This window comes from Streptomyces sp. NPDC002888, assembly GCF_042888465.1.
Classification (GTDB): Bacteria; Actinomycetota; Actinomycetes; order Streptomycetales; family Streptomycetaceae; genus Streptomyces.
This window is the reverse complement of record NZ_JBIAPU010000033.1, coordinates 1-112842: the sequence shown is the minus strand read 5'-3', so window position 1 is coordinate 112842 and position 112842 is coordinate 1. Positions and strand designations below refer to the sequence as shown.

General features: G+C 70.8%; 104 protein-coding genes, 1 tRNA gene and 2 pseudogenes (1 of these 107 only partly in view). 50 read left to right on the top strand and 57 right to left on the bottom strand.

The window, feature by feature from the left end; genetic code table 11:
* The 6 genes from ACFYWX_RS39290 to ACFYWX_RS39265 form a co-directional block, all read right to left on the bottom strand.
* Positions 1-689, bottom strand: partial view of an AAA family ATPase gene (locus ACFYWX_RS39290; RefSeq protein ID WP_389429828.1) — the 5' portion only. 376 nt of this gene lie to the left of the window's left edge; the window shows 689 of its 1065 coding nt (coding positions 1-689); it begins with the start codon at positions 687-689; its stop codon lies beyond the left edge, outside the window.
* A 68-nt stretch (positions 690-757) separates the two neighbouring features.
* Positions 758-2452 carry a trypsin-like peptidase domain-containing protein gene (locus ACFYWX_RS39285; protein ID WP_389429827.1) on the bottom strand — a complete coding sequence of 565 codons (1695 nt, stop codon included), beginning with the start codon at positions 2450-2452 and terminating at the stop codon, positions 758-760.
* Entirely contained in the window at positions 2449-2829 is a 381-nt protein-coding gene (locus tag ACFYWX_RS39280; RefSeq protein WP_389429826.1) for a CU044_2847 family protein, read from the bottom strand. The genes ACFYWX_RS39285 and ACFYWX_RS39280 overlap by 4 nt, the downstream gene beginning before the upstream one ends.
* A 120-nt stretch (positions 2830-2949) precedes the next feature.
* A complete protein-coding gene (locus ACFYWX_RS39275) occupies positions 2950-4716 on the bottom strand; it encodes a carboxyl transferase domain-containing protein (protein WP_389429824.1) in 1767 nt (588 codons plus the stop codon).
* Positions 4713-6158, bottom strand: coding sequence for an acyl-CoA synthetase (locus tag ACFYWX_RS39270; protein WP_389429823.1), 1446 nt, complete (start codon positions 6156-6158; stop codon positions 4713-4715). Before ACFYWX_RS39270 ends, ACFYWX_RS39275 begins: the two co-directional genes overlap by 4 nt.
* A 45-nt stretch (positions 6159-6203) precedes the next feature.
* A complete protein-coding gene (locus tag ACFYWX_RS39265; protein ID WP_389429821.1) occupies positions 6204-7607 on the bottom strand; it encodes an SLC13 family permease in 1404 nt (467 codons plus the stop codon).
* A 203-nt stretch (positions 7608-7810) separates the two neighbouring features.
* On the opposite strand from ACFYWX_RS39265, the gene ACFYWX_RS39260 reads away from it, so the two are divergent.
* Positions 7811-8518, top strand: a complete 708-nt coding sequence (locus ACFYWX_RS39260) for a FadR/GntR family transcriptional regulator (protein ID WP_389429819.1) — start codon at positions 7811-7813, stop codon at positions 8516-8518.
* Between the two features lie 35 nt (positions 8519-8553).
* On the opposite strand, the gene ACFYWX_RS39255 is transcribed toward ACFYWX_RS39260, so the two are convergent.
* Positions 8554-9615 (bottom strand): MerR family transcriptional regulator, encoded by a 1062-nt coding sequence (locus ACFYWX_RS39255; RefSeq protein WP_389429818.1) that lies wholly within the window; start codon positions 9613-9615, stop codon positions 8554-8556.
* Positions 9616-9799: 184 nt separating this feature from the next.
* On the opposite strand from ACFYWX_RS39255, the gene ACFYWX_RS39250 reads away from it, so the two are divergent.
* Complete coding sequence (locus tag ACFYWX_RS39250; protein ID WP_389429816.1) at positions 9800-10669, top strand: RimK family alpha-L-glutamate ligase; 870 nt, start codon at positions 9800-9802, stop codon at positions 10667-10669.
* Here the strand turns inward: ACFYWX_RS39250 and ACFYWX_RS39245 are convergent.
* A complete protein-coding gene (locus ACFYWX_RS39245) occupies positions 10666-11241 on the bottom strand; it encodes a hypothetical protein (RefSeq protein ID WP_389429853.1) in 576 nt (191 codons plus the stop codon). The genes ACFYWX_RS39250 and ACFYWX_RS39245 overlap by 4 nt on opposite strands.
* Before the next feature lie 149 nt (positions 11242-11390).
* Between ACFYWX_RS39245 and ACFYWX_RS39240 the strand changes: the two genes are divergently transcribed.
* Complete coding sequence (locus ACFYWX_RS39240; RefSeq protein WP_389429815.1) at positions 11391-12164, top strand: IclR family transcriptional regulator; 774 nt, start codon at positions 11391-11393, stop codon at positions 12162-12164.
* Positions 12161-13009, top strand: a complete 849-nt coding sequence (locus tag ACFYWX_RS39235; protein WP_389429814.1) for an SMP-30/gluconolactonase/LRE family protein — start codon at positions 12161-12163, stop codon at positions 13007-13009. The genes ACFYWX_RS39240 and ACFYWX_RS39235 overlap by 4 nt, the downstream gene beginning before the upstream one ends.
* 126 nt (positions 13010-13135) lie before the next feature.
* Here ACFYWX_RS39235 and ACFYWX_RS39230 read toward each other — a convergent pair whose 3' ends face one another.
* The 5 genes from ACFYWX_RS39230 to ACFYWX_RS39210 form a co-directional block, all read right to left on the bottom strand.
* A complete protein-coding gene (locus ACFYWX_RS39230; RefSeq protein ID WP_389429813.1) occupies positions 13136-14533 on the bottom strand; it encodes an NAD(P)/FAD-dependent oxidoreductase in 1398 nt (465 codons plus the stop codon).
* A 14-nt stretch (positions 14534-14547) separates the two neighbouring features.
* Positions 14548-15726: an MAB_1171c family putative transporter gene (locus ACFYWX_RS39225; protein ID WP_389429812.1), complete on the bottom strand. Its 1179-nt coding sequence runs from the start codon at positions 15724-15726 to the stop codon at positions 14548-14550.
* Between the two features lie 113 nt (positions 15727-15839).
* Positions 15840-17021: an MAB_1171c family putative transporter gene (locus tag ACFYWX_RS39220; protein WP_389429811.1), complete on the bottom strand. Its 1182-nt coding sequence runs from the start codon at positions 17019-17021 to the stop codon at positions 15840-15842.
* Complete coding sequence (locus ACFYWX_RS39215; RefSeq protein ID WP_389429810.1) at positions 17018-17548, bottom strand: toxin; 531 nt, start codon at positions 17546-17548, stop codon at positions 17018-17020. Before ACFYWX_RS39215 ends, ACFYWX_RS39220 begins: the two co-directional genes overlap by 4 nt.
* Positions 17549-17565: 17 nt before the next feature.
* The gene (locus ACFYWX_RS39210; protein WP_389429809.1) at positions 17566-18789 is read right to left on the bottom strand and encodes an MAB_1171c family putative transporter; all 1224 of its coding nucleotides are present in this window, start codon (positions 18787-18789) and stop codon (positions 17566-17568) included.
* A gap of 273 nt (positions 18790-19062) precedes the next feature.
* Between ACFYWX_RS39210 and ACFYWX_RS39205 the strand changes: the two genes are divergently transcribed.
* The 6 genes from ACFYWX_RS39205 (at position 19063) to ACFYWX_RS39180 (ending at position 25174) form a co-directional block, all read left to right on the top strand.
* The gene (locus ACFYWX_RS39205; protein WP_389429808.1) at positions 19063-20418 is read left to right on the top strand and encodes an extracellular solute-binding protein; all 1356 of its coding nucleotides are present in this window, start codon (positions 19063-19065) and stop codon (positions 20416-20418) included.
* Entirely contained in the window at positions 20415-21353 is a 939-nt protein-coding gene (locus tag ACFYWX_RS39200; protein ID WP_389429807.1) for a carbohydrate ABC transporter permease, read from the top strand. Before ACFYWX_RS39205 ends, ACFYWX_RS39200 begins: the two co-directional genes overlap by 4 nt.
* On the top strand, positions 21350-22210 hold the full coding sequence (locus ACFYWX_RS39195) for a carbohydrate ABC transporter permease (protein WP_389429806.1): 861 nt from the start codon (positions 21350-21352) through the stop codon (positions 22208-22210). Before ACFYWX_RS39200 ends, ACFYWX_RS39195 begins: the two co-directional genes overlap by 4 nt.
* A 22-nt stretch (positions 22211-22232) precedes the next feature.
* Positions 22233-23201, top strand: coding sequence for an arabinan endo-1,5-alpha-L-arabinosidase (locus ACFYWX_RS39190; protein WP_389429805.1), 969 nt, complete (start codon positions 22233-22235; stop codon positions 23199-23201).
* A gap of 91 nt (positions 23202-23292) precedes the next feature.
* Entirely contained in the window at positions 23293-24807 is a 1515-nt protein-coding gene (locus tag ACFYWX_RS39185; RefSeq protein WP_389429804.1) for an alpha-N-arabinofuranosidase, read from the top strand.
* A 106-nt stretch (positions 24808-24913) separates the two neighbouring features.
* Positions 24914-25174 carry a hypothetical protein gene (locus tag ACFYWX_RS39180; protein ID WP_389429803.1) on the top strand — a complete coding sequence of 87 codons (261 nt, stop codon included), beginning with the start codon at positions 24914-24916 and terminating at the stop codon, positions 25172-25174.
* 16 nt (positions 25175-25190) lie between these two features.
* Here ACFYWX_RS39180 and ACFYWX_RS39175 read toward each other — a convergent pair whose 3' ends face one another.
* A complete protein-coding gene (locus ACFYWX_RS39175) occupies positions 25191-28151 on the bottom strand; it encodes a beta-galactosidase (protein ID WP_389429802.1) in 2961 nt (986 codons plus the stop codon).
* 96 nt (positions 28152-28247) lie between these two features.
* Between ACFYWX_RS39175 and ACFYWX_RS39170 the strand changes: the two genes are divergently transcribed.
* Positions 28248-28706: an RrF2 family transcriptional regulator gene (locus tag ACFYWX_RS39170; RefSeq protein WP_389429801.1), complete on the top strand. Its 459-nt coding sequence runs from the start codon at positions 28248-28250 to the stop codon at positions 28704-28706.
* A 133-nt stretch (positions 28707-28839) separates the two neighbouring features.
* Here the strand turns inward: ACFYWX_RS39170 and ACFYWX_RS39165 are convergent, their stop codons facing one another.
* Complete coding sequence (locus tag ACFYWX_RS39165) at positions 28840-28971, bottom strand: hypothetical protein (protein ID WP_389429799.1); 132 nt, start codon at positions 28969-28971, stop codon at positions 28840-28842.
* 125 nt (positions 28972-29096) lie between these two features.
* On the opposite strand from ACFYWX_RS39165, the pseudogene ACFYWX_RS39160 reads away from it, so the two are divergent.
* Positions 29097-29435 (top strand): annotated as a pseudogene (locus tag ACFYWX_RS39160) (Tn3 family transposase); the annotation flags it as partial.
* Between the two features lie 101 nt (positions 29436-29536).
* Here ACFYWX_RS39160 and ACFYWX_RS39155 read toward each other — a convergent pair.
* Positions 29537-30424 carry an NmrA/HSCARG family protein gene (locus ACFYWX_RS39155; RefSeq protein WP_389429798.1) on the bottom strand — a complete coding sequence of 296 codons (888 nt, stop codon included), beginning with the start codon at positions 30422-30424 and terminating at the stop codon, positions 29537-29539.
* Between the two features lie 92 nt (positions 30425-30516).
* Here ACFYWX_RS39155 and ACFYWX_RS39150 point away from each other — a divergent pair, with 92 nt between their 5' ends.
* A complete protein-coding gene (locus tag ACFYWX_RS39150; RefSeq protein ID WP_389429797.1) occupies positions 30517-31158 on the top strand; it encodes a helix-turn-helix domain-containing protein in 642 nt (213 codons plus the stop codon).
* On the opposite strand, the gene ACFYWX_RS39145 is transcribed toward ACFYWX_RS39150, so the two are convergent.
* Positions 31140-32309 carry an FAD-dependent monooxygenase gene (locus ACFYWX_RS39145; protein ID WP_389429796.1) on the bottom strand — a complete coding sequence of 390 codons (1170 nt, stop codon included), beginning with the start codon at positions 32307-32309 and terminating at the stop codon, positions 31140-31142. The genes ACFYWX_RS39150 and ACFYWX_RS39145 overlap by 19 nt on opposite strands.
* 75 nt (positions 32310-32384) lie before the next feature.
* On the opposite strand from ACFYWX_RS39145, the gene ACFYWX_RS39140 reads away from it, so the two are divergent.
* A complete protein-coding gene (locus ACFYWX_RS39140; RefSeq protein WP_389429794.1) occupies positions 32385-32999 on the top strand; it encodes a TetR/AcrR family transcriptional regulator in 615 nt (204 codons plus the stop codon).
* Positions 33000-33177: 178 nt separating this feature from the next.
* Here ACFYWX_RS39140 and ACFYWX_RS39135 read toward each other — a convergent pair whose 3' ends face one another.
* Positions 33178-34056, bottom strand: a complete 879-nt coding sequence (locus tag ACFYWX_RS39135) for an MFS transporter (RefSeq protein ID WP_389429793.1) — start codon at positions 34054-34056, stop codon at positions 33178-33180.
* Positions 34057-34180: 124 nt separating this feature from the next.
* Between ACFYWX_RS39135 and ACFYWX_RS39130 the strand changes: the two genes are divergently transcribed.
* Complete coding sequence (locus ACFYWX_RS39130; protein WP_389429792.1) at positions 34181-34831, top strand: DUF4360 domain-containing protein; 651 nt, start codon at positions 34181-34183, stop codon at positions 34829-34831.
* A 439-nt stretch (positions 34832-35270) separates the two neighbouring features.
* On the opposite strand, the gene ACFYWX_RS39125 is transcribed toward ACFYWX_RS39130, so the two are convergent.
* Positions 35271-36041, bottom strand: coding sequence for an intradiol ring-cleavage dioxygenase (locus tag ACFYWX_RS39125; RefSeq protein ID WP_389429791.1), 771 nt, complete (start codon positions 36039-36041; stop codon positions 35271-35273).
* Between the two features lie 259 nt (positions 36042-36300).
* Here ACFYWX_RS39125 and ACFYWX_RS39120 point away from each other — a divergent pair, with 259 nt between their 5' ends.
* Together ACFYWX_RS39120 and ACFYWX_RS39115 are read left to right on the top strand one after the other, a co-directional pair.
* On the top strand, positions 36301-37278 hold the full coding sequence (locus ACFYWX_RS39120; protein ID WP_389429790.1) for an arabinan endo-1,5-alpha-L-arabinosidase: 978 nt from the start codon (positions 36301-36303) through the stop codon (positions 37276-37278).
* Entirely contained in the window at positions 37260-38693 is a 1434-nt protein-coding gene (locus ACFYWX_RS39115) for a family 43 glycosylhydrolase (protein ID WP_389429788.1), read from the top strand. Before ACFYWX_RS39120 ends, ACFYWX_RS39115 begins: the two co-directional genes overlap by 19 nt.
* A 73-nt stretch (positions 38694-38766) precedes the next feature.
* Here ACFYWX_RS39115 and ACFYWX_RS39110 read toward each other — a convergent pair whose 3' ends face one another.
* The 8 genes from ACFYWX_RS39110 to ACFYWX_RS39075 all read right to left on the bottom strand — a co-directional run bounded on the left by ACFYWX_RS39110 (position 38767) and on the right by ACFYWX_RS39075 (position 49098).
* On the bottom strand, positions 38767-40482 hold the full coding sequence (locus ACFYWX_RS39110) for a pyridoxal phosphate-dependent aminotransferase (protein WP_389429786.1): 1716 nt from the start codon (positions 40480-40482) through the stop codon (positions 38767-38769).
* A 165-nt stretch (positions 40483-40647) separates the two neighbouring features.
* A complete protein-coding gene (locus ACFYWX_RS39105) occupies positions 40648-41694 on the bottom strand; it encodes an aldose epimerase family protein (protein ID WP_389429784.1) in 1047 nt (348 codons plus the stop codon).
* An 86-nt stretch (positions 41695-41780) separates the two neighbouring features.
* On the bottom strand, positions 41781-43028 hold the full coding sequence (gene mmsB, locus ACFYWX_RS39100) for a multiple monosaccharide ABC transporter permease (RefSeq protein ID WP_389429783.1): 1248 nt from the start codon (positions 43026-43028) through the stop codon (positions 41781-41783).
* Positions 43025-44575, bottom strand: coding sequence for a multiple monosaccharide ABC transporter ATP-binding protein (gene mmsA / locus ACFYWX_RS39095; protein WP_389429782.1), 1551 nt, complete (start codon positions 44573-44575; stop codon positions 43025-43027). Before mmsA ends, mmsB begins: the two co-directional genes overlap by 4 nt.
* Positions 44576-44607: 32 nt before the next feature.
* Complete coding sequence (gene chvE, locus ACFYWX_RS39090; RefSeq protein WP_389429780.1) at positions 44608-45714, bottom strand: multiple monosaccharide ABC transporter substrate-binding protein; 1107 nt, start codon at positions 45712-45714, stop codon at positions 44608-44610.
* Positions 45715-45860: 146 nt separating this feature from the next.
* Complete coding sequence (locus ACFYWX_RS39085; protein WP_389429779.1) at positions 45861-46829, bottom strand: hypothetical protein; 969 nt, start codon at positions 46827-46829, stop codon at positions 45861-45863.
* Positions 46830-46939: 110 nt separating this feature from the next.
* Positions 46940-47944: a zinc-binding dehydrogenase gene (locus tag ACFYWX_RS39080; protein ID WP_389429778.1), complete on the bottom strand. Its 1005-nt coding sequence runs from the start codon at positions 47942-47944 to the stop codon at positions 46940-46942.
* Positions 47941-49098 carry a mandelate racemase/muconate lactonizing enzyme family protein gene (locus ACFYWX_RS39075; protein WP_389429777.1) on the bottom strand — a complete coding sequence of 386 codons (1158 nt, stop codon included), beginning with the start codon at positions 49096-49098 and terminating at the stop codon, positions 47941-47943. The genes ACFYWX_RS39080 and ACFYWX_RS39075 overlap by 4 nt, the downstream gene beginning before the upstream one ends.
* Positions 49099-49451: 353 nt before the next feature.
* Between ACFYWX_RS39075 and ACFYWX_RS39070 the strand changes: the two genes are divergently transcribed.
* On the top strand, positions 49452-50396 hold the full coding sequence (locus ACFYWX_RS39070; RefSeq protein WP_389429776.1) for a hypothetical protein: 945 nt from the start codon (positions 49452-49454) through the stop codon (positions 50394-50396).
* Here the strand turns inward: ACFYWX_RS39070 and ACFYWX_RS39065 are convergent.
* The gene (locus ACFYWX_RS39065; protein WP_389429774.1) at positions 50393-50854 is read right to left on the bottom strand and encodes an ATP-binding protein; all 462 of its coding nucleotides are present in this window, start codon (positions 50852-50854) and stop codon (positions 50393-50395) included. The genes ACFYWX_RS39070 and ACFYWX_RS39065 overlap by 4 nt on opposite strands.
* A 166-nt stretch (positions 50855-51020) precedes the next feature.
* On the opposite strand from ACFYWX_RS39065, the gene ACFYWX_RS39060 reads away from it, so the two are divergent.
* Complete coding sequence (locus ACFYWX_RS39060; RefSeq protein ID WP_389429773.1) at positions 51021-51563, top strand: GntR family transcriptional regulator; 543 nt, start codon at positions 51021-51023, stop codon at positions 51561-51563.
* A gap of 4 nt (positions 51564-51567) precedes the next feature.
* Complete coding sequence (locus ACFYWX_RS39055; protein ID WP_389429771.1) at positions 51568-52341, top strand: GntR family transcriptional regulator; 774 nt, start codon at positions 51568-51570, stop codon at positions 52339-52341.
* A 33-nt stretch (positions 52342-52374) separates the two neighbouring features.
* Here the strand turns inward: ACFYWX_RS39055 and ACFYWX_RS39050 are convergent, their stop codons facing one another.
* A complete protein-coding gene (locus ACFYWX_RS39050; RefSeq protein WP_389429770.1) occupies positions 52375-52821 on the bottom strand; it encodes a MarR family winged helix-turn-helix transcriptional regulator in 447 nt (148 codons plus the stop codon).
* Between the two features lie 101 nt (positions 52822-52922).
* Here ACFYWX_RS39050 and ACFYWX_RS39045 point away from each other — a divergent pair, with 101 nt between their 5' ends.
* Positions 52923-53921 carry an NADP-dependent oxidoreductase gene (locus ACFYWX_RS39045; RefSeq protein ID WP_389429769.1) on the top strand — a complete coding sequence of 333 codons (999 nt, stop codon included), beginning with the start codon at positions 52923-52925 and terminating at the stop codon, positions 53919-53921.
* Positions 53922-54158: 237 nt separating this feature from the next.
* On the opposite strand, the gene ACFYWX_RS39040 is transcribed toward ACFYWX_RS39045, so the two are convergent.
* Positions 54159-55313, bottom strand: coding sequence for a serine hydrolase domain-containing protein (locus ACFYWX_RS39040; protein ID WP_389429768.1), 1155 nt, complete (start codon positions 55311-55313; stop codon positions 54159-54161).
* Between the two features lie 161 nt (positions 55314-55474).
* Between ACFYWX_RS39040 and ACFYWX_RS39035 the strand changes: the two genes are divergently transcribed.
* The 4 genes from ACFYWX_RS39035 to ACFYWX_RS39020 all read left to right on the top strand — a co-directional run bounded on the left by ACFYWX_RS39035 (position 55475) and on the right by ACFYWX_RS39020 (position 57973).
* Positions 55475-56290: an EI24 domain-containing protein gene (locus ACFYWX_RS39035; protein WP_389429767.1), complete on the top strand. Its 816-nt coding sequence runs from the start codon at positions 55475-55477 to the stop codon at positions 56288-56290.
* 89 nt (positions 56291-56379) lie between these two features.
* Entirely contained in the window at positions 56380-56538 is a 159-nt protein-coding gene (locus ACFYWX_RS39030) for a hypothetical protein (protein ID WP_389429766.1), read from the top strand.
* A gap of 1 nt (position 56539) precedes the next feature.
* The gene (locus tag ACFYWX_RS39025) at positions 56540-57445 is read left to right on the top strand and encodes a hypothetical protein (RefSeq protein ID WP_389429765.1); all 906 of its coding nucleotides are present in this window, start codon (positions 56540-56542) and stop codon (positions 57443-57445) included.
* 51 nt (positions 57446-57496) lie between these two features.
* Positions 57497-57973, top strand: a complete 477-nt coding sequence (locus ACFYWX_RS39020; protein WP_389429764.1) for a hypothetical protein — start codon at positions 57497-57499, stop codon at positions 57971-57973.
* A 15-nt stretch (positions 57974-57988) separates the two neighbouring features.
* Here the strand turns inward: ACFYWX_RS39020 and ACFYWX_RS39015 are convergent, their stop codons facing one another.
* Both ACFYWX_RS39015 and ACFYWX_RS39010 read right to left on the bottom strand, forming a co-directional pair.
* Complete coding sequence (locus tag ACFYWX_RS39015) at positions 57989-59212, bottom strand: pyroglutamyl peptidase (protein WP_389429763.1); 1224 nt, start codon at positions 59210-59212, stop codon at positions 57989-57991.
* An 80-nt stretch (positions 59213-59292) separates the two neighbouring features.
* Positions 59293-60240 carry a LysR family transcriptional regulator gene (locus ACFYWX_RS39010; RefSeq protein WP_389429762.1) on the bottom strand — a complete coding sequence of 316 codons (948 nt, stop codon included), beginning with the start codon at positions 60238-60240 and terminating at the stop codon, positions 59293-59295.
* A 48-nt stretch (positions 60241-60288) separates the two neighbouring features.
* Here ACFYWX_RS39010 and ACFYWX_RS39005 point away from each other — a divergent pair, with 48 nt between their 5' ends.
* The 3 genes from ACFYWX_RS39005 to ACFYWX_RS38995 all read left to right on the top strand — a co-directional run bounded on the left by ACFYWX_RS39005 (position 60289) and on the right by ACFYWX_RS38995 (position 63555).
* Positions 60289-60678, top strand: a complete 390-nt coding sequence (locus ACFYWX_RS39005) for a RidA family protein (RefSeq protein WP_389429761.1) — start codon at positions 60289-60291, stop codon at positions 60676-60678.
* An 11-nt stretch (positions 60679-60689) separates the two neighbouring features.
* Positions 60690-61019 carry a YrdB family protein gene (locus tag ACFYWX_RS39000; protein WP_389429760.1) on the top strand — a complete coding sequence of 110 codons (330 nt, stop codon included), beginning with the start codon at positions 60690-60692 and terminating at the stop codon, positions 61017-61019.
* Between the two features lie 91 nt (positions 61020-61110).
* A complete protein-coding gene (locus ACFYWX_RS38995; protein WP_389429759.1) occupies positions 61111-63555 on the top strand; it encodes a glycoside hydrolase family 3 C-terminal domain-containing protein in 2445 nt (814 codons plus the stop codon).
* 76 nt (positions 63556-63631) lie between these two features.
* Here ACFYWX_RS38995 and ACFYWX_RS38990 read toward each other — a convergent pair whose 3' ends face one another.
* Both ACFYWX_RS38990 and ACFYWX_RS38985 read right to left on the bottom strand, forming a co-directional pair.
* Positions 63632-64603 carry an aldose epimerase family protein gene (locus ACFYWX_RS38990; RefSeq protein ID WP_389429757.1) on the bottom strand — a complete coding sequence of 324 codons (972 nt, stop codon included), beginning with the start codon at positions 64601-64603 and terminating at the stop codon, positions 63632-63634.
* Positions 64604-64618: 15 nt separating this feature from the next.
* Positions 64619-65509 (bottom strand): SGNH/GDSL hydrolase family protein, encoded by an 891-nt coding sequence (locus ACFYWX_RS38985; RefSeq protein WP_389429756.1) that lies wholly within the window; start codon positions 65507-65509, stop codon positions 64619-64621.
* A gap of 281 nt (positions 65510-65790) precedes the next feature.
* Between ACFYWX_RS38985 and ACFYWX_RS38980 the strand changes: the two genes are divergently transcribed.
* Positions 65791-66285 carry a DUF3145 domain-containing protein gene (locus ACFYWX_RS38980; protein WP_389429754.1) on the top strand — a complete coding sequence of 165 codons (495 nt, stop codon included), beginning with the start codon at positions 65791-65793 and terminating at the stop codon, positions 66283-66285.
* Between the two features lie 71 nt (positions 66286-66356).
* Here the strand turns inward: ACFYWX_RS38980 and fabF are convergent, their stop codons facing one another.
* From fabF to ACFYWX_RS38955, 5 genes are all read right to left on the bottom strand, one after another.
* Positions 66357-67625, bottom strand: coding sequence for a beta-ketoacyl-ACP synthase II (fabF, locus tag ACFYWX_RS38975; protein ID WP_389429753.1), 1269 nt, complete (start codon positions 67623-67625; stop codon positions 66357-66359).
* A gap of 104 nt (positions 67626-67729) precedes the next feature.
* Positions 67730-67978 (bottom strand): acyl carrier protein, encoded by a 249-nt coding sequence (locus ACFYWX_RS38970; RefSeq protein ID WP_015660680.1) that lies wholly within the window; start codon positions 67976-67978, stop codon positions 67730-67732.
* 102 nt (positions 67979-68080) lie between these two features.
* Complete coding sequence (locus ACFYWX_RS38965; RefSeq protein ID WP_389429750.1) at positions 68081-69082, bottom strand: ketoacyl-ACP synthase III; 1002 nt, start codon at positions 69080-69082, stop codon at positions 68081-68083.
* Between the two features lie 17 nt (positions 69083-69099).
* Positions 69100-70011: an ACP S-malonyltransferase gene (locus ACFYWX_RS38960; protein WP_389429748.1), complete on the bottom strand. Its 912-nt coding sequence runs from the start codon at positions 70009-70011 to the stop codon at positions 69100-69102.
* A gap of 89 nt (positions 70012-70100) precedes the next feature.
* Positions 70101-71306, bottom strand: a complete 1206-nt coding sequence (locus ACFYWX_RS38955) for a PucR family transcriptional regulator (RefSeq protein ID WP_389429746.1) — start codon at positions 71304-71306, stop codon at positions 70101-70103.
* Positions 71307-71554: 248 nt separating this feature from the next.
* On the opposite strand from ACFYWX_RS38955, the gene ACFYWX_RS38950 reads away from it, so the two are divergent.
* Complete coding sequence (locus tag ACFYWX_RS38950; protein WP_389429851.1) at positions 71555-72205, top strand: pirin family protein; 651 nt, start codon at positions 71555-71557, stop codon at positions 72203-72205.
* Position 72206: 1 nt separating this feature from the next.
* Here the strand turns inward: ACFYWX_RS38950 and ACFYWX_RS38945 are convergent, their stop codons facing one another.
* Positions 72207-73028: a serine hydrolase domain-containing protein gene (locus ACFYWX_RS38945; protein WP_389429744.1), complete on the bottom strand. Its 822-nt coding sequence runs from the start codon at positions 73026-73028 to the stop codon at positions 72207-72209.
* A 155-nt stretch (positions 73029-73183) separates the two neighbouring features.
* Here ACFYWX_RS38945 and ACFYWX_RS38940 point away from each other — a divergent pair, with 155 nt between their 5' ends.
* Complete coding sequence (locus ACFYWX_RS38940) at positions 73184-73648, top strand: MerR family transcriptional regulator (protein ID WP_389429742.1); 465 nt, start codon at positions 73184-73186, stop codon at positions 73646-73648.
* Between the two features lie 16 nt (positions 73649-73664).
* On the top strand, positions 73665-74681 hold the full coding sequence (locus tag ACFYWX_RS38935) for an aldo/keto reductase (RefSeq protein WP_389429740.1): 1017 nt from the start codon (positions 73665-73667) through the stop codon (positions 74679-74681).
* Between the two features lie 115 nt (positions 74682-74796).
* Here the strand turns inward: ACFYWX_RS38935 and ACFYWX_RS38930 are convergent, their stop codons facing one another.
* From ACFYWX_RS38930 to ACFYWX_RS38920, 3 genes are all read right to left on the bottom strand, one after another.
* Positions 74797-75651 (bottom strand): DUF4429 domain-containing protein, encoded by an 855-nt coding sequence (locus tag ACFYWX_RS38930; RefSeq protein ID WP_389429850.1) that lies wholly within the window; start codon positions 75649-75651, stop codon positions 74797-74799.
* Between the two features lie 57 nt (positions 75652-75708).
* Entirely contained in the window at positions 75709-76926 is a 1218-nt protein-coding gene (locus tag ACFYWX_RS38925; protein WP_389429738.1) for an alpha/beta hydrolase, read from the bottom strand.
* An 82-nt stretch (positions 76927-77008) separates the two neighbouring features.
* A complete protein-coding gene (locus ACFYWX_RS38920; RefSeq protein WP_389429736.1) occupies positions 77009-77668 on the bottom strand; it encodes a TetR/AcrR family transcriptional regulator in 660 nt (219 codons plus the stop codon).
* A gap of 113 nt (positions 77669-77781) precedes the next feature.
* Between ACFYWX_RS38920 and ACFYWX_RS38915 the strand changes: the two genes are divergently transcribed.
* Both ACFYWX_RS38915 and ACFYWX_RS38910 read left to right on the top strand, forming a co-directional pair.
* Positions 77782-79401 (top strand): MFS transporter, encoded by a 1620-nt coding sequence (locus tag ACFYWX_RS38915; RefSeq protein ID WP_389429734.1) that lies wholly within the window; start codon positions 77782-77784, stop codon positions 79399-79401.
* Positions 79402-79693: 292 nt separating this feature from the next.
* Positions 79694-80024, top strand: a pseudogene (locus tag ACFYWX_RS38910) (hypothetical protein); the annotation flags it as partial.
* 73 nt (positions 80025-80097) lie between these two features.
* On the opposite strand, the gene ACFYWX_RS38905 reads toward ACFYWX_RS38910, so the two are convergent.
* Positions 80098-80838, bottom strand: coding sequence for a potassium channel family protein (locus ACFYWX_RS38905; protein WP_389429732.1), 741 nt, complete (start codon positions 80836-80838; stop codon positions 80098-80100).
* Between the two features lie 101 nt (positions 80839-80939).
* Positions 80940-83672: a pyruvate dehydrogenase (acetyl-transferring), homodimeric type gene (gene aceE / locus ACFYWX_RS38900; RefSeq protein WP_389429730.1), complete on the bottom strand. Its 2733-nt coding sequence runs from the start codon at positions 83670-83672 to the stop codon at positions 80940-80942.
* Between the two features lie 356 nt (positions 83673-84028).
* On the opposite strand from aceE, the gene ACFYWX_RS38895 reads away from it, so the two are divergent.
* From ACFYWX_RS38895 to ACFYWX_RS38870, 6 genes are all read left to right on the top strand, one after another.
* A complete protein-coding gene (locus ACFYWX_RS38895) occupies positions 84029-84466 on the top strand; it encodes a DUF3052 domain-containing protein (protein ID WP_389429729.1) in 438 nt (145 codons plus the stop codon).
* A gap of 130 nt (positions 84467-84596) precedes the next feature.
* Positions 84597-85055 carry a peroxiredoxin gene (locus ACFYWX_RS38890; RefSeq protein WP_389429727.1) on the top strand — a complete coding sequence of 153 codons (459 nt, stop codon included), beginning with the start codon at positions 84597-84599 and terminating at the stop codon, positions 85053-85055.
* A gap of 158 nt (positions 85056-85213) precedes the next feature.
* Positions 85214-85789, top strand: a complete 576-nt coding sequence (locus ACFYWX_RS38885) for a calcium homeostasis/redox stress adaptation protein (protein WP_389429725.1) — start codon at positions 85214-85216, stop codon at positions 85787-85789.
* 103 nt (positions 85790-85892) lie between these two features.
* The gene (locus ACFYWX_RS38880) at positions 85893-86468 is read left to right on the top strand and encodes a TerD family protein (RefSeq protein WP_389429724.1); all 576 of its coding nucleotides are present in this window, start codon (positions 85893-85895) and stop codon (positions 86466-86468) included.
* A gap of 163 nt (positions 86469-86631) precedes the next feature.
* Positions 86632-87777, top strand: coding sequence for a DUF475 domain-containing protein (locus tag ACFYWX_RS38875; RefSeq protein WP_389429722.1), 1146 nt, complete (start codon positions 86632-86634; stop codon positions 87775-87777).
* Positions 87778-87874: 97 nt separating this feature from the next.
* Positions 87875-88612: a Tellurium resistance gene (locus ACFYWX_RS38870; RefSeq protein ID WP_389429848.1), complete on the top strand. Its 738-nt coding sequence runs from the start codon at positions 87875-87877 to the stop codon at positions 88610-88612.
* A gap of 13 nt (positions 88613-88625) precedes the next feature.
* Here ACFYWX_RS38870 and ACFYWX_RS38865 read toward each other — a convergent pair whose 3' ends face one another.
* Positions 88626-89411: a TerD family protein gene (locus ACFYWX_RS38865; RefSeq protein WP_389429721.1), complete on the bottom strand. Its 786-nt coding sequence runs from the start codon at positions 89409-89411 to the stop codon at positions 88626-88628.
* 188 nt (positions 89412-89599) lie between these two features.
* Between ACFYWX_RS38865 and ACFYWX_RS38860 the strand changes: the two genes are divergently transcribed.
* Genes ACFYWX_RS38860 through ACFYWX_RS38850 form a run of 3 tightly spaced genes read left to right on the top strand, consistent with a single transcriptional unit; the run spans position 89600 to position 94087 of the window.
* Positions 89600-90766 carry an HpcH/HpaI aldolase/citrate lyase family protein gene (locus ACFYWX_RS38860; RefSeq protein WP_389429720.1) on the top strand — a complete coding sequence of 389 codons (1167 nt, stop codon included), beginning with the start codon at positions 89600-89602 and terminating at the stop codon, positions 90764-90766.
* Positions 90767-90818: 52 nt separating this feature from the next.
* Positions 90819-93275 carry a phosphoribosyltransferase gene (locus ACFYWX_RS38855; RefSeq protein ID WP_389429719.1) on the top strand — a complete coding sequence of 819 codons (2457 nt, stop codon included), beginning with the start codon at positions 90819-90821 and terminating at the stop codon, positions 93273-93275.
* Complete coding sequence (locus ACFYWX_RS38850; protein ID WP_389429718.1) at positions 93275-94087, top strand: HAD family hydrolase; 813 nt, start codon at positions 93275-93277, stop codon at positions 94085-94087. The genes ACFYWX_RS38855 and ACFYWX_RS38850 overlap by 1 nt, the downstream gene beginning before the upstream one ends.
* Before the next feature lie 42 nt (positions 94088-94129).
* Here the strand turns inward: ACFYWX_RS38850 and ACFYWX_RS38845 are convergent, their stop codons facing one another.
* A complete protein-coding gene (locus ACFYWX_RS38845; protein WP_389429717.1) occupies positions 94130-94363 on the bottom strand; it encodes a zinc ribbon domain-containing protein in 234 nt (77 codons plus the stop codon).
* A gap of 327 nt (positions 94364-94690) precedes the next feature.
* Between ACFYWX_RS38845 and ACFYWX_RS38840 the strand changes: the two genes are divergently transcribed.
* The 3 genes from ACFYWX_RS38840 to ACFYWX_RS38830 all read left to right on the top strand — a co-directional run bounded on the left by ACFYWX_RS38840 (position 94691) and on the right by ACFYWX_RS38830 (position 99515).
* Positions 94691-96877, top strand: a complete 2187-nt coding sequence (locus ACFYWX_RS38840; protein ID WP_389429716.1) for a transglycosylase domain-containing protein — start codon at positions 94691-94693, stop codon at positions 96875-96877.
* Positions 96878-96928: 51 nt separating this feature from the next.
* Positions 96929-98218 carry a hypothetical protein gene (locus ACFYWX_RS38835; RefSeq protein ID WP_389429715.1) on the top strand — a complete coding sequence of 430 codons (1290 nt, stop codon included), beginning with the start codon at positions 96929-96931 and terminating at the stop codon, positions 98216-98218.
* A gap of 136 nt (positions 98219-98354) precedes the next feature.
* Entirely contained in the window at positions 98355-99515 is a 1161-nt protein-coding gene (locus ACFYWX_RS38830) for an amidase domain-containing protein (RefSeq protein ID WP_389429714.1), read from the top strand.
* Here the strand turns inward: ACFYWX_RS38830 and ACFYWX_RS38825 are convergent.
* The 3 genes from ACFYWX_RS38825 to ACFYWX_RS38815 all read right to left on the bottom strand — a co-directional run bounded on the left by ACFYWX_RS38825 (position 99503) and on the right by ACFYWX_RS38815 (position 102525).
* Positions 99503-100087: a DUF4383 domain-containing protein gene (locus tag ACFYWX_RS38825; protein WP_389429712.1), complete on the bottom strand. Its 585-nt coding sequence runs from the start codon at positions 100085-100087 to the stop codon at positions 99503-99505. The genes ACFYWX_RS38830 and ACFYWX_RS38825 overlap by 13 nt on opposite strands.
* A gap of 165 nt (positions 100088-100252) precedes the next feature.
* A complete protein-coding gene (locus tag ACFYWX_RS38820; protein ID WP_389429710.1) occupies positions 100253-101626 on the bottom strand; it encodes a hypothetical protein in 1374 nt (457 codons plus the stop codon).
* A 74-nt stretch (positions 101627-101700) separates the two neighbouring features.
* On the bottom strand, positions 101701-102525 hold the full coding sequence (locus ACFYWX_RS38815) for a DUF4097 family beta strand repeat-containing protein (protein WP_389429709.1): 825 nt from the start codon (positions 102523-102525) through the stop codon (positions 101701-101703).
* Between the two features lie 192 nt (positions 102526-102717).
* Here ACFYWX_RS38815 and ACFYWX_RS38810 point away from each other — a divergent pair.
* A tRNA-Val gene (locus ACFYWX_RS38810) sits at positions 102718-102792 on the top strand.
* 62 nt (positions 102793-102854) lie between these two features.
* On the opposite strand, the gene ACFYWX_RS38805 is transcribed toward ACFYWX_RS38810, so the two are convergent.
* Together ACFYWX_RS38805 and ACFYWX_RS38800 are read right to left on the bottom strand one after the other, a co-directional pair.
* Positions 102855-103205, bottom strand: a complete 351-nt coding sequence (locus ACFYWX_RS38805) for a hypothetical protein (RefSeq protein ID WP_389429708.1) — start codon at positions 103203-103205, stop codon at positions 102855-102857.
* Positions 103206-103357: 152 nt separating this feature from the next.
* Entirely contained in the window at positions 103358-104260 is a 903-nt protein-coding gene (locus ACFYWX_RS38800; protein ID WP_389429707.1) for a ketopantoate reductase family protein, read from the bottom strand.
* 104 nt (positions 104261-104364) lie between these two features.
* Here ACFYWX_RS38800 and ACFYWX_RS38795 point away from each other — a divergent pair, with 104 nt between their 5' ends.
* Complete coding sequence (locus ACFYWX_RS38795) at positions 104365-104595, top strand: DUF2277 domain-containing protein (protein WP_389429706.1); 231 nt, start codon at positions 104365-104367, stop codon at positions 104593-104595.
* Positions 104596-104812: 217 nt separating this feature from the next.
* Here the strand turns inward: ACFYWX_RS38795 and ACFYWX_RS38790 are convergent, their stop codons facing one another.
* The 5 genes from ACFYWX_RS38790 to ACFYWX_RS38770 form a co-directional block, all read right to left on the bottom strand.
* Complete coding sequence (locus tag ACFYWX_RS38790) at positions 104813-105421, bottom strand: DedA family protein (protein WP_389429705.1); 609 nt, start codon at positions 105419-105421, stop codon at positions 104813-104815.
* A gap of 219 nt (positions 105422-105640) precedes the next feature.
* Positions 105641-106096 (bottom strand): DoxX family protein, encoded by a 456-nt coding sequence (locus tag ACFYWX_RS38785; protein WP_389429704.1) that lies wholly within the window; start codon positions 106094-106096, stop codon positions 105641-105643.
* A 95-nt stretch (positions 106097-106191) separates the two neighbouring features.
* Positions 106192-108102: an FAD/NAD(P)-binding protein gene (locus tag ACFYWX_RS38780; protein WP_389429703.1), complete on the bottom strand. Its 1911-nt coding sequence runs from the start codon at positions 108100-108102 to the stop codon at positions 106192-106194.
* Between the two features lie 278 nt (positions 108103-108380).
* On the bottom strand, positions 108381-110015 hold the full coding sequence (locus tag ACFYWX_RS38775) for an alkaline phosphatase D family protein (RefSeq protein ID WP_389429701.1): 1635 nt from the start codon (positions 110013-110015) through the stop codon (positions 108381-108383).
* Positions 110016-110151: 136 nt separating this feature from the next.
* Positions 110152-110796 (bottom strand): HNH endonuclease family protein, encoded by a 645-nt coding sequence (locus ACFYWX_RS38770; protein ID WP_389429698.1) that lies wholly within the window; start codon positions 110794-110796, stop codon positions 110152-110154.
* A 390-nt stretch (positions 110797-111186) separates the two neighbouring features.
* On the opposite strand from ACFYWX_RS38770, the gene ACFYWX_RS38765 reads away from it, so the two are divergent.
* Complete coding sequence (locus ACFYWX_RS38765; protein WP_389429697.1) at positions 111187-111768, top strand: TMEM165/GDT1 family protein; 582 nt, start codon at positions 111187-111189, stop codon at positions 111766-111768.
* Positions 111769-111988: 220 nt separating this feature from the next.
* Complete coding sequence (locus tag ACFYWX_RS38760) at positions 111989-112666, top strand: HAD-IA family hydrolase (RefSeq protein ID WP_389429695.1); 678 nt, start codon at positions 111989-111991, stop codon at positions 112664-112666.
* Positions 112667-112842 lie beyond the last annotated feature (176 nt).

Below are 112842 nucleotides of genomic sequence, written 5' to 3'. Positions count from 1 at the left end.
CCGTCGGCCAAAACCTTTGCCGTGCCACCGCCACCGCCACCGCCATCACCATCGTCACCGCCGCCGGTGGTGTGGCGGGCGGCGCGGACCAGCTCCGGGATCTCGTACTGGCCCTCCTCCAGCACGTTCAGCAGGTCGTTGGGCAGGTCGAGGTCGCTCTTGTCGATCTCGTCGACGAGGAGGGCGCGGGGCCGCTCGTAGGGGAGCAGGGCCGTGCCCAACGGGCCCAGGCGCAGGTGGTCCTCGACGCCCTCCGTACTCGCGCGCGGTCCGTCGTACCCGGCCGCCGCCTGGCGCGCCGCGTACAACCGGGACAGCGGGTCGTACTGGTAGAGGCCGTCGGCGAGGGCGCTGCGGCTGGTGATGTTCCAGCGCAGGACCGGGCCGAGCCGCAGCTCGCGCGCCACCGCGTACGCCAGCGACGACTTGCCGGTGCCGGGCGGGCCGGTGACGAGGAGCGGGCGGCGCAGGGTGAGCGCGGCGTTGACGAGTTGGACGCTCTCCGGGGTGGCGACGTACGTCCTGGCGCGGTGCACGCGGTCGGGGGAGATCGCCGTCTCGTCGTCGGTGTCGCGGGGCGGGGGCAGGACGGGCTCGCCGTCGAAGGCGCGCCACGGGGGCGGTGCGGGCAGCCGTTCGATGCCGTCGTGCGGCTCGCTCTTCCCGGTGTAGACGGACCAGTGGGGCATGGGGTGGTCTCCGGTCTCCGTTCTGCGGCGTGTCGGCGGCGTCGTCGTGGCGTTCGTGCGGTGCGTGGTCAGGCCACGGGTGACTGGACGTGGGCGGCCGCGGTGGCGTGCGGGTCGGTGAAGACGCGCGGGTCGTCCCACAGCAGCTGGATGTCCCGGGCCCAGTGGCCGTCCTCCGCGTCGGCCTCCTCACGCAACGCGAGGATGTGCCGGGGGAGTTCGGCGGGCGGCACCTGGGAGACGCAGGCGTCCAGCTCGTCCAGGAAGGCCTTGCCGGTGCAGCCGTCGGTGCCCCCGCAGTCGTCCTCGCCGGCGACGCAGCCGCTGCGCGACCACACGATCACCGGCGCCGGCGCGCTGAGCGAGGTGTCGAAGTGGGGGCGGGTGCGGGTCGCCGCCGGGGCGGTGGCGAAGCCCGCGAGACAGGCGTCGGGCTTGCGCAGCCGCACCCGCAGCCTGCCGGGCTCCTCGGGGCTGCCGCAGTCGACGCGCTGCAGCCGGGCGCCGGGGAAGGAGTCGAGCCGGTTCCAGGCACGGGTCAGGACGTGCCGTGTGCTGGCCTTGCGGCGGGCGTGGTCGGTGACGACGAGCGGATAGACGCAGCCGAGCGGGGTGTCGTCGTCGGGGGCGCTCTCCCAGCGGTCGACCGGCCAGTCCAGCCAGTCGCGGGGCAGCGCGAACGCGATCAACTCGTCCGCGCCGGGCGTCAGATACCGGAACGCGGCCTCGATGCTGTCCTGGACGTACGCGCGCAGCCGCCCCTGCGGGACGGTGTCCGAGTCGACCGGATGTCTGCGCCCCTGGCTGTACGCCGACACCTCGACGCGGACCAGGCCGTCGCCGGCGCCGCTGTGCTTGAGCTCGACGAGGATGGGCGCCCACTCGGGTGCGGGCGTCTCCGGCTCGCGGGTCCGGAGTAACGCCTCCAGCCGGTCGGTGAGCCGGGCCAGCGTCTCCACGGCGCCCGGGCCGTCGAGTTCGCACAGCACGAACAGCGCCGCCGACCACAGCGAGTCGAACCCCTCCTCAGGGGGATCGGGATCGAACGGGCCGGCCGCGGCCGTGTAGAGCCGCACCGGATCGCAGTCCACGCCCGCGCGGACCGCCCGCTCGACCAGCGCGCGCAGGCGGGTGCGGTCGGCGGTGCGGTGGTCGGAGGTCGGGACCAGGCTCTCGAGGTCGGGCCAGTACTGGGCCATGACCTGCGTGGGCATCATCCGTCCGTTGCGCACACCCCGGGCGCCGGCCGCCGCCGTGACCATGCCGACGACCTCGCCGGTGTCGACCAGGGTGACCGCGGCGCCGCTGAACCCGGGGGCCAGCGGCTGCCCGTCCGGCTGCCACGCCTCCAGCTGGAGCCACTCCCGGCTGATCAACTGCGGTGCGGTGATGCGGTACTCGGCGAGCGTGCCCTCGTCGAAGCCGGCCGGGAACCCGTACACGACCAGCTTGCGGGGTGCCGTGCCGTGCGCTCCGTCCACGGGGGCCAGCGCGGCCGGGGCGATCGCGACCTCCCGCTCCAACTCCAGCACGGCCACGTCACCGAGGTCGGTGGCGCCGCCGCCCCAGCCCCCGTCGGCCACCACCCGTGCCCGTACGGCGGGCAGGCCCGGGCGCTCCGTGAAGGTCACCGTCAGCCCGTCCCTCGCGCCGTCCCGCACCACATGGGCGCAGGTCAGCACCTTGCTCGGGGTCACCAGGAAGCCCGCCCCGGCCACCTTGCCCCCGCACTCGATCCGGGCGTGCCACTCGGCGCTGTTCATGTGGACGGGCCGGCCTCCGGGGTGGACGGGGACTGCGGGGTGGACGGGGACTGTGGGCCGGACGAGGACTGCGGGCCGGACGGCGACCAGGTCAGCCGGACCACGAGATGGCCCTCCGCGGTCCCCTTGGCGATGATCGCGCCCGTCTCGGCGGCCAGCTTCACCCCGAACTCGATCTCGACGCCGTCCGGCCGTAGCGAGCCGTCCCGGAAGACCCGCAGCGCCGACTCGGCCGCGGCACGCACCCCGTCCAGTGCGCCTTCGAAGGTGCGGGCCGCCTGGACCGTACCGTCACCGCGGGCCACCAGACGGGAGCCGTACTGCTCCTCGACGGCCTCGACGGCGACCACGGCACCGTCGCCCGTCCTGAACTCCACCACGCCTTCCATGAGTCCCCCGTCGTGCGGCTGCGTTGTGCACCTTCATTGTTACGGAAGGTACTTGAGGTTGTCCCCGTTTACCCAGTCCATAACCGCTCCCGTCGGCGGGACACGCCCCTACGCGGGCGGTGGGAGGGGAGCGCCGCCGGCTATGGGCGCGATACCGCGGACGACGCCCAGTTCCACCAAGTCCTGTGGCCGCACCCGGAGTTGATCGGCCGTCTGCTCGACCTCCTCCGGGGTGCGCTTCAGGATCGCGGCCGCGAGCTCCGGTGCGATGACCGAGAAGTAACTGTCCGGCGTGGCCCAGGTGTTGCCGGGCGCGGCCAGCGCCAGCGCGCCGCCGGAGCCGCCCTCGCCGATCACCAGCGTGGTGACCGGCGTGCGCGCGGCGGCCACCGCGCCGAACAGGTCCGCGATCGCCGCGCCCGCCCCCTGCCGTTCCGCCTCCGCGTCGTTGGCCGCGCCGGGCGTGTCCACCAACGTCAGCACGGGAATCCCGAGCCGGTCCGCGAGCCGGATCAGCCGGGCCGCCGTGCGGTAGCCCGCCGGGCGGGTCGCCGCCCCCGTCTGCGCGGCATACGCGACCGTACGCCCCGCGTGCTCACCGAAACCGCACAGCATGCCCTCGGGGTCGGCGCCGCCGCAGCGGTCGCCGGAGAGGGGGACACGGTGCGTGAAGTAGGCGTCCAAGTAACTCTCGGCGCGGGGGCGCTGCGGGGAACGGGCGCGCTGGACTGCGTCCCACCCGGAGAGGGGGAGGTCGGCTACGCCGAGGGCAGGGGGGAGGGGGGCGGGCTCGGGCATGGGCGGCGTGGTGGTCGCGTCCTGGACGCTGGGAGGCGGGGCGGCGGCGACCGCGTCCTCGCCGGTGGCGTCCTGGTCGGCGGTGGTGGGCCGACCGGTGGTGGCGGGCCGATCGGTGGTGTCGGGCCGACCGGATGCCGCGGTGGGCGAGCTGGATGCCGCCGGGGTGCCAGGGCGTGGGGTGCCCGGCGTCGAGGCGTCCGGCAGTGGAGTGTCGGGCGTCGAGGTGTCCGTCAGCGGGGTGTCCGTCAGCGGGGTGCCAGGCGTCGGGGTGCCAGGCGTCGGGGTGCCAGCGCGTGGCGTGCCCGGCGTAGGCGCGCCCGGCAATGGGGTGCCCGGCCCAGACGCGCCCGCCAGTCGCGTGCCCGGCGTTGAGGTGCCCGTCGGTGGAGTCCGCCCCGTCACCCCGCCCGTCAGGAGCCGAAGCCACCGCCCCAGTAGCTCCCGCAGCTCCTCCGGGCGGACCACCGCGTCCGCCGACCCCGCCGCGACCTGGGACTCCGCCGTGTAGGCGGTGGGGTCGGCGCCCGGTGGGCGTACGCGGGAGCCGGCGAAGCCCACCTGGGCGGTGGGGAGGGCGAGGATCACGTCGGCGCCCGCGCCCAGGGTGGCCCAGCCGCCGCCCGTCGTGGGGTCGCGCAGGACGGCGATCTGGGGCAGCCCGGCCTCCCGGGTGAGCGCGGACTGCCGGGCCACGCGCTGGAGTTGGGTGAGGGCGAGCATGCCCTCCTGCATCCGGCTGCCGCCCGTGGCCACCAGCGGGACGACCGGGAGACGGTGAGCGCGGGCGTGCGTGTACGCCGACTCCAGCCGGTCGCCGGTACGTTCGCCCAGCGAGCCGCCCAGGAAGCCGAACTCGAACGCGATCAGCACGGCCCGCGTGCCCTCGACGCTCGCGGTGCCGCAGACGATGGACTCCTTTTCACCGGTGCGCTCGGCCGCGCGGGCGCGCGAGGCGTCGTAGCCCTGCCAGCCGAGCGGACCGTCGGGCCCGGACTGCCGCTCGGGGTGAGGGAGTTCCTCGAAGTGGTCGCTGACGAGGGCGATGGCTTCGCGTGCGGTGAGGCGGACGCTCATGACGGCAGCGCCCGCTTCATGATCTTCCCCATGTCGTTGCGCGGCAGCGCGTCGAGGTACCGGACCACTCGCGGCCGCTTGTGCGGCGCGAGCCGGCTCGCCACATGGTCGGCCAACTCCTCGGCATCGGGCGGGGACTGAGGATCCGTCGGGACGATCCAGGCGACGATCCGCTCGCCCAGGTCGGCGTCCGGCTCCCCGGTGACGGCGGCCTCGCGCACCCCCGGGTGTTCGAGGAGCGCGTTCTCGATCTCCCCGGCCCCGATCTTGTAACCGCCGCTCTTGATCAGGTCGGTGGCCTTCCGGCCGACGATCCGGACGTAGCCGTCGGGGTCACGCACCGCCATGTCGCCGGTGCGGAACCAGCCGTCCGCGGTGAAGGCCTCGGCCGTGGCGTCGGGCCGGTTGAGGTACTCGGTGAACAGGTTGGGCCCTCGCACCTGGATCTCGCCCACCGTCTCACCGTCGTACGACGCCACCGCCGAGCCGTCCTCCTCCACCAGCCGCACCTCCACGCCCGGCAACGGCACGCCGACCGTGCCCGCACGGGCCTCCCCGTCGGCCCGCACGCTGGTGTTCATCAGCGTCTCCGTCATGCCGTACCGCTCGATCACGCGGCGCCCGGTCGCGGCCGCGATGCGTTCGTGGTCGTGCACGGGCAGCGCGGCCGAGCCGGAGACCAGCAGCCGGGCCCCGGCGAGCGCCTTGACCAGCTCGGGTTCGGCGGACAGGGACTCGGCGATGCGGTGGTACATCGTCGGCACGCCGAACAGCATGGTCGCGCCGTCGTTCAGCTCACGGGCCACGCCCTCGGTCGTGAACCGGCCCAGGTGCCGCACAGCTCCGCCGCGCCGCAGCGGGCCCAGGATGCCCAGGACCAGCCCGTGCACATGGAACAGCGGCAGCCCGTGCACCAGCACGTCGTCGCCGGTCCACCGCCAGGCGTCGGCGAGCGCGTCGAGGGTCGTGGCGATGGCACGACGGGGGATGACGGCACCCTTGGGCGGGCCGGTCGTACCGGAGGTGTAGACGACGAGGGCGGGGTCCTCGTCACCGGCCGACGGCTCGGGGGCCGGGCTCCCGGTGCCGTGCACGTCGACGTCGACGCGCACCAAGTCCCGGAGTGGCGCCGGGAGTTCCACGCCGGCCTCGGCCAGCACCGCCGTCGGGGCGCTGTCGGACAGGATGTGCCCGAGCTCCTTCTCCCCGGACTTCGGGTTGAGCGGTACGGCGGCCACACCGGCCTCGAGCGCCGCCACCACCGCGACGGCGGTCTCCAGGGTCGGCGTCGCCCAGACGGCGACCCGCCCGCCGCCCGCGATCCGGTCCGCCAGCGCGCCGGCCGCGGCGGCCAGCTCCGCGTACGTCAGGGACCGGGCGCCGAACCGCAGGGCGACCCGCCCCGCCGGACCGCCCGTGAGGGCCGGGAAAAGTGAGGACACGCGTCATGCTCCTTAACTGTCGCTTCCTGTTGCCGCCCGCCGGTCCTACCCGAATCCGGGTACCACCATCACCAGCCACGCCACCGCGGGCACCACCGCCACCACGATCCCTCCGTAGACCATCAGCTGCCTGAAGAATCGCTCGCGGTCCACGTCGGGCGCCGCGGCCAGCACCAGGGCGCCGTTCGTCGAGAACGGGCTGACGTCCACGACCGTCGCCGACACCGCCAGCGCCGCCACCATGCCGACCGCCCCGATCTCGCCCTGCGCGAGGAACGGCACCGCCAGCGGGATCAACGCGCCCATGATCCCCACGGAGGAGGCGAACGCCGACACGAGGGCGCCGATGTAGCACAGCAGGACCGCGGCCAGCAGCGGTACACCGATGTCGCCGACGCCCTCGCCGGCCCACTTGATCGTGCCCATCTGGTCCAGCACGCCGACGTAGGTGAGGACACCGCAGATCAGCAGGACCGTCGACCAGGCGATCTGGCCGACCGCCGTACGGCTGTCCTGTGGCCAGGCGGTGCTCAGCACGACGGCCAGAGTGATCGCCGTGAGACCCGCGTCGAGATCGAAGACGAGCACGGCGACGACGAGGGCGACCAGCGCGAGGAGGGTGGCGATCCGGGCGGGGGTGAGGCGGGTGGTGGTGCCGGGGGCGTCGGAACGGGCGGCCACGGCGGTGCCGGAGGCCGTGCCGACGGGAGCGGTCCGGGCGCCGCCGTCCGAGCCGGCGCCACCGCCCACCGGGCTGCCGTCGTCCGTGCCTCCTGTGCCCTTTGTGCCCGTTGCGCCCTCAGCGCTCTGGTCCGTCGCCTCCGTCGCCGACACCGCCCCCTGCGCCCACAGCTTCACTCCGCCGAAGACGACGAACACGATGCCCGCGATGACGAGGTTGGCGAACAGGGAGGCGAGGAAGAGGGTGATCTCGCTGCCGGGGAGCTTCTCGCGCTCGACGATGCCGTTGACGATCGTGCCGTAGATGCTGATCGGCGAGAAGCCGCCCGCCTGGGCGCCGTGCACCACCATCGCGCCCATCAGCAGCGGACTGATGCCGTAGCGGGTGGCGAAGCTCAGGGCGATCGGCGCGACGATCGCGACCGCGGCCGGACTGACCGCGCCGATCGCCGTGAGCACACCGGTGAGGGCGAACATCACCCAGGGGATCAGCGCCACGCGCCCCCGTACGAGCCGGATGGAGGCCTCCACCAGCCAGTCGGTGGTGCCGTTGGCCCGTGCGATCGCGAAGAGGTACGTGACGCCGACCAGGACGACGAACAGGTCGCCGGGGAATCCGGCGAAGATGCCGTCCGCGTCGAGGTCGGCGACGAGTTCGCCGACCCCGAACGCGGCGGCGAAGGCGAGCGCGCCCATGTTGACGGAACGGGTGGTGGCGACGACGAACACCACGACGAGGACGAGGATCGAGATGAGTTCAGGGGACATACGGGCTCCCGTCTTTGGGCCCCGGAGCGGCTGGGTGCGGGTGGTGCGGACGCCTGAGTGGCCGAGTGGCTGAGCCACTTGCAGGCGATGGCTCGTTAGCGTGGGCGCGCTGCGGAGCCACGTCAAGGGGTCCCGCACAAATTGGCTCAGCCACTCGGCCACCTGTCGGCCCCGGTGCTACGCTCCCGACGAGAGGGGGACCCGTGACCGACGCCCTGCGCCCCATGACGAAACAGCGCCTCTACGAGCAGGTGCTCGACCGCCTGCGTCAGTACGTCACGGACGGCGGCCTCCGCGCCGGCGACCGCCTCCCACCGGAACGCGACCTGGCCCAGCGCCTCGGCGTCAGCCGGGCCTCGGTGAAGCAGGCGATCGTGGTCCTGGAGGTCCAGGGCCTGGTGGAGGCGCGGCACGGCGGCGGCACGTACCTGGTCCGCGACAGCCTGGACGTCGAGCCCGTCGAGCGGATGGTCGAGCGCCGCCGACGCCTTCCCGACGTCCTGGACGCCCGCGAGGCCCTGGAGACGAAACTCGCGGAACTGGCCGCGGAGCGCCGTACGGAGGACGACCTGACGGCGATGAGGTCGGCGCTCGCCCACATGGCGGCGGAGATCGAGGAGGGCGGGCCCGGCGTCGAGGGCGACCGCCTGTTCCACGCGGCGGTGACGGCGGCCGCCCACAGCGCTCTCCTCGCGGAGTTCATGCGCTCCATCGCCGACCAGATCGCCGAGAGCCGCACGGAGTCCCTCCGCCAGCCCCACCGCCCCGCCCGCTCCCTGGCCCAGCACCAGGCCATCCTCGACGCCATCGCCGCAGGCCATCCAGCGCAGGCGGCCACCGCGATGCGCCGTCACGTGCGCACGGTCGCCAAGGTACGGCTACTGGACTGGGAGCCGGAGGAGGAGCGCTAGGACCTGCCCGGCCGGCTTCAGGATTCAGATGCCCCTCAGGTCGCGGCCTGCACCACCTCCGCCACCACACAGCTGACGTTGTCCGGGCCGCCGGCGTCGTTCGCGGCACCGATCAGGGACCGTACGGCGCGGTCCGGGGCCGGGGCCGCGGTGAGGAGGTCGCGGATGCGGTCGTCGGGGACGACGGTGGACAGGCCGTCGGAGCACAGGAGGTAGCGGTCACCGGGGCGGGCGTCGTGCAGGTGCAGGTCGGGGCCGGCGGTGGCGCCGCCCGTCAGCGCCTTCAGGAGCAGGGCGGGCTGGGGGTGGCTCGTGGCCTCCTCCGGGGTCAGCCGGCCCTCGTCGAGCAGCGACTGGACCACCGTGTGGTCGTGGGTGATGCGGAACAGCTCGCCGTCGCGCAGCACATACGCCCGCGAGTCGCCGATGTGCACCAGGGCGAGCTGGGAGCCCGTCCACAGCAGCGCGGTGAGCGTGGTGCCGTACTCGGTGCCGTCCGCGACGTCGTGGACCGCCTCGGTGGCGCCCCGCACGGCGTCCTCCAGCAGGTTGAGCACGCTGCCCGCCGGGAGTTCCTCGGTGTCCAGGAACTTCAGTGCCTCCACTGCGGCGCTGCTCGCGGGCCCGCCCGCCGCGCCGAACCCGTCCGCGACGGCGAGCAGCCGGGCGCCCGCGTATGCCGTGTCCTGGTTGGCTGGGCGCACCCGGCCCTGGTCGGAGTGGGCGGAGTAACGGAGTTCCAGCATGGTGGTGTCCTTCCTCGATGTGGCCGTCAGATGGTCGACGAGGAACGCGGCGAGGTCCCGCCGTACGGCCGTCTCCGCCTCGACCCGCGCCCAGTACGCGCGGATCTCACGGGCGGCGGCCCCCGGTTCGCGGGCGTGCAGCTCGCACACCTCGCGGATCCGGGCCAGCGGCATGCCGAGCCGTCGCAGCCAGGCCACCAGCCGGGCCCGCTCAAGCTGCTCGGGCGCGTAGTAGCGGTATCCGGTGTCCGGATCGACCCGCGCGGGCGGCAGCAGCCCCAGCTCGTCGTAGAGCCGCAGTGCCTTGGGCGACAGCCGGCACGCCTTCGCGAAGGCCCCGATGGTCAGCATGTCCCCGCCCCTTTCCGGAGCGCGTCCCCGCCCCCTTCCGGTTCCGCCACCGATGCTGTGGCTTCACCAAAGGGGAAGGTCAAGCGGGCTGTTTCGGTTGCGAGGGCGGTTGTTAGCCTGCGAGCCGGTCGTTCGGACCCCCGTTCGCACCTCCGACCGCCGTTCGCACCTCGAGGAGCCCGCCGTGCCCCGTATCGCACTCGTCACCTGCCGCCCCGGACCCGAGATCAGCGTCGACCGGGACCTTCCGGTGCTGGTGCGGGCGCTGGAGGAGGCCGGAGCCGAGGCGGCCGCCGTGTTCTGGGACGACCCGGCCGTCGACTGGGCCTCCTTCGACCTCGCCGTGATCCGCTCGACCTGGGACTACAGCTGGCGGGCCGACGAGTTCACGGCCTGGGCCGCCAAGGCCGGTGAGGCGACCCGCCTCGCGAACCCGGCCGGCGTGATCCGCTGGAACACCGACAAGCGCTACCTCGGCCACCTCGCGGCGGCCGGCGTGCCCACCGTCCCCACCCGCTACATCGCCCCCGGCGAGGCGGCCGACCTCCCCGACGACCACGAGTACGTGATCAAGCCGACCTCGGGCGCGGGCGCCCGCTTCGCCGCCCGCTACACCCCCGACGAGCACGCCACGGCCGTACGACAGCTCGCGCGCATGCACGCGGAGGGCTTCACCGCGATGATCCAGCCGTACGTGCGGAACATCGACGTCAGCGGCGAACGCGCCCTCCAGTTCTTCGGCGGCCGCCTCCTGCACGCCAGCCGCAAGGGCGCCGTCCTGTCCCCCGGCACCCCCTACGACGAGCGCAAGGTCGCCCACCCCGGCCTCGAACCCTGGCAGCCCACCTCCGCCGAACTCTCCGTCGCCGAACGCGCCCTGTCCGCCATACCCGACGCCCCCCACCTCCTGTACGCCCGCGTCGACCTCGTGGACGGCGAGAACGGCGAGCCCCACGTCATGGAACTGGAACTGGTCGAGCCGAACCTGTTCCTGTCCCTGCACACCGGGTCGGTACCGGGCGTGGTCGAGGCGATTCTGGCCGCGGCCGGCTAGCCGCTGACCGCCGTCCGCTGGAGCAGCCCGTACGTGAACTCCGCGGCCACCTCATGGCGTACGCCCTCCGCGTCCGGGGCGGTGAAGGCGAGGCCCCAGCGGGTGGGGGCGGTGCCCTGGAGGGGGCGGGCGGGGGCGAAGGCGCGGGCCGCCTCGTCGACCGTGCAGGACCAGGGGGTGAGGTCGTCGACGGTCTTCAGGACCGGCGGTTCGGCGCCGGGGGCGCGGACCAGCCACTCGTTCCAGACCGCGCCGTTCGGGGCGAGGAGGACCTCGAAGCGGAGATCGGGCCAGAGCGGGAGCGGCCAGAGCCAGGCCTCGCAGTCCAGATCACCGATACGGCGGGACGTCGTGGACTCGGGGGTGCCGAGGACCGAGCGGTAGCGCGAGGCGGAGGACCGGGACCGCGGGGAGCGGACCATCGCCTGCCAGCGCTTGTTCGCCTCGCGCATCTCGGCGATCGAGACGCCCAGCTCATGGCGGGCGTCCTCCACCAGGCCGGGGTTGTGGTCGGCCATGCGGCGCAGCAGGACCAGCTGGAAGTCGAGGGGGGTGAACGGCATGGCACCCATCGTCGCCCAACACTCCACGACCATTGCCCGTTCCACCCTCTATGACTAGCCTGTGTTCGTCATGCCGATCGTCAGTTGAAATCTCGAACGCATTCACCGGCGCAGTCACCGACGAAGTCAGTCGCAACCAACAAGGGAGGGGGCCAGTCGTGGGACGCCTCGTACCTGCCGTGACCCGGGCTCTCGACATTCTCGAGCTCTTCCTCGACGGGGACGGGACGCTCTCCGCCCCCGACATCGTGCGCAAGCTCCAGCTGCCGCGCACCACCGTGCACGAGCTGGTCACCACGCTCGCCGCCCGGTCCTACATCGTCCCCGTGCAGGGCCAGCCCGGACGCTACCGGCTCGGCGTACGCCCGTACCAGCTCGGCAGCCGTTACGCCGAGCAGCTCGACCTCGCGGCCGAGGGTCTGCAGGTCGCCCGTTCCGTCGCCGAGACCTGCGACGAGACGGTGCACGTGGCGATCCTGGAGGGCACGGACGTCATCTACATCGCCAAGGTCGACTCCACGCACGCGGTCCGCATGGTGTCGGCCGCGGGCCGGCGCCTTCCCGCCCACTGCACCTCCGTCGGCAAGATGCTGCTGGCCTCTCTTCCCGAGCCGGAGCTCGCCTCACGCGTCCCGGACGACGCCGATCTGGTCGCGATGACCCCGAACAGCATCACCGACCCGGGCGCCCTGCGCGAGGCCCTGACCGAGATCCGGCAGCGGGGCATCGCCGTGGAGCGCCGCGAGTCCAACCCGGACGTGTCCTGCGTGGCCGCGCCGGTCCGTGACCGCACCGGGCAGGTCGTCGCCGCCCTCTCCATCTCCATCCCCATGATCCGCTGGAGCGACGACCGCCGCGGTGAGCTGGAACAGCTCGCCGCCAAGGGCGCCGCCGAGCTGTCCGAGCACCTCGGCTACCGGAGCGTGGCATGACGTACGCGTACGAGGTGGCGGTCCGGTCGGAGGCGACGCTCGGCGAGGGCCCGACGTGGGACGCGGCGTCCGGCCGCCTGATATGGATCGACATCCTCGGCTCCCGCATCCACACCTACGACCCCGCCACCGGACAGCGCACGGTCCGTACGACCGAGCAGCACGTCGGTGCCGTCAAGCCCCGCACGGGCGGCGGGCTCGTCCTCAACCTGCGTGACGGCGTCGGCCTGCTCGACCCCGACGACACCTTCCGCTGGCTCCACCACGAGCCGGTCCCCGGCCGCCGCGCCAACGACGCCGCCGTCGCCCCCGACGGCTCCCTGTGGGCCGGCACCATGCGCTACGACGAGGCCCCGGGCGGCGGCACGCTCTCCCGCGTCACCGGCGACGGCTCGGTCGAGGTCGTCCTCGACGACGTGGCGGTCAGCAACGGCACCGGCTGGAGTCCGGACGGCCGCCTCATGTACTACATCGACTCCCCGACCCGCCGCGTCGACGTCTTCGACTTCACCGACGGCCGCCCCGCGAACCGCCGCCCCCTCGTGGAGATCGAGGAGGGCGCGGGCTTCCCCGACGGCCTCACCGTCGACGCCGACGGCTGCGTGTGGGTGGCCCTGTGGGAGGGCGGCGCGGTCCGCCGCTACACCCCGGCGGGGGTGCTGGACCGGGTGATCGGCCTTCCGGCTCCTCGGGTGACGGCCTGCGCGTTCGGTGGGGCCGACCTGAGTGACCTGTACATCACGACGGCTCGGGTGGGGCTGGACACGCCTCCGCCGCTGTCGGGGTCGCTGTTGGTGGTACCGGGGGTGGGCAAGGGGCTGGTCCAGCCCACATTCACCGGCTGACGCCTTCGCTCGCCCAGCCTGCGGGCATGCGTGCCGCCTGGGGCGGCTCCCGACCCACAGAAAGGCGGCACCCCGCAAGCGCGGGCGAGTAGACCAACCCGCCCGCGCCCCAGCACCGGACCAGGCTCACACCGACGTACGGTCTAACGCCCGCAGAACCCCCCGTTCCTCCTCGGTCAACGGCGGCCCCGCCAACGCCGGCAGCAGCGGCCCGTTCAGCACGGCCAACAACGTCCCGGGGCGGAACAACCGCCCCGCCCCCGCATTCAGACTGGTCACGTCCCACAACGCGGCGGCCGCCTCATAGGACCCGGTCGCCGCCTTCGTCAGCCGCCGCGAATACCGCGTCACCAGCCGGTCGGCGGCACTCGGCCGCCCACCCCGCGTCCGCGGATACCAGACGTCCTGCCCCACAGCCATCGCCCAGGCCGCCTCGACGGACCGCGCCACCCCCCGCTGCACCCGCCGCGCCAGCCCGGCGGACCCCAGCCCATGCCGCCGTACCTCGTCACCCAGCACCCGCGCCCCCAGCGCGGCCACCGCCATCCCCTGCCCGTACGCCGGATTGAACGCGGCCACGGCGTCCCCGAGCACCACCAACCCCTCGGGCCACTCCCGCACCTTCTCCAGATAGCGCCGGGTGTTGCTCGTACTGCGGCTGATGTGCACGTCGGTCAAGGGCTCCGCACCGGAGATGAGCCGCCCCACGATGGGGTCCGGCAGGTCGAGGGTGTAGCGGAGGAACCCGTCCGGGTCGGTGGGCGGCTCCCCACCGCGCGTGCCGGCGAGACTCACCATCCACCGCCCGCCCTCGATCGGCAGGACCATGGCACTGCGCCCGGGCCGCCCCGCGTACGGATCGGCCATGACCACCGTCAGGGGAAACCGCTCGGCCCCGTCGGGCACCCGGTACACGCGGGTGGCGTTGACGAGCCCGGAGTCCACGGTCCGTTCCCGGATGCCGGTCACCCCGAGGCTCCCCAGCCAGTGCGTCACACGAGAGCCGCGCCCACTGGCGTCGACGACGAAGTCGGCCTCAAGTTCCGTGTCACCCTCGGCAGACGACACCCGGACCCCGTCAACGCGCCCGGCGCCACTCGTGAGTTCGAGGACCCGCCCCGTGCGGACCTCGACCTTCGTGTTCGCCAGCACCGCGCCCCGCACCGCCCAGTCCAGCAACGCCCGGCTGCACGCGAGCATGTGGGGACCGTCGTGCCGCCACCGCCGGTACCACCCCTCGGGCGTCAGGCCCACCATGCCCGACCCGAGCGCTATCTCGTGCGCGCCCGCGGCGAGCAGATGCCGGCGCATGCTCACGCCGGGTACCAGGTCCTCCATGGCGGCCAGGCCCCCGGCCATCAACAGGTGGGCGTGGCGCCCCTGCGGTAGCCCCTTGCGGTGGTCGGGTCCGTCGGGCAGGTCGTCGCGGTCCAGGACGATCACTTCGTCCGCGGCGCCGGACAGCGCGGCCGCGGCCAGCATGCCGGCCAGGCCGGCACCGATGACGACAGCTCTCCGCGTCATGGGGCTCCTCGTGTTCAGCCAGGGGTGGCCCTCACCGTACCTTCACAAACGGTGCCGGCGCTGGCCGAACGCGTGAGCGCCTGCGCCAACTCCACCAGGCCGCCGGTGCCGGAGACTTCGGTGGCGTAGAGGCGGTACGTGCTGGGCGTGGCCTGCGGTTCCTCCCGGTCGGCGGCGCGCCGTGCGGCGTCGGCCACCATGGCCGCCTCGGCGGCGACCCGGGCCTCGTGCGCGGGGTGTCCCTCGCGCAGACCGGCGTCCAGGGCCTGTTCGCGGACTCGGTCGTCGAAGTAGGGGGCGAGCGCCAACAAGGCGTCGTGGATGGACACCTCACGCCAGCGCAGGCGCGCCTGCGGAAGCTGCCACCAGGCGCTCGGCGGCTTCGGCGCGGTGGAGGCGAACCGCAGCCGCGACCACAGCGGGCCCAGCCTGCGGTGGTCGTCGAGGCTGTGCCACTGGGCCTGCGCGGCGGGCAGCAGCCGTGGCAGGACGAACCCGGCGGAGAAGACCAGCGCGCCGAGCGAGGCCATGGGCGGGGCGACGGCCGTGGACAGGACGTCGAGGTCGTGGCCGGACCAACGGGCCACGACGGCCGTGTACTTGGTGAGCTGGAAGCCCACCACGTCCAGCAGCGCCCCGGCCAGGATCAGCCACAACCCGGTCCGCAGCAGACCGGTGACCTCGCGGGCCCACTTCACGCACACCGCGCACATCACCAGCATGGCCGCGCTGTGTCCGAGCAGGTAGAGCACGATCATCTCGCGCATGTACGGCGTGTTCGCGTAGTACGTGTCCAGGTCGGAGAGCCGCTCCACGTCCGCGTCCGCCAAGGTGAACAACACGACGACGGCGACGATCAGCGCACCGTAAGCGGCGACGGTCCGCAGCACCAGGCACCGGATCCGCTCGGGGGAGCCGCCCCGCCAGTGGATCAGCAGGATGAGCAGGGAGCAGCTGTACGCGGAGAGCATCCCGTAGGTCAGCGGCGCGCCGAAGTTGGGGATGCCGGTGAGCTCGTTGACGGCGGACAGGGTCAGCGGGGCCGAGCAGACGAAGACGACGGCTCCGAGGGTGATCGCCACGCAGGTGGACACGGTCAGCGGGCTCGGGGCGGCGGTGCGCGGTCTGTACCGGAACAGCACGGCACAGGCCAGCGCGGAGGCGCAGGCCGCCAGATACACGACGAGGCTCATGCCCGGGAACTCCGTTCAGACGATCGTGCGGCTGTGGGGGGAGGGGTGCCGCGGACGGGCTGACACCGTGCCCGTCGTGGTCGTACCGGTGTGGGGGGAATGCGGGGCCGGGCTCACGCGGTGCCCGTCGTGGTGGTCCCGGTGTGGGTGCGGGCGGCCGTGACGAGGGGGGATGTGGTCAGCGCGTCGGCGATGCGCACGAGGGTGGCCGGGCAGGGGGCCCCGTCCTGGAAGCGGTCGGCTTCCCCGGGCGGGGCCACGGGTCTCTCCCGGTCGCGTTCCTCCACGACGGCCGCGGCGATGACCGCGGCCCACGCGGTGGCCTCGGCCCGCTCCGGGTCACCGGTCGCCTGCGCCTCGGCCTCCAGCGTCCGTTCGTAGAGCGCCCGGTCGAGGAGCGCGTCAAGGCTGCTCAGCGCGTTGTGGATGCTGGTCTGCCGCCACACGAGGCGCGTGGTGGGGGAGGCCAGGCGTGGCCGGGGCAGCCGCAGCGCACGGCGGGTGAGGAGCTCGTCCAGTTCCCGCTCCAGCGGTTCGAGGCGTACGTAGTCCCGCCGCGCCCGCTGCCGTTCCGTCAGCAGGGGGCCGGCCAGCGGGATGAGGATGCCCGCGACCGTCATGAGGGCGCCGAGACCGGCGGCGGCCGGTGAGACGGTCGTACCGAGCCCCGACCAGTCCCGCCCGCACCAGCGGGCGGCCACGGCGGCCAGCTTGGTCACGCTGTACCCGGCGTTGCACAGCGTCCCGATGCCCAGGGTGACCAGGCCCGTGCGCAGCCAGCCGTCCACCTCGCGGGCCCAGCGCAGCGACGACACGGTGGTGACGCTGACGGCGGCGAGATGGCCGACCAGGTACAGCACGATCATCTCGGCGATGTACGGCGTCGTCGCGTAGTAGGTGTCGAGGTCCGTGCGGCGCTCCACGGGCGCGTCGCCCAGCGCGAACGTCGTCGCGATGCCGAGCAGCACGAACGCGTACGCCACGATCCAGCGCCGGGTGGTGCGGTGCACGTGCGGCCCGCCGCGCCAGTAGACGATGAGGATCTGCGAGGCGGCGCTGTACGCGGTGATCGACGCGTACGTCAGCGGCGCGGCCAGGTTGGGGATGCCGCTGAGGTGGTTGACGGCGGCGACCGTCGGCTCGGCGCCGAGGAAGAAGCAGACGCCGGCCAGGCCCAGCACGGCGCAGATCGCCCGCAGGTAGGGGTCGCGCCGGTGCCGTACGAGGTCGGGGGCCTTGACCACCAGGCCGAGCCACAGCACACCGCAGCTGATGTAGTTGATCAGGCCGTTCATCTTCGTGTCCCGCGGTAGTTGAGTGCGGCTCCGATGCGCCCGGCGACGTCCTGGCCGCCGGCGCCCGGCGTGGCGTCCGCCTCCAGCCAGGGGCGCAGCCGGCCGCTCATGAGCATGCCGAACCGGTCGGCCTCCTGCTCGTCGGCGAGGCTGAAGTCGGTGCGCGCGGCGACGGGTACGGGGCGGCCGTCGGCGGCCGCCACGGTGGGGGTGTCCGCATCCTGTTGGTGCATGTGCCACACCTCGTGGCAGAAGATCACGATCTGGTGCCACGCGGCGGCCCGCTTGTCGACGACGACGATGTCCTGTGTGTCGCCCTCCAGCCAGAGCCCGCTCGCGGTGTGCGGCGGGAAGACCTCCCGGCGGACGACGACCTCGCGGCCCCGCCACCGGCTGACGGAGTCGACGAGGGCGTCGAACAGGGCCTCGGGATCCGCGGGCACCGACACCCTCATGGGTCCGATGAGCACGCCGGCGAGCCGGCGCATCTCCTTCTTCCTGCGTACCGTTGCAATGTTCCAGGCCATGCCGTGCCTCAGTTACCTCACCTCCGGTGCGGCAGGGGCGGACCGGCCGCCTCCGCCGCGGCGGCCGCCCGGGCGCGCACCGCGTTGATGACCTCGGGCCGCCGCAGGGCCCGGGAGACCGCCCCGATCTCCCGCAGCAGCTCCGTGGGGTCGGGGTGGCCGCTCTCGTCGCCGTCCGCCGTGCGGCCCCCGGCGTCGACGGCGTCCAGGATCGCCACCGCCGCCGCGAGCGCCTTCGCCCGCTTCGGGCCGTGCCCGAGGCCGAGCGCGGCGTCGTACGACCGTGCGCGCAGGTCCTCGTCGATGTGCCGGGCGAGCGGCAGCAGCGTGTCGCGGATGAACGTCTCCCGGCGGATCAGGCGCAGTTCGGGCGCTCCGCGCAGCGGCAGGGGCGCGCTGTGGCCGTCGACGGTCCGCATCAGCTGGTACAGCGGCCGCAGTTCGCGGTGGGCGAGCCGCACCCGCCGGCGGTCGTTCAGGTACTGGCCGGCGTGCGGCAGGATGAAGCCGACCGCGATCAGGACGGCCGACAGACAGGCCACGGGCGGGGCGACGTCGGTGCTCAGCCAGTCCAGGTCGTGACCGGTCCAACGGGCCGCGACGGCCGTGAGTTTGGCGGCGTCGAAGACCAGCTGGGTCGCGTAGCCCATGCCCAGGAACTTCAGTCCCCAGCGCAGCCAGGCGTCGAGGCCGTCGGTGCGCACCCAGTTCCAGATCAGCCGCGAGGTGATGACGGTGGCCAGGGTGTGCGCGAGGAGGTAGAGCAGGATCTCCTCGCGCATGAACGGCGTGTTGGCGTAGTAGGTGTCCAGGTCCCGCAGCCGCTCCACGGGCGTGTCGGCGAGCGCGAACAGCACCCACAGGGCCACGATCACGCCCGAGTAGACGGAGACCACCCACCGCATGGCGCGGCAGGTCGCGGCCGAGCGGTCGGACAGGCCGCTGCGCCAGGCGATGATCAGCAGCAGACAGGACCCGGAGAACGCGGTGAGCAGCGAGTAGACCCAGGGCGCCGAGATGTTGGGCACGCCGGTGACCCGGTTGGTCCAGGCGATCGTCGACGGTGTGACGAAGACGAACACGCAGCAGGCGAGGAGCAGCAGCCCGCCGACGGCGCGCAGCAGCGGTTCCTTCCACAGCCGGATGATCGTGGGCAGTTTGATCGCCAGCGCGACGGCCAGGACCCCGGTCGGGATCCAGAAGGAGATGGAGTACTCGCTGAGCTCCAGCGCCAGGGACACGGGCGTCGCTCCCCCCTCCTCGCCGTCCGTCGGCCGCTCGGCAGCCGGTCCGAGGTTACGCGTCCTGAACTGTCCGCGTCATGCGATCCGATGGCCATAGTTCAGCCAGAAACAATCGCTCGGTGACCGAACTTCACGAGGACCGCACGAGAACTGTCATAGAAAGCGCTGTCATAAGTCCTGTCAAAACCATTGACGCGAACGCTCTTCGAATTTACGGTCCCGTTCGAAGTTACGAGCACGCTCCGAAATGTCGAACAGTAAGGGCAGGGAATGGGACGACCCGGCCTCACTCGCAGGCACCTTCTGGCCTCCGCGGGCGGCTTGGCGGTCGCGGGCAGCTTCGGTTTCGCCGCTCTAGGCACCGGCGCCGACGCACTCGCCTCCAGCGCACACACCCGGGTCCGCTACTGGAACCTCTTCAGCGGCGGCGACGGCTACAACATGATCGCGATGCTGGACGCCTTCCGTAAGGCGAACCCCGGCATCGACGTGAAGGACTCCACCCTCCAGTGGGGCAACCCCTTCTACACCAAACTAGCCATGGCGGCCGCGGGCAACCGCGCACCCGACCTCGGCGTCATGCACCTCGGCCGGGTCACCGGCTTCTCGCCCGGCCGCCTCCTGGACCCCTGGGACGTCGACCTGCTCGCCAAGTACGGCGTACGGGAGGCCGACTTCAACCCCGCACTGTGGAAGCGCGCCGTCATCGACGGCAAGCTCTACGCCCTCCCGCTCGACATCCACGTCCAGCTCTGCTTCTACCGCAAGGACGTGCTGAAGAAGGCCGGCCTGCTCGGCGACGACGGCAGGCTCGTGCCCGTGACGTCGACCGACGAGTGGTTCGACGTGCTGAAGGAGGCCAAGAAAGCCACCAAGAAGGGGCTGCAGACCCTCGGCCTGTGGGTCAACGACCAGAACTTCCAGTGGTGGTTCTTCGTCGCCTTCTACACCCAGCTCGGCGGCACCTGGTTCAACCCCGCCAACACCGAGGTCACCTTCGACACCGACAAGGCCGTCCAGGTCCTGGAGTTCCTGCGCCGGCACATCACCGACGGGTACACCGACCCGGGCATGGGCTCGGTCGGCGCCGAACAGTTCATCAACGGCGCGCCCTTCACCTGGGAGGGCAACTGGTCCGTGCCGGTCTTCTCCGGAGCCAAGCTCGACTACGGCGCCACCCCGCTGCCGCCCGTCTTCGGCAAGCAGGCCACCCACGCCGAGTCGCACGCCTTCGTCCTGCCGCACCAGTCCGACCGCGGCGGCGCCACGAACGAGGGAGCCCACCAGCTCGCCGCCTACGTCGTCCAGCACGCCCAGCAGTGGGCGGCCGGCGGCCACATCCCCGCGTACTCGCCCACCCTGTCCACGGCCGCGTACAAGAAGCTGGAGCCGCAGAACGAGTACGTGTCGGCCATGGACCACCAGGCCAACGAGCCCAAGGTGTGGTTCGCGGGCTCCACCGGCATCCTCGCCCAGCGCGTCGGCCCCATCGTCGTCTCCTCGACGATGGGCTCCGCGGGGCCCGACGCCGCCGCCCGCCGGATGAAGGGCGCGCTCACCCAACTGCTCGCCATGAAGAACCCCATGGACGGCAGAACCGCCGCGCAGGGAGGTGCGGTCGCATGACGACCAGTACAGGGACCCTCTTCGCACCCGCGCGCACGAAGAGCGCCGCGCGAAGTGCCACCGCCCACCGCAAGCAGGGCTTCCAGCACGGCGGCTGGTTCGTCGCCCCGTTCCTCGCCCTGTTCGCGCTCTTCGTGATCTGGCCGCTGCTGCGCGGCGTCTACCTCAGCTTCACGGACGCCAACATCTCGGGCGACAGCGCCAACTTCGTCGGCCTCGACAACTACCGTGAGGCCCTGAAGGACCCCCTGATGTGGGACGCCCTCGGCCACAGCGCGTACTTCACGCTCCTGGTCGTCCCCTGCATCACGGTCCTCGCCTTCCTCCTCGCGATGCTCGCCCACCACATCGAGCGCGCCAAGTGGCTGTGGCGCCTGTGCTTCTTCGCCCCGTTCCTGCTGCCCTCCACCGTCGCGGGCAACCTGTGGCAGTGGCTCTTCAACCCCGGCACGGGCATGATCAACCACGTCTTCGGCATCGAGACGCCCTGGCTGACCGACAAGTCGTACGCGATGCTCGCCATCGTCATCACGACCCTGTGGTGGACGGTCGGCTTCAGCTTCCTGCTCTACCTCGCCGCACTCCAGGGCATCCCCGGCCACCTCTACGAGGCCGCCAAGCTGGACGGCGCGAACGCCTGGCACCGCATGGTCCACATCACCCTGCCGATGCTGCGCAACATCACCGGGCTCGTCATCGCCCTGCAGATCCTCGCCTCGCTCCAGATCTTCGACCAGGCCGTCGTGATGATGGACTTCAGCCCCGGACCCGAGGAATCGACCCGCACCTTCGTGCAGTACACCCTCGAAGAGGGCTTCACCAGCTACCGCGTGGGCTACGCCTCCGCGATCTCCATCATCTTCTTCGTGATCATCGCGGCCGTCGCCCTCGCCCGGATGTGGCTGCTGCGCAACCGTGAGGAGGGCGTCCGATGACCACCGCCACACCAGTGCGCGTCAAGCCCCGTCGGCCCTGGACACCCAGCCAGATCGTCCTCACCCTCCTCGGCGCGGCCGTCTCCGTGGTCTTCCTCGCCCCCTTCGCCTGGGGCCTGTTCACCTCGCTCAAGTCGGAGACCGAGGCCGTCGAGGTGCCCCCGCACTGGCTGCCGAAGGACTGGACGGGCCAGGCATGGAAGGCCCTCTTCGAGACCGGCAACATCACCAACTGGTTCGTCAACTCCCTGGTCGTCTCCGTCTGCGTGACGTCCGTGGTGCTGCTCGTCAGCGCGCTCGCCGGATACGGCTTCGCCCGCACCGAGTTCCGCGGCAAGAGCGTCCTGATGGGCGTGGTCATGGCGGGCCTGATGGTCTCCCCGGCGGTCCTCGGCGTCCCCCTGTTCACCACCGTCCAGCAGATGGGGATGGTCGACACCTACTGGGGCATGATCCTGCCGCAGTGCGCGCCCGCCGCGATGGTCTACATCCTCTACAAGTTCTTCCAGGGCATCCCGCGCGAACTGGAGGAGGCCGCGTTCATCGACGGCGCGGGCCGCTGGCGGGTCTTCTTCACCATCGTCGTCCCGCTCGCCCGCCCCTCCCTCGCCGCGGTCGGCATCTTCACCTTCATCGCCTCCTGGAACAACTTCCTGTGGCCGTACATGGTGACCAACAACCCCGACCTGATGACCATGCCGAACGGCATCGCGACCGTCATGAACTCCTACGGCATCCAGTGGGCCCAGCTCATGGCCGGCGGTCTCATGGCCGGCCTGCCGCTGATCATCGTCTTCGTCTTCTTCCAGCGCCAGATCGTGGCGGGTGTCGCGCACACCGGCCTCGCAGGCCAGTAACTCCCGTGAAGGAGCTACACAGTTGAAGCGCCTCAGACTTGCCGCGGTCGTCGCCGCGGCCCTCCTCGCCCTGTTGCCGACCACGGCCTCGGCGGACGTGGCCTACCCCGACCCCCAGCCCGTCACCGGACAGCAGATCATCCACGACCCGACGGTCATCCGCCTCAAGTCCGGTGGATACGTGGCCTATTCGACGGGCGGCATCATCGGCGCCCGTCTGTCCAAGGACCGTAAGCACTGGGACGACGCGGGCAACGCCTTCGCCGCCCCGCCGAGTTGGTGGTACGAGTACAACGACACCGGCGACCCCTGGGCCCCCGACATCTCCTACCGCGACGGCCGCTACTGGCTCTACTACGCCGTCTCCTCCTGGGGCACCAACCACTCCGCCATCGGCGTCGCCACCTCCCGCACCGGCCTCCCCGGCACCTGGACCGACCACGGCAAGGCCTTCACCTCCGAGACGACCGACTCCTGGAACGCCATCGACCCCGCCCTCATCCGGGCCGACGGCAAGCTCTGGATGTCCTTCGGCTCGTACTGGACGGGCATCCGCATGATCGAGCTGGACCGGAGGACGGGCAAGGCGCTCCCGGCCTCCACCGTCCACCACCTGGCCACCCGCCCCGACGCCCCCTACGCGGTCGAGGGCCCGTACATCGTGAAGCACCGCCGCCACTACTACCTCTTCGCGAGCTACGACGCGTGTTGCGCCGGCGTGAACTCGACATACAAGATCCGAGTGGGCAGGTCCACGCAGGTGACCGGCCCGTACGTCGACAGCACGGGCAAGCCACTGCTGGAAGGAGGGGGAGACTTGTTGCTGGAGGGGCATGGCCGGTACGTGGGGACGGGCGGCGAGTCGGTCTTCAGGGACAGGGGACGAGACGTCCTGGCGTACCACTACTACGACGCAGAGGACAACGGCACGCCAAAGCTGGGGCTGAACACCCTGAGCTGGGCAAAGAACGGCTGGCCAAAGGTCTTTTAGGGGCCCGGGGCTGTGTCCATATGCGGCTCCGCCGCGTGGGCGCGACCAGCCACGAATCACCCGCAGACAAAACTGAACCCGAAAGGTCAAGATGAGCACCGCCCGCTTCACCCTCGACCCCGCCTTCACCGTAGGCAAGGTCGACCCCCGCCTTTTCGGCTCCTTCGTAGAACACCTCGGCCGCTGCGTCTACACGGGCATCTTCGAACCGGGCCACCCCTCCGCCGACGAGGCCGGAATCCGGACCGACGTCCTGGACCTGGTCCGCGAACTCGGCGTCACCGCCATCCGCTACCCCGGCGGCAACTTCGTCTCGGGCTACAAGTGGGAGGACTCGGTCGGCCCCGCCGAATCACGCCCCCGCCGGCTGGATCTCGCCTGGCACTCGACGGAGTCGAACCGCTTCGGCCTCTCCGAGTACATCGACTTCCTCCGCAAGGTCGGCCCCCAGGCCGAGCCCATGATGGCCGTCAACCTCGGCACCCGCGGCGTCGCCGAAGCCCTCGAACTCCAGGAGTACGCCAACCACACCGAGGGCACCGCCCTCTCCGACCTCCGCGCGTCCCACGGCGACAAGGACCCCTTCGGCATCAGACTCTGGTGCCTCGGCAACGAGATGGACGGCCCCTGGCAGACCGGCCACAAGACGGCGGAGGAGTACGGCCGGGTCGCCGCCGAGACGGCCCGCGCCATGCGCCAGATCGATCCGAAGGTCGAACTCGTCGCCTGCGGTTCCTCCAGTCAGTCCATGCCGACCTTCGCCGAGTGGGAGGCGACGGTCCTCAAGGAGACGTACGACCTCGTCGACTACATCTCCCTGCATGCCTACTACTGGCCCGAGAACGGCGACATCGACTCCTTCCTCGCCTCCGCCGTCGACATGGAGTCGTTCATCGAGAACGTCGTCGCGACCGCCGACCACGTGGGCGCGCGGCTGAAGTCGAAGAAGCGGATCAACCTCTCCTTCGACGAGTGGAACGTCTGGTACCTGCCCGAGTGGGAGGCGCACGCGAAGACGTTCGAGCAGGACGACTGGCCGGAGGCCCCCCGCCTCCTGGAGGACAACTACAGCGTCACGGACGCGGTCGTCTTCGGCTCGCTCCTCATCGCTCTGCTCCGGCACGCCGACCGCGTCACCGTCGCCTGCCTCGCCCAGCTCGTCAACGTCATCGCGCCGATCATGACCGAGCCGGGCGGCCCGGCGTGGCGGCAGACCACGTTCTTCCCGTTCGCCCAGGCGGCGAAGTACGGCCGCGGCGAGGTCCTGGACGTCCGCGCGGACTCACCGACGTACGAGACGAAGAAGTACGGCGAGGCGGACCTCCTGCACGCCACGGCGGTCCGCGCCGAGGACGGCTCGGTCACCGTCTTCGCCGTCAACCGCAGCCGCACCGAGTCGCTGCCCCTCGAGGTGGCTCTGAGCGGCCTCGACCTCACGTCCGTCGTCGAGCACAGCGCGCTCGCGGACGCCGACCCGGACGCCCGCAACACGCTCGCCGAGCCCGAGCGGGTCGCCCCGCACGCGGTGGAGGGCACGACACTCCAGGACGGCCGGCTGACCGCCGTACTGGAGCCGCTGTCGTGGAACGTGATCCGGCTGGCGTAGGGGAAGGGAAAAGCGACGCATTCCGTCGCAGACGAAGGGTTGTGTGCCTCTCGTCACGAGAGGCACGCTTGTATGACTATCACCCTTCGGCGTGGGGGGTCCCTCGATGAACCGTCCGGGTCCGGCCGTTCGATGGGCGGGACGCCTGCTGTGCTGGACCCTGGGCGTCGCCATGCTCGCGGCGGCGACCGAGGCGGTCCTCTCCCCGGACGCAGCCTGGTGGCAGACCGCCTGGCCGGTGCCCTGGTACCTCGTCCCCGCCTGGGCGCTGCTCTGGGCCGCCCTGCGCGCCTGGGAGAAACACCGCCAGGGCCACGGCCGGCCCACCGACGAGGACGTACCGGCCGACTACGACCAGGCCGCCTGACCGCCCACCGGCTTGACTAACCCCGGCTTGACCAACCCACCGGCTTGACGGGCACCCCTCCCGCCGCCGCGCCCAGCAGCGTCAGCCGCACCTGGCCCGGACCCGCCGGGGTGGTCCCGTCGGACAGGACCGCCAGGGCCAGGGTGTTGGTGTCCCGGGTGCGCAGGACGCCGTTCGGCAGGACGAAGGTGTGCTGTGGGCCCACGTCGTTGATGTACTGACCCATGTTCCAGCCGTTGAGGAAGATCTGGACGCGGTACGAGCGGTTCGGGTCGTCGTCGAGGACAAGACCGACCGAGGCGTCCGTGCCCGGGTCGACGGCGAGCCGGAACTCGGTCCGGTACCAGGTGACCCCCTGCCGCCGCTCCGCACGCGGCAGCGCGGTCTCCCGCCACCCCCGGTCCGCGTACCCCGGCAGATGCCAGCCCTCGCGCTCCCCGTACAGCCCACCGTTGTTCTGAGGCCCCCGCACGGCGTCGGTGGCCGCCTCCCCCTGAAGCCGCCAAGTGACCTGCGGCGAGGCCCCCTTGAAGGTGACCGCCGTCAGCCCCCGCGCCACCTTGTGCGTGTCCAGCGCCTTGCCGTCCTGGTCGTGCTGCATCCGCCGCACGAGCACGGACAGCACATGCGCCCCGCCCGTGCGCAGCTTCTCCGGTACGGACAACACGACCGTCGCCGCCCAACTCCCCTGACGGACCGTGTCGTTGCCCGGCACCGGCATCCGATGCCCGCCCAGCGGCTCCCCGTCCAGCCAGGCCAGCAGCATCCCCTGCGTGCCGGTGCTGTAGGCGAGCGACACCTCCTGGAGGCCGGTCGCGCCGGTGAAGTGTCCCCGGTACCAGACGTCCCCGTAGTGGAAGCCGTAGTCGTCCGCGAAGAGCACGGGCTGCCCGGCGGGCACGGGCGTCGTGCTGTACGAGGTGGTCAGGTCGGCGACCTTCCAGCGCACGTCGTCGAAGCCGGGCGCGGACTCGGGGTTCTCCGCCCGGAACCGCCACCCGCCCAACAGGGGCAGCATCACCGCCCCCACGCCCGCCAGCCGCCGCTCACCCAGCAGACCGCCGGACGCCGTGCCCCGCATCGCCAGGTCGACCCCGTTCCACGTGACGTGCTCGAGACCACCCGGCGCCCAGACCTCCAGGTCGACGGCCCCGACCGTGTCCCCGGTGAGGTGAAGGGCCGCGCCGCTCGAGCCTGCGGTGCGCAGCAGGGCGGGGCCGTACACCAGGACCGGCCCCGCCGGCGTGTCCCGGGGCCACAGCCGTACGGAGGTGTCGTCATCGGCGAGCAGGAGCAACAGGGGCGTGGACACACCGCCGCCCTCGACCAACACGCGGGTGAGCCCGCCGAGTTCGGCGTCGATGCGCAGGGCACCCGAGGTGTAGGCGTGAGTGGCCTTCCCGTCGAGCACGGTCACCGTCGGCTCACTCGCGCACTCCAGCACGGTCCGCGTCGCCTCACCCGCCCGCCCGGTCAGCACGGCGATGTCCTGCCGCCCGACGGTGAGCGCGAGCATGGGCTGGGCGGTGGAGTACCGCAGCGTGCGGTGCTTCAGGGTGAGCCCGGTGGTCAGCAGGCGGGCGTCACGGCCGGGGACGGTGACCGGGAGGTCGTCGCCCGCGGCGCGCAGGGTCGAGGCGACCGACTCCGTACCGTCGTTGCGCAGGACGTAGACATGGGCGCCGGTGTCGGGATTGGTCAGGTGGTACACCCGCAGCCCGTCCGCCTCGGCATCCGCCGCCCGGTCCAGCTTGGCGAAGTCCGGGACGTGCTGGAGCAGATGCCCGAGCTGGTGCATGGGCACCAGCTTGGCGGTCGGATTGCGCCCCTCGTCGAAGGCCGCACCATAGTCGTACGACGTGTAGACGACCGGCGCGGGCAGCCAGCCCCACGAGGTCCCGCCGAAGGTCATGTAGACGTTGTGCAGCGTGATCCCGTTGGCGAGGTTGGTCAGGTAGAAGCGCCGCTCGTACGCCGCGTCCCGGGTCCGCCGCGACTCCGCGTACCCCTTCCCCTCGAACCACACCCCGCCCCACGGATCGAACCAGCCACCGCCGAACTCGGGCACGAACCCCGGCGTTTCGGGACTCGCGGTGGCCCCGCCCGTGCTCCCCCCACTCCCGAAGTGGCCCCAGTCCGGCGGTACCTGGGACGGCGACGGATACCCGTCGAACCCGTACAGCCAACGCCCTCGCTCCCCGTCGGCGTCGAAGGACCCCGGCGCCCAGTGACCGTTGCGGCCCTTGTCGTTGTGGAAGAGGGGGACGTCGATGCCGTCGGTGCGCACCCGCCGGTACAGGTGGGCCATGTAGTCGCGCCCGGCCGGCTCGGTGACGTGGGAGTCGTACTCGTTCTCGATCTGGTAGAGCAGGATCGTGCCGCCGCCGTCGCTGTACAGGTGGCGGGAGGCGATCCGGTTCACCGCCGTCAGCCACTGGTCGACGTGGGAGAGGTAGGTGGGGTCGGCGGTCCGGGCCGTTCCCTTGGTGACCGTCAGCCAGCCGGGGAAGCCGCCGCCGTCGATCTCGGCGTTGATGTAGGGCCCGGGCCGCAGGATGACGTACAGCCCGGTCTCGGCGGCCATCCGCAGGAACAGGTCCAGGTCCCGGATGCCGGTGAAGTCGTACCGGCCGGGGGCGGGGGAGTGGTAGTTCCAGGAGACGTAGATGCTGACCGCGTTGTAGCCGTGCGCCCGCATCTTCTGCAGCACGTCCCGCCACAGGGAGGGGCTGGGCAGCCGGAAGGGGTGCATCTCGCCGGACCACACGAACAGACGGTGGCCGTCGACGAGCAGGGAGTGGCGGTCGAAGCCGATCGTGTGCTTCTTCCCGTCGGCTTCGGGCGGCGCGGGCGCCGGGCCGGTGGGTGCGGTGTGCGCGGCGTGGGCGTCGGTGACCCCGCCACTGCCGCCCCCCAGGGCCAGGCCGAGGGCCGTGGTGCCCGCGAGGGCGCTGAAGGTACGTCTGCTGAGCTCCACGGGAGCCTCCCGAGCGCGGGGTCCGTTGTGCGGGGCCATGGTGCGGGGCTGTCGTGCGGGGCCATTGTGCACACCGGAACACCCCACAATGGGCGCATGAGGATCTCGGCACGGGCGGATTACGCGGTACGGGCGGTTCTGGAGCTCGCCGTGCGGCAGGGCGGCGACCCCGTGAAGGCGGAGACGGTCGCCGTCGCGCAGGACATTCCGCACAAGTTCCTGGAGGGGATCCTCGGCGGCCTGCGGCGCGGCGGGATCGTCGAGAGCAGGCGCGGAGGCGGGGGCGGCTACCGGCTGGCCCGCGATCCCGCGACGATCACCGTGGCCGACGTGATCAGGGCGGTCGACGGCCCGATCGTGTCGGTGCGCGGCGAACGCCCGACCGGCCTGACCTACACGGGTTCGGCCGAGCCCCTGCTGCCGCTGTGGATCGCCCTGCGGGCGAACGTGCGGCGCGTCCTGGAGGGCGTCACGATCGCCGACATCGCAGCGGACGCGCTGCCGGAGCCCGTGCAGCGACTGGCGGAGGAGCCGACGGCCTGGGAGAACCCGTAAAGGGCGTGGGGCGTGCGGCGTGAGGCCCACCGGTCACCGGGTGACTGGTGGGCGGGTGCGGACCGTCAGGCGCTGTCGACGCCGACCGTGAGGGTCGCCTTGCAGCCCTCGGACACGCCGGAGCCCAGCGCCGTCAGGCCGGAGAGGCACCGTCGTCGTCGTAGATGCCGTCGTTGGCGAGGGAGGTCTCCCGGGTGGTGTTGGCGGAGTAGGGCGAGGTGGCCGGGATCTCCGTGTTGATGTCCGGGTCCTTTTCCAACCTCACGCTGACGTGTGGTGAAGGGCGACAACTGCCTGGTGAGCGCTCAGTTGGTGGCGAGGTTCGGTTCCTCCACGGCGACCCGCTTGCGGCTCTGCGCGGTCGCGAGCGTCAGGAGGAAAGCCGGCAGGATGGCACCGGCTATGCCGGGATCCCCAGCCACACCGGGGAGATCCAGCTCTGGAAGAGCCCACCGACGGCTCCGCCCAGGGCGACGCCGAGGTGAATCGCCTGGAAGAACTCGGCCGCGCCGTACGCACGATCTTTGCCTGCGACTACTGGCCAGCCCCAACCTGCGCCGTGAGATCCACGGCGGCCTCCAAGTCGTGGAGAACTGGAACAGCGCGAACACCGTCCTGCACTACGGCAAGGACGGCGCGCTGACCGGCCCGGACAAGGAGCACGCCGAGACCTCGATGCTCGCCCTGCACCTGCTCCAATACGCGCTCGTGCACATCAACACCCTGCTGCTTCAGCAGGTCCTCGCCGAACCCACGTGGGCCAAGAAGTCGAGAGAGCACCCTTGCTTTGCCTTCTGCGCCCCCGCACAGGCCGGTCTGCGGGTGACCGGTCACGCCTGCAGGGGGTCCAGTTGTGTCAAAAGGCGCTCCTTGCCCGATCGGTCCAGCCAGGTGCTGAAGTCCATGAGGTCGGCGTGGGCCCTTCGCAGCGGTACGGGGTCGGTGTCGTAGTAGGTCTCGTTCGCCCAGGTGAAGACCTTCGCTGCCTCGGGGTGGTGCTCCCAGAGGATCTCCAGTGGAACCCGGGTGTGCGGAATCGGGCGGTTGGCCGCCGTGCTCAGCGCGTCGGCGATCTGCGGGGCAGTCAGCCTGTCGCCGGTGATCTCCATGGCCTTGCCCAGGTAGGCGTCTGGTTCCGCGAAGGCCAGCGCGGCGAACACACCGATGTCGTCGATGGCGATGAGCTGCATGACCAGATCGTCGTGCCACGGCACGTTGAGCGAGCCGTTCTGGAAGAACCGGGCCGGGCTGGTGAAGTCCTCCATGAACCCGGCCGGGCGCAGGATCGTCGTCGGCACGCCCAGGTCGCGAATGTGCTCCTCGATCTGCCATTTGTCGATGGGGCCCCAGCCCTGCTCCACGTAGAACCGGTTCTGGCTTTCGACGCCGCCGACCGACGAGTACACCAAGTGCTGCACACCCGCGGCCGTAGCGGCGTCCGCGACGTTTCTGCCCTGAGTGATCTCGTTGTCGTTGGCCGACTGGACGCTGTAGACGCCGTACGCGCCGCGGACCGCCACATCGAGGGAGGCGTGGTCGTCCAGGTCGCCGCGGACGAGCTCGACCCCGGCAGCGGCGAGCGCTGCAGCCGCCGGGGCGCGGTCGTCCCGGACGAGGGCGCGGACCCGCCAGCCGGCGGCAAGCAGATGGCGGGCGGTCGCGCCGCCCTGATTCCCGGTGGCGCCCGTGACAAGAACGGTTTTGGCGTGAGCATCCATGGCGATCTCCTCTGCAACCCGGCAACATTTCTGCATCTGGTGCGAGTCTGCATCGAGTGCAAGTTAGCCGTCAATGCGTTAATCTCTACGTCATGGCCAGACACGAGACCGCCACCCCGGAGCCCTCCCTGCGGGAACGGAAGCGGGCGCGCACCCGCCGGGCGTTGATCGACGCGGCCGCGGAGCTGTTCGAGCGCCAGGGTTATGACGAGACGACCGTCGCCGAGATCGCAGCGGCGGCGGATATCGGCACCCGGACCTTCTTCGGGTACTTCGCCGGCAAAGAAGACATCCTGTTCCCCGACAGCGACGCGCGTGCGCGGGCCACGATCGCGGCGATCGCCGACCGCGACCCGGCCGAGGGTCCGGTCGACGTGCTACTGCGGGCGCTCGACACCATCGCCGAGAGCGACGCCGACATGGTGAGCCCGATGGCCGGCGTGCGGATGCGGCTGTTCCACACCGTCCCCGCGGTGCGGGGCAAGGCGCTGCAGGTCCAGCTCGCGGCCCAGCGGGAGATCGCCCGCGAGCTGCACGTGGCGTTCCCCGACGAGTTGGACCGGGTGACTGCGGCGGCGCTGGCCGGGGGGCTGACAGGAGCGGTGAGTGGCGCACTCGACGCGCTCATGGACGAGGAGGACACCGACGGCGCGGACGCCGACTACCTGCGGACGCGGGTGCGGCAGGCGACGGAACTGGCGCTGCGACCGTGGCGTCAGGCCGCCGGGGAGTAGTCCGGGAGCAGGCGGGGGCCTTTGGCCCGGGTGAGGCGTTCGACCGTACCGATGGCCTTCATCAGCGGGAGTCGGGCGAAGGCGTCGCGCACGCAGCGGCCGCCGGCGGTCTTGGGGACCATGAGGCGGACGTTCGGGCCGATTTGGTGCTTCTTGTCGACCAGCGGACGGTGGACGGCGTGGTAGCGGGCGAAGGCGCTGAGATGGTCGCCGTCGGCGGTGGCGAGTTCTCCGGCGAGGTGGTAGGCGCCGATCAGGGCGAGCTCGGCGCCGGCGCCCGAGGCGGGCGAGGCGCACCAGGCGGCATCGCCGACGAGCGCGATCCGGCCGCTGGACCAGGAGTCCATCCGGACCTGGCCCAGGGCGTCGAAATAGAAGTCGGGGTCGGTCAGCGCCGAGTCGAGCAGCTCCCGGGTCCGCCAGGACTCGTCGTCGCCGAAGCGCTCGCTGATCAGTCGCTTGTGTGCGGCGACGTCGCGGTGGTCGTATTCCAGTGGCGCGGAGCGGAACATGAAGTACGCCTTGGCCTGGGCGTGGTTGCCGGAGCGGTAGATGCCGGTCATCGTGCCCGGGGTGTTGAACATTGTCACCCAGCGGTCCTCGCCGAGTGAGGCGTCGGCGTTGGCGAAGGCGAAGTAGTGGTCCTTGAAGTCGATGAACTGCGCTTCGGGGCCGAAGGCGAGCCGACGGACGTTGGAGTGCATGCCATCGGCGCCGATGACCAGGTCGAAGCGGCGGGTGGGTGCGTGCTCGAAGGTGACCGTCACGCCGTCGTCGTCCTGCTCCAGGCTGCGGATGGAGTCGCCGAACAGGTACTCGGTGTCGGTCACCTCGTGCAGCAGCGCGACCAGGTCGCCGCGCATGATCTCGATGGAGGCGGGGTCCCGGGTGTCGATGCGGGCGACGGTCCGGTCGGCGGTGTCGACGAACTTCATGCCCTGGATGTCGGTGGCGAGTTCACGGATCCGCGGCATGATCCCCATCCGCTCGGCGACCTCGACGGCTTGGTCCCGCACGTCCACCCCATTGCCTCCGGTGCGAAGGCCGGGGGCGCGTTCAACCACGGTGGGGCAAGATCCGTGCCGGGCCAGCCAGTGCGCCAGTACCAGGCCGGCGATGCTCGCGCCCGAGATCAGGATGCGCTGGTTCACGGGGGGTTCCCTTGCGGTAGGTTAACTGAAATACGCGTTCCAGTTGATTATGTGGAAGGGGTGTTTCAGTTGTCAATGGTCGAGGGAACCGGACGCGGCCGCAGGGCGGACGCCGTACGCAACAGGCAGCTCGCCCTTCAGGCGGCCACGGCACTGCTGGCCGAGCCGGGCGGCACCCTCACGGTCGAGGCCATCGCCAGGAAGGCCGGCCTGGGGGCGGCGACCGTGGTGCGGGCCTTCGGCGGCAAGGAAGCCCTGCTCGACGCCGCAGTCGCCAGCCTGCTGGCACCGGTGGTCGATCGCGCTGAGCGGTTGCTGGAGCAGGTCGGACCGGAACGGGCCCTGCGCACCTTCTTGGTGGAGCTGATCGCCTTTCAGTCCGCACACCACTCCATCAGCGACCAACTCGAAGGCATGGAGACGCCCGCCACCGCGGCCCTGCGCCGACAGTTGGTGAGCGCCGTGGAGGAGATGATCGTCGGGGCGCGCAGGGACGGCGCGATCCGCACCGACCTCGAACCCGCCGCCCTCGTCACCCTCGTCGGCCGGACCGCCTTCGCGATCGCGCAGGCACGGCCCGCGTCCGAGGAGATCGTGCATGCCTACCTCACCGTCCTGATGGACGGGCTCCGCCCCCAATCGCCAGGTCCTGGCAGCAAAGAGGGTCCGCGGTCGCAGCACACCCCATGACGTGCCGTCCGCAGCCATGGGCCCGATCCGCCGCACTCGGCCAAGGCGACCGTCCAAGGATCGTCAGACCGAAGACCGAGCGGCATGGCGGCGAGTGTCGGCAAACGATCGTCTGTCGACACTCGCACCCGTGATCACGAACCGCAGGTGGGCACTGTCGACAACTCGCGTCGGAAACTCAGCGGGGCACCGGATCTTCGGAGGCGGTCAGCGGTTCTGCGGTCTTCGGGACCAGCGCGCGGATGGAGGGGGTTGCGACCATGGCGAGGGTGGCGAGGAGGATGAGCGCGGCCGCCGCGTAGAGGGTGGCATGGAGGCCGAGGAAGAGTACGGCGAGTCCGGCGGCGAACTGGGCGAGCGGGAGCGCGAGGTAGGAGCCGAGGTCGTCGTAGGCGTAGACGCGGGCAAGGCGGCCCTCGGGGATCTGCTCGTTGAGGGTCGCGTACCAGGCGACGCCGGCCTGCTCGAGGCCCACGCCCGCCACGAAGTCGGCCACGACCAGCACCCAGGTGTACGGGGCGAGCGCGAGCAGCAGCGGGGGTATCGCCGTCAGGCCCATCAGCGCGCAGCCGACCAGGATCGCGCGCCGGGGCCGCCGGCTCAGCGACAGTACGCCGCCGGCGACCGCTCCGAGCGAGGACGCGGCGACGGCCAGGCCCCAGCCGATGCGGCCGATCCCGGTGGTGTCGGCGACGGCCTGGCCGAGGACGGTGAACGATGCGGTGTGGCCGGCGTTGAGGAAGCAGAAGGCCACCACGATCACCCACACCCAGCTGCGGGAGGTGAACTCCTGCCAGCCGACGCGCAGTTCATGCACCAGGCCGGGGCTGGGCGCGGGTGGCGCGACCTGGACGCGGACCAGCGCGAAGGACGCGGCGGCGAGGGCGAAGCTGAGCGCGTCGACGGCCAGGCCCCAGCCGGGGCCGACCGCCGTCGCGTCGTCGGGTCCAGCGCCAGTCCACCGGCACCGCCGGGCGGATCGAGAACGGCCGGGTCGCCGTCTGTCGGGTGTGAACGGTCCGAGGTGAATGGCCGGAGTTCGACCTGGCCGGTTCACGGGGGTCTCCCTACTATTCGATCGCCCCGCTTCTTCACAGCAACTGCATCGAATCTTCACAGGGTTGCTGTGGAGCCGCTCGGGTGCATCCACCCCCCACCGATCCGAACGAAGGGGAGAGACCATGGCAAGTGGGCTGCTCCTGGGTGGCGCGGTCGCCGCTCTCGTCACGGCCGCCGTGCCCGCGAACAATCCGTCGACCGGGTTCGACGACCCGCCCCCGGACAAGATCGTCATCAAGGTTGCCACGGTGAACGGCTCCGGCTGTCCCGCAGGCACGGCGGCGGTCGCCGTCTCCGAGGACAACACCGCGTTCACGGTGACGTACAGCGACTACCTCGCGCAGGTCGGCGGCAACTCCGACCCCACGGCGTTCCGCAAGAACTGCCAGCTCAGCCTGATCGTCCATGTCCCGCAGGGCTTCACGTACGCCATCGCCAGCGCGGACTACCGGGGCTTCGCCTCGCTCCAGTCCGGGGCGAGCGCCGTGCAGCGCGCCTCGTACTACTTCCAGGGCTCCTCCAGCACGGTGTTCAAGAACCACAACTTCTCCGGCGCCTACAACGACAACTGGCAGGCCACCGACACCACGGACTGGGCCCAGCTCGTCTACGCGCCCTGCGGAGTCCAGCGCAACTTCAACATCAACACCGAGCTCCGCGTCAACGCCGGCACGTCCTCCCCGAGCAAGGTCAGCTTCATGGCCATGGACTCGACCGACGGCGACATCAACACGACGTACCACATGGCCTGGAAGGAGTGCCCCGGCAAGTGAGACGGGGGGCGACCCTCGCTGCGGCGCTCGCGGGTGCGTCGGGGTGAGGGTCGCCCACTGGTGCGCTCCCGTTCGCACTGCTGTTGCTGTTGCCGTTGCCGTTGCCATTCCCGTTGCCGTTCCCGTTCGCCGGCGTGCTCACCCGTCGCCGTCCTCGGGCCGGCTGTCCTCCGGACCCTGGGAGTCCAGCTCCCGCAGGAGTCGCTGTATGCGCTGGACCTCGGCGTCGTCGGCGCCGGGCGCCACGACGACCCGGAAGTCGGCGCTCCGCCTCGACCGGTGAGCGGGAGCGCTGGGCCTGACGCCAGGCGACGATCGCCAGGCCCAGTGAGGCCGGCTGGATGCCGGACGGGCCCTGGGAAACCGCACTTCCCGGCGTACGGTCACCCAGGGCACCTTGGGGCGGGGGTTGCGTCAGCTTCAACCGACGCGGACGGGTTCAGCTTCGCTCGACGCCCAGCGTGAGCGTGCCGGCGTATCCGGCAGAGGTCGAGCTGCCCAGGGCCGTGAGGGTGAGGAGGCCGGACGCGGCGCCTCCGTCGTCGTAGATCGAGTCCTGGGCGAGGGTGGTGCGGGTGACGGTGTTGGTCGAGTACGGGGAGACCGCGGCGACCCGGCGGGTGATCGCCTCGTCGAAGAAGAGCTGGCCGGTGTGGAGTTCCTGGCCGCCGGTGAAGGAGCCGTCGGAGGTCAGGGTGACGTTGGTGTGCACCTTGATGTGGATGTGGATGCAGCGGCCGCGGTACCAGCCGGGGTAGATGGTGGTGATGTTCGCGACGCCGCTGGAGTTGGTGAGGACGCCGCCGCGCAGGAACGTGCCGTTGTCGGGTTCGTTGTGGCCGTTGCTGCCGACGAAGCCGGAGTACTCGCCGAGCGCGTCGGCGTGCCAGATCTCCACGAGTGCGTTGCTCAGCGGGGCGCAGGTGTCGTCGTCGACGACGGTGAGGGCGAGCTTGAGCGGGATGCCCGCCTTGCCTTCGCTGATGTCGGCGCGGACGAGTTGTCCGTCGAGGTAGTAGGGGCCTTCGGTCATCTCCTTGGTGAGGGTGCAGACGGCCGCCGCGGCGACGGGGGCGGTCGCCTCGGCCGCTTCGGCGGGCGGTGCTTCGGGCGCGGCGGCGCCCACGGCGAGGGTGGCGGCGGTGGCGCCCGTGGCGATCAGCACGGTACGGCGCCCGATCGGGGTGCGAACTTCCGGGGTGTCTGTCATGGACACGGCACCATAGGGACGGATCCTGTCGGCGAGCTGTCAGTTCGGCAAAGTGACGCCCCGTCAAGCCGACGGTTGAGACAAGAGTCCTCGTGCGTGAACCGTTGACTCGCAAGGCATTCGATTCTACGGTCCGTCCGAATCTGCGATCGTCGTTCGACATCACGAACATCGCGCACATCGTGCACATCGTGCACATGTCGAACATCGCGCACGTCGCGGACATCCCCCCACGTCCAGACATCCAGGAGGACCCCACGTGAGCCGCACCTCCCGCCTCCGGCGGCGCACCGCACTCCTCGCCCTGCCCGCCGCCTTACTCCTCGCCCTGGTCCCGAGCACGGCCTCGGCGTACCCCAACCCCGGCCGGGTCACCGGCGCCACCGTCGTCCACGACCCGACCATGATCCGTACCTCGTCGGGCCGTTACCTGCTGTACGCGACCGGTGGCGGTCTCGCCTACCGCACCTCCACCGACCGGATCGCGTTCAGCGCCGGCGGGGACGCGTTCTCCGCCAAGCCGGGCTGGTGGTCGTCGTACGCCACCGAGGCGTGGGCGCCCGACATCTCGAACCACGGCGGCAAGTACCTGATGTACTACGCCGTCTCGACCTTCGGGTCGAACAAGTCCGCCATCGGGCTGGCGACCTCGACGACCGGCCTGCCCGGCTCCTGGACGGACCAGGGCACCGTCTACACCTCCACCACGTCCAGCGACTACAACGCCATCGACCCGAACCTCTTCGTGAACGACGACGGCAAGTGGTGGCTGTCCTTCGGGAGTTGGTGGACGGGGATCAAGATGATCCAGATCAACCCCTCCACCGGCAAGCAGCTCTCCTCCAACACCACCCGGTACTCGATCGCCTCCCGGCCGACCGGCACCAAGGCCGTCGAAGCGCCGTACATCGTCAAGCGGGGCGGTTACTACTACCTCTTCGCCTCGTACGACACCTGCTGCGCCGGCACCAGCTCCACGTACAAGGTCAAGGTCGGCCGCGCCACCAGCGTCACCGGGCCGTACTACGACAAGAACGGCGTCTCGATGACGAACAACGGCGGGACACCGGTGCTGGAGTCGCACGGCAGCGTCATCGGACCCGGCGGGCAGTCGATCATGAACGACTCCGACGGCGACCTGATCGTCTACCACTACTACGACGGCAACGACAACGGCACGCCCAAGCTGGGCGTCAACCTACTGAACTGGAGCAGCGGATGGCCCGTCGCATACTGACCCTCCTCGCGGCACTCCTGCTCGCCCTGTCGATCGGGCAGCCCTCCGCCAGCGCGGCCTCGTTCGCCAATCCGGTCAAGACCCAGAAGGGCGCCGACCCCTGGATCTCGTACTACAACGGCAACTACTACCTGGTGACGACGAGTTGGACCGACGTCATCACCATGCGCAAGTCGGCCACCCTCGCCGGGCTGGCCACCGCGCCCAGTGTCCAGGTGTGGAAGGGTGACGCCTCCTCCCGCTGCTGCAACATCTGGGCACCGGAGATCCACTTCCTCAACGGCCGCTGGTACCTGTACTACGTCGCCGGGCAGAACGTCTCCGACTACAACCCGACCCAGCGCACCCATGTGCTGGAGAGCGTCGGCTCCGACCCCATGGGGCCGTACACCTACAAGAACCAGCTCAACTCCGCCTGGATGCTGGACCCGACGGTCGCCACCATCAACGGCCAGCTGTACCTGTTCGGCAGCGCGAGCGGCGGCGGGACGCAGAACCTGGTCGCCGCGCGGATGTCCAACCCGTACACCCTCGCCACCGGCTTCTCCACCGTCTCCACGCCGACCTACGACTGGGAGCGCAACGGCACGGTCAACGAGGGCCCGGAGATCCTCCAGCGCGGCGGGAAGACGTTCCTGATCTACTCCGCGAGCGGCTGCTGGACCCCCGACTACAAGCTCGGCCAGCTCACCCTCACCGGCTCCGACCCGCTGTCCGCGTCCGCCTGGACGAAGAAGTCCACGCCCGTGTTCCAGCGCAACGACTCCGCCGGGGTCTACGCGCCGGGCCACAACGGCTTCTTCTCCTCACCCGACGGCAGCGAGAGCTGGATCGTCTACCACGCCAACGACTCCGCCTCCGACGGCTGTGACAACGGGCGTACGACGCGGGCGCAGAAGTTCACCTGGAACGCGGACGGTTCGCCGAACCTCGGTACGCCGGTCGCGCTCGGGTCGAGCATGAACGGGCCGTCGGGTGAGCCGGCCACCGCCTCCACGACGTACACGATCACCAACCGCAACAGCGGCAAGTGTCTGGACGTCGCCGGGAGTTCGACCGCCGACGGGGCCAACGTCCAGCAGTACACCTGCAACGGCGGCAACAACCAGAAGTGGCGCATCCAGGACCAGGGCGACGACACCAGCCGGCTCGTGAACGTCGCCACCGGCAAGGTCCTCGACACCGCCGACTGCTCGTCCGCCGACGGTGCCGACCTGCGCCAGTGGTCCTGGCTGAACAACACGTGCCAGCGCTTCCGGTTCCTCGTCACCGACAGCGGCTACGTCCGCATCGTCAACCAGGCCACCGGCAAGGTCGCCGACGTCGCCGACTGCTCCACCGCGGACGCCGCCGACGTACGCCAGTGGTCGTGGCTCAACAACAACTGCCAGCAGTGGAGGCTGAACCCCGCCTAGAAGGCACTAGGAGAGTCTGGAAGGCCCCGGAGGGCCCCCTGCGGGCCCTCCCCCCCCACGCCGCCCTGGCCGGCTAGCCGGCCTGGCCCATCCCCGCCGCGTTCGGCCAGCTCTGGGCGTTGGGCCAGCCGGTGGCAGGGGCCGTGGTCAGGCCGCCCGGCATGCCCGTGGTGCCGCGTACCTGGGCCGCGGTGAGGCCGCCGCGGGCGGGGACGCCGGGCGGGGTGGGGCCCATGGGGGGCGGGGCCATCGCGGCCGCGGCCGGGACCGGGGCCGCCGCCGGGAAGGGCGAGGCGGGCGGGATCGGGGACGCGGGCGGGACCGGCGTCGGGAAGGGCGAGGGAACGGGAACGGGGATGGGTGCGGGAGCGGGGACCGGCGCGGGGGCCGGAGCCGGGGCCGGGGCGGCCATGGGCTGGGGGAAGGTCTGGGCCGCGGCCGGCATCGGCATTCCGACGCCGTTGGACGGCGCCGTGGCCTGGGCCGCCATGGGCATCGGGGCGCCGACGGCGGCGGCCGGAGCGACTGCCGGCCCCTGGGCGCCGACGGCCCCCATCGCCTGAGCGGCGAGGCCCTGCAGGCCCGCTCCGTTCGTGGCGCTGACCAAGCGGTCCACGGCCGCCGTACCCGAGCTGTAACTGGTCCCCAGCTCGGGTACGGCGGCTCCCCTCCTGGTCCCGTAGAGCACCTGTTCCAGGCCGGACACCAGGCGACGCACGTCGACCTGGGGGCGCACCACGAGCCTCAGGAAGCGGCTGGACGAGCCGATCTTGTTGCCGCACTCACGGACCAGGATCCGGTGCTCGGTGAGCATCCGGTCCCGGACCACGGTGCCCTCGGCGCCCACGGGGAGGCGCACGAAGAGGAAGTTGCCCTGGGACGGGTAGACCGTCAGGCCGGGCAGGGCGGAGAGCTGGCTCGCCATGTCGAGACGGTCCCGGCGCACCTGCTGGAGGCTCTGCGCGTACTCGGGGCCGTGCTCCTTGAGCATGAAGACGACATGCTCGGCGAAGGAGTTGAGGTTCCACTTGGGAAGCATGGAACGGATCCGGCCGGCCAGGGCCGGGTTGGAGACGAGGTAGCCGAAGCGGATGCCGTGCAGGCCGAAGTTCTTGCCGAGGCTGCGCAGGACGACGACGTTCGGGCGCAGCATCGCCTCGTGCACGACGCTGGGTTCGACCTCGGCGTCGGCGAACTCCAGGAACGACTCGTCGATCACGACGAGGTCGAGGTCGGCCATCGCGTCCATGAACTGCACGATGGCGTGCTTGTGCAGGAAGCCGCCGTCGGGGTTGTTCGGGTTGCAGATGACGGCGACGCGGGTGCCGCGGGCCCGGATGAACTCGGCGTACTGGGCGAGGTCGAGGGCGAAGCCGCTGGACTCCTGGAGCGGGAACATGTCGACCCGCTTGCCGGTCTCCATCGGCTGGTCGGTCCAGCGGCCGAAGGTGGGGACGGGGATGGCGAGGGACTCGCGTACCAGCAGGTGGTCGATCCAGGTGATCAGCTCGGTCGAGCCGTTGCCCATCGCCACGCACTGCGGCGGAAGCTGGAGGAGGTTGCAGAGCTCGGCCGTGATCGTGTCGGCGCTGCTCGGGTAGTACGTGATGATGTCCCGGAGGCGGCCGGCCATCTCGTCGAACATCGCCGGGGTCGGGAAGTACGGGTTGCAGGGGATGCAGAAGTCCACCGGCCCGACCCCGTCGCCGCCGCTCTCTCGCGTCAACGCCGCCATCGACGGGCTGTGCGCCGCGGTGCTGCGGAACAGCGACATGACGTTGTCGGCCATGAAACCTCCGTATGGGGCGGGTCCGGTGGGGACGGCCGGACCCGTCGTCTGTGGGTGGCCCGCGCGGGGGAGCGCGGGCCACCCCTACATACGGACACTGGGGTGGTGCTGTTCAACTGTTGTGGAACGAGTGTGGGTTCACAGGTTTCAGCAGCCGAAAGGGCTTCAGCAGCCGAACGAGTGGATCGTCGTCGTGCGGTACGTCTGCCCGGGCCGCAGCAGGGTCGACGGGAACGACGGCTGGTTCGGGGAGTCCGGGAAGCGCTGTGTCTCCAGGCAGAGGGCGTCGCCCTGGCGGTAGATGTTGCCGCCGGTGCCGACGAGGGTGCCGTCGAGGAAGTTGCCCGAGTAGAACTGCAGGCCCGGCTCGGTGGTCGCGATCGTCAGGGTGCGGCCGGAGGAGGGGTCCCTCAGGCCGGCCGCGTGCTCGGGCCGGGCGGTGAGGCCCTTGTCGAGGACGTAGTTGTGGTCGACGCCCTTGCTGTACAGCAGCTGCTGGTGGGCGACGCGCAGGTCCCGGCCGATCGCCTTGGCCTCGCGGAAGTCGAAGGGGGTGCCGGCGACGTCGGCCGGCTCGCCGGTGGGGATGAGCCCCGGGTCCACGGGCAGGTAGCGGGAGGCGGCGATCTCCAGCTCGTGGTCCTGGACCGAGCCGGTGCCCTCGCCGGCGAGGTTCCAGTAGACGTGGCTGGTGAGGTTGACGAAGGTCGCCTTGTCGGTGGTGGCCTCGTAGTCGATGCGCCAGTCGCCGCCGCCGGTGAGGGTGTACGTGACCTTCACCTCGAGCGTGCCCGGGTAGCCCATCTCGCCGTCGACGCTCGTGAGGTACAGGTGCAGGCCGACGTCCGGGCCGTCGGTGAACGGCTCGACCTCCCAGACGCGCCGGTCGAAGCCCTCCGTGCCGCCGTGCAGACTGTGCGCACCGTCATTGAGGGGCAGCTGGTGGTTCTCGCCGTCCAGGGTGAACCGGCCCTCGGCGACGCGGTTGCCGTAGCGGCCGATCAGCGCTCCGAAGTACGGGCTGCCGGCGATGTAGTCCTCGATGGTGTCGAACCCGAGGGAGACGTTGGCGTACCGGCCGTCCCGGTCGGGGATCTCCAGGGACTGGACGATGCCGCCGTAGTCGAGGACCCTCAGCCGGGTCCCGCCGTTCTCCAGGAACCAGCTGGAGACCTTCGTGCCGTCGGCGAGCTCGCCGAAGAGCGTCTTCATCACGTCCTGCCTTCCCCTGAACCCTGACACATGACCCCTGACACAGAAAAAAACGGGCCCCGCCTTCCGGCGGGGCCCGTTCCGGTTCAGGAACCGGACTTGCGCTTGTTCCACACGTCGAAGCCGACCGCGGCCAGCAGGGCGAGGCCCTTGATGACCTGCTGCCAGTCGGTGCCGACGCTGAGGAGGTTCATGCCGTTGTTCAGCACGCCGAGGACGAGACCACCGATGATCGCGCCGAGGACGGTACCGACACCGCCGCTCATGGACGCGCCACCGATGAACGACGAGGCGATGGCCTCGAGCTCGAAGTTGAGGCCGGCCTTCGGCGAGGCCGCGTTCAGACGGGCGGCGACGACCAGACCCGCCAGGGCCGCCAGCACGCCCATGTTCAGGAAGACGTAGAAGGTGACCTTCTTGTCCTTGACGCCGGACAGCTTCGCCGCCGGCAGGTTGCCGCCGATCGCGTAGATGTGACGGCCGAAGACGGCGTTGCGCATGACGTAGCCGTAGCCGACGACCAGGAGGCCGAGGACGATCAGGATGATCGGCGCGCCCTTGTAGCTGGCGAGCAGCATGGTGACGGTGAGGATCGCGGCGACGATGGCGACGAGCTTGAGCAGGAAGAGGTTGCGCGGCACGACGTCGAGCGAGAACTCCTGCTGGCGCTTGCGGTCGCGGACCTCCTGGAGGACCACGAAGGCGATCAGGGCGAAGCCCAGCAGCAGCGTGATGTTGTGGTAATTCGTGTTCGGGCCGACTTCCGGCAGGAAGCCGTTGCCCATCTTCTGCAGGCCGTCCGGGAACGGGCCGAGGGTCTGGCCCTCCAGGAAGATCTCCGTCAGACCGCGGAAGAGCAGCATGCCCGCGAGGGTGACGATGAAGGACGGTATCCCGAGGTACGCGATCAGGAAGCCCTGTACCGAGCCGGCGATCGCGCCCACGATCAGGCACAGCACCACCGCGAGGGGCCAGGCCACCTTGTGTTCCACCGTCAGTACGGCCGCGAAGGCGCCGACGAACGCCGTCAGTGAGCCGACCGACAGGTCGATGTGACCCGCGATGATCACCAGCATCATGCCGATCGCGAGGATCAGGATGTAGCTGTTCTGCAGGACCAGGTTGGAGACGTTGCGCGGCAGCAGCAGGTCGCCGTCGGTCCACACCTGGAAGAGGACCACGATCAGGCCGAGCGCGATCAGCATGCCGTACTGGCGCATGTTGCGGCGCAGGCCGCCCAGCACCAGCTGGAGCAGACCGCCACCGGTGGCCGATCCGCCGCTCTTGCCGGGCGGCGCGGCGGCCGGGCTCTTGTCGGTCACGTCGGTGCTCATCGGGTTACCTCTTTGTCCTTCGTCATCTGGCGCATCAGCACTTCCTGCGTGGCCTCGGCCCGCGGGAACTCGCCCGTGAGCCGCCCGGCGGCCATCGTGTAGATGCGGTCGCACATACCGAGCAGTTCCGGCAGCTCGGAGGAGATGAAGACGACCGCCTTGCCCTCGGCGGCCAGTTGGTCGATGACCGTGTAGATCTCGTACTTGGCGCCGACGTCGATACCGCGCGTCGGCTCGTCCAGGATCAGCACCTCGGGACCCGCGAAGATCCACTTGCTGAGGACGACCTTCTGCTGGTTGCCGCCGGACAGCCTGCCCACCGTCTCGAAGACGGTCGGCGCCTTGATGTTCATCGACTTGCGGAAGCGCTCGGCGACCTTCCGCTCCTCGTGCTCGTCGACCACGCCGCCCTTGGCGACCTTGTTGAGCGCGGTCAGCGAGATGTTGCGGTTGATGTTGTCGATGAGGTTGAGGCCGTAGTGCTTGCGGTCCTCGGTGACGTACGCGATGCCGTGCCCGACCGCCTCGGCGACGGACTTCGTACGGATCTCCTCGCCGTCCTTGAGGACCGTGCCGCCCGCGTGCCGGCCGTAGGAGCGCCCGAAGACGCTCATCGCGAGCTCGGTGCGGCCGGCGCCCATGAGGCCCGCGATGCCGACGATCTCCCCGCGCCGCACCTGGATCGACACGTCGTCGACCACCTTGCGCTGCTGGTCGATCGGGTGGTGCACGGTCCAGTTGCGGATCTCCAGCGCCGGGGCCGCGCCCTTCTCCGGCTCGTGCGGGGTGCGCTCGGGGAAACGGTGGTCGAGGTCGCGGCCGACCATGCCGCTGATGATCCGGTCCTCGGTCGTCTCCGCCGCCTTCACGTCGAGCGTCTCGATCGACTGCCCGTCGCGGATGATCGTCACCGAGTCCGCGACCTTGCGGATCTCGTTGAGCTTGTGGGAGATGATGATCGAGGTGATGCCCTGCTTCTTCAACTCCAGGATGAGATCGAGGAGTTTGTCGCTGTCCTCGTCGTTCAGGGCCGCGGTCGGCTCATCCAGGATGAGCAGCTTCACTTCCTTCGACAGCGCCTTCGCGATCTCCACCAGCTGCTGCTTGCCCACGCCGATGTCGGCGACGCGGGTCTCCGGGTGGTCGCTCAGACCGACCCGGCGCAGCAGCTCGGAGGCGTGCCGCAGGGTCTCGTTCCAGTTGATGAGCCCGCCCGTGGCGTGCTCGTTGCCGAGGAAGATGTTCTCCGCGAGGGAGAGAAACGGCACCAGCGCCAGCTCCTGGTGGATGATGACGATGCCGCGTTGCTCGCTCGCCCGGATGTCCTTGAAGGAGCAGATCTCTCCCTCGAAGAGGATGTCGCCCTCGTAGGTGCCGTGCGGATGGACGCCGGAGAGCACCTTCATCAAGGTGGACTTGCCGGCGCCGTTCTCCCCGCAGATGGCATGGACCTCGCCCTGACGGACGGTCAGTGAGACGTCCGACAGCGCTTTGACGCCGGGAAAGGTCTTGACGATCGAGCGCATTTCCAGGACGGGTCCCGCCATGGTCGTGCCTTCCAATCCGTAAGGTTCGACGCTTACTTGAGCTGGTCCGCCGTGTAGTAACCGCCGTCTACCAGTTCCTTCTGGTAGTTGGTCTTGTCGACGCTGACCGGCTGCAGCAGGTAGGCCGGGACGACCTTCTTGCCGTTGTCGTAGGTCTTGGTGTCGTTGACCTCGGGCTTCTTGCCGTTGAGGGCGTCGTCGACCATGCTCGAGGCGACCTCGGCGAGCTTGCGCAGGTCCTTGTAGACGGTCATCGTCTGCTGGTTCGCGATGATCGACTTCACGGAGGCGAGCTCGGCGTCCTGGCCCGTGAGGACCGGCAGCTTCTTGCTGCCGGAGCCGTAACCGTCGGACTTGAGCGCCGACAGGATGCCGATGGAGATGCCGTCGTACGGCGACAGGACCGCGTCGACCTTCTTGCTCTTGTACGACTTGGTCAGGATGTCGTCCATGCGCCGCTGGGCGGTGGCGCCGTCCCAGCGCAGGGTGGTGACCTGGGTGAGCTTGGTCTGGCCGGACTGGACGACGAGCTTCTTGCTGTCGATGTACGGCTGCAGGACGCTCATCGCGCCGCCGAAGAAGTACTTCGTGTTGTTGTCGTCGTTGGAGCCGGCGAAGAGCTCGATGTTGAACGGGCCCTTGCCGTTCTTCAGGCCGAGCTTGTCGACGATGTAGTTGGCCTGGAGCTGGCCGACCTTCTCGTTGTCGAAGGACGCGTAGTAGTCGACGTTCGGCGTGCCGAGGATCAGGCGGTCGTAGGAGATGACCGGGATCTTGGCGTCGGCGGCCTGCTGCAGGACGTTGTTCAGCGACTTGTTGTCGATGGCCGCGACGACCAGGGCCTTCACACCCTGGGTGATCAGGTTCTCGATCTGCGAGACCTGCTGGTCGGGGTCGTCCTCGCCGTAGACCAGCTTGGTCTTGTAGCCCTTGGCCTCGAGGTCCTTGACGACGTTCTTGCCGTCGGAGATCCAGCGCTCGGAGGACTTGGTCGGCATCGCGATGCCGATCGTGCCGCCCTTGGCGTCCCCCTTCTTCTCGTCGCTGCCGCCTTCGCTGCTCTGGCCACAGGCGGAGAGGGTGAGGGCGAGGGAGGCGGCTCCGGCGATGGCGGCGAGAGCGGCTCTGCGGTTACGCATGGTCATCATCCTTGATGGTTGTGCAGGGGTCGGTCTCGCAAATGGGGCGAGGACACTCCCGGCGGGGTCGGGCGCCGGGACACCGAACAGATGTGTGGGATTCTGCGTGCCTGTGTCGGCTTCTGTGAAGCGAGGTTTCCGGAACGTTATGACCCGATGGCGAACCTGTTCAGTTCGCCGGGCAGCCGGGAGCCCAGCGGCGCCATGTCTGCGCCCGCTCCATGGCGCTCCAGGAGGTCCAGGGCGAGCCGGCCGCGCCGCACCCGCTCCTTGGCCGTGGAGAGCGTCAGATCCCGCATGTGGTGCCCGTACGGGTAGATCCCGGGGGCCTTGGACAGGCCGAACTTCAGGTAGAGCGGCGCACCGCGCCGGATCAGTTCGGCGATCTCGTACATCCGGATGTAGCCGCCCAGGTCGTCGGGCGCCTCGACGTACATGTCCATGGGAGCGCCCGACACCCGCCGGATCTCCGTGAGGTGATCGAGCGTCAGGTCGCTGGGCACGTTGATGGAGTCGCCGCCGAGACCCTCGTACACGGCGTACGCCGCCGGGTTGACCGGTCCGATGAGCGCGGACACCTTCAGCGTGGTGTCGGCCGGGATGATGCCGGCCACGCGCGCGCGGTGCAGCGTCCACAGCACGCCCTCGTCGGCGACGAGCAGGCACTTGACGCCCAACTCCGTGGCCCGGACGGCGTCTTCCACACAGCCGGCCACGGCGTCGTGGCCGCGGGCTCTGAGGCCCCCGCCGCGCGAGTCGGTACGGGTGGAGCCGCCGATGTCCCACGTGCCGCGCGGGCCGGTGAACAGGCAGAGCTCGATGTCGCGCTCGGCGGTGGCCTCGACCATCTCGGTGATCTCGGCGTCGGTCAGCATCCACACACCGCTGCCCTGGCTGATCCGGTGGATCGGCACATCGAGGCGCGAGGCCTCCTTGAGGACGACGGCCAGTGCTTCGGGACCCTCGCACGAGGGGATCTCGGTGCGCCAGCGGCCGCCACCCGGGAAGGTGTGGGGCGAGGCGTCGGCGGGGGAGAGGTCGGGCGCGCCCAGGCCTAGCGCGGCGAGCGCCTGCTCACCGGGTCGACGGGGGGCCGTGGCGGAGGCGTCGGTCACTGAGTGTCCTTCGTGTTCGAAATTTCGGGCGAGGTTCGCGACTCAAGGCGTGCGGGTCTGGGTGTACGCCGGTACGGGGACCGTCAGGTTGTCCCCGTACCGGCGTACGTCTATGGGCGGAGCAGGACCTTGCCGACCTTCGGATCGCCGGACCCCACCAGCTCGATGGCCTGCGAGAACTCGGCGAGCGGCAGCTCGTGCGTGACCAGCGGTGACGGGTCGAGCAGTCCGGCTGCGAAGACCCGCACGGTGTGCGCCCAGGCGTCCGGTGCCGCACCGAACACGGTGTGCACCTCCAGCTGCCGTACGACCAGGTCGGTGGGGTCGAGACCCTCCGCGCCCGCCGCCGGGATGCCGGTCAGGACCAGCCGCCCGCCGCGCCGGAGCAGGGCGGCGGAGGTCCGCGCGGCGGAGGCGGACCCGGCGGTCTCGATCACCACGTCGAAGTCGTCGGGGAGCTCTTCGTCGCGGGTACGGAAGTCGGTGGCCCCGTACTGCCGCGAGAGCGCCTCCCGGTCGTTGCGGGTGCCGACGACGAGCAGCTCGGCCGGGGAGCCCGCCTTCAGGAACTGGACGGCGAACATGCCCAGCGTCCCGGTGCCGACCACCGCGACCCGCTCACCGGGCCGCGCGTTCGCCTTGATCGCGGCGGCCGCGATGCAGGCGGCCGGCTCCAGGAGGGCGGCGGCGGACAGGTCGGCGTCGTCCGGCAGGGCGTGCAGCAGCCGGGCGGGGAGGGTGAGGGTGGTCGCCATCGCCCCGGGCTGGGTGAAGCCCGTCTCCTCGTATCCGGCCGTGCACAGGGTCGTCTCGCCCGCGTGGCAGCGGTCGCAGACCTGGCAGTTGCGGAAGCCCTCGCCGACGACCTTGCGGCCGACCAGAGACTCCGGCACCCCGGCGCCGACCGCCTCCACCGTCCCGGACCACTCGTGGCCCGGGGTCAGCGGATAGCGGACGTAGCCCTCGGGCCGGTTGCCCTGGTAGACCTCGCGGTCGCTGCCGCAGATGCCCACGGCGTGCACCCGGACGAGTGCCTCACCGGCCTCCGGCTGCCGGGGCTCGTGCGAGGTGAGCCGGTGCTCGCCCGGCGCCTCGATCACGACAGCGCTGCTCACTTGGAGCCCTTCGGCTTGCGCTGCTCCCAGCCCTCGGCCCACAGGTCGAAGCGGGCCTGCTGCTGCGGGAACTCGGCGGCCGCGTCGACGTCCAGCTCCACACCGAGACCCGGCGCGTCGGAGAGGTGGAAGTAGCCGTCCACGACCTGCGGCGCGCCCTTGACCACCTTCTTGATGTCCGCGTCCGCGAAGTCGTTGAAGTGCTCGAGGATCTTGAAGTTCGGCGCGGTGAAGCCGACCTGGAGGGAGGCGGCGGTCAGGACCGGCCCGCCCACGTTGTGCGGGGCCACCAGCATGTAGTGGGTCTCGGCGGTGGCGGCCAGCTTGCGGGTCTCCCAGATGCCGCCGATGTGGCCGACGTCGGGCTGGATGATGTCCACGGCCTGGCTCTCGAAGAGCTCGCGGAACTCGATCCGGTCGTGGATGCGCTCACCGGTGGCGACCGGCATGTCGACCTTGGCGGCGACCTTCTCCAGCGCCTTCAGGTTCTCCGGCGGAACGGGCTCTTCCAGCCAGGCCGGCTTGAAGGGCGCGAGCTCCTTGGCGAGGCGGACCGCGGTGGCCGGGGAGAAGCGGCCGTGCATCTCCAGCATCAGCTCGGCGTCCGGGCCGATGGCGTCCCGTACGGCCTCGATGAGGGAGACGGCGTACAGGCTCTGCTCGTGGTCCAGCTCGAAGTGGCCGGTGCCGAAGGGGTCGATCTTGAGCGCCTTGTAGCCGCGCTCCATGACCCCCTGGGCGGCCTTGTGGTACGCCTCCGGGGTGCGCTCGGTGGTGTACCAGCCGTTGGCGTAGGCCTTGACCTTGTCGGTCACCTTGCCGCCCAGCAGCTGCCAGACCGGCACCCCGAGGGCCTTGCCCTTGATGTCCCAGCAGGCCATCTCGATGACGGCGATGCCGGACATCACGATCTCGCCCGCACGGCCGTAGTCGCCGTACTTCATCCGCTTGACGAGATCCTCGACAGCGAACGGGTCGGAGCCGAGAATGTGATTGCCCTCGGCCTCCCGGAGGTAGCCGAGCAGCGCGTCGGTGTGGCCCAGCATCCGGGTCTCGCCGACTCCGGTGATGCCTTCGTCGGTGTGCACCTGGACGTAGGTCAGGTTGCGCCAAGGCGTCCCGACCACGTGTGTGCTGATTCCGGTGATGCGCACGGCAGTTGCCCCTTGCTGCTTCGTCGGTAAGCGTACGTCGGTTCGAGTGGGTGCGTCTCGTCGTGTTCGAGATTTCGTCACTCGTTCGAAATGCTGGGCAGACAGTAAGGACGGGGCGGCGGGAGTGTCAATGGGTCGCACACATAACGGTTTCGACAGCTTCGATGGTCGGTTTCGAGATGATCTCGGGAAGAAGAGGTGGGGATGCTGCGATTACCGGGGGGACGCCGCAAGTTGGCGTGGAATGGTGGGCCGTTTCCTTCAGGGGGTGCGCCGGAACGGCGGGTTTGCCACATAACCTTCACAGGGGCCCCTAGGAACGTCACGTGGCCGGAACTTAGTCTTCCCGCGTCATGGACTACTGCCACCCGTGCCGACGGCACCTCAACGGCGCCCTCGCCTGCCCGGGCTGCGGCGCCTCAGCGGAATCACTCCGCGCGTACGCGCACGAAACGGACACGCGACCGACCGCCGCCGACGAGCCGTACGAGACCGGGACCCACCGGGAGGCGGACACCTACGACGCTCACGACGACGAAGGCGCCGACGACGAGAGCGCCGGCGAGGACGAACCGCGCGGGCGGGCGGCCCGGCGCCGTGAGCAGGGGCGTCGCCGGGGGCGCGGGCGCGGTGCCGATGAAGCGGCGTACGGGGCCGAGGCCGGCGTGGACGACCGAGGTGGCGAGGGCGAGCCGGGCGGGCGGGCGGCCCGGCGCGGTGACCAGGGGCGGCGCCGCGGGCGCGGGCGGGGCGATGACGAGGAGGCGACCGGGCCGGCCGGTGCGGGGGCGAGCCGTCGCGATCGCAAGGCGGCCGCGCATCGGCGGCGCCGTCGCCGCGCCCTGCTGATCACGGCGGGCTTCGTGCTGGCGGCGGGCGGGCTGAGCCTCGCGGAGCTGGGCATGGACGCGCCGGGTTCGCATCCGAAGGAGGCGAGCGCCGGGGACGCCTCGGCGGAGGGCGGAACCTCGGAGGAGGCGGGGGAGACGACCGGCCCGTCGGCGGACTCGACCGGCAAGGGCAGGGGCAAGGGCTCGACGTCGGCCTCTCCGGACGCCTCGGCGTCCACGTCGCCCTCCGCGTCCCCGTCGCAGAGCGAGTCGGACAAGCCAGACGACGACAAGGACAAGGATGCCCAGTCGGCTACGCGGGGCCCGCAGCCCAGCAGTCCGACGACGGCCCCGGCGGCGAGCCCCACCCCGACGACCGCCCCCAGCTCCGCCCCGACCACCTCGAAGCCGCGACCGGACCCTTCGCCTTCGGAGACGTGCAACCGCTTCCTGTGGTGGTGCACTTAGGAGGCGGGACGCCCCGTCCGCCAGGTGACTCGCCAATCGTTTTCGGCCAACTGGCGTGGCACGGAAGCCGTCTTGAACGTCGCCCAGACCGTCTTGCCGACCACATGTTCGGTCACACCGAAGTCGTCGGCCAGCTCACGAGCCAGGAGCAGCCCGCGGCCTGAGCATTCGTCAGCATGCGGGTCGGGGCGCGGATCGCGGACCGCGAGTCCGTGGTCGCCGGTGTCACGGACCTCCAGGCGGATCACCGCGCCGTCGAGCGAAAGGTTCACGCAGTACTCCCGGCCGGGGGGCACTCCGTGCAGCAGGGCGTTCGTGGCGAGTTCCGAGACGCAGAGCCGTATGTCGTCCAGCCGGTCGGTGCAGCCCCAGTCCCCGAGGACCTGGAGGGCGAACTCCCGGGCGTCGCGCACGGAGGTGCGGGAGCGGGGAAAGCGGCGTTGCCGTGTCGCGGGCATGGTGGGCGTCCTCCGTGGTTCCTGGGGCGTCCAGCGGGCCGTCACGTTACTTCTGTTCACGAAAAGCAGCAAGGTTGGGCCAAAGGTACTGGGGATGGGAGTGGTTCGGGCGCGTCGCCTAACGTGTAGGGCACAAAAGGCCGGAGAACCCCGACGGGAGGACGTCTTGAGCGCGAGCAGCTGGGTCAGCACGTCGTTGCCGTATCTGACGCCCCGCCAGTCGGGACAGGGCGACCCCTGGGCCGCCGAGGCGGCGGCCCGGGGGCGGCGGGGCGGCCAGCGCATCGCGCACGCCGGTGAGGTGCTCGCGCCGGCCGACGTGGCCGAGCTGTTCGGGATCGCCGAGGGCGAGCCGGTCGTCGTGCGGCGGCGGCTGATCCTGCTCGACGAGGAGCCGAACGAACTGACCGACACCTACTACCCGATCGGCATCGCCCGCGGTACCGCCCTCGCCCGCACCGCCAAGATCCCCGGCGGTGCCGTCACCCTCCTCGCCGAACTGGGCCACGTCGGCGCCCTCGTCCGGGAGGACGTGACGGCCGGGATGCCCGACGAGGAGGAGCGCGCGACCCTGCGCACCGCGCCCGACGAGCCCGTCCTACGGCTGACGAGGCAGACGCTCGACCGCGACGGCCGGCCGATCCAGGTCGACCGTATGGTGATGCCCGCCCTCCGGCAGAGACTGCGCTACCAGATCAGGATCGGATGACCCCGTGCCCAAGGCCGAACCGGACGCCGCCGACCGCCGTTCGCTGCACGAGCGGATCGCGGCCGACCTGCGGGACGAGATCATGGGCGGAGAACTGCCGCCGGGCGCCAACCTGCCGTCCACCGCACAGCTGAAGACCCGGTTCGCGGCCTCGAACGCCACCGTGCAGAAGGCCCTGCACCTGCTGAAGGAGGAGGGCCTGGTGGTCGGCCGGGCGGGCGCGGCGGTCACGGTCCGTGAGCACCGCCGGCGCACGGTGCGGCCCGCCGCCTCCATGGCCACGGGCGGCACCGGGCAGACGTACCGCTGGCTCACCGAGGCGGCCGGACGCGGCGCGCAGGCCCGCAGCGCGATCCTCGACGTCACGGAGTGCCGCCCGCCCGCCGACGTCCGCGCGGCCTTCGGCCTCCCGGAGGACGGCACGGTCTTACGACGCGGCCAGCTCCTGCTGGTCGACGACGAGCCCGCCGAACTCGTCACCTGCTACTACCCGTGGGAGATCGCCCGGGGGACGGCGCTGACGGACCTCCGCCGGATCAGGGGCGGCACGCCCGCCCTCCTCGCGCAGCTCGGCCACCCGCCCCGCCGCAGCGTGGACCGGGTCTCCGCCCGCGTCCCCACCCAGGAGCAGTACCGGGCGCTCCGCCTCACCAGCAGCACCCCGGTCCTGCGTACCCTGCGTCTCCTCCACAGCGACGGCGAACGGCCCGTCGAGGCGACGGTGATGGTGAAGGCGGGGCACCTGTACGAGGTGCAGTACGAGTTCGTCCCCGAGTGACCGGGACTCCCTCGACGACCGCGTGACCGGTGCCTACTCGGCGTCCGTGTGCAGCATCCGGGCCAGCAGCCCGCGCAGCGTCAGCCGCTCCTCCTCCGACAGCCCGGCCAGCGGCTCCCGCGCGAAGTGCAGCGACTCACGCAGCCCCCGGGCCACCCGGCGCCCCTCGTCCGTCGCCGCCGCGACCTTCACCCGGCGGTCGGCCGGGGCCGGGCGGCGCTCGACCAGACCGCGTGACTCCAGCCGGTCCACGATCCCCGTCACGTTCGACGGCTCGCACTTCAGCTTCTGCGCCAGCTTGCGCATCGGCAGCGGCTCCAAGGTGAGCAGGCTGAGCAGCCGGGCCTGCGCCCCGGTGAGCGCGTGGTCGGCGGCGGCTTCCTCGTAGTCCTCGTAGTAGCGGGCCACGACCTCCCCGATCAGCTCGACGACTTCCAGCGTCAGGGCGTCAGGTCGGCGGGTCTGCTGTGGTGTGGCCATGGCATTCAGGGTACCCGGTTACTTGACAACCTGAAATATTCAGGAGCATGGTTGTTTCAGGTACTGAAGTAAATCACTGAAGTAAGTGAAAGGCTGTTGTCATGATCAACCGCGAATGGCACCTGCTCAGCCGCCCGGTCGGCTGGCCGAAGCCCGAGGACTTCGCCCTGGTCGAGGCGGAGGTGCCCACGCCGGGCGAGGGTCAGGTGCTGGTGCGGAACAAGTACCTCTCCGTCGACCCCTACATGCGTGGCCGCATGAGCGCCGCCAAGTCCTACGTCGCCCCCTTCGAGCTGGGCAAGGCCATGCAGGGCGGCGCCGTCGGTGAGGTCGTCGCCTCCAACGCCGAGGGCATCGCCGTCGGCGACCACGTGCTGCACTTCCTCGGCTGGCGCGAGTACGCGGCGGTCGACGCGAAGAGCGCCGTCAAGGTCGACCCCGAGGCCGCGCCGCTGTCGACGTACCTCGGCGTGCTCGGCATGACCGGCCTGACCGCCTACGCCGGCCTGCTGCGCACCGCCTCCTTCAAGGAGGGCGACTCCGTCTTCGTCTCGGGCGCGGCCGGCGCCGTCGGCAGCCAGGTCGGCCAGATCGCCAAGCTCAAGGGCGCCTCCCGGGTCATCGGCTCGGCCGGCTCCGACGAGAAGGTCAAGCTCCTCGTCGAGGAGTACGGCTTCGACGCGGCCTTCAACTACAAGAACGGCCCCGTCGGCGAGCAGCTGCGCGAGGCCGCGCCCGACGGTGTGGACGTCTACTTCGACAACGTCGGCGGCGACCACCTGGAGGCGGCCATCGGCTCCCTCAACTTGAAGGGCCGCATCGCCATCTGCGGCATGATCTCCGTGTACAACAACACCGAGCCCGCCCCCGGCCCGAAGAACCTCGCCCGCCTCATCCAGACCCGCGGCCGCATCGAGGGCCTCCTGGTCGGCGACCACTACGACCTCCAGCCCCAGTTCGTCCAGGAGGTCGGCGCCTGGGTCCGCTCCGGCGACCTGAAGTACCGCGAGACGGTCGTCGAGGGCATCGACAACAACCTGGAGGCCTTCCTCGGCGTCCTGCGCGGCGACAACACGGGCAAGATGATCGTCAAGCTGTAGGACTCCCGCACAGCCTGCGGGCATGCGCCCCGCCGTAGCCTGTGGGCAGTCGCACCGCCGTAGCTGCGGGCATGCGTGCCGCCTGGGGCGATGGGGGAGGGTGGGCGCAGGCGGCACCCCGCAAGCGCGGGCGAGCGAAACGCCTGTCACCCCGCCACCAGCCCCCCGCACAACTCCTTGCGCACAACGAAGGCCGCACCCCGAAACGCGGGGTGCGGCCTTCGCCCATGGCCCGGACTACCGCTCAGCCGGCGCAGCCCCATGCACCGCCGCCGCCAACCGATTGTTCTCCGGCGCCGCCCCACCCGGGAACGCGTTCCGCCGCCGCGTGTACCCATACGCCAACCCGCTCCGCGGATCCGCGAACGCCTGGCTGCCACCAGCCCCACTGTGCCCGAAGGCGCCCGCACCCAGGAACGGATGCCACGTGTCAGCGGTCGCCTGGAAACCCAGCCCGTACGACTTGTGCGTCCGCGCCACCAGGTCGTACCCCACGGAGTGGAACTGCCCGAACTCCGCCGCCGTGTCCTCCTTCAGCAGCGGCGCCTTCCCGTCCACCTCGCTGATCGCCGCCGCGTACATCCCGGCGAGCCCGCGCGCGGAGGCCACCCCGCCGACCGACGCCGGACCCTTGGCGCGGACCGTACGGTCGTTGGGCAGGGCCACCAGGTCGGTCGGATCGTCGGTGTGCCGGTTGAAGGCGATGGATGCGAGGGTGTGCGGCCCCGTGGGCAGGGAGTCGAGGAGGGCCTGCTGCTCGGCGGTCGGCACCATCGGCTGCACCGGGCGGAACCGGGAGTCGTGCACGGCCGGCAGCCCGAGGAAGAAGTCCAGCCCGTAGGGGGCGCGGATCCGTTCCTCGTACACCTCCTGCAGCGTACGGCCCGTGGCACGCCGTACGACCTCGCCGGTGAGCGCGCCGATGACCAGCGCGTGATAGCCGAAGGCCGTGCCGGGACGCCAGAACGGCCGCTGGTCGGCGAGGCGTTCGGCGATCTGCCGGTCGTCGGACAGCTCCGCCGCGGTGAAGCCGGTGTCCGTGCCGACCAGACCCGCCCGGTGGGCGAGCAGCTCGCGCAGGGTCAGGGCGCCCTTGCCCTCGGCGGCGAACTCGGGCCAGTAGTAGGTCACTTTGCGGTCGAGTTCCAGCGTGCCGTCCTGGACGAGAAGCGCGACCACGAGGTGCGCGGCGCCCTTGGTGGACGAGTACACGCCGTACAGGGACCCGGCGTCGACGCCGTCCCCGGCCCACAGGTCGACGACCCGGCGGCCGTGTACGTAGGCGCTCAACTGGCCCTCGTAGTCGGGCCGTTCCCCGGCCACGAAAGCGGCGAACTCCTCCCGCACGGCCTCGTAGCCGTCCGCGACGGTGCCCTGGATCTCCTGCGTCATCCGCTCTCCTCTACTTCGGCCGCTGTGCGCGTGTGCCATGGTGCACAATGCCCGAGATCGCAGCTGCTGATGATCGGTACGGCGAGGTGTGCCCGTTCGACTCAATGTCCTCCCGCGGACCGGCCGCAGGTGTTCCAGCCACCCCTCGATAGAGTTCGGTCATGCGTGATCTCGGGGCGGGTTTCGGTTATCTGCTGAAGGGCCAGCGATGGGTGGCCCGGCACGGCAAGCAGTACGGCTTCGGGCTCGTCCCGGGGCTGATCACGCTGGTCCTCTATGCGGCGGCGCTCGTCGCGCTCGCCCTGTGGGGTCAGGACTTCGTCGCCTGGGCGACCCCCTTCGCCGACGACTGGTCGAGCCCCTGGCTCGGCCTCTTCCGCGGCTTCCTCACCGTCGTCCTGTTCGCGCTCGCCCTCCTCCTCTCCGTCCTGACCTTCACCGCGGTCACGCTCCTGATCGGCCAACCCTTCTACGAGAACCTCTCCGAGAAGGTCGACCGCGACGTCTCGCCCGACGGCACGGCGCCCGAGTCCGGTCTCCCGCTCTGGCGCGAGCTGTGGATCTCGGCCCGCGACAGCCTGCGCATCGTGGTCCGGGCGCTGCTGTGGGCGGTCCTGCTGTTCGCCCTCGGCTTCATCCCGTTCGTCGGCCAGACCGTCGTCCCGGTGCTCGGCTTCTTCGTCACCGGCTTCTTCCTCACCGAGGAACTCACCGCCGTAGCCCTCCAGCGTCGAGGCGTCGCACTCCGCGAACGCCTCGCCCTCCTGCGCTCCCGCAAGACCCTCATCTGGGGCTTCGGCACCCCCCTCGGCCTCGCCTTCCTCGTCCCCTTCGTCGCGGTCTTCCTGATGCCGGGCGCGGTGGCGGGCGCGACGCTGCTGGCGCGGGAGCTGCTGGGGGAGGAGACGGACGAGGACGGCGAGGACGGCGCCGCGGAGGAGCCGGAACGCGCCGAGGTGCCCGGCCAGGCCCCCTGACCTGTCATACGGGGAGCCCACCACACCCGTCCCCCGGTCGACACCCGCTGACGTGGGCCACGCCGACCATCCCGGAAACAGGGGGACCCGTGCACGCACGCAAAGCGGTCAGGGCGCTGACCATCACCGGCCTCGTCGCCGCCACGGTGGCCGGCCCCGCGGCAGCCGCGAAGGCGATGGACTTCACGCAGGTCCACTACATCACCGGGGACGAACACCTGGCACACGTCAGCGACTGCGAGTTCTGACATGGCCAGGTTCCGGCGGGCTCGCGCGACTTCGGCGGCCTCACTGCTCGCCCTCGCTCTCGCCGCCGCCACAGTCGGCGGTTGCTCGGGGGCCGGCGAGGGGGCGAAGACCTCCCTCAGCGTCCCGGCACCCGTCTCCGCCGCCGAACGGTCACTGCTGTACGACGCGGAGCAGACGCTCGTCCAACGGTGCATGAGCCGGCACGGGTTCACCGTCTGGAAGGTGCCTGAGCACCCGATTCCCGAGCAGCGTGACTTCCCGTACGTGCTCGACGACGTGGCCTGGGCACGCGAGCACGGGTACGGCAGCGACCTGGAGCGGCGGGCGCGCGCGCTCCGGGCCGCCGACCCCAACCGGCGCTACGCCCAGTCTCTGGGCGCCGAACGCCGTGCCGACGCGATGGACGCCCTGCACGGGCGCAAGCGCAACGCGCTGACCGTGAAACTGCCCTCCGGCGCGGAGGTGGGCCGCAGTGACGAGGGATGCACAGCGGAGGCGGAGACGGAGCTCTACGGGAACCTCGTGGCCTGGTTCCGTGCCGAAGCCGTCACCCAGGCGCTGTCCGGCCTGCGCCGGTCGCAGGTGACCGCCGCCCCCGCCTACGCCGGAGCCGTGCACGCCTGGTCCGCCTGCATGCGCGGACGCGGCCTGCCCCATCCGGACCCGGCGGCGGCGCGCGCCCGATTCCTCGACGCGCCCGGCAGGGCCACGCCGGCCGAGGAACGGCGCACGGCGGTCGCCGAGGCGGCGTGCGCGCTGAGCAGCGGGCTGTCCCGAACCGTCGGCCGGCTGAGCAGTCGCTACGGCGATGCGCTCAAGGCCGAGCACCCCTTGGCGTTCCGCGAGCGGGACCGCCTGCAGCGCGCGGCGCTGCCACGGGGCCGGGCGATCACCAGCACCGACTGACTCGAGACCGACCGACCCACCAGGAAGACCACCATGGAGAAGGGGAAGATCATGAGGACCACCGCGTTCCGCGCCGGGCTGGCAGCGGCCGTTCTGACCGGGCTCACCGCGTTCCTGGCACCGGCGACGGCTCAGGCCGCGGACGGCGCCCCGGCACCCAAGGCCGTCGCGGCCGACGGAAACTTCTACGCCTACGAATACGTGGGCCTCATGGGCGGGTACTGCGCCTGGTCCGGAGACGACGCCAACTGGAGCTCCTGCTCGCCGCGAGGCGGCATCCGCAACGAGGCGAGCTCGGTCGAGAACCGGGGCTTTCCGGGGGCCTACGAGGACGTCCTCGTGTACTGGGACAACGCGGACGACGCCGGCGGCTGGGACGGCGCGCGAGCCTGCATTCAGAACGGCTGGTCGTACGGAAACCTGTACTGGTACTACTTCCCGGAGAACGGGGCGGGCGGCGGCGAGAAGATGGAGAACAACATCTCGGCCCACCGCTGGGTGCACTCCTGCACCGAGGACCCGCTGTAGGCGCTGAGAAGCCGCCTACCTCCCGGCCGCGGCCACCAGAATCGCCCGGACCTGCGCGATGATGTCCAGCCGGTTGCGTACGAACTCGGGATCGGTCACCTCGGTGGTGTTGCCCGCCCCGAACTGCAGCACGGGCGTGTGCACGTGCCCGCCCGGCAGCACGTCGTGCAGCCCCAGCCGGTCCCGCAGCAGCGTCGCCCGGTAGGCGATCTCGTTGGAGAGGTAGTCCCCACCGCCCCCGGCCCGCGCCGTCGACCCGGGCGTGGGCCCCTCGGGCCGTACGACGGCCTGTGTCCCGCCCGCCGGAATCTCGGTCACGCTCGTGTTGTCGTACACGGGGAAGCGCCCGGTGCCCGCGGCCACGATCCGCGCGTACGGCAGGGTCGTGGTCGTCCACTGCGGCTGCGAGGCCGGGTCGGCGACCGGGATCGTCTCCGTCCGCCCGACGTTGTCGTTGTCCCCGAAGCCGCCGCGCCAGGCCCCGTTGGTCCGCTCCACGTCGAAGCGGCCGACGCGTCCCTGGCTCACGGTCGCGAAGAGGTCGACCTTCGGCAGATACGGCCGCAGCGTCCGCTCCACCGTCCCCGCCGTGAAGTCCGCCCAGCGCACCGGGAACACGGCGGTCTCGACCCGCGCCGGGCCCTCCGCCGTCTCGATCACCGTGCCGTCGAGGGCGAGCGCGGTGGCCCCGGACGGGTTGGAGATGCGCACGTCCCGGTCCAGCGTGAACGGATCGAAGCCGGTGACGAGGACACGCCGGAGCCCCGCCGGGTACCGGATGCCGGTCTGCCCACGGGAGGTCCGCTCCAACGCGTCCAGCAGACCCGCCCGTTGGGCATCACTCAGCCCGAACCGCGGCTCCCAGCCCCGCACTTCCCGCGTCATCCCCAGCCGCGCCCAGTACAGCGGCCGGTCGTCGTCCCGGCTGAGGTCACCGCCCGCCGGCCCCCGCCCCTGCGCCCGGTCCACCGCCCGCCGCCACAGCGCCGACCCCTCGCGTACGACGACCTGCCGGGCCCGCGCGTACGACCGCGCGGCACCCAGAGCCCGCGCGAACTCCGGTGCCACGGCGTCGAATCCGGACCGCCGGAGGATCTCCTGGGGCACGGCCCGGTCGAGGCGCTGCTCCTCGACGGTCGGCGCCGGTGCCGCCTCCGCGGCGCTCGCGGTCGTCGGGGCCGAGAGGCCGGCCAACAGGGCAAGGCCGAGGACGCCGACCCGAACTCGTATGGAATGCACGGCGGTTGAGTCCTTCCGTCGCGGTGGGGGGACGTGCGCAGTATCGCGTGGCGGGAGTGGCCCACGCCATGGCGCGTGACTCAGGTGGGGATCTCCGCCGCCGCCTCCCGCAGCGCTCCGACGAACGCCTCCGCCGCCGTCGTCGGCGACCGCCCCCGCACCGTGGCCGCGTACACCGCCCGTGCCGGGCCGCCCTCGTCGCGTACGGGCAACAGCGCGATGTCCGGTCGTACGGACGCGGCGGCCAGCGCCGGAACCAGGGTCACGCCGAGGCCCGCGGCGACGTACCCCTGCTTGGCGGTCCACTCGGCCACGACGTGCGCCACGCGCGGCCGGAACCCCTGGCGCAGGGCCGCGTCGAGGAGGGTGCCCTCGGGCCGGTGCGCGCCGGAGATCCAGTCGGCGTCGGCGAGTTGGCCGAGCCGCACGGGGCCGGCGTGGTCCGCGAGGGGGTGATCGGCGGGGACGGCCACGAACAGGGGCTCGTCGAGGAGGTGGTGGAGGTCGTACGTGTCCGGCGGGGCGCCGCCCGTCGTGGAGACCACCGCCAGGTCGAGATGTCCGGCGGTCAGCCGGTCGAGGAGGCCGGCGGTGAAGCCTTCCTCGCGGGTGACGTGGACGCCGGGGTGGCGGGCGCGGAAGGCGGCGAGGGCCTGGGGGACGAGGGCGGCGTCGGCGGTCGCGAAGGCGCCGAACCGCAGGCGTCCGCCGGTCCCCGTGCGCAGGGCCGCCAGTTCCTTCCCGGCCCCGCCCAGCGCCCCCGCCACCGCCCGCGCGTACGGCACCAGGATCCGTCCGGCCTCCGTCAGCCGTACGCCCCGTGGCAGCCGGTCGAAGAGCGGGGCGCCGCCCAGTGCCGTCTCCAGCGAGGAGATCTGCCGGGACACCGCGGACTGCGTCCACCCGAGCGTCCGCGCGGCCACCGTGAAGGACTCCTCCCGGGCGACCTCCAGGAACGCCCGGAGCCAGACGGTGGAGAGGTCCGGCAACTCCTCAGTCCTGCCATGCGAGTTCAGCATGACAGTCATGCTAGACATTCGCTTGTCGCATCCCGGGTCCCGGCCTAGCGTCACCGTATGCAGATCACCCTGGACAACCCCGCCTCCGCGCCCCAGCCCCTCAGCCCCTACTACTCCCAGGTCGCCCGCGTCGAACACGCCGACGGGAGCGTCCTGTTGTTCGTCTCCGGTCAGATCGCCGAGGGTGCCACCCTCGCCGAGCAGAGCAGGGGCGTCTTCGAGACGATCGACGCGCTGCTGAAGGCCCACGGGGCCACCCTCGCCGACGTCATCAACATCCGGACGTATCTGACGGACATCGGCCGGCTCGACGAATACGGCGCCGTCCGCCGGGAGTTCCTCACCGGGACCCCACCGACCAGCATGACCTTCGAAGTGCCGCGACTGTTTCGGCCCGAGGCGCTGCTCGAGATCGAAGTGGTGGCCGCGGTGCCCGCAGGCGGGTGATACTGCTGCTCATGAAGGCAGCCAACCTGGGCGTTCTCTTCCTGATCGAGCTGGGCGCCCTCGCGGCCGCCGCCTACTGGGGCTTCACCCTCGACGCGCCGACGCCGGTGACCTGGCCGGCCGGCCTCGGCGCTCCCGCCGTGCTGATCGTGGTGTGGGCGCTGTGCGGGTCGCCGAGGGCGCGGTTCAAGACGCGGGGCGCGGGCCGGGCAGCCTTCGAAGTGGCCTGGTTCGGCGCGGGCGTCGCCGCGCTGTTCGCCGCCGGGGCGTGGCAGTGGGCGGTCGCCTTCGCCGCACTGTGCGCGGTGAGCAAGACCCTGGCCGTCGTCTGGGGCCAGTAGTACCGCAGTTCGATGGTTGCGGTTCCGAGTGCTTCGCGGGCGGCGGAGGCAGGATGGAGACGTCCGTGGACGTCGACGAGGAGGCACCCACATGGCGAGGACCCAGGAAACCAGCGCGTCCGACGAACAGCGCGAGGCGGTCGTCGAGGCCGCTCTCGGCAGGCTCGGCCTGGCCGCGAAGACGCGGCTCCTCGCGGGCCAGGACATGTGGTCCCTGCCCGCCCTGCCCGAGATCGGCCTGCCCTCCCTGGTGATGTCCGACGGCCCGATCGGCGTCCGGGGCGTGCGCTGGAGTGCCGACGACCCGTCGGTCGCGCTGCCCTCCCCGACCGCCCTCGCCGCCACCTGGGACCCCGAACTCGCCCGCGAGGCAGGTGTGTTGCTCGCCCAGGAGGCCCGCCGCAAGGGCGTCCACGTGCTGCTCGCCCCCACGGTCAACCTCCACCGCTCCCCGCTCGGCGGCCGCCACTTCGAGGCCTACAGCGAGGACCCGTACCTCACCGGCCGCATCGGCAGCGGTTACGTCCAGGGCGTCCAGTCCGGCGGCGTCGGCACCACCGTCAAGCACTTCGTCGCCAACGACGCCGAGACCGACCGCCTCACCGTGAACAACCTCGTCGGCGAACGCGCCCTGCGCGAGCTGTACCTGGCCCCCTTCGAGGCCATCGTGGAGAACGCCCACCCCTGGGGCATCATGACCGCCTACAACACGGTCAACGGCACCACGATGACCGAGCACCACCACCTCGTCGACGAAGTCCTGCGCGGCGAATGGGGCTTCGACGGTTTCAACGTCTCCGACTGGACCGCCGCCCGCTCCACCGTCGGCGCGATCGAAGGCGGCCTCGACGTGGCGATGCCCGGCCCCCGGACCGTCTACGGCGACGCCCTCGCCCAAGCCGTCCGGGACGGCGCGGTGCCGGAGACCAGGGTCGACGACGCCGTACGCAACGTCCTGCGGCTCGCCGCCCGCCTCGGCATCCTGAAGGGCGCCGAACCCGTCGTCCCCGAGCCGCCCGCGCCCGTCGACGGCGAGGCCCTGGCCCGCGAGATCGCCCGCCGCTCCTTCGTCCTCGTCCGCAACGAGAACAGCGTGCTCCCGCTCAGGCAGGGCACCGTCGCCCTCATCGGCGCGGCCGCCCGTGACGCCCGCGTCCTCGGCGGCGGCTCCGCCACCGTCTTCCCCGCGCACGTCGTCTCCCCGCTCGACGGCCTCACCGCCGCCCTCCCCGACGGCACCCTCAGCTACGCCGTCGGCGCCGACCCGTCCACCGAACTCGCCGTCGCCGACCAGGGGTTCACCCTGCGCGCTGTCTGCCGCGACGTCGCCGGCCAGGTCATCGGCACCCGCTCCGCACCGAGCGGCCAGATCCAGTGGATGGGCGCCGACCTCCCCGAGGGCGTCACCCTCGACCGCCTTCACACCGTCGAACTGACCGGCACGTTCACCCCGCGCGAGAGCGGCCCGCACACCTTCGGCATCACGGGCACGGGCGCCTTCACCCTCACCGTCGACGGCACCACGTACCTCGACGACGTCCAGCGCCCCGCCGACGACGCCGACGCCTTCGAGGCGTTCGTCGGCACCCCGGTGGCCCGCGCCCGGCCCGAACTCACCGCCGGCGCACCGGTCGAGGTCTCCCTGACGTACGTCGTCGACATCCCCGACGAGGTCCCGATCAAGGTCGTCGGCTTCGCCCTCACCCACCAGGAGCCACGGCGCACCGACGACGAACTGATCGCGGAGGCCGTCGAGGCGGCCCGCGCCGCCGACACCGCGGTCGTCGTGGTCGCCACCACCGACCGTGTCGAGTCCGAGGGCTTCGACCGCCGTGACCTGCGCCTGCCCGGCCGCCAGGACGACCTGGTCCGTGCCGTCGCCGCCGCCAACCCGCACACCGTCGTGGTCGTCAACTCCGGCTCCCCGGTGGAGCTTCCGTGGCGTGAGGAGGTCGCGGCCGTCCTGCTCAGCTGGTTCCCCGGCCAGGAGGGCGGCGCCGCCCTCGCCGACGTGCTGACCGGCGCCCACGAACCCGGCGGCCGACTCCCCACCACCTGGGGCTCCCTGACCGACGCCCCCGTCACCCAGGTGATTCCGTCAGAGGGTGAACTCCCTTACACCGAAGGCGTGTTCATCGGCTACCGCGCCTGGGAGAAGGAGGGCCGGACCCCGTCGTACCCCTTCGGGCACGGACTCGGCTACACCGACTGGACCTATGAGTCGGTCGAGGCCGACGGCGCGAGGGCGAAGGTGCGCCTGAGCAACTCGGGTGCGCGCGCCGGGCGGGAGATTGTCCAGCTGTACCTGGCGCCCAGCGCCCCGGACACCGACCGTCCCGCCCGCTGGCTGGCCGCTTTCGCGAGCGTCGCCGCCGAACCGGGGGAGACCGTCGAGGCCGTGCTGGACATCCCGCGACGCGCCTTCGAGATCTGGGACGAGAAGACCAGTTCGTGGGCTTTTGTGAAGGGTTCGTACGAAATCCAGGTGGGGCGCTCGATCACGGACCGCAGGGTCACCACGACGATTAACGTCTGACACACGTACCTGCCCCGGTCCGGAACCTGACGCCGGACCGGGGCTCGTACCTGTGCGCCCGCTGTGCCGAGGCGTCCTAACGTACCGAGAACGCGTACACCGTCTCCGACCGGTACACGTCCCCCGGCCGCAGCTCCGTGCTCGGGAACTCCGGCCGGTTCGGCGAGTCGGGGAAGTGCTGCGTCTCCAGCGCGAGGCCCTCGCACGGCTCGAACGGGTCGCCCAGGTGGTCGGCGGTGTACACCTGGATGCCCGGCTCGGTCGTCGCCACGCCCAGCACCCGCCCGGACGCCGGGTCGTACAGCTCGGCCACCTCCACCGGTGCGTCCGTGACGCCCTTGTCCAGCACGAAGTTGTCGTCGTAGCCGTAACCGGTCCTGCGCGCCGAACGGAAGTCGAAGGGCGTCCCCGTCACGTCCACGAGCTCCCCGGTCGGGATCAGGTCCGCGTCGACCGGCGTGTGCCGGGAGGCGGCCAGGCGCAGCTCCTGCCCGCTCGCGTTCCCGGAGCCACTGAGGTTGAAGTAGCTGTGGTTGGTCAGGTTCACCACCGTCGGCGCGTCCGTGACCGCCTCGTACGCGATCCGCAGCGCACCGGACGCGTCCAGCGTGTACGTCGCCGAGACCTCGAGTCGCCCCGGGAAGCCCTCCTCGCCGTCCGCACTGACCCGGCTCAGCCGCACCCCGCGCTCCACCGGCGTCACGTCCCACACCCACTTGTCGAAGCCGCGCTCCCCGCCGTGCAGGGAGTTGGGCCCGTTGTTCGCCGCGAGGGCGTACGTCCGCCCGTCCAGAACGAAGCGGGCGCCGCCGATCCGGTTGGCGTAACGGCCGACCAGGGCGCCCAGATACGGCTCCGGATGCGTGAGATAGCCGTCGAGGTCCGCGAACCCCAGCACCACGTTCCCGACCCGCCCGTCCCGGTCCGGGACCTCCGCCGACTGCACGATCCCGCCGTACGACAAGATGCGCACTCGAACACCCGCTCGCTCCAGAGTCCAGCGGTGCACCGGGGTGCCGTCGGAAAGTGTTCCGAAGAGTTCGTTCATGTTCGGAACTCTAGGTCACGCCTCCTTCGCCGTGACCGTGCGGTAGGCGATCTCGGCCAGCCGGGCCTGCCCGTTCACGCTCGGATGGAACCAGTCCCAGTGGCTCAGCTGGCCGGTGCCGAAGCGGTAGTCGTGGACCGCGTCGTCGTCGAAACGGCACCGCCGGTCCTTCCCGCAGACCTCCCGCAAGACCTTGTTGTAGTCCTCCACCCGCTTCTCCACCGTGTCCCGGCGCTGGGTCGCCGCCGCGTCCACGGCGTCCGCGTCACCCAGCATCGACGGGCAAATACCCAGTTTCCACACCTGCTTGCCCAATGCGTTCGTGCGCCCCTGCGACCACAGCCGCTTCAGGTTCGGCACGCTCGCCACATACACCTGAGCCTTGGGCAGGGAACCGCGCAGGGTGCTCATCGCCTCCTCGAACCGGGCGCGGAAGTCGGCCACCGACGTCATCGCCGACGTCGTCGACCGACAGGCGTCGTTCGCCCCCGCCATCACCGCCACCAGCTGCGGTTTTCGCGTCACCGCCCGCGCCATCTGCCCCGGCAGGTCCGCCATGCGCGCCCCGGTCACCGCGTAGTTCCAGCTGTGCGTGGCCGCCTTCGACTTCCCCAGCAGCCGCACGGCCAGACTGTCCACCTCGGGGCTGTTGCCGGTCGCCCACGACACCTCCGGGCAGTCCGTCAGGACCGCACAGGCGTCGAAGCCACGCGTGATCGAATCGCCCACGGCCGCCACTGATGCCGGGCTGCTGTCCCACACCGGGGTCCGGGTCGGCGACGGCCTCGCCTTCGTACCGGACGGCCCCGGTGAGGTGCCACCGACGGCGTCGCACCCGGCGACGCCCAGGACGGCCGCCGCCGTCATGGCGAGAACGGCCCGCACGCGGTGGCTTGGCTTCCGCATTCCCTGGTGATCCCCTCGGTCGACGTGCACGGGGCGCCCCGTGCTCCCCTCCATAACAACGCGCGAGGGTTCCCACTCGCACAAGATGCGCCGCACAAGATGGAACGCTTCACACCCGTACAGGCGTCCTGCCGAGTGAATGGCAGGCGTTTCACGGCACCGGGACCGACGGTACGTCACACTCCTTGCGCCACCGCACGGTAGCCTCGCCATCAACGTGGCCCCCACGCCACTGCCACCAAGCCCAGTAGCAAGATGTCCCGCTCTGCCCGGAGGTTCCGGTGACGACACGTGGAGTTCTGTACGTGCACTCCGCGCCGCGCGCGCTGTGCCCGCACGTCGAGTGGGCCGTCGCCGGGGTGCTCGGCACGCGCGTCAACCTCGACTGGATCCGGCAGCCCGCGGCCCCCGGCACCTGGCGCTCGGAGTTCTCCTGGCAGGGCGAGGCCGGCACCGCCTCCAAGCTCGCCTCCGCGCTGCGCGGCTGGCACCTCCTGCGCTTCGAGGTCACCGCCGAGCCCTGCCCCACCGCCGAGGGCGAGCGCTACAGCTGCACCCCCGACCTCGGCATCTTCCACGCCGTCACCGGCATACACGGCGACATCCTCATCCCCGAGGACCGCCTCCGTGCCGCCCTCGCCCGCTCCCAACGCGGCGAGACCGACCTGGAAGCCGACCTCGCCAAGCTCCTGGGCAAGCCCTGGGACGACGAACTGGAGCCGTTCAGGTACGCGGGTGAAGGAGCGCCGGTCCGCTGGCTGCACCAGGTGGTCTGATACTCGCCCGGCACGCACGAGGGGCCCCCACTGGCCAGTGGGGGCCCCTCACACACGTACAAGTGCGTTGCTCAGACCGAACGGAACGCCAGCACCACGTTGTGGCCGCCAAAGCCGAACGAGTCGTTCAGGGCGGCGATACGGCCCTCGACGGGCAGCTTGCGCGCCTCGCCGCGGACGATGTCGGCGTTGGCCTCGGGGTCGAGGTTCTCGACGTTGATGGTCGGCGGAGCCACCCGGTGGTACAGGGCGAGGACTGTCGCGACGGACTCGACGCCGCCCGCGCCACCCAGCAGGTGACCGGTCATCGACTTGGTCGCCGAGACCGCCATGTGGTCGGTGTCGTCGCCGAACACCTTGCGCAGCGCCTTCAGCTCGGCGATGTCACCGGCCGGGGTCGAGGTGGCGTGCGCGTTGACGTGCACGATCTCGGCCGGGTTCAGATCGGTGCTGTCGAGCAGGTTCTGCAGGGCGTGCGAGATGCCGCGCCCCTCCGGCTCGGGCTGCACGATGTCGTGGCCGTCGGCGGAGATGCCCTGGCCGACCGCCTCCGCGTAGACGCGGGCCCCGCGCCTGGCGGCGTGCTCGGCGGACTCCAGGACGATCACGCCGGAGCCCTCGCCGAGGACGAAGCCGTCGCGGGCGACGTCGTAGGGACGCGAGGCGCCCTGCGGGTCGTCGTTGTTCTTGGACATCGCCATCATGTTGCCGAACGCGGCGATCGGCAGCGGGTGGATCGCCGCCTCCGTGCCACCCGCGACGACGATGTCGGCGCGGCCGGTGCGGATCATCTCGATGGCGTAGCCGATGGCCTCGGCGCCCGACGCGCAGGCGGAGACCGGCGTGTGCACGCCCGCGCGGGCGCCCACGGCCAAGCCCACGTTGGCGGAGGGGCCGTTCGGCATCAGCATGGGGACGGTGTGCGGGGAGACGCGGCGTACGCCCTTCTCCTTCAGCACGTCGTACTGGTCGAGCAGGGTCGTCACACCGCCGATACCGGAGGCGATGACCGCGCCGAGCCGGTCGGGGTCGACGGTCTTGTCCTCACCACCGGCCGGACCGGTGAAACCGGCGTCCGCCCACGCCTCCTTGGCCGCGATCAGCGCGAACTGCGCCGAGCGGTCCAGGCGGCGGGCCTGCGGCCGCGGGATGACCTCGGTGGGTTCCACGGCGACGGGCGCCGCGATGCGGACGGCCTGGTCGGCCGCCCACTCCTGCTCCAGGGGCTTCACGCCGGACTTGCCGGCGATCAGACCTTCCCAGGTAGAGGCTGCGTCGCCACCCAGCGGTGTGGTTGCGCCGATACCGGTGACGACCACGGTGCGATTGGTCGGGCTCACGGATTCTTTCTCCAACGTTGCGAGGAGGGCTACCCCCGCCTGAGCGGGGACAACGGCGCCACCGCCGGGTGGCGGGGCCGGTCAGCGGCCGGCCCAAGCGTTGCTCAGGCCTGGTGCTTGAGGATGTAGTCGGTCGCGTCGCCGACGGTCTTGAGGTTCTTGACGTCCTCGTCCGGGATCTTGACGTCGAAGCGCTCTTCGGCGGCGACGACGACCTCGACCATGGACAGCGAGTCGACGTCCAGGTCGTCGGTGAAGGACTTGTCCAGCTGGACGTCCTCAACCGGGATGCCGGCGATCTCGTTCACGATGTCGGCGAGACCGGCGACGATCTCTTCCTGAGTGGCGGCCATCTTGGCGCTCCTTCGTTGTGTTCCAGAGGGTGTGGCGCCCACCGCGTGAGCGGCAGGTTGGTGCATGTCCCGTGCCGGACCACATGATCCGGCACGGAGTGCCTAGGGGAGGGTAACGACCGTGGCGGCGTAGACGAGACCCGCCCCGAATCCGATGACGAGCGCGGTGTCGCCGCTCTTCGCCTCACCGGTCGCCAGGAGCCGCTCCATCGCGAGCGGAATCGAGGCGGCCGAGGTGTTGCCGGTGGTGCGCACGTCACGGGCGACGGTGACGTGCTCCGGCAGCTTCAGGGTCTTCACCATCGAGTCGATGATTCGCTCGTTCGCCTGGTGCGGGATGAAGACGTCCAGGTCGCTCGGGGCGATTCCGGCCGCGTCCAGCGCCTGCTGGGCGACCTTCGCCATCTCGAACACGGCCCAGCGGAAGACCGCCTGGCCCTCCTGGGTGATCGCGGGAAATCTCTCGACCTGGCCGGTGCGGTAGTCCGTCCACGGCACGGTCTGCTTGATGGTCTCGGACTTGTCGCCCTCGGAACCCCAGACCGTGGGGCCGATCGCCGGCTCCTTGGAGGGGCCCACGACGACCGCGCCCGCGCCGTCACCGAACAGGAAGGCCGTGGCCCGGTCCTCCAGGTCGGTCAGGTCGGAGAGCCGCTCCACGCCGATGACGAGTACGTACTCCGCCGACCCCTCGACGATCATGCCCTTGGCGAGCGTGAGCCCGTACCCGAAGCCCGCGCAGCCCGCGGAGATGTCGAAGGCGGCGGCCTTGTCGGTGCCCAGCTTGTCGGCGATCTCGGTGGCGACGGCCGGGGTCTGCTTGAAGTGCGAGACCGTCGAGACGATCACCCCGCCGATCTGCTCGGCGGAGATCCCGGCGTCGGCGATGGCCTTCCCGGACGCCTCGACCGACATCGCGGCGACGGTCTCCTCGTCGGAGGCCCAGTGCCGCGTCTCGATGCCCGAGCGCGAGCGGATCCACTCGTCCGAGGAGTCGATCGTCTCCAGGATCACCTCGTTGGGCACGATCCGGGTCGGGCGGTAGCCGCCCACGCCGAGGATCCGCGCGTACGGGGAGCCCTTGCTTGCCTTGATCTTCGACATTGCTCTCGGGCTCCCTTTCAGGCGTGCTCTGCGATGAGCTCGCGAGCGGCGTCGAGGTCGTCGGGGGTCTTCAGGGCGAGCGTCGTGACACCGGGCAGAGCGCGCTTGGCGAGGCCGGTGAGCGTGCCGCCGGGGCAGACCTCCACGAGGGCGGTGACACCGAGCTCCTTGAAGGTCTCCATGCACAGGTCCCAGCGGACCGGGTTGGCGACCTGGCCGACGAGACGGTCGAGGACCTCGCCGCCGGTGGCGACGGTCTGCCCGTCCTTGTTGGAGACGTAGGTGATCTTCGGGTCGGCGGGCGCGAGCTCCTTGGCGGCCGCGGCCAGCGTCTCGACCGCGGGGGCCATGTGCCGGGTGTGGAAGGCGCCGGCGACCTTCAGGGCCACGACACGGCGGACGCCCTCGGGCTTGTCCGCCTCCAGCGCGGCGAGCTGCTCCAGCGTCCCGGCGGCCACGATCTGGCCCGCGCCGTTGACGTTCGCCGCGGTCAGGCCCAGCTTCTCCAGGTGCGGGACGGTCACCTCGGGGTCACCGCCGAGCAGCGCCGACATGCCGGTCTCGGTGACCGCGGCGGCCTCGGCCATGGCCAGGCCCCGCTTGCGTACGAGGGTCAGCGCGGCGGTGTCGTCCAGGACGCCCGTGAAGGCGGCGGCGGTGAACTCGCCCACGCTGTGGCCGGCGACGGCGCCGGGGGCGACGTCACCGAGCGCCGAGGCCGACAGGAGGCCGGCGGCGACGAGGAGGGGCTGGGCCACCGCCGTGTCACGGATCGCGTCGGCGTCGGCCTGAGTGCCGTAATGGGCGAGGTCGAGACCGATGGCGTCCGACCACGCGGCGACGCGGTCGGCGGCACCGGGGAGTTCGAGCCAGGGGGTCAGGAAGCCGGGCGTCTGGGCGCCCTGGCCGGGAGCGACGAGTACGAGCACTCTCACACTCTCTCTTGAGGGCGGCCACCGCCGCCCGTGAGGACAGGGACGAAGAACAGCAGGGGGTTTTGTGTGGTCCCGACAAAAGGCTAGGGCTGCGAGTCTCCGTCGGCCAGACGCCCCAGGATCAGCGCGATCCGCAACGTGAAGGCCGAGCGTACATCGGATGGCGACCATCCGGTGACGTCAGTCACACGTCGAAGCCGGTAGCGCACGGTGTTGGGATGGACGAACAACATCCGGGCCGCGCCCTCCAGACTGCTCGCCTGTTCGAGATAGACGGACAGCGTTTCCAGGAGCGCGGAGCCGGCTTCCTCCAGCGGTCTGTAGATCTCCTCCACCAACTGCTCACGGGCGCCCGGGTCACCGGCGATCGCGCGCTCCGGCAGGAGGTCGTCCGCCAGAACCGGCCGCGGGGCGTCCTGCCAGGCAGAACCCGCCTTGAGCCCGGCCGCCGCGGCCTGCGCGGACCGGGTCGCGGTGAGCAGGTCGGACACCACGGGGCCCGCGACGACCGGTCCCGCGGCGTACGGGCCGATCAGCGACTTGGCCACGGCGAGCGGATTGTCACTGCCGCCCGCGATCACCACGAGCCGGGCACCGAGCACCCCCGTGAGCACCTGGAGCTTGGCGTGCCGGGCGGCGCGCCGGATGGCCTCGACGGTCAGTTCGCTGTCCCCGTCGGGCGCCGTGCCCAACACCACGCACACATGCTCGGGCGCGTTCCAGCCGAGGGCGGCGGCCCGGCTCACCGCCCCCTCGTCGGCCTCGCCGCTCAGCACGGCGTTGACGACGAGCGACTCCAGGCGCGCGTCCCAGGCGCCGCGGGCCTCGGCGGCCTGCGCGTAGACCTGGGCGGTGGCGAAGGCGATCTCCCGCGCGTACACGAGCAGCGCCTCGCGCAGCACGCTCTCGTCGCCCGGGGCCGCGACCTCGTCGATCGCGCTCTCCATGACCTCGATGGTGGTGCGCACCATCTCGACGGTCTGACGCAGGGTGATGGCCCTGGTCAACTCGCGCGGCGCGGTTCCGAAGACGTCGGTGGAGATGGCCTGGGGGGCGTCGGGGTGGCGGAACCACTCGGTGAAGGCGGCGATACCGGCCTGGGCGACGAGCCCGATCCAGGAGCGGTTCTCGGGGGGCATGGCCCGGTACCACGGCAGCGTCTCGTCCATCCGTGCGATGGCCTGCGCGGCGAGACTGCCGGAGGACTGCTCCAGTCGCTTCAGGGTCGCGGCATGCGGATGGACATCGTGGGCTGCGGCTTTGTGGGCGCTGGTTTCGGGTTCGGGCACGGGAACAAGACTGCCAGATGGCTCGGTCGCCTCCGGGGGCGCCTTCTGCCGGTGATGAGAGCGCGATCGTGCTCAGCGCTTCGCGCCTCCGCGCGTTCGCGCTCTCATCACCGGCGCGCCCCCTGCGGCTCCCTCGCGGCCGACGCGTCGGTACAGCCGGGGTTGGTGGGCCCTTGCCGTGGGCCGGGCCGTGGGTTGGGCGTGGGTCGCGGCCTGCGCTGTCCGGCGGGTCTACGGTGGGGTGCGTGATGGACGTACGGCGCGCTGGTGAGCGCTATTCGGGAGGGGACGCCGAGGGCGGGATCGAGTCGTTCCACGCCTTCTCCTTCGGCTCCCACTACGACCCGGACAACCTGCGGTTCGGAGCGGTGATCGCCTGCAACGAGGAGCGGCTAGCCCCGTTCGCGGGCTTCGACGAGCATCCGCACAGCCACACCGAGATAGTGACCTGGGTCGTCGAGGGCGAGCTGACCCACCGCGACTCGACGGGCCACGAGACCCGGGTCCATCCAGGCGACGTCCAGCGCCTGAGCTCCGCGGGTGGCGTCCGTCACGTGGAGCGCAACGACGCGGACGTCCCCCTGACCTTCGTCCAGATGTGGCTGGCCCCGCTGTCTCCCGGCGGCGACCCCTCCTACGAGATCGTCCACGGCATCGCCGACTCCACCCCGTACGCGGTCCCGGAGGCCGGCGCGATGCTCCACGTACGCCGCCTGGGCCCGGGGGAGCGGACCGCGATCCCGGACGCGCCCCACGTCTACGCCCACGTGGTCCGCGGCGAAGTGACCCTGGACGGAGAACGGTTGGGCCCGGGCGACGCGGCACGGATCACGAACGCGGAGGGGCTGGAGGCGGTGGGGGAGACGGGGGCCGAGTTGTTGCTCTGGGAGATGACCTGAGTCAGCCCCGCGCCTCCGCCAGCACCGCGTCCGTGAACGCCGGCCACACCTCGACCGCCCAGGGGCCGAACGCCCGGTCCGTCAGCGCAACGCACCCCAGCGCGGCATCCGGGTCGATCCACAGGAACGTACCGGACTGCCCGAAATGACCGAACGTGCGCGGTGAGGACGTGGCGCCCGTCCAGTGGGGGGACTTGGAGTTCCGGATCTCGAAGCCGAGACCCCAGTCGTTGGGGTTCTGGTGCCCGTACCCCGGCAGCACCCCCTTCGTCCCCGGGTACTGCACGGTCATCGCCTCGGCGACCGTCCGCGGGTCGAGAAGCCGCGGCGCCTGCACCTCGGCGGCGAACCGCAGCAGGTCCTCGACCGTCGACACGCCGTCCTTCGCGGGGGACCCGTCCAGCGTCGTCGACGTCATGCCCAGCGGCTCCAGCACCGCCTGCCGCAGATACTCCGCGAACGGGATGTCCGCCGCCTTGGCGATGTGGTCGCCGAGCTGCTCGAACCCGGCGTTGGAGTACAGCCGCCGCTCGCCGGGCGGCGCCGTCACGCGGTGTTCGTCGAAGGCCAACCCCGAGGTGTGCGCGAGGAGATGGCGGACCGTCGACCCGGCCGGCCCGGCCGGCTCGTCGAGCTCGACCGCCCCCTCCTCGTACGCGACGAGCGCGGCGTACGCGGCGAGCGGCTTGGTGACCGACGCCAGCGGGAAGCGCTGCCCCACCGGCCCGTGCACCCCCACCACGGTGCCGTCCGCTCGCACGACACCCGCCGCGGCGGTGGGAACCGGCCAGTTCTCGATCAATGCGAGGCTCTTCAACGACATGCGCCCGAGCCTATGCGGCGCAGAGCCCCAGCTCCATCATCGGGTCAGGCTCGGGCGCGAAGCCCACGCCGACCGGGGCGATCACGCCACGTCCCACGGTTTTCTCACCATTCCCGCTTGCTTGGAGTGCACTCCAAGGTCTTAGCGTGGGGGCCATGACGGTGATGCAGACCACGCCCGCGACCACCGAGGAAACCCCCGCCCCCGCCGACGTCTGTTCCGCCCCGCCCCGGCGCCACCCGCGCCCCGAGGGACAGGACAAGTACACGATCAGCGAGGTCGTCGCCTTCACCGGCCTGACGGCGCACACCCTGCGCTGGTACGAGCGGATCGGGCTGATGCCCCACATCGACCGCTCGCACACCGGCCAGCGCCGCTACTGCAACCGCGACCTGGACTGGCTCGACTTCGTCGGAAAGCTGCGGCTGACCGGTATGCCGGTCGCCGGCATGGTCCGGTACGCCGAGTTGGTGCGCGAGGGCGAGGAAACCTACGGCGAGCGGCGTGCGCTGCTCGAGGCGACCCGCCGGGACGTGTTCGCACGGATCGCCGAACTCAACGACACACTCGCGGTACTCGACCGCAAGATCAGCTTCTACACCGACGCCGGGTGCGCGTAGAAGCGGAAAGGTCACGATGACTGACAGCACGATCCCGACGGCACGACTCGGCGACAACGGCCCCGAGGTCGGTGTCCAGGGCCTCGGCTGCATGGGCATGAGCTTCGGCTACGGCCCCTCGGACGCGAAGGAGTCCAGGGCCACCCTGGAACGGGCCCTGGAGCTGGGCGTCACTCTTTACGACACGGCGGACGCGTACGGCGCCGGTGAGAACGAACGCTTCCTCTCCCCGTTCTTCAAGGCGCACCGCGACGAGGTCGTCATCGCGACCAAGTTCGCCCTGGCGATCCCGCCGGACGACCCGACCCGGCGAATCATCCGCAACGACGCGCCGTACATCCGCCAGGCCGTCGAGGCCAGCCTGCAGCGGCTGGACGTCGACGTGATCGACCTCTACTACATGCACCGCCGCGACGTGAACGTACCGATCGAGGAGACCGTCGGCGTCATGGCCGACATGGTCCGCGAGGGCAAGGTCAAGCAGCTCGGCCTGAGCGAGGTCACCGGCGGTGAGCTGCGCGCCGCCCAGGCCGTCCACCCCATCGCCGCCGTCCAGTCGGAGTGGTCCCTCTTCAGCCGCGACATCGAGGCGCAGGTCGTCCCGACGGCCCGCGAGCTGGGGGTCACCCTGGTCCCGTACTCACCGCTGGGCCGGGGCTTCCTCACGGGCTCCTTCGCCAACGCCGACCAGGACCTCACCGCCGGCGACTTCCGCCGCCAACAGCCCCGCTTCACGGGCGAGAACGCGGCGACGAACGCGGCTCTTCTGGAGCCGGTCCGAGCGGTGGCCGAGGCCCACAGCGCCTCCCTGGGCCAGATAGCCCTGGCCTGGGTCCACCACCAGGCGACGGTCCACAACCTCCCGCTGGTCCCGATCCCGGGCACCCGCAAGCCGAGCAGGGTCGAGGAGAACGTAGGCGCCACGCACATCGAACTGACGGAGGAGGACCTGGCCCTGCTGGAGCCGATAGCGGCGAAGGTCGCGGGCAACAGGTACGCGGACATGACGTTCGCGTCGGCGGGCAGGGAGTAACCGCACCTTTCGGGCGCTGGGGGCTGCAACACCCCAGGGGCGCGGGGCCGTATCGATATGCGGCTCCGCGCCGCGTGGGCGCGACCAGCCCCCACGACCCGCACCCGAAAGACCACTACAGCTCCGCCAACAACTCGGCCTTCTTCGAAGAGAACTCCTCATCAGTCACCAGCCCCGCCTGATGAAGCTCCCCAAGATGCCGAATCCGCTCGGCGATGTCCGCAGGATCCCGGCGCGGCGCAGCCGCAGCCGGGACGGCCGGCCGCGCGGAGCGAACCGCCGCCAACACCGCCGCAGCGAACGGCAGTGACTCATGCACCGGCCCGTACCCCAGCCCGAACACCACGGCCGCCGGATCCTGGTCGGCCTGCACCGGTGAGGCGTCCCTGCCGAGCAGCCGCAGATGCCCCTCGAGGACCTCGGGCGAGCGCCACTCCACCCCGCTGAGGTCGGCGACCCGGAAACTCTGGTCGCCGGCCTTCCACTTCGCCGACGACGCTCCCGTCCAGAACCACCGGAAGTGCACGGTCCGCCCGTCGAAGGACGCCTTCCCGTCGTACGCCTTGAACTGCATCGGCGCCTCGGGCGGCGCCACCAGATACCGCTCGGCGGGCCCCGGTTCGACGTCTGTCAACTGCGCCCGCAGCTCGTCGGCGTAGTACTCCGCGAGCGTCCCCCGCTCGGCCGGCAGCACCAGCCGGTACGGATCGCACCCTTCCTTCAGCTGTCCCGCGGCCGCCTCCATCAGCGGATCCGCGCCGGGCCGTGGCTCGGCGCGCAGGACCACCGTCCCCCGTCTGCCGGGGGTGAGCGTCACTCCCGCGATCGCCGCCAGGGGGATGCGGCGCTCGCCGAGCGCCTGGAACAGCTTGGGTGTTCGTATCCCCCGTTCGTAGCGGATGAGCACGGAGTCGGTCTCGAACTCCCAGGCGGCATGAAATCCGGCCAGTACGTCACCCATGCGGCTCATCGTATGCGGCACAAGCTCCTCCGTCGCCTCCCCGCGCATACCGCAGTTCCTGCGTCTCTACGCGCGTCCGACCGCCGTCGTGCCGGACAAACCGTCCCGGCACACCTCAGTATCGTCGGCGCACTGCACGGCCCGGTATGCGCCAACCCCGATCTTTGCGAAGTTGCGCAGGCTGTCGGTGCCCGGTTCGAAGTAGCCGCCGTGCCCGCGCGCGTCGTGCGCCGACAGCACGCGTGCGCCGAACGCGGACGACACCGGGTCCTCGCCGTGTCCGAGGCCGCCGACCTCCAGGTAGGGCACGTCCTGCACCCAGTCGTCGGCGTCCCGCATCGCCCACACCCGCGCGGTGGTGTCCAGGTGCGCGGCGTTGGAGGCCCGCATGCCGGGGCTGCCGGCCACCGCTATGTCGGCCACCCGGGACGGCAGGTCGCGTGCGGCGACCCCGCAGACCACGGAGCCGTAGCTGTGGCAGAACAGCGACACCGGTGAGCTGCCGGGCAGCCCGCGCAGCAGGGCGTTCAGCCGGACGGCGCCGCTCTCCGCGCGCATCGCGGTGGCGGAGTCGATGCCGAGGCCGTTGGGCGTGGTGTAGTCGGCCCAGGCGATCACGGCCGTACGCGTGCCGCGGTTCGCCGCGCGCTCGGCCGCGTACAGGGCCTGGCCCATGCCGACCGGTGCCGAGAACCTGCGGTTGGTGCGCTGGAAGGTCAGCAGATCGGTGTCGACGCCGGGGACGACGACGGAGATCCGTCGCGCCTTGTCGAGGTCGCCGAACACCTCTGCGGCCCGGCCCGAGCCCTCGGGGTCGAAGGCGAGGATCTGGCGGTCGGCGTTCAGCATCGACTCGAAGCGGTGCATACGGCGGCCCGCCTCCTGCTGCCCGGCCTGCGTGAGCCGAGGGTCGTGCATGCGCTTCTTGTCGGCGGCGCGGGCCTGCGTCAGCGCGACGCGGTTGGCGCGGTAGCGCAGTTCGGCGGGCGCGCCGTTCATGTTGCCGACGGCGAGCGGGTACTTGCGCGCGAGGGACGCGCGCTGGGCCGCCGTGAGCGAGGCGAAGAACGTGGCGAGCCGGTCGGGGGTCGCGTGCGGGTCCGGCAGGTGGTGCCCGGCGACCTTGCCGTGCTCCCAGGCGGTGAGCGAGGCCTGGAGGGCGGTCGCCTCGCGCTGGTTGCGCAGAGCGGTCCAGCCGGTGGTCGCCAGCATCACGAACACCACGGCCAGGGCAAGCAGTGCGCGCCAGACGTTGAGTTGCGGGGAGGTGTCGAAGGAAGTCACTGGGAGGACACACTAAGAGAACGAGAGGGTCTCGCGTTAACCAAGTGACGGGGATCACGTTTCGTGCTACGTGATGACGGCCTCAGTGTGCGCGCCAGTTCTCCGTGAGCGTCGGTCCTACCTGCTCGAGGTACGAGATGGTCATCTCACGCATGGCGTCCAGGCTGAAGTCCCCGCCCACGATCCACTGACGTTCCGTCACCCGCATCACCCCGCTGAAGACCGCCACGGTCAGCCGGGGGCGCGGGTCGGCGTCCACGTCGACGCCCTCGCGCTCGGCGAGCACGCGCGCGATGGTCTCCTCGACCTCCGTGGAACGCCGCAGATGGGCGGCGAGCAGGACCGGGCTCGACTCGATCACCTGGTACATGCGCAGGTACTGCTCGAGCGGCACGACGGATTCGATGATCTCGTTGAGGGTGTCCCAGCCCTCCAGGACGGCCTGCCGCATCGCCTCCAGGGGCGCCTCGTGCGGCGGGCGCTCGCGCACCGACTCCACGAACCGCGCGACCACCATGTCCTGGAGGGCGAGCGCGGCCTCCTCCTTGCCGGCGAAGTAGCGGAAGAAGGTGCGCTGCGAGACGTCGACGGCGTCGGCGATGTCGTCGACGGTGGTGCGGTCGTACCCGCGGGTCGTGAACAGTTCGACGGCGGCGCGCAGCAGCGCGTCCCGGGTGCGCCGTTTCTTGCGCTCGCGCAGCCCCGGCCGCGGGGCCGCCCGCATGGTCCCCGCCGTGTCCATGGGCCTCTCCTTCGAACTGTTCTCCCAGTTCAGGCTATACGGAAGTGACATGACAGTTACCGACTAGTGAATTGGTTTGTCAATTGTCAGAGGCTGTCATTAGCCTCGCTCGTATGACTAGTCAGACCACCATCGACACGACGGGACCGGGGGACAAGGGATCCACCTCGTCGGACCCGGCGCCGGCTGCCGGCGGGCTGCGCGGCCACCCCTGGTTCACCCTCATCACCGTCGCCGTGGGCGTCATGATGGTGGCCCTCGACGGCACCATCGTGGCCATCGCCAACCCGGCCATCCAGAAGGACCTCGGCGCCACCTTCGCCGAGGTCCAGTGGATCACCAACGGCTACTTCCTGGCCCTCGCGGTCTCCCTGATCACCGCGGGCAAGCTCGGCGACCGCTTCGGCCACCGGCAGACCTTCCTCATCGGCGTCGTCGGCTTCGCCGCCGCCTCGGGCGCCATCGGACTGTCCAGCAGCATCGCGCTGGTCGTCACCTTCCGCGTTCTGCAGGGCCTGTTCGGCGCGCTGCTGATGCCGGCCGCGCTCGGACTGCTGCGGGCCACCTTCCCGGCCGAGAAGCTCAACATGGCGATCGGCATCTGGGGCATGGTCATCGGCGCCTCCACCGCGGGCGGCCCGATCCTCGGCGGCGTGCTGGTCGAGCACGTCAACTGGCAGTCGGTGTTCTTCATCAACGTGCCGGTCGGCGTCCTCGCCGTCGTCCTCGGCGTGCTGATCCTCCTCGACCACCGCGCCGAGAACGCCCCGCGCTCCTTCGACATCCTCGGCATCGTCCTGCTCTCGGGCGCGATGTTCTGCCTGGTCTGGGCGCTGATCAAGGCCCCGGCCTGGGGCTGGGGCGACGGCAAGACCTGGGCCTTCATAGCCGGCTCGGTCCTGCTCTTCGCGCTGTTCGCGTTCTGGGAGACGAAGGTCAAGGAACCGCTGATCCCGCTCGCGCTGTTCCGCTCCGTCCCGCTCTCCGCGGGCGTGGTCCTGATGGTCCTCATGGCCATCGCCTTCATGGGCGGCCTGTTCTTCGTCACGTTCTACCTCCAGAACGTGCACGGCATGAGCCCGATCGACGCCGGCCTGCACCTCCTTCCGCTCACCGGCATGATGATCGTCGGCTCCCCGCTCGCGGGCGCGATGATCACCAAGCTGGGCCCGCGCGTCCCGCTCGCCGGCGGCATGGCGGCCACCGCGATCGCCATGTACGGCATGTCCACGCTGGAGACGGACACCGGCAGCGCCGTGATGTCGCTCTGGTTCGCCCTGCTCGGCCTCGGCCTCGCGCCCGTCATGGTCGGCGCCACGGAGGTCATCGTCGGCAACGCCCCGATGGAGCTCTCCGGTGTCGCCGGCGGCCTCCAGCAGGCGGCGATGCAGATCGGCGGCAGCCTCGGTACGGCCGTCCTGGGCGCCGTGATGGCCTCCAAGGTCGACAGCGACCTGCCCGCCAACTGGAAGGGTGCGGGCCTGCCCGAGCTCACCCCCGCCCAGCTGGACCAGGCCTCCGAGGCGGTCCAGGTCGGCGTGGCACCGGTGGCCAAGGGCACCCCGGAGGCGATCGCCGCGAAGATCGCGGACGTCGCCCACGACACCTTCATCTCCGGGATGAGCCTGGCCTCCCTGGTCGCCGCGGGCGTGGCGGCCGTCGCCGTCCTCGTCGCCCTGCTCACCAAGCGCGGTGAGAACGCGGAGGCGGGCGCGGGAGTCGGCCACATCTGACGCGCACATCTGACGGGATTTCAACGCGGTTCCCTCATCAGGGTGACTCCGCCGAAGATCCCTCCCCTCCGGCGCGCCCCGCACGTCACAGTGGGTCAAGCCCTCCGGTACGGCAAGTTCCAACGGCAACTTCCCGTACGACGGTGAGGGCGGCCCACGGGCCTGGACGCGCTGCCGGAGGGGGACAGCGCGCCCAGGCCCGTGGGCCGGGGTGATTGAACCCCGTATCAGGGGTACCCGCCACAGTGAACCCCGGTTGAGCATCCAACTGACCCCGGGGTTCAGGGAGTTGATGATGGCGGGCTTCGGACACGGAACGCGCGGGTACCCCCGCTCACGTGGCCGGACGTGGTCACGGACCGGGCCGGACCGTGCGACGCTCGGAATCATCGCCCGGGGGCCTGGCAGTGTCCCCCAGGAGGCGCAGTATCTGCGCGATCGCCGGCTTCTTCGTGCTGGGGATCGTCCTCGGCCCGGTGGCGGTCGTCTGCGGCCGACTCGCCATGGGTCGCGCCTGGACGGGCACCCGTCCGACGCCGGCCTTGGTCGCCCTCGTCCTGGGCGCCATCGACTCGCTCCTGGCCGTCATCATGCCGGCCGGAGCGACCCCGGGCACGGGCATGTTCCAGCCCGGGGAGCGTGAGGGAAGGGCCCCCGGAGGGACGTCCGGGGGCCCACCTTCCTGCCGCGTCGAGGTCACTGTCTGACGGACGGGCGCTCCTGCAGCGCCGCGACCTCCGCCCGCAGCGCCCGAACCTCCTCCGTCAACGCCCGGATGGCCTCCGTCTGCTCCCTCTCCTCCACATCGTCCTTCTCGAACCGCTCGATGAACCACGCCGCGATGTTCGCGGTCACCACACCCAGCAACGCGATCCCGCTCAGCATCAGCCCGACCGCGATCAACCGCCCCACGCCGGTGGTCGGCGCATGATCCCCGTACCCCACGGTCGTCATCGTCGTGAAGGACCACCACACCGCGTCACCCAGCGTCCGGATGTTCCCGTCCGGCGAGTCCCGCTCCACCGACAACACGGCCAGCGACCCGAACATCAACAACCCCACGACCGACCCGGCGACATACGTCGTCAGCTGGATCTGCGAAGCCATCCGCGCCCGCCGCCCCACCAACAGCAGCGTCGAGACGAGCCGCAGCAACCGCAACGGCTGGATCAGCGGCAGCACCACCGCGCACAGGTCCATCCAGTGCGTCCGTACGAACTCCCGCCGGTGCGGCGCCAGCGCCAGCCGTACCGCGTAGTCGATCGCGAACGCCCCCCACACCACCCACTCGACCCCTGTGCACGCGGCCGTCAGCGACCGCCCGGCGGAGGGGTCCACGATCGGCACGGCATACGCCACGGCGAACACCACGGCGAGGGCCAGCAGAGGCCGTTGTGTCCGCTGTTCCCACCAGGCCTTGGCCGATTGCTCCTGCATGCCCGCATCGTAAAGAACGCGCAAGGGCGCCGAACGCCGAAGGGCGGCGGAGCCACTCGGCTCCACCGCCCGTCGAGACGCCCACGAGACGCCGGCAAACGCTACGCGTCACCCCCGGCAGCCCCGGGATCCGCCGCCGCCACGTCGAGCAGCTGGTACCGGTCGATCGCCTGCTTCAGCACGGACCGGTCCACCTTGCCCTCCCTCGCCAGCTCGGTCAGCACCGCGACCACCACCGACTGCGCGTCGATGTGGAAGAACCGCCGCGCCGCACCCCGGGTGTCCGCGAACCCGAACCCGTCCGCGCCCAGCGACTGGTACGTCCCCGGCACCCACCGGGCGATCTGGTCCGGAACCGCTCGCATCCAGTCGGAGACGGCCACGAACGGTCCCTCCGCCCCGGCCAGCTTCCGCGTCACGTACGGCACCCCCTGCTCCTCCTCGGGCCGCAGCAGGTTGTGCCGCTCGACGTCGACCGCGTCGCGCCGCAGCTCGTTCCAGGAGGTCGCCGACCACACGTCGGCCTTCACGTTCCAGTCCTCGGCGAGGATCTTCTGCGCCTCGACCGCCCACGGGACGGCCACGCCCGAGGCGATGATCTGCGCCGGGATGGAGCCCGAAGTGCCCTCGCTGAAGCGGTGGATGCCCTTGAGGATGCCCTCGACGTCCACGTTCTCCGGCTCGGCCGGGTGCTGGATCGGCTCGTTGTAGACGGTGAGGTAGTAGAAGACGTCCTCGCTGTCGGGGCCGTACATCCGGCGCAGACCGTCCTTGACGATGTGCGCGATCTCGAAGCCGTACGCCGGGTCGTACGCCACACAGCCCGGGTTCGTCGAGGCCAGCAGCTGCGAGTGTCCGTCCGCGTGCTGGAGCCCCTCACCGGTCAGCGTCGTACGGCCGGCGGTCGCACCGAGCACGAAACCGCGCGCCAGCTGGTCCGACATCTGCCAGAACTGGTCGCCGGTGCGCTGGAAACCGAACATCGAGTAGAAGACGTACACCGGGATCAGCGGCTCGCCGTGCGTGGCGTACGCCGAACCCGCCGCGATCAGCGAGGCCGTGCAGCCCGCCTCGGAGATGCCGTCGTGCAGCATCTGCCCGGTCGGCGACTCCTTGTACGCGAGCAGCAGGTCCCGGTCCACGGACTCGTACTGCTGGCCGAGCGGGTTGTAGATCTTCGCGCTCGGGAAGAAGGAGTCCATGCCGAACGTGCGGTACTCGTCCGGCGCGATCAGCACGAACCGCTTGCCGATCTCCTTGTCCCGCATGAGGTCCTTCAGCAGTCGTACGAACGCCATGGTCGTGGCGATGGACTGCTGACCGGAACCCTTCTTCACGGTCGCGTACGTCTTGTCGTCCGGCAGTGCGAGCGGCTCGGCCCGCACGACGCGCGTCGGGACGTACCCGCCGAGCCCCTTGCGCCGGTCGTGCATGTACTGGATCTCCTCGGAGTCCCGGCCCGGGTGGTAGTACGGCGGCGCGCCGGACTCCAGCTCCTTGTCGGAGATCGGCAGGTGCAGACGGTCGCGGAAGCCCTTGAGGTCGGCGACCGTCAGCTTCTTCATCTGGTGGGTGGCGTTGCGGCCCTCGAAGTTCGGGCCCAGCGTCCAGCCCTTGACGGTCTTCGCGAGGATGACCGTCGGCTGGCCCGTGTGCTCGACGGCCGCCTTGAACGCCGCGTAGATCTTCCGGTGGTCGTGACCGCCACGGCCCAGGTGCAGGATCTGGTCGTCGGTCATGCCCTCGACCATGGCGCGCAGCCGCTGGTCGTCACCGAAGAAGTGGTCGCGGATGTACGAGCCGGGCTCGGTGGCGTACGTCTGGAACTGGCCGTCCGGCGTGGTGTTCATCTTGTTGACGAGGATGCCGTCCCGGTCCTGCGCGAGCAGCGGGTCCCAGGAGCGGTCCCAGATCAACTTGATCACGTTCCAGCCGGCGCCCCGGAAGACCGACTCCAGCTCCTGGATGACCTTGCCGTTGCCGCGCACCGGGCCGTCGAGGCGCTGGAGGTTGCAGTTGACGACGAAGGTCAGGTTGTCCAGGCCCTCGCGGGCGGCGATGGTCAGCTGGCCGAGCGACTCCGGCTCGTCCATCTCGCCGTCACCGAGGAACGCCCACACGTGCGACTTGGAGGTGTCCGCGATCCCGCGCGCGTGCATGTAGCGGTTCATCCGCGCCTGGTAGATCGCGCCGATCGGGCCGAGGCCCATCGACACGGTCGGGAACTCCCAGAAGTCCGGCATCAGCCGCGGGTGCGGGTAGCTGGACAGCCCGTGGGGCGCCTTCGACTTCTCCTGCCGGAAGGCGTCCATGTTCCGCTCGTCCAGCCGGTCGAGGAGGAACGCGCGGGCGTAGATGCCGGGGGAGGCGTGCCCCTGGAAGAAGACCTGGTCGCCGCCGAGGCCGTCGTCCTTGCCGCGGAAGAAGTGGTTGAAGCCCACGTCGTAGAGGGAGGCGGAGGAGGCGAACGTGGCGATGTGGCCACCGACGCCGATACCCGGCCGCTGGGCCCGCGAGACCATCACGGCCGCGTTCCAGCGGGTGGCGTTCAGGATCCTGCGCTCGATCTCCTCGTTGCCCGGGAAGAACGGCTCGCTCTTGGTGGGGATGGTGTTGACGTAGTCCGAGCTGCGCATCTCGGGCACGGCCACGCGCTTCTCGCGGGCCCGCTCGATCAGTCGGAGCATCAGATAGCGCGCCCGTTCCCGGCCGCGCTCGTCGATGGCGGCGTCGAGCGAATCGAGCCACTCCTGGGTCTCTTCGGGATCAAAGTCAGGAACCTGACTCGGAAGGCCGCCAATGATGATCGGGTTGCGATCGGATCCGGAAGCCACGCTGTTCCTTACCTGTCAGAGGGCACCTGCCTGAGGGCCACTTTCCGGTATGCCTACACCGTTCCCCATCGTGTACCTCGGGGCGGCAAACGTCATCTCTACTGTGGGGTAACCAGGACCTCGTACCCAGGTACGGTTCCCAAACACGCAAACAGGGCAGAAAGGTGTGGTGCGCGTCACCTCGGATAGGGGGTGGCATGCCGTAGGTTGCGGCGACACGGCCGGGATCGTCACCGTTTCGGCGGTCTGAAACGCCGGGTACTTGCGCGATCCGTCCCGCCCGTGTGGACTACGGCCAATGCTTCGCGCACGCGCGTGGCTGAGATATTCACCAAGACATGATCAGGAGGCAACCCGTGAGCGCGACCGCGGACCACGCGGAGGAGCGGACGAGCCCTGCCGTCAGGCTGGGGTTCCAGCCCGAGCAGGTGGTCCAGGAGATCGGCTACGACGACGACGTCGACCAGGAGCTCCGCGAGTCCATTGAGGAAGTCATCGGCAGCGACCTGGTGGACGAGGAGTACGACGACGTAGCCGACGCCGTGGTGCTGTGGTTCCGCGACGAGGACGGCGACCTGACGGATGTGCTGGTGGATGCCACCACGTACATCGAAGAAGGCGGCGCGATCCTCCTCCTCACGCCGAAGACCGGCCGTGATGGGTACGTGGAGCCGAGTGACATCTCGGAAGCCGCTACGACGGCGGGGCTGTCTGCCTCCAAGAGCGTCAGCGTGGGCAAGGACTGGATCGGCAGCCGGCTGCTGACGCCGAAGGCCGCCAAGTCCAAGAGGTAATTCCCGGCCTCATCCATATCCCCCGGACGGGCTGACCCCGGTCAGCCCGTCCGCAGGGCCGTCGTGGTGGCTGCGTAGGGTGTTCCCGAGTGTTCTGACCCGAGCAGCCCACCGAAAGGGAACCACGACGATGTCGATCCAGGTCGGCGACAAGGCCCCCGACTTCGAGCTCAAGGACAACCACGGCGCGAGCGTGAAGCTCTCCGACTTCCGTGGCAGCAAGAACGTCGTCCTGCTCTTCTACCCCTTCGCCTTCACCGGCGTGTGCACCGGTGAGCTCTGCGAGGTGAGGGACAACCTGCCGCAGTTCTCCGACCGGGACACGCAGGTGCTCGCCGTCTCCAACGACTCCGTCCACACCCTGCGCGTCTTCGGCGAGCAGGAGGGCCTCGAGTACCCGCTGCTGAGCGACTTCTGGCCGCACGGCGAGGTCAGCCGCGCCTACGGCGTCTTCGCCGAGGACAAGGGCTGCGCGGTGCGCGGCACCTTCGTCATCGACAAGGAGGGCGTCGTGCGCTGGACCGTCCTCAACGCGCTGCCGGACGCCCGGGACCTCGGCGAGTACGTCAAGGCACTCGACGCCCTCTGATCCGCTCTGGTCGCTCTCGTCCGCTCCGGTCCGCCGACACCTGTGATTCTTCGGCGCCAGGGCCTGCGTGGGTCGGGAACCCGTCACTAGGATCGACTCGTTGATCCGATATCCAACGCACGACGGGGCTCCCGCCCCAAAACACCAATGGAGGACTCGTGGGAGTCAGCCTCAGCAAGGGCGGCAACGTATCGCTGACCAAGGAGGCCCCGGGCCTGACCGCGGTCATCGTCGGTCTGGGGTGGGACGTGCGCACCACGACCGGCACGGACTTCGACCTGGACGCCAGCGCGCTGCTGCTGAACAACTCCGGCAAGGTTTCGAGCGACGCGAACTTCGTCTTCTTCAACAACCTCAAGAGCCCCGACGGCTCGGTCGAGCACACCGGCGACAACATCACCGGTGAGGGCGAAGGCGACGACGAGCAGATCAAGGTCAACCTGGCCGGCGTCCCGGCCGACATCGAGAAGATCGTTTTCCCGGTGTCGATCTACGACGCCGAGAACCGCCAGCAGTCCTTCGGCCAGGTTCGCAACGCGTTCATCCGCGTGGTGAACCAGGCCGGCGAGGCCGAGATCGCGCGCTACGACCTGTCCGAGGACGCCTCGACCGAGACCGCCATGGTCTTCGGCGAGCTGTACCGCCACGGCGCGGAGTGGAAGTTCCGTGCCATCGGCCAGGGCTACGCCTCGGGCCTGCGCGGCATCGCGCAGGACTTCGGCGTGAACGTCTGAGACGCCTGACGGCATCACCATCCATCCGGCGCCGCACTGTTTGGGTGCGGCGCCGGATGTGCAGGACAACCGAAGAAGCACCGCCTAGGGGAGGACCAGCAACATGGGCGTCACGCTCGCCAAGGGGGGCAACGTCTCCCTGTCCAAGGCCGCGCCGAACCTCACACAGGTGATGGTCGGGCTCGGCTGGGACGCTCGCTCCACCACCGGAGCCGCCTTCGACCTCGACGCCAGCGCACTGCTGTGCAACGGCGGGCGGGTCCTGGGCGACGAGTGGTTCGTCTTCTACAACCAGCTCAAGAGCCCGGACGGCTCGGTGGAACACACCGGCGACAACCTCACCGGTGAGGGCGACGGCGACGACGAGTCGCTGCTGGTCGACCTCTCCAAGGTGCCTGCCCACTGCGACAAGATCGTCTTCCCGGTCTCCATCCACATGGCCGACGAACGCGGCCAGACCTTCGGCCAGGTCAGCAACGCCTTCATCCGCGTCGCCAACCAGGCCGACGGCCAGGAACTCGCCCGCTACGACCTCAGCGAGGACGCCTCCACCGAAACCGCGATGATCTTCGGCGAGCTCTACCGGTACCAGGGCGAGTGGAAGTTCCGGGCGGTCGGCCAGGGGTACGCGTCAGGTCTGCGAGGCATCGCCCTCGACTTCGGGGTCAGCGTCTCCTAGGTCGCCGGACCCGGACCCTCCCTCGGACCCGCTGCTACCGGCCGGTACGGGGCCGCCCGTACCGGCCGCGACGGCCGACCCTTAGACTTGCTGCACAAGGTCAACATTAGGTAAAGCCGAGTACGGCGCGGGGGAGACCCGTACATACACGATTGGGTAGCCAGTGCTTCTGAAAACCTTCGGCTGGTCGTTCGCGGTCACCGCGCTCGGCCTGGTCGCGGCGGTCTTCTACGGGGGGTGGGAGGCCTTCGGCATCGTCGCGATCCTCTCCGTCCTCGAGATCTCGCTGTCGTTCGACAACGCGGTGGTCAACGCCGGAATCCTGAAGAAGATGAGTGCCTTCTGGCAGAAGATCTTCCTCACCATCGGCGTGCTCATCGCGGTCTTCGGCATGCGGCTGGTCTTCCCGGTCGTGATCGTCGCCATCAGCGCCAAGATCGGCCCGATAGACGCGGTCGACCTCGCGCTCAATGACAAGGACCACTACCAGGAACTCGTCACCGACGCCCACCCGGCGATCGCCGCCTTCGGTGGCATGTTCCTGCTGATGATCTTCCTCGACTTCATCTTCGAGGACCGGGACATCCAGTGGCTGCGCTGGCTCGAGCGCCCGCTGGCCAAGCTCGGCAAGGTCGACATGCTGTCGGTCTGCATCGCCCTGGTCGTCCTTCTGGTCTCCTCCATGACCTTCGCCGTCCACGCCCACCAGCACGGCGGCGCGCACGTCGACAAGGCACAGACGGTCCTGATCTCAGGCATCGCGGGTCTGATCACCTACATGGTGGTCGGCGGTCTCTCCGGCTACTTCGAGGACAAGCTGGAGGAAGAGGAGGAGCGCGAGCACGAGGCGGAGGAAGAAGCCGAACGCACCGGCAAGCCACGCTCGGCGGTCCAGCTGGCGGGCAAGGCCGCGTTCTTCATGTTCCTCTACCTGGAAGTCCTGGACGCCTCCTTCTCCTTCGACGGCGTCATCGGCGCGTTCGCCATCACCAACGACATCGTCCTGATGGCGCTGGGTCTCGGCATCGGCGCGATGTACGTCCGGTCGCTGACCGTGTACCTGGTCCGCCAGGGCACCCTCGACGACTACGTCTACCTGGAGCACGGCGCCCACTACGCGATCGGCGCGCTGGCCGTGATCCTCATGGTCACCATCCAGTACCAGATCCACGAGGTCATCACCGGTCTCGTCGGCGTCGCCCTGATCGGCTGGTCCTTCCTCTCCTCCGTCCGCCGCAACCGTGCGCTGGCGGCGGCCGAGGGAAAAGCGGAGAGCCCGGACAAGACTGAGGTGTCGTCCGGGGTATAACACCCACCCGGGTGAGGAACGCTCTGTGCGGGGCGGCCGACGAGGACGTGTCCTCCGGCCGCCCCGCCGGTCTTCTCTAGTGAACGTGGGGGCGGGAATGGGCTTCTTCGACGGGCTCCTGGGCAGCCGCGCGGCCGACTTCGACTCGGGCAGCGCGGCGACCAACGCCATCGAGCTGACCAAACGGCACAGCCAGGTCTCCCTCACCAAGCAGGGCGCGGCCACCGGGCATCTGCGCGTCAACCTGAACTGGCGGATGCGGACGTCCGACATCGGCGGCGTCCACCGGGAGAGCATCCTGCGGCACCCGTTCAGGGCGCTGAAGCCGCCGGAGGTCGTCGGGCACAGCCAGAGCATGGTCAACGTCGACCTCGACCTGGGGTGCCTGTACGAGCTTCAGGACGGGACGAAGGGGGTGGTGCAGCCCCTGGGCGGCTACCTCGGGGACGCGAACGCGGCGCCGTACGTCAAGCTCAGCGGGGACGACCGGTTCGGGTCGGCGTCCGGGGAGACGATGTACGTCAACCTCGACCACCGGGACGAGATCAAGCGGCTGCTGGTGTTCGTCTACATCTACGACCAGACGCCGGCGTTCGACCGTACGCACGCGAGTGTGACGCTGTATCCGAGCAATGGGCCGCGGATCGAGATAAGCCTGGACGAGCGGCATCCGCAGGCCCGGTCGTGTGCGGTGGTGATGATCGAGAACGTGAAGGGGGAGGTGCTGGTGCGGCGTGAGGTGAAGTTCGTTTACGGGTTCCAGGGGGAGATCGATCGGTTGTACGGGTGGGGGTTGCAGTGGGGGCGGGGGTTCAAGGCGCAGGCCGAGCGGTAAGGGAGGCGCTCCTCTACCGTCCGATGAACTGCGGGCCCTGCGGCGGCAACCTGAAGTCCGGGTTCGGGGCCGTCGTCACCGGCGGCGGGTAGCCGTAGCCCGACGGGGCTGCTGTCGTTGCCGGGGCTTGCTGGGGGTAGCCGTAGGACGGCTCGGCGGGCTGGGGGTAGCCGTAGGACGGCTGGGTCGGGACTCCCGTGGGCTGTTCCGGGGGCAACGGCTGGGCTGCTGCCGCTGCGGCGGCCGCCGCTGCCTCCGACTCGTCGACCGAGATGCCGAAGTCGGTGGCGAGGCCCTTGAGGCCGTTGGAGTAGCCCTCGCCGAGGGCGCGGAACTTCCAGACCTCGCCGCGGCGGTACAGCTCGCCGCAGATCAGGGCGGTCTCCTCGCCGGTTTCCGGCTTGACGTCGAAGTAGGCCAGCGGCTCCGCATCGGTGGCCGTGGCGTCGTACAGCAGGATGCGCAGGTCGCGTACGCGGTCGAAGGTGACGCCGTCCGCCGAAGCGACCAGAAGAATCTGGCTGACGCCGGGCTCGACACCGGGCAGCTCTGTCTGGATGGTGTCGGTGAGGCCCTCGGCGATCCGTTTCTTGCCGAGCCGCCAGACCTTCCCGGAAGGGTGCCGGGGCTGGTTGTAGAAGACGAAGTCCTCGTCGGAGCGCACACGGCCGTCGAGGCCGAGGAGCAGAGCGGAGGCGTCGACGTCCGGAACCCCCTGCCCGGGCGTCCAGCGCAGGACGGCGCGTACCGTCGTGGCCTCGAGCGGGACGTTCGACCCCTTCAGCATCGCGTGCGTCATGCGGTCATCCTGCCTTCTCGGTCCTGGTCACGACAACGCGGGGGGTACGACAGACGACACAGTCGAGTTACCAGAAATTCATGCCCTGCGGGAACCCTTGACATGGATTGCTACGTACTATTACCGGCCACTCAGTAGACATGTCTCAGGCCATTTCACACGACGTACCGTCGCCACGGGGGAGTTCTATGCGTCATTTCGGGCACATCGCCCCTGAGGTTCGGAAGCGTCTCTTCTTCCAGGAGCCGTGCGAGTTCGGCACGGACTCCCCGGCCCGGCTGCTCTCCGCGGCCCTGGGCGCCACGCTGTACAGCCCGGCCACCCGGCCCCGGCTCGCGGACGACATCGTCAAGCAGGCCGACCGCGGCGTGGTCTCGATGGTGCTGTGCCTGGAGGACTCCATCGGCGACGAGGACGTCCCCGCCGGCGAGGAGAACCTCGTCCGCCAGTTCACCGACCTGGCGGCACGCCCGGCGACCCCGCTGCCGCTGCTGTTCGTCCGGGTCCGCGCCCCGCAGCAGATCCCCGACCTCGTGGCGCGCCTCGGCCCCGCCGTCCGGCTGCTGTCCGGCTTCGTGCTGCCGAAGTTCACCGAGGAGCGCGGCATCCCGTTCCTGGAGGCCCTCACCGCGGCCGAGGCCGCGAGCGGCCGCCGCCTGTTCGCCATGCCGGTCCTGGAGTCGCCCGAGCTGCTGTACCGCGAGTCGCGCGTGGGAACCCTGGAGGGCATCTTCCGTGCGGTCGACAAGTACCGCGACCGGGTCCTCGCGCTGCGCCTCGGCGTGACCGACTTCTGCTCCTCCTACGGCCTGCGCAGAGCCCCCGACATGACGGCGTACGACGTCCAGGTCGTCGCCTCCGTGATCGCCGACGTGGTGAACATGCTCGGCCGGGCCGACGGCACCGGATTCACGGTGACCGGGCCGGTCTGGGAGTACTTCCGCGTCCAGGAGCGCATGTTCAAGCCGCAGCTGCGCCGCAGCCCCTTCCTGGAGGGGCAGGCCGAAGAGCTGCGCGCGGCGCTCATCGAGCACGCCATGGACGGGCTGCTGCGCGAGATCGCCCTCGACCAGGCCAACGGCCTGCTCGGCAAGACCTGCATCCACCCCTCGCACGTGCTGCCCGTGCACGCACTGTCCGTGGTCAGTCACGAGGAGTTCAGTGACGCCCAGGACATCCTGCGGCCGGAACGGTGCGGTGGGGGTGTGCTCAGGTCGGCGTACACGAACAAAATGAATGAAGTGAAGCCGCACCGCGCCTGGGCCGAGCGGACCCTGCTGCGCGCCGAGGTGTTCGGCGTCGCCAACGAGGACATCGGCTTCGTGGAGCTGCTCGCCGCCGGGATCCCCACCTGAGGAACCGGTTCGGAAGGGCCCGGACATCCCCGGGCCCCGACACAAGGGACGCATGAACAACGCAGTGAACAACGGGGAATGGTCCGGCACCTGGGTCGCCGAACGGCTCGGGGTCGAACTCGTGGGTGACGACACCCTCAAGGGGATGCTGGGGCTGGCGCTGCGCCGCAACCCCAAGCGGGCCCACCTGCTGGTGTCCAACGTGCTCGGCAAGCACGTACCGCAGTCGCCGTCCGTCGTCTTCGGCTCCGGGTTCGCCCTCGGCCGCAGGGTGCGGGAGCTGCTGGGCGACGCCGGGACACGCTCCGCGGTCGTCGTCGGGTACGCCGAGACGGCCACGGGGCTCGGCCACTCGGTCGCCGACGGTCTGGGCCAGGCGCCCTATCTGCACTCCACGCGTCGGCCGGTGCCCGGGGTCGCGCGGGCCGGCGGCTTCGAGGAGTCCCACTCGCACGCCACCTCGCACCTGCTGCTGCCGGAGGACCAGGCCCTGCTGGCCGGGGACGGCCCGCTGGTCCTGGTCGACGACGAGTTCTCCACCGGCAACACCGTCCTCAACACCATCCGCGCCCTGCACGAGCGCTACCCGCGCGAGCGGTACGTCGTCGTCGCGCTGGTCGACATGCGCTCGGCGCGGGACCAGGGCCGGCTGACCGAGTTCGCCCGCGAGATCGGCGCCCGCATCGACCTGGTCACCGCCGCCAAGGGCACCGTACGGCTGCCGGAGGGCGTGCTGGAGACGGGGCAGGCGCTGGTCGCCGAGCACGAGCCGACCGGGGCCGAGGCGCCCGCACAGGCCCCCGCCGGCGCCGTCGCCCGCGTCGACCTGCGCTGGCCTGCCGGGCTGCCGGACGGCGGGCGGCACGGCTTCACCGCCGCGCACCGCGAGCGTCTGCGGGCCGCGCTGCCCGCGATGGGCGCCCGCCTCGCCGAGGCCCTGCCGGCCGGCGCCCGGCGCGTGCTGGTCCTCGGCTTCGAGGAGCTGATGTACGCGCCGCTGTGCCTGGCCCGTGAGCTGGAGCAGCTCGCCACCGGTGCCGAGATGCGGTTCTCCACCACCACCCGCTCACCCGTCCTCGCCGTCGACGACCCCGGCTACGCGATACGCAGCCGCCTCGTCTTCCCCGCCCACGACGACCCGGCCGACGGCCCCGGCGAGCGTTACGCCTACAACGTGGCCGGCGCCGGTTTCGACGCCGTCGTCGCCGTCGTCGACTCGATCGCCGACACTCCCGCGCTGCACGCGCCGGACGGCCTCCTCGCCCAGCTCGCCGCGCACACCCCGCACGTCCTGCTCGCGGTCGTGCCGTCGTACGTCCCCGAGCCCCTGTACGTTCCCGAAAGGCCCCCGATGCTGCCCGAGCCCCTCCGCGGCCCCGCCTTCTCCTCGTACGCGCCGGAGGAGGTCGGCTGGCTGCTCCAGGACCTCTCGGACGTGACGCTGGAGGCGCCGACCGAGGAGCGCGAGGAGGCCATCCAGAGCGGCGGGGCGCACTACGCGGAGTCGCTGCCGGTGGAGTACCAGCCGAGCGAGCAGTACCAGGAGCTGTTCCACGCGGCGCTGGACGACTCGGCCGCCCGGATCGCCCGGGCCGTCGGCGTGGTCACCGAGACCGTCCTCGCGGAGCGCTCCCCGCGCCCGGTGCTGGTCTCCCTCGCCCGCGCGGGCACCCCGGTCGGTGTCCTGATGCGCCGCTGGGCCCAGTTCCGGCACGGGCTCGAACTGCCGCACTACGCGGTGTCGATCGTGCGCGGCCGGGGCATCGACGCCAACGCCCTGCGCTGGCTGGCCGCCCACCACGAACCCTCCGACGTCGTCTTCGTCGACGGCTGGACCGGCAAGGGCGCCATCACCCGCGAACTGGCCGACGCGATCCGCGAGTTCGCCGAGAGCGACGGCATCACCGGCTTCGACCCGGAGATCGCGGTCCTCGCCGACCCCGGCTCCTGCGTGCGGACGTACGGCACCCGGGAGGACTACCTCATCCCCTCCGCCTGCCTCAACTCGACCGTGTCCGGGCTGATCTCGCGCACGGTGCTGCGGGCCGACCTGGTGGGCCCGCACGACTTCCACGGCGCGAAGTTCTACCGCGAACTCGCCGGCACGGACGTCTCGGTCGAGTTCCTGGACGCGGTCTCGGCGCGTTTCCCGGAGGTCGCGGAGCCGGTCGACGCGGCCGTGAAGGAACTGCTGTCGAGCGAACGCACCCCGACCTGGGAGGGCTGGGCGGCCGTGGAGCGCATCAGCGAGGAGTACGGCATCCACGACGTGAACCTCGTCAAGCCCGGCGTCGGCGAGACCACCCGGGTGCTGCTGCGCCGGGTGCCCTGGAAGATCCTGGCGCGGGCCGGAGCGGGCGCCGACCTCCACCACGTACGTCTGCTGGCCGAACAGAGAGGCGTCCCCGTGGAGGAGGTCGCCGACCTGCCGTACACCTGCGTGGGGTTGATCCACCCCAAGTACACGCGGGGTGCGACCGGCGCCGACGGCAAGGCGGTGACGGTCTGATGCCGGTTCTGGTGGCGAGCGACCTCGACCGTACGCTGATCTATTCCGCGGCGGCCCTCGCGCTGACCATGCCGGACGCGCGGGCGCCCCGGCTGCTCTGCCTGGAGGTGCACGAGAGCAGACCCCTGTCGTACATGACGGAGACCGCGGCGCAGCTGCTGACGGAGCTCGGGGACGCGGCCGTGTTCGTACCGACGACGACCCGGACCCGCAAGCAGTACCAGCGCATCAACCTGCCCGGCCCGCCGCCGAAGTACGCGATCTGCGCCAACGGCGGACACCTGCTGGTGGACGGAGTCACCGACCCCGAGTGGCACGCGCGCGTGACCGAGCGGCTGGCGGGCGAGTGCGCTCCGCTGGCCGAGGTGCAGGCGCACCTGGCGGTTGCCGCCGACCCGCTCTGGGTGCGCAAGCACCGCATCGCCGAGGACCTCTTCGCCTACCTCGTGGTGGAGCGCGAGCTGCTCCCGGAGGACTGGGTGAAGGAGCTCGCGGTGTGGGCGGAGAACCGCGGCTGGACGGTCTCGCTCCAGGGCCGCAAGATCTACGCCGTGCCGAAGCCGCTGACCAAGAGCGCGGCCGTACGGGAGGTCGCCCGCCGCACCGGCGCCGACCTCACCCTCGCCGCCGGTGACTCGCTGCTCGACGCGGACCTGCTGCTCGTGGCGGACCGGGGCTGGCGCCCCGGGCACGGCGAGCTGGCCGACAGCGGCTGGACGGCCCCCGCGATCAGCGCGCTGCCGGAGCGGGGCGTGCTGGCCGGGGAGCGCATCCTGCGCGAGTTCCTGAAGGCGTCGAGCGCGCCCCGGTAGGCCTCAGCCGCACCAGGGTGTCAGCCGCAGCGGCGGTGGGTGTCAGCCACAGCAGCCCCCACCGCAGCACCCGCCCCCGCCGCCCCCGCCGCCCGCGCGGGGCGCGGGGGCGGCCGCCGGTGACGACGCGGTGCCGCCGACCGCGACCGTCGACAGGAGCTTCACCGTGTCGTCATGGCCCGCGGGGCAGGCGGCGGGAGCGGCGGACTCCGCCATCGGACGGTTCAGTTCGAAGGTGTCACCGCACGTACGGCAGCGGTACTCGTAGCGAGGCATGAGCAGAGGTTAACCGGTGTTTGCCGGTACCACCGGAACCCGTGGTTCAGCAGTGTTCGCTTCTGTCCGATACTTGTGAGGAGAAATTGCGAAGATCGCTGGTAATTTGTTAGTGCCGCGAGGAACCGCAACCGGAAGGTCGGGGGAAGTGGGGGTCCGCAGCCGAGTCCGTACAGACCAGTGCGTGACCGCTGCGTCTACAACCCACGTACGACTTAGTACGTCTTACCTGCGCGAGCAACATCGAAGTGCGGAGGGAGACACGTCGTGACCCAGGCGGGGCAGAGGGGGGAGCCCCAGGGGGAGTCCCATGAGCCCGAACTCACCATGCAGTTGAAGGTCCCTGCCGTTCCCCCGGCGGACGAGACCATGCAGCTGCGGGTGCCTCCGGAGGGTATAGGCATACCCGAAATCCGGGACAAACCTCCTATATCGAGCAAGCGCAAATCCCGTAAGGCGCCCCGCCCTTCCCCTCTCTCCCGGCTCGTCACCGCAGTCCGCCTCCGGCTGGCCCCCCTCACGGCCTTCCTCGCCCCCCTCCTCGCCCGCGCCCTGCCCTACGTGCGCCGCCTGCGGCCCCAGTACCCGCGGCCCGGACGCACGGGCTGGCGGCGCTGGATACCCTCCTGGCGGCAGTCGGTGGGCGGAGTGCTGGCCTCGATGGGCCTGAGCACCCTCCTCCTGGTCGTCGCCTACGCGGCCACCGACATACCGGACAACATCAACTCCTACGCCACCCAGCAGGACAACGTGTACTTCTGGGCCGACGGCACACCCATGGCCCGCACCGGATGGGTCCAGCGCCAGGCCATGCCGCTGAAGGACATACCCGAGGACGTCCGCTGGGCGGTGCTCGCGGCCGAGAACGCGAGCTTCTACAGCGACCCCGGCATCTCCTTCAAGGGCATCTCCCGCGCCCTGTTCCGCACCCTCGGCCAGGGCGACACCCAGGGCGGCTCCACCATCACCCAGCAGTACGTCAAGAACGTCTACCTGAACCAGAACCAGACGCTCAGCCGCAAGTTCACCGAGGCGATGATCTCCCTCAAGCTCGACAACCAGATGAGCAAGGACGAGATCCTCGAGGGCTACCTCAACACCAGCTGGTTCGGCCGCGGCACCTACGGCATCCAGCGCGCCGCCCAGGCCTACTACGGCAAGGACGTCAGCGACCTCAACGCCAGCGAGGCCGCCTTCCTCGCCTCCCTCCTCAAGGGCGCCGGCCTCTACGACCCGACCCTGAACAGCGCCAACCGCGACCGGGCCGTCGAACGCTGGTCCTGGACCCTGGACCGGATGGTCGAGATCGGCAAACTGTCGAAGGCCGAGCGGGCCAAGTACACGAAGTTCCCCGAGCCCCTGAAGAGCAACCCGCTCTACGACACCGGTGAGCAGACCGACTACCTCGTGGAACTCGCCGTGCAGTACGCCAAGAAGGCCGCGAACATCTCCGACAAGGAGTGGGACCTGGGCGGCTACCAGATCTACACGACGTTCGACCGCAAGCGGGAGACCTCGCTCACCGACGCCGTGACCAAGGCCCGCAAGCAGGCGCTGAAGGACGACCCGAAGAACGCCAAGGCCGCGCACTTCGGCGCCGCCTCGGTGGCCACCGACGGCCGGATCCTCGCCGTCTACGGCGGCCCCGACCACCGTACGCAGGGCTACAACGAGTCCAACGCGACCACGGTCCCGGCCGGCAGCGCCTTCCTGCCGTTCGTGTACGCGGCCGGACTGGAACACGGCGTCGTCAAGGAGCGCGACGCGCCCCGCCAGGAGATCTCCGGGGAGAGCATCTACGACGGCAACGACGGCGTGCTGGTCACCACACCGGAGGGGCCCTACTGGGACCGCAACGGCGACAAGGTCGCCGCGCACAACGACGACAAGGAGTCCTACGGGCAGATCAGTCTGCACCGGGCGCTCGCCCTGTCCGTGAACACACCGTTCATGCAGCTCGGCATGGACACCGGCCTGGACAAGGTCAAGGAGACCGCCGAGGCGGTCGGTCTGCTTCCCTCCAGCCTGGGACCGCAGGTACCCGCGCTGTCCCTGGGCAGCTCCACGCCGAGCGCGATCCGTATGGCCGGCGGCTACGCCACGTTCGTCGCCGACGGCCGGCACACCGAGCCGTACTCGGTGCGCCGCATCACCCACAACGGCTCCGCGGTGCCGCTGGCCAGGCCCACCGCGAAGCGCGCGGTCGGCGCCGACGTGGCCGATGAGGTCATCTCGGCGCTCACCGACTCCTTCCGCAACGCCCACCCGGACGCGGCGCCCGCCTCGGCGGCGACGGCCGGGGAGGCGGCGGTGGCCGGGAAGGCGGGCACCAACGACAAGGACACCGCATCCTGGTACGTCGGCACCGCCAAGTCCGTGTCCACCGCCGTCGTCGTCTACCGCATCGACCTCACCAAGAGCCTCGAACCACTGCCGCTCGAGGGCATCGCCGGCACCTCCGCCGACAACGTCCCGTACGGCATCTGGTCACGTGCCATGAGTCCGCTCGGCTGATCCGGTGGCCGGGCACCGCAACCCCCCACTTCCTCGCAGAATGAGCCGCACATGAACTCACCGTCGGGCCGCCGCCGAAAAGCCAGGGCACCCCGCCGGAGTGCCCCTCCGCAGATCCTGGGCCTGGCGGTCCTCCTCGTCGCCGCGTCCCTGGTCGCGGGCTACCTCGCCCTGACCCGCTCGGACAACACCGCGCCGACCGCGTCCTCCGGGGGGCGCGGCGGCGCCACGAAGGGGTCCGCCGGCACGAACCGGGTGGAACCCGAGTGGGACGGCAAGACGAAGATCCTCGGTGACGGCTCCACGTCCTACACGGGCCCACAGACAGGGCAGTTGAAGGCGGAGCCGCTCAAGCCGGGGGAGAAGCCGCCCCAGTTCGTCGTGTTCTCCTGGGACGGCGCGCTCGCGGGCGACGACGAGCTCTTCCAGCACTACCGGAAGATGGCGAAGGACTACAACGCCCACATGACCTTCTTCCTCACGGGCATCTACCTGCTGCCCAAGAGCAAGAAGGACCTCTACTCGCCCCCGCAGCACCCCAAGGGCTCCGCGGCCATCAGCTTCGCCACCGACGACCACATACGCACCACGCTGGAGCAGCTCGGCAAGGCGTGGAAGGACGGCAACGAGATCGGCACCCACTTCAACGGCCACTTCTGCGGCGCCAAGGGCGGCGACGACTGGAGCGTCGAGGAGTGGAAGAGCGAGATCGACCAGTTCTACGACTTCGTCGAGAAGTGGAAGACCAACACCGGCTTCAAGGACATCGACGCGCTGCCCTTCGACTTCAAGAAGGAGGTCACCGGCGGCCGCGCGCCCTGCCTGGAGGGCCAGAAGAACCTGCTGAAGGCCATCAAGGACTACGGCTGGCGCTACGACGCCAGCTCCTCGGGCGACTACCAGATATGGCCGACCAAGAAGAACGGCGTCTGGGACTTCCCGCTCCAGCTGCTCCCGTACGAGGGCGGCGACTACCAGGGCCTGTCCATGGACTTCAACTTCCTCTACAACCAGTCCGACGGCCAGACCGAGGGCCCGCCGGTCAACTACCCGCAGTGGGAGAGGGAGACCGTCGACGCGTACATGGCCGGCTTCAACCGCGTGTACTACGGCAGCCGGGCACCCCTGTTCATCGGTAACCACTTCGAGAACTGGAACGGCGGCATCTACATGAACGCCGTCGACGAGGTCATCAAGAACGTCTGCACCAAGAAGGACGTCAAGTGCGTCTCCTTCAAGGAGCTGAGCGGCTGGCTCGACGTGCAGAAGCCCTCAACTCTGCAGGAACTGCGCACACTGGACCCCGCGCAGGGCCCGGACTGGTCGACCGTCGTGAAGTGACACGTGACGTTCCAGTAACTTCCTGGGCTCACAAAGGCATCCCTCTTCACAAGGCCCACACACGCCATGCAAAGATGCCCTTCCCGGCCATCCCTCCGCCGGGGCAAGAGGGGAAACATCAGTGAAGTCAAGGAAATTGAGCCGTACGCGCCGCCGCGCCTCCATACTCGGCGCGGCAGCCACCTCCGTGGTCGCCGGAGTGGCGCTGCTGCCCAACTGGTCCGCGGGAGCGGCCGTCGTCGACGACCCCACGGTCGACGCGAAGACCAAGGCCACCTTCCAGCGGCTGGCGGACGCGGTCTTCACCGACCGCACCGACGCCCTGGTCGCCGGCGGGCAGGGTGACCGCTCCAAGCCGCTGACCGACGGCTTCTCCGGCGACGTCAAGCTGTCCAAGGGCACCGCCCGCACCGAGGACGCCACCCTGTCCTCGCTGGAGCAGCGCAAGGACAAGCTCGCGAAGGCCGGCGAGAAGTACAGCAAGGCCGCCACCACCGTCACCCTGAACGCCACGCGCGTGACGGGCCGTACGGCGAAGGCAGCGGTCACCGAGACCACGACCCTGACCTACGCCAAGGCCCGCGGCAACGCGCCGAAGACCACCGGCTTCCAGGCGCAGCACGAGCTGACCTTCAAGGCCGACAGCCAGGGCAACTGGCAGCTCACCAGCGTCCGGGACACCGACCAGGCCGGCCTCGCGGTGAACACGCTCTCCCAGCCGAAGTCGGTCAAGGCGCCCGCTCCCGCCCCCGACAACCCCATGCCCAACGCCCCGCGCGCGGCGACCACCCGCAACCCGGCCGCCGCCCCGAAGACCGGCACCGCCTACAACTACAAGGCGATGGCGACCTACGCCGAGAAGTACTGGAACGTCTACAACAAGGACTACCCGGACTTCAACGGCCACGGCGCCGGCGGCGACTGCACCAACTTCGTCAGCCAGTCCCTGAAGGCGGGCGGCTGGAAGCACGAGCCGGGCTACGTGTACGACTACACCAAGTGGTTCGGCAACAAGGAGATCCACTCGGACTCGTTCGTCGGCGTCAACGAGTGGTCCTGGTACGCCCAGAACTCCAAGCGCACCAAGCCGCTCGCCAACGTCTACCAGCTCGAGGTCGGCGACGTCCTCCAGATGGACTTCGACCGCGACGGGTCCAAGGACCACACGATGATCGTCACGTACAAGAGCGGCGGCGTGCCCTACGTGACGTACCACTCCAACAACACCCTGCGCAGGTCGGTGGCGAGCCTCGTCGCGTCGTACCCGACCGCGTACTACTACGCCTACCGCACCTGATCCGGACCCTGATCCTGATCGTGCGGGGGCCAGTGCTCCCGTAGTTCGCGCTGGCGGTCCCGCTCCTCGGCCAGTCCGGGGTTGCGGGCCCGCCAGTAGGGGTTGTCGTGCGGCAGGGCCGAGCCGACCCTGCCGTACATCCCGAAGACCATGAGCAGGATGCCGGCGACGAAGGTGAACATGACGTTCTGGATCTCGAAGGCCAGGAAGTTGTAGTCCGTCTCCAGCAGGCCGAGGAACAGGAATCCGTTGAGGATGAACAGGACGCCGAGCGCCATGTTCAGCGTCGACGCGAAGTTCCCGCCGATCACCATGCCGACGAAGAGCAGCAGCCCCACGCCGATCGACAGCCAGCTGAGCGCGCCGTTGGTGTTCAGGCTCCAGAGGGTGTCCCCGCCGGTGTCGAAGAAGCCGATGTTGTCGACGACACCGAAGACGCCGAAGACGACCAGCGCCAGACCCATCAGGCCCGCGCCGATCCGGTAGACCAGGTTCAGGCGGTGGTCGACGGGAAGGTGCTCGTCGAAGTTGATCCGCCTGCGCGACCCCGAGCGCTGTACGTGCGTGGCCATGTCCGCCTCCCTTGGGTGCGAGCGGAGGCCGTACGTCCGTCCCCTTCAATATCCGCCCGCCACGCCCCGACGGGCAACAGGACGGGCGACGGAGGGCGAGACGGAGGGCGAGACTGGGGGATACACAGCGCGGCACAGCGGGCGATACAGCGGGCCAACGGCCGCTCAGTGACCGCCCCCGCGCTCCTCCCGGATCCGCGTCACCACGTCCGCCACCGTGTGCCGCACGGCTTCCGTCTCGGTCAGGAAGTGCCAGTAGTCGGGGTGGCGGCCCTCCAGGCCGGCGATCGCCCGCTCCAGCCGCCCCACCGCGTCGTCCAGCGGCCGGGCGTCCCGAGGATCGGGCGTGTTGCGGCCCGCCATGGCCAGCCGCTGCGCGTCCCGGATCGCGAACCGTGTCCGCTCGATCTCCTGCTGCGGATCCTTCTGCACGGCGTTCAGCCGCGTCAGCCGCTCACCGGCCGCCGACACCGCCTCGTCGGTGGTGTTCAGCAGCGCCCGCACCGTCGACAGCAGCGCCGTCGCGTCCGGCCAGCGCTGGGCGTCCCGCGCGGTCTGCGCCTCGGTCAGCTTCCCCTCGGCCTGCCGTACGTGATCGGCGGCCTGCTCCGGCACATGCTGGAGGTCCTGCCAGCACGCCGCGGTGAACCGCCGCCGCAGGTCGCTGAGCACCGGTTCCACCTGCCCGGCACGCGTCGTCAGCCCCTGCGCGCGGGTGCGCAGCGACACCAGCCGGTGGTCGATCTCCGCGGCCTTCTCCGGCAGCCGCTCGGCCTCCACACGGATCGCCTCGGCGTCCCGCGCGACCCGCTCGGCACGCTCCAGCGTCTGCGGCACGCCGTGCTGCCCGGCGCCCTGGTTCAGCTTCGTCAGCTCCGGCGAGAGCGCGGCGAGCCGGGCCGCGAGGTCGTCCGCCCGCAGCCCCGAGCCCCGTACCGCGTCCAGGGCGTTCGAGGCGGCAAGGAGTGCCTGCCGGGCCCGCTCGACGGCCGGCGCGAGGCGGGCCAGCTGGGTCTCCGCCTTGCCGAGCAGCGGCCCCAGCCCGTCGGTGAAGCGGTCCAGCTCCCCCTTGACCCGGCCCAGCTCGTCCTTCGCCTTCGTCAGCGCGGTGCGCGCCTGCGCCGCCGCCGAGGCCTCCAGGTCGTCCCGGTCGAGGTCGTGGGCGTCGACGGCGCTGATGTACTGGTGGCTGGCCTCGTCGATGCGGCCGCTGATCGCCTGGAAGTCGGCGACCGCGCGCCGGGCGGCCGGGGAGTCGTCGACCGCCGTGATCGTCTCGATCGAGATCCTGAGGTCCCGCTGGGCGGTGTCCAGCTCGTAGAACGCGGCCGCGGCGGCGTCCTTCGCGGCCTGCGCCTCCGCCCGCTGGCTCTCCGCCCGCCCGCCGAACCACCGCCGGGTGCCGCCGCCGGCGAACGCGGCGGGCAGCGCGAGCGCGGCGAGCAGCGGCAGGCCGACCAGGGTGAGGGTGTCCCGCAGCGCGGATCTGTGCGCGCGCGGCACCGACGGCGAGTACGACTGCGAAGGTGTCGCCGTCACATCCCTCTCCCGTGCTGTGATTCGCCCTGCCCGGTGTCATTCTCCCACCGTGTAAGGACGAACACACGGGCCGGTTAGTTCGCGGTCCGCACCGTGACTTTGCCGTCGCCGGTCCGCGCGGACACCACGTGCGAGCTGGAGGCGTCCCGCGGCACGGACACGTCGACCCCCCCGTCGCCGGTCTCCGTCGTGACGCGGTACGTCGCCGAGGGCAGCGCGATCGTCACGGACCCGTCGCCGCTGCGGGACTCCACCCGCTCCGGTACGGCGCTCAGTTCGAGGTGCGCCGAGCCGTCGCCGGTGCGCGTGCTCACCCGCCGCGAGGAGACGTCGGCGCGCACGGAGCCGTCGCCGGTACGCACCTTCAGGGCACCGGAGGAGTCGGTGACCCGCACGGAGCCGTCGTCGGTCCTCAGCTCCAGCGTCCCCGAGGTGTCGCTGACGTGCACGGAACCGTCCCCCGTGCGAATGTTCAGCGCGTCCTTGAACCCGCGCGCCCGCACACTCCCGTCCTTGTCCTCGACCCGTACGGCGACACCCCGCGGCACCTCGATGCGGTGCTTGGCCGCGCAGTCGACGACCACGCCGGAGCACTTCAGGCGCAGGGTGAGCCGGTCGTCCTCGAAGGACCAGGTGACCTTCGGCTCCTTGCCCACGACCACCGACCCCTCGAACCAGCGGGTGACCTCGACACGGCCCGCCTTGTTCGAGTCCGCCGAGACGATCTCGAGCGCGGAGTCGTCGGAGTCGACGGTGAGAGTGCGCCCCGCCAGCGCGAAGGACCGGTGCTCGGGTTCCTTGTCGTCCGCGGCGGAGGCCCCGCAGGCGGTGGCGGTCGCGACGAGGGCCACGACGGCTCCGGCGGCGAGCGCGGTGCGGGCGGCAACGGTACGGGACATGGTGTCTCCCCCTGGGACGGACGGCGCGAGCTGCGCCTGCCCTATGACCGTAGGGAGCCGGGGCCCCGCCCGGGATCCGGCGCACTCCCGGATCCGAGGTGGGGTTAACCCCCTGCCCACACGGGGGACAAGGGCGCGGGATACGGGTTTGCGGGGCAGTGCCTGCGGCAGGGTAGGCTGTCGACTCGTCCTGGGTGCGTAGCTCAGGGGTAGAGCGCCTGCCTTACAAGCAGGATGTCGGCGGTTCGAAACCGTCCGCGCCCACCAGGAGTACGAGAGGGCCCCCGTGGAGACACGGGGGCCCTCTCGCATGTCGGGGACACGGGCTCCTAGCCCTGGTCCTCCTCCTCGGCCGGGATCTCGTGCGCGTGCTTCAGCTGCATGCGGGCCTCCACCCGTTCCGCCGCGGCGACCTCGGACCAGAAGCGGTGGCAGCTCACGAACACCGCGAGCTCGTGTTCCCGTTGCCGGAGCTTCTCCACCTCGGCCTGTTCGTCGGCCGTCCAGCCGGGGGAGGCGGGGCGCTCCACCTTGCGCCAGCCGTTGTCGTCGCTGAACGCGTCCAGCGGCTCGACCGACCAGGGGAGCCGCTTCAGCAGGACCGACAGCTCGGCCCGGACCTGATGCAGCTCCTCCTGGCCGGCGCGCAGGTCGCTCGGAAACTCATAGGTCTTAGCCACAGCACAATGCTACGCCTGTTCGATTTTGGGTGGCGAGTTGCTGGGGAGGTGTCATTTCGGGGCGATACGGTCCGCCCGCCGGTCTGGGCAGGTGGCACAGCACCTGCCCGCTGCCGGTTCGGTGTGGTGCCGCGGCCGGGAGTCCCGTCCGGTCAGTGACCGGATTCCCTCAACTCCCGTACCAGCCGGGCCGTTACGGGCACCTCGACGCCATGCCGCTCGGCCGCCCGCAGCAACGCTCCGCCGATCGCGTCGAGTTCGAGGGGGCGTCCCGCCTCGGCGTCGCGCTGCATCGACGACTTCGTCCCGGGCGGGAAGGCGTCGTAGCGGGCGAGGGCCTGTGCCGGTTCCGCCGGGCCGCCGCAGGCGCGGCTGACGGCGGCCGTCTCCTCGACCAGCGCGGTCAACTCCGCGCGGCGGGCGGTGCGTACGTCGCCCATGGGCAGCCCGTGGCGCGTGGTGAGCAGGGCGAACGGGGCGAGGAACGACATCTTCGCCCACAGCGCCGACGCCTCGTCGTCCAGGACACGCGTGGTCGGTCCCGCCGACGCGAGGGCCTGCGCGAGGGCGTCGAGGCGGGTGCGCGGGACCGGGTCTCCGGCCAGGTCGACCTCGACGAACGGGCTGGCGTGTTCGATCACTCCGGGCTCGACCCGCGTGGACTCGACCCGGATGACACTGGGCGCGACACGGTCGGGGCGGTAGCGGTTGCGCAGGGTCGCCGGGTGCTCGACACCGTTCAGGAACGGTACGAGCAGGCCGTCGCCGAGGGCCTCGGGCGCGACGCGGGTCAGGGCGGCGTCGAGGGTGGTGTGCTTGACGGCGACCAGGCAGGCGTCGACCGGTTCGCGCAGCTCGGTGTCCGCCTCGACGCGGGCGGTGAAGTCGCCGAAGACGGTGCTGCGGACGCGGATGCCGCCGGTGCGGAGCGTGTGCGCCGTCTTCTCGCCGGCCAGGCAGATCACGCGGTGGCCGGTGCGTGCCAGGAGCGCGGCGAGCAGGCCGCCCACGCCGCCGGGGCCCAGGACGGCCACGGTCGATACGTCGTTCGCCATGATGCGGTGATGTCCTCTCGTCGGTCGGCCCCGAACGGTGGCCGCCTCGGGATGATCATCACACTTCTGTGTGAGCGGAGGGCGGTTTCGGCGACACTGGGAGCATGTGCCGAAGCATCAAGACGCTCCGTCCGCCCGTCCTGCCCGAGGAGGCCACACAGGACGAGATCCGGGCCGCAGCCCTCCAGTACGTGCGCAAGGTCTCCGGCTTCCGGGCGCCCGCCGAGCACAACCGGGAGGTGTTCGAACGTGCCGTCGACGCCATCGCCGAGGCCACGGCGGAACTGCTCGACGGACTGGAGATCCGGGGCCAGGCCGCCCGCCAGCCGGTCTGAGCGAACGGAGCCACGGCCAGGCCCCTCCGCCGCTACGGGCCTGCCTGGGCCGAGCGGCCCACGGGCACGCCCAGCCACCTACGCGCGCCTACGCGGGCCGAGCCGGGCGATGGGCACGGTCCGCCAGCGCTGCGGGGCCTGCGTGGGCTGGGCCAGTCATGGGCACGCTCCCCGCGCCTACGCGGGCCGAGCGGCCACGGACCGCCCCGCCTCCGGCCTACGCCGGCTGCTGCCTGCCCATCACGTACGTCGCCCCCGCGCCCGCCCCGAAGAGCGCCAGCAGGGACACGCCCGTTGCCAGCCACGTCGTGCCGAGCCACTGTGCGCCGAAGTAGCCGAGGGCGACGCTGTACGTGGCCCAGGAGAGGCCGGCCAGCGCGGACCAGGGCACGAAGTCGCGGGCGCGGCGCTGGGCGGCGCCGGCGATGAGGGAGACGACGGAGCGGCCGGCGGGCGCGAAGCGGGCCAGCACGACCAGCGCGCCGCCACCGTGGGCGAGGGCGGCGCCGAGACGTTCCTGCGCGGTGGTCAGCCGGCGGGAGCGGGAGATCGCCCGGTCCAGTCGCGCGCCGCCCCGCCGGGCGAGCCGGTAGGCCACCAGGTCGCCGAGAACGGATGCCGAGGCCGCGCAGAACGTGAGCACCAGGATGTCGGGGACCGCGTGGGTCATCTGCCCCGTCGCCGAACCCGCTGCCGCCGCTGTCGCCGCCGCGATCACAAGGACGCCGCTCGGTAGGACCGGCAGGAACACGTCGAGCAGCACCGAAAGTGCCACCATCGCGTAGATCCATGGGCTGCCGGTCAGCGACCCCACACTCTCCAGCACTGCTCTCTCCCCGTTGTCTCCCCCGTGTGGCCCGACCGTGCCGCGATGTCGCGAGGGAGCGGCAGGGGCGGCCAATGACAGCCATTCAGCGTACGCCGGGGGTGTGACAGGACATTCACCGGGGGCTCGTGTGTTCGGCACAGCAGGTTCACCGGTACGTACGCGAAGGCGCCCTCCCCGTCGGTGCGGGAAGGGCGCCTTCGCGTTTGTGCGGACGGATCAGGCCGTCACCGGCGAGCGCTCGGCCGCCGGCTGCTGCTCCTCGGACGTGCGCCGGGAGAAGAACTGGTCCAGGCCGAGGGCGCCGGAGCCGGTGAAGACCAGCAGCAGGAAGGCCCAGCAGAACATCGCCGAGGCCTCGCCGCCGTTCTCCATCGGCCACAGTGCGCCCGGCTGGTGGACCTTGAAGTACGCGTACGCCATCGAGCCCGAGGCGAGGAACGCGGCGGCACGGGTGCCGAGTCCGAGCAGCACGAGGCTGCCGCAGACGAGCTGTATCGCGGCCGCGTACCAGCCGGGCCAGGTGCCGGCCTCTATCGTGCCGCCGTTGGAGCCGACGGCTCCGCCCAGGACTCCGAAGAGCGAGGCGGCTCCGTGGCAGGCGAAGAGCAGGCCGACGACGATACGGAACAGGCCGATCGCGTACGGCTGCGCCCTGTTGAGACGAGCGGACATGTGGGGACACTCCTTCGGTTTCGTTCTGGCCGGTCGGGGACTGGACCGGCCGGTGGGGGCGGCGGTACCGAACGAGAGACCCAGGCTAGGTGTGCCTAATCAATGCTTGCAAGTTCAACTTTTGGCCATGGTTTGGCTTCCGTTTGACGTTCCATTTGTGTTACGCCCGCACGTAGAACGGCTCTCGCCACCGCATCCGCGTCCGAAAGTGTGACCGAATCCACCCCTGGCCGAGCACCTGCCGCGGTCACCCAGTGCACGCCCTCCGTGGGCACTCCGAAGGCGAACCGCCTTGCGTGGGGCTTCCCCTGACGGTCAATCAGATGATACGGGCGTGCGGTCACATCGACCCCTCCCGTTTCGTAACCGTCGACCGTGTGCGGGCGGCACTGCCCGCTCCCCAGCAGCCGGGCGAGGAGCTCGTCGGCGGTGCGGCGCAGGCCCGGCTCCGGGAGCCGGGCCTCTATGAGGGTCGTCACACGCACCCGAGAGCCCCGCACGACGGGCGAGTGCGCCACCCAGGCCCCTTCCTCCTCCCGCACGTCGAGGCCGGGCCCGAGCACCTCCACCACGCCCGCCTCCACCAGCGCGACCAACTCCTCGACGCGCCGTCGGGGCGGGCCGATGGACAGGAAGGCGTTGAGCGGGGTGTACCAGCCGTCCAGGTGCTCACGCCGGGACGCGCCGCTCAGGCCGCCGTGGTCGACGATCAGCCGCAGTTCGTTGCGCAGGTCGCGCAGAACGTCCAGGGCTGCCTTGGACGGGCCGCGCACATTGCCGAGGGCCGCCTGCGCCGCGTCCACCCGCAGATGCCCGAGCAGCCACTCCCGCCACCGCGCCGGGTCCGCGAACTCCCCTTCCGGATACGGCCGCGAGACCCGCTCCCAGCACCAGTGATCGGCGTCCCGGATCCCGAACTCCTCCAGTACGAGGGCCTCCTCGGGGCCGCCGTGCGGGACGGCGAGGAAACGCTCCGCGAACTCCGGCCGCCCGGTCAGGGCCGCGTAGTACACCGTCTCCACCTCCTTCGCCACCAACGGCCATATCTCCGCCAGGAAGTCCGGGGCCTCCCCGGAGTCCGCGCGCTTGCGGAAGTCCGCGATCACCTCCGGGGTGAGGACGAGCGGGGCATGCCGGCCGTACGGCCCCTTCGCGTTGTCGCCGCGGGCCTGGTACGGGATGCCGCGCCGCGAACCGGCGTACAGACGCGGCTCCCGGCCGGAGGGCAGGTAGCGCGGGCCGCGGTGGTCGCGTACGAAACGGCCGCCGCGGCCCGTCGTCAACAGGGCCACGTGGTCGAAGAAGTTGAGGCCCAGGCCGCGCAACAGCACCGGTTCGCCGGGTGCGAGCTGGGACAGGTCGAGGTCGGCCGGGTTGGCGGGCGGTATGTGGCGCAGCCCGTGGCGCTCGGCGTGGGCCGCGAGGCGCCGCTCGGCCGCGTCCGCGACCACCGGGAGGTGCCCCTGGGCGAGAACCACCGCGGACAGCCCCGCCAGCACGCGCCCGTCGTCGAGCGTCAGGACCTGCCGGCCGTCCGGGGCGTCGTCGAGCCGTACCGCCCGGGCCGCGTGCGTCTCCACGCGCACCGCGGGCGGCGCCTCACGCACCACCCGCGCGAACACCCACTCCAGGTAACGGCCGTAGTCGGCGCGGGTCGGGTAGTCGTCCGGGGTCAGCTCGCCGGCCGCCCACTCGTGCAGGCTCGGCCCCGGGCGGATCGGGCCCGAGCAGTCCACGCTGTCGTCGGTGAACAGGGTCACCTGGCAGGCCACCGTGTTCATCAGCAGCTCCCGCGACTGCGCCGTGCGCCACACCCGGCCCGGGCCCGGCGGCGCCGGGTCGACCACATGGACCGTCAGCCGCGCACCCGGCGGCAGGAACTCCGGCACGGAGGCGATCAGGCGCTCCAGGACACTGGTGCCGCGCGGGCCGGCGCCGACGAGGGCGACGGAGACCGCCACCGTTTCCGCTTCCGCGTTCGCTGTTTCCGCGTTCGCTGCAGACAAAGGGGGGTCTCCCGGGCGTGTGGGGCGCAGTGGAGGGGACCGCCCGGAGGAAGCGGACGGTCCGCCTCATCATGCCCTCGGGCGTCACGGAAGCCAACGCACACCCCACGTGCCCCAGTTGTCCCACATACGGCCTTATGTGGCCTCAAGCGGCCTCACGTCTCCGCATGCGCCTCATACGGCCTGCTGCGGTCATCGGCCTCATACAGCCTCATACGGCCTCATGTGCCTCATACGGGCTCATACGCCTCATACAGCCTCATGCGCCTCATACAGCCTCATGAGGAGGACAGGGTGGACTCCTCCACGGTCTCGAGCGTCCCGTTCGCCCGCGCCTGCTCCAGCCGCAACCGCGCCGAACGCCCGCGCACCGTCAGCGTCATGAGCTGGTTGCCGAACCAGGGCCCGCCCGTCTTCCGCCAGTCGACCGGCGGCCGCTCACAACGCCCGTGCCGGGCGAAGAGGCGTCCGAGGGCACGGGCCGGCGCGCTCCAGCCGAAGCGGAAGCCGAGCCTTATCGACAGCGGGATGGAGTTGTGGACGGGGGAGCAGGTCAGCTGGAGCACCCGCGCCTCGGGCCCTCGCGCGAGCCAGTGCGGCTCGGCCACATAGGCGTGGTGCACGTCCCCCGACAGCACGAGCACCGTCGCCGGCGCCTCAGGACCCGACCCGGCGTCCGCGATCAGCCGCGCCAGCGAGGCGAAGGACGCCGGGAAAGCCGCCCAGTGCTCCAGGTCCGCCGCCCGGCGCAGCTTCTCCCCCCAGCGCGCCCAGCGCCGACCCCGCACACCCCGGCTCAGCGCCGCACTCCACGCCTCCGCGTCGTGCACGAGCTGCGGCAACAGCCAGGGCAGGGAGGTGCCGATGAGCAGGTGGTCGTAGCTGCTCCGGTCCTCCAGTGCCTGCGCGCGCAGCCATTCGGCCTCGCCCGGGTCGAGCATCGACCGGCCGTCCTCCTCCAGGACCCGGGCCGCACGTGAGTCCACCATCATCAGCCGCACGCGCCCGAAGTCACGCCGGTAGCTCCAGCGCACGGTCGTCGGGTCCACGTCGGCCTCGGCGGCGAAGGCGCGCAGGGCGTCGGTGCCGTCGGGGCTCTCGCGCACGGCGGAGTAGAGCGGGTCGGCGGCGAGTTCGGCGGGCGGGAGGTTGCCGATGTGCTGGTGCACCCAGTACGACATCAGCCCGCTCAGCAGCCGCTCGCGCCACCAGGACGTGGCCCGCATGTCAGCGACCCAGGAGGCGGAGGTGTTCCAGTCGTCTATGACGTCGTGGTCGTCGAAGATCATGCAGGTCGGCACCGTGGACAGCAGCCAGCGGACCTCGGGGTCGAGCCAGGACTCGTAGTAGAGCCGGGTGTACTCCTCGTAGTCCGCCACGCCGGTCCCCGGGGGCTCGTCGAGGTCGCGCCGGGCGGCCAGCCAGCGCTGCGTGGCGTCGGAGGTCTCGTCGGCGTACACCTGGTCGCCCAGCAGGAGCAGCACGTCGGGCCGCTCGCCCTCCGGGTCGGCGGCGATCCGGGTCGCCAGCGTGTCCAGGGCGTCCGGGCCGACCGGGTCGTGCCCGTCGGCGGGCGGCGCGGCCCAGCGGCACGAGCCGAACATCACCCGCACCGCCTCGCCGTCGCCGTCGGCCGGGGTCCTGATCACGGAGGGCGGGAAGGGGGAGTCGGGCAGGGGCCAGACACGGGCGCCGTCGAGCACGACCTCGTACGAGGCCGAGGCGCCCGGTGTGAGTCCGGTCACCGGGATGAGGGCGTAGTGGTGCCCCGCGATCTGGAAGGTGTGGGCCGCGCCGCGGCCGCCGTCGGCGCAGTGCACCTCGGCGGTGCACGGACGGCTCGTCTCGACCCAGACGGTCGCGGACGAGCCGTCGACGTATCTCAGCAGTGGTCCCAGGCGCAGTTCGGCCACGGTATCGCCCGCCCTCGTCAGTGGTCGGCTTCGCCTCCGGGGCGCGCCCCGGAGGCGAAGCCTCCTGTGTCGCCCCGTACGGTACGCAGCGACGGAGGAGAACGGGGAGATCCCTGCGCTCAGCAGTTCACGCGGATCAGCAGTTCGCGAGGTAGCTGGTCAGCGCGCTCTTCTCGGCGGAGTCCACGGACAGGTCGTAGTAGTACTTCACCTGGACCCAGGCGCGGACGTAGGTGCAGCGGTAGGCCGTGCGCGACGGCATCCAGGTGGCCGGGTCCTGGTCGCCCTTGGCCTGGTTGACGTTGTCCGTGACGGCGATGAGCTGCGGGCGGGTCAGGTCGTTGGCGAAGGCCTGGCGCTGCGAGGTGGTCCAGTCACTCGCGCCGGAGTCCCAGGCCTCGGCGAGCGGGACGAGGTGGTCGATGTCGAGGTCGGAGGCGGCGGTCCAGGTCGCGCCGTCGTACTGGGAGTACCAGCTGCCGCTGGTGGAGGCGCAGGAGGAGTCGGTGACGACGCCCGAGCCGTCGCGCTTGAGGACCGTCTCGCGGGTGTTGCAGCTGCCGCTGATGGTGATCCAGTGCGGGAAGAGGTCGCGGTCGTAGCCGGTGCGGTCCTCGGTGGCCACGGTGAGGGAGGCCAGGTACCCGCGGGCGGTGGCGGCGCTGACCGGCGTGGGGAGGGCGGCGGAGGCGGTCGGGGAGTTGAAGAGGGCGACGGAGGCTATGAGGCCGGTGAGGGCGGAGAGTATGCTCAGGCGTCGACGCGCGTAGAACTTCGACATGCGAACTCCGTTGGGGTGGGGCGGCGTTGGGGTGCGGGCGAGGGAATGCTCGCGGCGCCGTGTTGCCGTGGGGTGTGGGGCAGGTTAGAAGTTAGTGACGTGAACATGACACGACAAGAGTGTGGGGGTGGGGAGTTCCCCGAGGGGTCACGTATGGTGGACGGAGTTGAAGGGGAGTAGCTCTTCGCCGGACCGTCGACATACTGCTCAGCCAGTCTGAGCCGGCGCCCGGAGGCGGACCTCGGTCATGAGGTCGGCCAGCGAGACCTTCGGCAAGCAGTGCACGCCCGTGTCGTACGGCACGGGCGCCGTGTGTGCTGCCGTGCCGAGGTGTCGTGTCGCGAAGGTTCAGCACTCTCGGTGGGGCGGCCCCCGACCGATTGAGGACCCTTGATCAGCTTCACCGTGACGGCGCTCGTGTTCGGCGTCGTCTTCCTCGCCGAACTGCCGGACAAGACCGCCCTGGCCGGCCTCGTCCTCGGCACCCGCTACCGCGCCTCGTACGTCTTCGCCGGCGTCGCCGCCGCGTTCGCCCTGCACGTCGCCCTGGCCGTCGCAGCCGGCAGCGTACTGACGCTGCTGCCCCAGCAGATCGTGCAGGCGCTGACCGGGGTGCTCTTCCTCGGGGGTGCGGCAGTGCTGCTGATGAAGAAGGGCGAGGACGAGGAGGACGTCCGCAGCCCCGAGAACCAGTCCTTCTGGAAGGTCGCCGGCACCGGATTCATGCTCATCCTGGTCGCCGAGTTCGGTGACCTCACCCAGATCATGACGGCGAACCTCGCGGCCCGCTACGACGATCCGCTCTCCGTCGGACTCGGTGCGGTGCTGGCGCTGTGGGCGGTGGCCGGGCTGGGCATCGTCGGCGGCAAGGCCCTGATGAGGCGAGTGCCGCTGCGGCTGATCACGAAGGCGGCGGCGGTGCTGATGGTGGGGCTCGGGGTGTGGAGTCTCTGGGAGGCGGTGTCCGGGTGAGGTGGGGGTGGGGCCTGGGGCGGGCTGTGACCGAGCTGAACGGTGGGTGAACGGTTGCAGGAAGCTGGGCCGGGCTCTGGCGCATACGGCCCCGATTTTGTACCGTGGAGGAACAAAGTGGCTCCCGCCCGTTTTCCCTGACCGGCGGGCGGGGCCGCCTTGTTTCTCCCCCCTGTGCTTGAGCCGCTGCCGGTGCTCGAGCCTGTGCTTGGAGCTGCCGATGACGGCCACTGCCGTGCTCACCGCCCGCGCCCTCCTGCTCGACATGGACGGCACCCTCGTCAATTCCGACGCCGTGGTGGAACGCATCTGGCGACGCTGGGCCGAGCAGCAGGGGCTGGACGGCGACGAGGTCATGAAGGTCGTCCACGGCAGGCAGGGCCACGCCTCGATGGCCCTGCTGCTGCCCGACCGTCCGGCGGAGCAGAACCACGCGGACAACGCCCGCATGCTCGCGGAGGAGACCGCGGACATGGAGGGCGTGGTAGCCATCCCCGGCGCCCAGAAGTTCCTGTCCTCCCTGCGGGGAGCCCCCCACGCCCTCGTAACCTCGGCGGACGCCCCCCTCTCCACGGCCCGCATGGCCGCCGCCGGCCTCCCCCTCCCCGAGACCCGCATCACCGCCGAGTCCGTCGGCGCCAGCAAGCCCGACCCCGAGGGCTTCCTCAAGGCCGCCGCCGAACTGGGCGTCGCCCCCGCGGACTGCCTGGTCTTCGAGGACTCCGGCGCGGGCATCGCAGCGGGCCGTGCAGCCGGGATGCGCGTGGTGGGCATCGGCGAGCGGGCCGGGGCGTACGGCCCTGACGTGTGGGTGAGGGATCTGACGGGCGTGCGGGTGGAGATTCTGGGAGGCGGGGGTGGGGTGCGTTTGGTGGTGGACGGGGGGCTGGTGGCTTGAGGGGGTGAGGGGGCTTGCGGGTGGGTGTGTTGATGTGCGGCCGTTGGGGTGCGCAGGGTGGGCGCGGGTTGGTGAGGTGATCGTCGGGGCCGGCTGCCGTGAACCCCTGCCGATGAAGTGGCCGTTGGGTCCGCCCGCTTCTTGTCAGTGTCGTGCTTCCGCGGCCCGCCTCAAGG

Excerpts from the sequence above, each read along its gene's own strand:
- ACFYWX_RS39285 (WP_389429827.1), bottom strand. The coding sequence starts at position 2,452 with ATGAACAGCGCCGAGTGGCACGCCCGGATCGAGTGCGGGGGCAAGGTG.
- ACFYWX_RS39275 (WP_389429824.1), bottom strand. The coding sequence starts at position 4,716 with ATGAGCGTCCGCCTCACCGCACGCGAAGCCATCGCCCTCGTCAGCGAC.
- ACFYWX_RS39265 (WP_389429821.1), bottom strand. The coding sequence starts at position 7,607 with ATGTCCCCTGAACTCATCTCGATCCTCGTCCTCGTCGTGGTGTTCGTC.
- ACFYWX_RS39255 (WP_389429818.1), bottom strand. The coding sequence starts at position 9,615 with ATGCTGACCATCGGGGCCTTCGCGAAGGCGTGCCGGCTGTCGCCCAAG.
- ACFYWX_RS39245 (WP_389429853.1), bottom strand. The coding sequence starts at position 11,241 with ATGGGTGCCATGCCGTTCACCCCCCTCGACTTCCAGCTGGTCCTGCTG.
- ACFYWX_RS39235 (WP_389429814.1), top strand. The coding sequence starts at position 12,161 with ATGACGTACGCGTACGAGGTGGCGGTCCGGTCGGAGGCGACGCTCGGC.
- ACFYWX_RS39230 (WP_389429813.1), bottom strand. The coding sequence starts at position 14,533 with ATGACGCGGAGAGCTGTCGTCATCGGTGCCGGCCTGGCCGGCATGCTG.
- ACFYWX_RS39225 (WP_389429812.1), bottom strand. The coding sequence starts at position 15,726 with ATGAGCCTCGTCGTGTATCTGGCGGCCTGCGCCTCCGCGCTGGCCTGT.
- ACFYWX_RS39220 (WP_389429811.1), bottom strand. The coding sequence starts at position 17,021 with ATGAACGGCCTGATCAACTACATCAGCTGCGGTGTGCTGTGGCTCGGC.
- ACFYWX_RS39215 (WP_389429810.1), bottom strand. The coding sequence starts at position 17,548 with ATGGCCTGGAACATTGCAACGGTACGCAGGAAGAAGGAGATGCGCCGG.
- ACFYWX_RS39205 (WP_389429808.1), top strand. The coding sequence starts at position 19,063 with ATGGGACGACCCGGCCTCACTCGCAGGCACCTTCTGGCCTCCGCGGGC.
- ACFYWX_RS39200 (WP_389429807.1), top strand. The coding sequence starts at position 20,415 with ATGACGACCAGTACAGGGACCCTCTTCGCACCCGCGCGCACGAAGAGC.
- ACFYWX_RS39195 (WP_389429806.1), top strand. The coding sequence starts at position 21,350 with ATGACCACCGCCACACCAGTGCGCGTCAAGCCCCGTCGGCCCTGGACA.
- ACFYWX_RS39185 (WP_389429804.1), top strand. The coding sequence starts at position 23,293 with ATGAGCACCGCCCGCTTCACCCTCGACCCCGCCTTCACCGTAGGCAAG.
- ACFYWX_RS39180 (WP_389429803.1), top strand. The coding sequence starts at position 24,914 with ATGAACCGTCCGGGTCCGGCCGTTCGATGGGCGGGACGCCTGCTGTGC.
- ACFYWX_RS39170 (WP_389429801.1), top strand. The coding sequence starts at position 28,248 with ATGAGGATCTCGGCACGGGCGGATTACGCGGTACGGGCGGTTCTGGAG.
- ACFYWX_RS39155 (WP_389429798.1), bottom strand. The coding sequence starts at position 30,424 with ATGGATGCTCACGCCAAAACCGTTCTTGTCACGGGCGCCACCGGGAAT.
- ACFYWX_RS39150 (WP_389429797.1), top strand. The coding sequence starts at position 30,517 with ATGGCCAGACACGAGACCGCCACCCCGGAGCCCTCCCTGCGGGAACGG.
- ACFYWX_RS39140 (WP_389429794.1), top strand. The coding sequence starts at position 32,385 with ATGGTCGAGGGAACCGGACGCGGCCGCAGGGCGGACGCCGTACGCAAC.
- ACFYWX_RS39130 (WP_389429792.1), top strand. The coding sequence starts at position 34,181 with ATGGCAAGTGGGCTGCTCCTGGGTGGCGCGGTCGCCGCTCTCGTCACG.
- ACFYWX_RS39125 (WP_389429791.1), bottom strand. The coding sequence starts at position 36,041 with ATGACAGACACCCCGGAAGTTCGCACCCCGATCGGGCGCCGTACCGTG.
- ACFYWX_RS39115 (WP_389429788.1), top strand. The coding sequence starts at position 37,260 with ATGGCCCGTCGCATACTGACCCTCCTCGCGGCACTCCTGCTCGCCCTG.
- ACFYWX_RS39110 (WP_389429786.1), bottom strand. The coding sequence starts at position 40,482 with ATGGCCGACAACGTCATGTCGCTGTTCCGCAGCACCGCGGCGCACAGC.
- ACFYWX_RS39105 (WP_389429784.1), bottom strand. The coding sequence starts at position 41,694 with ATGAAGACGCTCTTCGGCGAGCTCGCCGACGGCACGAAGGTCTCCAGC.
- mmsB (WP_389429783.1), bottom strand. The coding sequence starts at position 43,028 with ATGAGCACCGACGTGACCGACAAGAGCCCGGCCGCCGCGCCGCCCGGC.
- mmsA (WP_389429782.1), bottom strand. The coding sequence starts at position 44,575 with ATGGCGGGACCCGTCCTGGAAATGCGCTCGATCGTCAAGACCTTTCCC.
- chvE (WP_389429780.1), bottom strand. The coding sequence starts at position 45,714 with ATGCGTAACCGCAGAGCCGCTCTCGCCGCCATCGCCGGAGCCGCCTCC.
- ACFYWX_RS39070 (WP_389429776.1), top strand. The coding sequence starts at position 49,452 with ATGGACTACTGCCACCCGTGCCGACGGCACCTCAACGGCGCCCTCGCC.
- ACFYWX_RS39065 (WP_389429774.1), bottom strand. The coding sequence starts at position 50,854 with ATGCCCGCGACACGGCAACGCCGCTTTCCCCGCTCCCGCACCTCCGTG.
- ACFYWX_RS39050 (WP_389429770.1), bottom strand. The coding sequence starts at position 52,821 with ATGGCCACACCACAGCAGACCCGCCGACCTGACGCCCTGACGCTGGAA.
- ACFYWX_RS39045 (WP_389429769.1), top strand. The coding sequence starts at position 52,923 with ATGATCAACCGCGAATGGCACCTGCTCAGCCGCCCGGTCGGCTGGCCG.
- ACFYWX_RS39040 (WP_389429768.1), bottom strand. The coding sequence starts at position 55,313 with ATGACGCAGGAGATCCAGGGCACCGTCGCGGACGGCTACGAGGCCGTG.
- ACFYWX_RS39035 (WP_389429767.1), top strand. The coding sequence starts at position 55,475 with ATGCGTGATCTCGGGGCGGGTTTCGGTTATCTGCTGAAGGGCCAGCGA.
- ACFYWX_RS39025 (WP_389429765.1), top strand. The coding sequence starts at position 56,540 with ATGGCCAGGTTCCGGCGGGCTCGCGCGACTTCGGCGGCCTCACTGCTC.
- ACFYWX_RS39020 (WP_389429764.1), top strand. The coding sequence starts at position 57,497 with ATGAGGACCACCGCGTTCCGCGCCGGGCTGGCAGCGGCCGTTCTGACC.
- ACFYWX_RS39010 (WP_389429762.1), bottom strand. The coding sequence starts at position 60,240 with ATGACTGTCATGCTGAACTCGCATGGCAGGACTGAGGAGTTGCCGGAC.
- ACFYWX_RS39005 (WP_389429761.1), top strand. The coding sequence starts at position 60,289 with ATGCAGATCACCCTGGACAACCCCGCCTCCGCGCCCCAGCCCCTCAGC.
- ACFYWX_RS39000 (WP_389429760.1), top strand. The coding sequence starts at position 60,690 with ATGAAGGCAGCCAACCTGGGCGTTCTCTTCCTGATCGAGCTGGGCGCC.
- ACFYWX_RS38995 (WP_389429759.1), top strand. The coding sequence starts at position 61,111 with ATGGCGAGGACCCAGGAAACCAGCGCGTCCGACGAACAGCGCGAGGCG.
- ACFYWX_RS38990 (WP_389429757.1), bottom strand. The coding sequence starts at position 64,603 with ATGAACGAACTCTTCGGAACACTTTCCGACGGCACCCCGGTGCACCGC.
- ACFYWX_RS38985 (WP_389429756.1), bottom strand. The coding sequence starts at position 65,509 with ATGCGGAAGCCAAGCCACCGCGTGCGGGCCGTTCTCGCCATGACGGCG.
- ACFYWX_RS38970 (WP_015660680.1), bottom strand. The coding sequence starts at position 67,978 with ATGGCCGCCACTCAGGAAGAGATCGTCGCCGGTCTCGCCGACATCGTG.
- ACFYWX_RS38965 (WP_389429750.1), bottom strand. The coding sequence starts at position 69,082 with ATGTCGAAGATCAAGGCAAGCAAGGGCTCCCCGTACGCGCGGATCCTC.
- ACFYWX_RS38950 (WP_389429851.1), top strand. The coding sequence starts at position 71,555 with ATGGACGTACGGCGCGCTGGTGAGCGCTATTCGGGAGGGGACGCCGAG.
- ACFYWX_RS38945 (WP_389429744.1), bottom strand. The coding sequence starts at position 73,028 with ATGTCGTTGAAGAGCCTCGCATTGATCGAGAACTGGCCGGTTCCCACC.
- ACFYWX_RS38940 (WP_389429742.1), top strand. The coding sequence starts at position 73,184 with ATGACGGTGATGCAGACCACGCCCGCGACCACCGAGGAAACCCCCGCC.
- ACFYWX_RS38935 (WP_389429740.1), top strand. The coding sequence starts at position 73,665 with ATGACTGACAGCACGATCCCGACGGCACGACTCGGCGACAACGGCCCC.
- ACFYWX_RS38930 (WP_389429850.1), bottom strand. The coding sequence starts at position 75,651 with ATGAGCCGCATGGGTGACGTACTGGCCGGATTTCATGCCGCCTGGGAG.
- ACFYWX_RS38920 (WP_389429736.1), bottom strand. The coding sequence starts at position 77,668 with ATGGACACGGCGGGGACCATGCGGGCGGCCCCGCGGCCGGGGCTGCGC.
- ACFYWX_RS38915 (WP_389429734.1), top strand. The coding sequence starts at position 77,782 with ATGACTAGTCAGACCACCATCGACACGACGGGACCGGGGGACAAGGGA.
- ACFYWX_RS38905 (WP_389429732.1), bottom strand. The coding sequence starts at position 80,838 with ATGCAGGAGCAATCGGCCAAGGCCTGGTGGGAACAGCGGACACAACGG.
- ACFYWX_RS38890 (WP_389429727.1), top strand. The coding sequence starts at position 84,597 with ATGTCGATCCAGGTCGGCGACAAGGCCCCCGACTTCGAGCTCAAGGAC.
- ACFYWX_RS38880 (WP_389429724.1), top strand. The coding sequence starts at position 85,893 with ATGGGCGTCACGCTCGCCAAGGGGGGCAACGTCTCCCTGTCCAAGGCC.
- ACFYWX_RS38870 (WP_389429848.1), top strand. The coding sequence starts at position 87,875 with ATGGGCTTCTTCGACGGGCTCCTGGGCAGCCGCGCGGCCGACTTCGAC.
- ACFYWX_RS38865 (WP_389429721.1), bottom strand. The coding sequence starts at position 89,411 with ATGACGCACGCGATGCTGAAGGGGTCGAACGTCCCGCTCGAGGCCACG.
- ACFYWX_RS38860 (WP_389429720.1), top strand. The coding sequence starts at position 89,600 with ATGCGTCATTTCGGGCACATCGCCCCTGAGGTTCGGAAGCGTCTCTTC.
- ACFYWX_RS38855 (WP_389429719.1), top strand. The coding sequence starts at position 90,819 with ATGAACAACGCAGTGAACAACGGGGAATGGTCCGGCACCTGGGTCGCC.
- ACFYWX_RS38850 (WP_389429718.1), top strand. The coding sequence starts at position 93,275 with ATGCCGGTTCTGGTGGCGAGCGACCTCGACCGTACGCTGATCTATTCC.
- ACFYWX_RS38845 (WP_389429717.1), bottom strand. The coding sequence starts at position 94,363 with ATGCCTCGCTACGAGTACCGCTGCCGTACGTGCGGTGACACCTTCGAA.
- ACFYWX_RS38840 (WP_389429716.1), top strand. The coding sequence starts at position 94,691 with ATGCAGTTGAAGGTCCCTGCCGTTCCCCCGGCGGACGAGACCATGCAG.
- ACFYWX_RS38835 (WP_389429715.1), top strand. The coding sequence starts at position 96,929 with ATGAACTCACCGTCGGGCCGCCGCCGAAAAGCCAGGGCACCCCGCCGG.
- ACFYWX_RS38825 (WP_389429712.1), bottom strand. The coding sequence starts at position 100,087 with ATGGCCACGCACGTACAGCGCTCGGGGTCGCGCAGGCGGATCAACTTC.
- ACFYWX_RS38815 (WP_389429709.1), bottom strand. The coding sequence starts at position 102,525 with ATGTCCCGTACCGTTGCCGCCCGCACCGCGCTCGCCGCCGGAGCCGTC.
- ACFYWX_RS38800 (WP_389429707.1), bottom strand. The coding sequence starts at position 104,260 with ATGGCGAACGACGTATCGACCGTGGCCGTCCTGGGCCCCGGCGGCGTG.
- ACFYWX_RS38795 (WP_389429706.1), top strand. The coding sequence starts at position 104,365 with ATGTGCCGAAGCATCAAGACGCTCCGTCCGCCCGTCCTGCCCGAGGAG.
- ACFYWX_RS38785 (WP_389429704.1), bottom strand. The coding sequence starts at position 106,096 with ATGTCCGCTCGTCTCAACAGGGCGCAGCCGTACGCGATCGGCCTGTTC.
- ACFYWX_RS38770 (WP_389429698.1), bottom strand. The coding sequence starts at position 110,796 with ATGTCGAAGTTCTACGCGCGTCGACGCCTGAGCATACTCTCCGCCCTC.
- ACFYWX_RS38760 (WP_389429695.1), top strand. The coding sequence starts at position 111,989 with ATGACGGCCACTGCCGTGCTCACCGCCCGCGCCCTCCTGCTCGACATG.